Genomic DNA, 115,343 nt, shown 5'->3' with positions numbered 1-115,343 from the left:
CGTAAAAGGTCGAGGCTTCGGTCGGGCCCACCCGCTCGTGAAAGCGCTCGGGCGCGATCTCGTACCAATAGTCGAAGATGTTGCGGCTCTTGCCGTCCCGCGCGGCCGCCCCTTCAGACTGTGGCGCGGAGGTGGCGCTGCCCCACCAGAACCCGTCGGCAAATTGATATTCCATACTCGCGTCCCTCGCGGGGCGGCCACACCGCCCCGTTCCACAGTTAGAATTTCAGCGCCTTGGCGATGTCTTCTTCGCTTTCCGTCGCCGCGTCGATCTGGCTCTGCGCCTTGTTGGAGATCGCCACGAACGGCAGATAGATCACGGTGGCGACCGCCAGGTTGAACAGGCTCAGCAACATGGCCATGATGCTGCCGTTGGTGTTGAAGAACGCCCCCAGGCCGACCGGCATGGTCCAGGGCGCGATGTTGGTGATCGGCGGGATCAGCCCGGAGTAGTAGGCCAGGGAGGTGATAATGGTCAGCACCGGCTGCACCAGGATGAACGGAATGAACATCACCGGGTTCATGATCACCGGCAGGCCGAACAGTATCGGTTCGTTGATCTGGAAGATGCCGGATGGCGTCGCCAGTTTGGCGACCTGGCGGTAATCTTCGCGGCGCGAGGCGATGAAGATGGCGATGATCAAGCCCAGCGTCGAGCCGGTGCCGCCGAGGTAGATGTAGGAGTCGACGAACGGTTTCGCCCACATGTGGAACTCTTTTCCGGCGGCCACCGCCGCTTCGACCGAACCGTATTTGTTGTACAGCTCCACGTTTTCCAGCGCGAACGGCGTCATGATGCCGCTGTCCAGGGCCGCCAGCGCCATGGAGCCGTGCACCCCAAAGAACCACAGCAGCGAGGAGAACAGCACGTACACCCAGCCCACCACGCTGCCCATCTTGGCCAGCGGCGCCGAAATGCCGTCCATGATGATCTGGTGGAAGTTGGTGCCCCAGTGCGCCAGCGCGAACGCCACCAGCCCCATGATGGAGAGGATGATGAAACCGGGGATCAGCGCCGAGAAGGAACGCGACACCGAAGCCGGCACGCTGTCCGGCAGGCTAATCACCCAGTTGCGCCGCACGATGAAGGCAAACATCTCGGCCACCACCAGCCCAATCACCATACCGGAAATGATGTTGGCGCCGCCCAACCAGTTGGCCCCCACCGCATAGGCCTCGCCGACATTGAACGGTGTGACGGTCATAAAGGCCGCCACCGCCAGCAGCGCCGAAGCGAGCGGATCGACCTTTCGCTCTTCCGCCAACGCCATGCTGATAAAGAACGGCGTCATCAGGGACATGATCCCCAGCGTGCCGTTGTAAACGCTGCCGCCGATGCTCTTCAGACTATTCAGCGTCTCGATGGTAGAGGCATCCAACCTTACGCCCAGCGAATAGAAGAACGATCCTTCGCCGAAGCTCAGGAACACGTTGTTGATCAACACGAACATCGCCCCGGTCAAGGTCAGCGGCATCAGGCGGATAAAGCCATTCTTGATGGCGTTGACGTGGGGCTGCTTACCGATTTTTACGGCGAAAGGCAGGATAACCTTCTCGAGCGAGGCAATGAGGGTATTCACGGCGGCCTCCTGTTATTGATTGGCTTTCTTGATAGCGGCCACCGCGGCCTTCAGCACGCCCAGCCCATCGACCTTGCCGTACAGCAGCGGATCGATGACTTCCACAGGTTTGTTGGGCAGCTGTTTTTGCACTTCCGGCAAGGTGTAGGCGATCTGCGGCCCCAGCAGGATCAGATCCGCCTCAACGCCTTTCTCCGCAGCCAGCGCTTCCGGATAGGCGGCGATGATCACCGGCACTTCATATTTCTCGGCCTGCGCCTTCATTTTTGATACCAACAGGGAAGTGGACATACCGGCAGAACAAAACAGATAGATTTTTTTCTTTTCCATACCAAGCACCTCAGATAATCAAAAAAACCCCGTGTTATTTGTATGCCAGATGCAATCACGATTGCTTCACGCACATTCCTTATGAAAATTTCCGTCACGTTGCCCTGGTTACGGACAGTATACGGAGCATGAAAAACGGATCGGTAAGCCAGGAGGAGACATAACCGTCTCTCATTGACCTGACGGATTGACCCCCTTCACATTTCGCACAAAAAAATAGTGTGACCGGGCTCTCAAATAACCGATAAAAACTCGGAATATTCGTAATAAATATTCAAATAACAATTATAAACAGCAAGTTACAAACTCACCGAGAATTTAAGGGTTTATTTGCGCCTGAACAAACGAAAAGGGAATAAAAATAGTTCAAGCTTGATTCACTTACAGCTATCCGAACGCGATAGCCGGTGAAGAGGATTAGGTGGGCAGACGCAGCAACTCGATCACCGTGCTCAGCGCCACGGAATGATTCCTGCGGTTGGGGTAATAGAGGTAAAAACCGGTAAACGGCGCGCACCAGTCGGCCAACACCCGCCGCAGCCGCCCGCTCGCCAGGTGTTCTTCTACCTCTTGTTCGATGGCGAAAGCGATGCCGACGTGCGCCAGCGCCGCCTGCACCATCATCCTGCCGTCATCGAGTATCAACGGGCTGTTAACCGCCACGGAAAACCGCTGCTGGCCCTGCTGAAATGCCCATTTGTAGCGCTCGCCCGAAGAGGCCTTGCGCCAACCGATGCAGCGGTGCTGCAGCAAATCCTGTGGATGCGTCGGTTCGCCGTGCCGTTGAAAATAGTCCGGCGTGGCGACGATGGCGAAACGCAGATCCGGCGTCAGACGCACCGCGCGCATATCGTTGTGCAGATCCTCGCCGAGCCTAATACCGGCGTCAAAGCCCTGTTCGACAATGTTGGCAAACCCCTCGTCCGCCACCACTTCCAGCGTAATGCCGGGGTACTCGCAGGCCAACCGCTCCAGATGCGGCACGATGGCAAGATCGATGGCCGAACGCGGCGCGTTGATGCGCACCAGGCCGCGCGGCCCTTCGCGAAACACATTCAGGCTCTCCAGCGCGGCGTCGATGTCGGTAAAAGCGGGCACCAGCTGTGCCAGCAGATGCTCACCGGCCTCCGTCGGCGAGACGTTGCGGGTGGTGCGGTTTAGCAGGCGAATGCCCACCTGCGCTTCCAATTCGCGCAGGGTGTGGGTCAGCGTCGGCGGCGTCACGCCCAATCGGGCGGCGGCGCGGCGGAAGCTGCGTTCACTGGCGATAGCCACAAAGGCCGCCAGGCCGGACAGTTCAGGTTTTTTCATGCTATTGATATAAATTATCTAATAGTGAGATGAATTTTTAGCGGATAGTTATCCGTCATCTAACAACATAGCATTGCGATCGACCCCATTACCAGGTATCGATACGATGATTAATGCTACAGCTCCAACTCATGAAACGCCGCGCCGTCTGGCGGACAAAGTCGTACTGGTGAGCGGCGGCGGCACCGGCATCGGCCGCGCCGCCGCGCTGGCCTATGCCCGCGAAGGCGCCAAAGTCGCGCTGGCCGGCCGACGCGCGGCGGAAATCGAAGCCACGGCGCGCGACATCGCGCTGGCCGGCGGCGACGCCCTGCCCATCGTGGCCGACGTCTCTCAGGAAGGCGATATCCGCCAACTGATCGCCACGGTGACCGCCCATTACGGCCGGCTCGACGTCGCCTTCAACAACGCCGGCATCATCGGCAACTTCGCCCCCATCACCGAGCAGACCAGCGAGGATTTTGACCGGGTTATCGCCATTAACCTCAGGGGCGTCTGGCTGGCGATGAAATATGAGATTGAAACCTTCCTGGCTCAGCGCTCGGGCGGCGTGATCATCAACACCTCCTCCTGGCTGACCCACGGCGCGCTGGCCGGCTCATCCAGCTACTCCGCCAGCAAGGGCGCGCTCGATGCGATGATCCGCGCGGTGGCGCTCGAGTACAGCGGCCAGGGCATCCGCGTCAACAACATCAACCCCGGCATCATCGACACGCCGATGGCACGCGGCAGCGTGGCTGACAGCGCGGCCTTCGCGCCCTTTATCGCCCATACGCCCGCCGGCCGCCTGGGTGAATCGGAAGACATCGGCGATGTGGCGCTGTGGCTGGCGACGGACGAAGCTCGCTTCATCACCGGCCAAAGCCTGCTGGTGGACGGCGGTTACACCATCGCCGGCATGCGTTGAGGAGACGAGGCCATGAACTACGTTCGGCTTGGCGACAGCGGCCTGAAGGTGTCCCGCCTCTGCCTGGGTTGCATGACCTACGGCGATCCGGCCTGGCGGCCCTGGGTGCTGAAGGAAGATGAAGCGCGCCCCTTTATCCGCGAGGCGCTGGAGGCGGGTATCAATTTTTTCGATACCGCCAACATTTACTCCGGCGGAGAAAGCGAGCGCATTCTCGGCCGCGCGCTGAGGGCGTTCGCCCGCCGTGAAGACGTGGTGATCGCCACCAAGGCCTACTTTCCAATGGACGCGCAGCCGAACAGCCGGGGGCTATCACGCAAGCACCTGCTGCACAGCGTCGACGCCTCCTTGCAGCGGCTGGGAACGGATTACCTCGATCTGTTCGTGCTGCACCGCTTCGACTCCGAAACGCCGATCGAAGAAACCGCCGACACCCTCGATGGCCTGGTGCGGGCGGGCAAGATCCGCTATCTCGGCGCCTCCTCGCTGCACGCCTGGCGCCTGATGAAAATGCTGGCCTTTCAACGTCAGCACCGCCTGGCGCCGTTTATTTCGCTGCAAAGCCAATACAACCTGGTGACGCGTGAAGATGAAGAGGAGCTGATCCCGCTGTGCCTGGAGGAAGGTCTTGGTCTGACCCCCTGGTCGCCGCTGGCCCGCGGCGTGCTGGCCGGCTCCGGCAGCGGCGGCACGCTGCGCGCCGCCACCGACGAACAGGCGCCCCGTTGGTACGGCGGCAGAAACGAGGTAGAACGCACCGTCGCGGCGGTCGCGGAGGTGGCGGCCGCGCGCAGCGTTCCACCAGCGCAAATCGCGCTGGCCTGGCTGTTGGCCAAACCCGGCGTGGCGTCGCCGCTGGTGGGCATGTCCAAGCCACATCATCTGCAGGATGCGCTGGCTGCGCTCGACCTCAGGCTATCACCGGAAGATGTGGCCGCGCTGGAGGCGCCAATGGCGCACGCTGTCCGCCCCGATCGCTGGTAGCCCCTTTTCCGTCATTCCAGGAGAGAAGACATGTCATATGCGCTTACCGCACGAGCGGTGTTGCTCGCCCTCGCTGCCGCATTCCCCCTTAGCGCTCCGGTGCAGGCTGCCGCCAGCGCAGACTGCGCCGCAAACAGCATGACGCTGCCGCCTGGCGCACTTTACCCCAACGGCATCGCCCGTGCGACGGACGGTACGCTGTATGTCGGCTTTGTCACCAGCGGCAACGTGCTGCGCAAGCGGCCGGGTCAAGCGTGGGAAACCTTTTTCCCCAGCGCTGACACGGTGTTCGCCTCAAACGCGCTGCGGCTGGACGAAAAACGTGGGCTGCTGTGGGGCAATTCGCCGGACTTCCTCTCCGGCGGCAAAACGCGCGCCAACCGCATCTATGCGCTGAACGTCGCCGATGGCACGCTCAACCGCAGCCTGGCGCTGCCGGCGGGCGAAATGGGCAACGATATCGTACTCGGCGCAGACGGTACGGTGTATGTGACGGAAACCCGCGGCGGCGGCATCCTGCGCCTGCGGCCGGGCGAGACGGCATTCCGTACGCTGTTTCAGGATGCGCGGTTGGCGGCCCCCAGCGGGCTGGGCGCCGCCGGCATCGTGCTGCTCGACGATCAGCTGATGGCTGTCGCCAATTTCGGTACCGGTAAGCTCTACACCCTCAGTTATAACGCTCCAAAGCCGCAGCTGACGGAAATGCAGCTGCCGCGCCTCATCGAAAACCCGGACGGAATGGGATTGGCGCCGGATGGCGCGCTGATCGTGCTGGAAAACGGGATCCAGAGCGGCCAGGGGCGGATCCTGCGGATCCCGTCACCCAAGGCGGCAGGCATGCACCGGATTGAGGTCTTGCGCGAAGGCATGGAATCGCCGGTCAACCTGACTATCACTCCGCAAGGCTGCGCCTTCGTCAGCGAATCGCGCATCCGCCACCGCCTGCTGCCCGGCCATGAAACCGAAGTGCCCGACAGTTTCCGCCTCTATCAACTGCCCTTGCCTCTCACCGCCGCACAATAACCTCTACGCCGCCTCAGCGGGCGGCGACACTTGCGTTATTGCCCGCAGGCGAACAACAATCTCACCGCGTTACAAACCCGCCTTGCGCAGCGCTTCCCATTTTTACCTGTGACAGCCGATTGCCCGCTGGGCTAGTATAAGCGTCTGTGCAAACCTCAGGTTTGAGTGCGCCGTTTGGCGTTTTGATGATTTGATTTGCGCCGCCCGCCAAGCGCTGAGTGGGGCGACGCCTGCTGAAACAATGTGATAGCGAATGACGACAATGAAAATCACAGTTCCCTTTACATTCAATGGATTGGAAAAATAATCGCATGAATAGCACCGATAAACTCGATTCGCACACGCCGATGATGCAGCAGTACCTGCGCCTCAAGGCCCAGCATCCTGAAATCCTGCTGTTCTACCGCATGGGTGACTTCTACGAGCTGTTTTACGACGACGCCAAGCGCGCTTCCCAACTGCTGGATATCTCGTTGACCAAACGCGGCGCCTCGGCGGGCGAGCCGATCCCGATGGCCGGCGTGCCGCACCACGCGGTGGAGAACTACCTGGCCAAGCTGGTTCAACTCGGCGAATCCGTCGCCATCTGTGAACAGATCGGCGATCCGGCCACCAGTAAAGGGCCGGTCGAGCGCAAAGTGGTACGCATCGTCACCCCCGGCACCATCACCGACGAAGCGCTGCTGCAAGAGCGCCAGGACAACCTGCTGGCGGCGATCTGGCAGGATGCGCGCGGCTTCGGTTACGCCACGCTGGACGTGAGCTCCGGCCGCTTCCGCGTCGCCGAGCCGCAGGATCTAGAGACCATGGCCGCCGAGCTGCAGCGCACCAATCCGGCCGAGCTGCTCTACCCGGAAACCTTCGAACAAATGGCGCTGATCGAACAACGCCACGGCCTGCGTCGCCGTCCGCTGTGGGAATTCGAACTGGAGACCGCACGCCAACAACTCAACCTGCAGTTCGGCACCCGCGATTTGACCGGCTTCGGCGTCGAGCAGGCGCATCAGGCGCTGCGCGCCGCCGGCTGTCTGTTGCAGTACGTGAAAGATACCCAGCGCACTTCGCTGCCGCACATTCGCGGCATCACCATGGAGCGTCAGCAGGACGGCATCATCATGGACGCCGCCACCCGCCGCAACCTGGAGCTGACGCAGAGCCTGTCCGGCGGCAGCGACAACACGCTGGCGGCGATCCTCGATCGCACAGTCACGCCGATGGGCAGCCGCATGCTGAAACGCTGGCTGCACATGCCGACCCGAGACATCAAGGTGCTGACCGCCCGCCAGCAGGCGATCGGCGCATTGCAGGAACGGTTCGCCGATCTGCAGCCTTCGCTGCGCCAGGTGGGCGATCAGGAGCGAATTTTGGCGCGCCTGGCGCTGCGCACTGCGCGGCCACGCGATCTGGCCCGCATGCGTCATGCTTTCCAGCAACTGCCGGACATCCGCGCGCTGCTGCAAGATGTGGATACGCCGCATGTGCAGCAACTGCTATCTCAGGTAGGCCAGTTCGACGAGCTGCGCGAACTGCTGGAACGCGCGATCGTTGAATCGCCGCCGGTGCTGGTGCGCGATGGCGGCGTGATCGCCCCCGGTTACAACAGCGAGCTGGACGAGTGGCGCGCGCTGGCCGACGGCGCCAGCGACTACCTCGATCGGCTGGAGATCCGCGAGCGTGAAAAGCTGGGTCTGGATACGCTCAAGGTCGGCTTCAACGGCGTACACGGCTATTACATTCAGGTCAGCCGCGGTCAAAGCCACCTGGTGCCGATCCACTATGTACGCCGTCAGACGCTGAAAAATGCCGAGCGCTACATCATCCCGGAACTGAAAGAGTACGAAGACAAAGTGCTCACCTCCAAGGGTAAGGCGCTGGCGATCGAGAAAAGCCTGTACGACGAGCTGTTCGATCTGCTGCTGCCGCACCTGGCGGAACTGCAACAAAGCGCCGCCGCGCTGGCCGAGCTGGACGTGCTGGCCAACCTGGCCGAGCGCGCCGATACCCTGAACTACGCTTGCCCGACCATGAGCGAGCAGCCGGGGATCCGCATTACCGAAGGCCGCCATCCGGTGGTGGAGCAGGTGCTGAGCGAGCCGTTTATCTCCAACCCGCTCACCCTGTCGCCGCAGCGCCGCATGCTGATCATAACCGGTCCGAATATGGGCGGTAAAAGCACCTATATGCGGCAAACGGCGCTGATCGTGCTGATGGCGCACATCGGCAGCTACGTGCCGGCCACCAAGGCCACCATCGGCCCGGTGGATCGCATCTTCACCCGCGTCGGCGCGGCGGACGATCTGGCTTCCGGCCGCTCCACCTTCATGGTGGAGATGACCGAAACCGCCAACATTCTGCACAACGCCACCGAGCACAGCCTGGTGTTAATGGATGAAATCGGCCGCGGCACCTCCACCTACGACGGCCTGTCGCTGGCCTGGGCCTGCGCCGAGAACCTGGCCAACCGCATCAAGGCGATGACGCTGTTCGCCACCCACTACTTCGAGCTGACGACCCTGCCTGAGAAGATGGAAGGCGTGGTCAACGTGCATCTGGATGCGCTTGAACACGGCGACACCATCGCCTTCATGCACAGCGTGCAAGACGGTGCCGCCAGCAAAAGCTATGGCCTGGCGGTCGCCGCACTGGCCGGCGTGCCGCGCGACGTCATCAAACGCGCCCGTCAGAAACTGCGCGAGCTGGAATCCATCTCCAGCCACACCGCGTCGGGCAGCGTCGATGCCACCCAGATGACGCTGCTGCAGGAAGAGACCTCGCCGGCAGTAGAAGCCCTGGAGGCGCTTGATCCAGACTCCCTGTCGCCTCGACAGGCGCTGGAATGGATCTACCGGCTGAAAAATATGGTGTAATCTGGCGCCAAACGCGGGCATAAAAAAACGGTGAGCATCATGCTCACCGTTTTTATTTGATGCGGTTCAACAACCGGCGTTATTCGCGGAACAGCGCCTCAATGCTCAGGCCCTGCATCTGCAAAATCTCACGCAGACGGCGCAGACCTTCTACCTGAATCTGACGGACGCGCTCGCGCGTCAAGCCAATCTCCCGGCCTACGTCTTCCAGCGTCGCCGCTTCATAGCCCAGCAGGCCGAAACGACGCGCCAACACTTCACGCTGTTTGGCGTTCAGTTCGAACAGCCATTTGACGATGCTTTGCTTCATATCGTCATCTTGCGTGGTGTCTTCAGGCCCGTTGTCCTTCTCGTCGGCCAGAATGTCCAGCAGCGCTTTCTCCGAATCCCCGCCCAGCGGCGTATCCACCGAGGTGATGCGCTCATTCAGGCGCAGCATGCGGCTGACGTCATCCACCGGCTTGTCGAGTTGCTCGGCAATTTCTTCAGCGCTCGGTTCATGATCCAGCTTGTGGGAAAGCTCGCGCGCGGTGCGCAGATAGACATTCAGTTCTTTGACGATATGGATAGGCAAACGAATGGTACGGGTTTGGTTCATGATCGCCCGTTCAATCGTCTGACGGATCCACCAGGTTGCATAAGTGGAGAAGCGGAAGCCGCGTTCCGGGTCGAATTTTTCCACTGCGCGAATCAGACCGAGGTTACCCTCTTCGATCAGATCCAGCAGCGCCAGACCGCGGTTGCTGTAGCGGCGGGCGATTTTCACCACCAGCCGCAGGTTGCTTTCAATCATGCGGCGGCGGGACGGCACGTCACCGCGCAGAGCACGCCGCGCAAAATAGACTTCTTCCTCTGCGGTCAGCAGAGGTGAATAACCGATCTCACCCAGATAGAGCTGCGTCGCATCCAATACGCGTTGCGTAACGCCTTGAGACAACAGCTCTTCTTCCGCTAAATCGTTCTCGCTGGTCTCTTCTTCTACCAGCGCTTTTTCATCAAACGACTCGGCCTCAGCTCCATTCTCGTCGAAATCCGCATCATCATGTAACTCGTTAACTTTCAGCGTATTTTGGCTCATATGCTGCTCCTACCCGTGATACCGCGAGCAGAATCTCAGCGTATTCTGCCCAATCTATCGCTGCGGAAGATAACGCAGCGGGTTTACGGATTTCCCCTTGTAACGAATTTCAAAATGCAAACGTACTGAACTGGTACCGGTGCTACCCATGGTGGCTATTTTTTGACCCGCCTTCACTTCTTGTTGTTCCCGGACCAGCATTGTGTCGTTATGAGCGTAGGCGCTCAGGTAATCATCATTATGTTTGATGATGATTAGATTACCGTAACCCCGTAAAGCGTTGCCTGCATACACTACGCGGCCATCGGCGGTAGCGAAGATAGGCTGCCCACGGGAACCGGCGATATCGACACCCTTATTCCCACCTTCTGATGAGGAAAAGTTATCAATAACCTTACCGTCAGTCGGCCATCTCCAGGTACTGACCGGAGCGCTGTTGCTGACGGTGCTGCTCACAGGTGGAGCGGCTTCCGGCGCGGTAACAGGCGCAGTCGCGGTCCCAACCGCTGCGGCACCTGCTGCAGGTAACATCTTACCTACATTCTGTTTACCCGAGTTTTCAGAATACGCGTTAGTTGATTGAGAATCAACCGTTGCCGTCTGGATCTGGGAGCTGGAAGGTGGCTTCGGAACACCGCCTTTGGTCGCATCTGTCGTCGCCAACATGCCGCCGCCGCCGTTGGCAGAACCATTACCAAGCTGAATGGTTTGGCCAACATTCAGGCTGTATGGCTCGGGAATATTGTTGCGCTGCGCCAGGTCGCGGAAATCATTGCCGGTGATCCAGGCGATATAAAACAGCGTGTCGCCGCGCTTGACCGTATAAGTTTCGCCGCCGCTGTAGCTCCCTTTAGGGATGGCGTTATAACTGCGGTTATAGACAATGCGGCCCTCTGGGCTGGCCTGCTGCACTCCGCCATTATTATTGCCGGATGGAGCGGCACCGCCGCCCCCCACGCTGCTGATAGGAGCCGACGTCGAGGCCGTATTCGTACAACCCGCCAACCACAAACTTACCATCGTACACACCGCTACCCGGCGTAACGTAATCATTGGGCTTCCCGTGCTCATGCTTCCCCCATGACAGCAATATCAGTGATATATCCAAAATACCCTTTACATCGTAGCCGAGCTTTTGCCACTTCCCAGTTTCTGCGATGTAAAGGCGCCGCCGGCCGATCCCTGAACGCCAGGTCATCTCGCGCCGGAGCATCAAAACGCGCGCCAATGCTAACCACATTGGCGTTGCCGCACCATAAGACAACTACGTAGAAAGGCCAATTCTAGTGAAAATTAGCCTGATTGGAACGAGAAAACCTTATCCGGCCATGATGAAAGTGCAACAGATTTTGCAGACGGTCGAAAATTCAGACAATCGCTAGGCCAATTCGCCTTTCACCAACGGCACAAAGCGCACCGCCTCTACCGCATCGACAACGAAATCGTTGCCATGACGCTGAATGCGTTTGAGGGTTTGGGCCTGCTCGCCCACCGGCAACACCAAAATGCCGCCGTCGTCCAGCTGCTCCACCAGCGCCTGCGGGATCTCCGGCGGCGCGGCAGTGACGATGATCGCATCGAACGGGCCGCGCGACGCCCAACCCTGCCAACCGTCGCCGTGGCGGGTGGAAACATTGTGAAGATCGAGCTGTTTCAGGCGGCGCTTGGCCTGCCACTGCAGCCCCTTGATGCGTTCGACGGAACAAACGTGTTGCACCAGATGCGCCAGGATAGCGGTTTGATAACCGGAACCGGTACCGATCTCCAGCACCCTTGAGGTAGGTTTCAGATTCAGCAGCTCGGTCATCCGCGCCACCATATAAGGCTGGGAAATGGTCTGACCGGAACCGATCGGCAATGCGGTGTTTTCGTAGGCCTTATGATCCAGCGCTTCATCGACAAAACGCTCGCGCGGCACCGCTTCGATCGCCCGCAGCAGCTTTTCGTCTCGGATCCCCTGCTGCCGCAGCTGCGTCAGCAATGTTTGCATGCGCTTATTCACCATTCCCCGCTAACCTCTGCCTTGGTTAACCATGTTTTCACGACTTCTTGCGCCGCGTAGGCGGTTAAATCCACCTGCAGCGGCGTTATCGCCACATAGCCTTGTTCCACCGCCGCAAAGTCGGTATCCGGCCCGGCATCAAATTTATCACCAGGCGGCCCGATCCAGTAGATATTTTGTCCGCGCGGATCCTGCTGGCAGAAGACCTTGTCGGCGGGATGGCGGCTGCCGCAGCGGGTAACGCGCAGGCCTTTGATCTCAGCCAGCGGCAGATCCGGCACGTTAATATTCAGAATTTTTCCGGTACGTAGCGGTTCGCGCTGCAGCGCGCGCAGGATGCGGCAGGTAATGGCGGCGGCGGTCGCGTAGTGCTGGTGGCCGTTCAGCGACACCGCCAAGGCAGGCAACCCCAGGTGCCGGCCCTCCATCGCCGCCGCGACGGTGCCGGAATAGATAACGTCGTCGCCCAAATTCGGCCCGGCGTTAATGCCGGATACCACGATATCGGGCGCCGGGCGCATCAACGCGTTGACGCCAAGGTAAACGCAGTCGGTCGGCGTCCCTTGCAACACCGCAATATCCCCGTTGGCCAGCGTCTGCGTGCGCAACGGCGACTCCAGCGTTAAAGCATTGGAAGAGCCGCTGCGGTTACGATCCGGCGCCACGACCTGCACTTCGGCGAATTCCCGCAGCGCCGCCGCCAGCACCTGAATGCCCGGGGCGCTGACGCCGTCATCGTTACTCAGCAATATCCGCATCACTGTTATCCTGCTGCATGATCTCGCGAACCACGCTGGTAGCAAAGCTGCCCGCCGGCAGCCAGAAGCGCAGTTCCACGGTAACGTCATCCCACCAGTTCCACTGCAAATTTTGCGGCTGCAACAGCAGGGCCCGGCGAGCGGGTTCGACACGCTCGCGCTTTAAAAGCGTAAGCAATTCCGGTTGTTCCGCCAAGCATTGTTGTTCAAAAACCAAGGCTTGGCCGGCAGTGCCTGGCTCACCGTCGCCCGGCAAGGGAGCCGTGATCGCCAGCTCGCCGGCATCCAGCCGCTGTTGCAACGTCTCCAGCTCATCGGCTTTGGCGACGAACCAGCTGCCGCGGCCGCTCAACTGCAGGGCATCCCCATCCAGCACGGTGCGCTGCAGGCCGTCGGCCAGGCGCCGGCCGGCTATCAGATTGAACAGTGCACTGCGGCTGGCGGACAGGTAGAAGCTGCGCTTACTGCGCTCTTTGACACGAATTTCGTCGTTCGCCCAGCGGCGCGCCATCACCAGATTGTTGCCGCCGCGGCCGAAGCGTTGGCTGCCGAAATAGTTGGGCACGCCCTGCGCGGCGATAGCCTGCAGGCGACGTTCCACGTCCTGCCGATCGGAAATCTGGCGCAGCACCAGCGTAAAGTGGTTGCCCTTCAGATTGCCGATGCGCATTTTGCGCAGGTGGCGGGCGAACGAGAGCACCTCGCAGCCTTCCAGCGTAAACCGGGAGAAATCCGGCGTGTCTTTGCCCGGCATATGCAGGCAGAACCACTGCTCGGTCACCGCGTGGCGATCCTTCAAACCGGCATAGCTGACAGAACGGGCGTGAATACCGGCGAAGCGCGCCAGGTAATCGGCCACGAACTGGGTATTGCAGCCGTTTTTACGGATATTTACCAGCACGTGCTCACCTTCGCCGTCCGGTGCAAAACCCAGATCTTCGACCACCACGAAATCTTCCGGATTGGCTTTCAACACCCCGGAACTCTGCGGCCGGCCATGCAGCCAGGTCAGATTCGCCATATCCATGCGGTTATTCCTTGATCAGCAAGGCGACCGCTTCGCACGCGATGCCCTCGCCGCGCCCGGTGAAACCGAGCTGTTCGGTGGTGGTGGCCTTCACGTTGACGTCATCCATATGGCACTGCAGATCTTCCGCCAGGAAGACGCGCATCTGCGGGATGTGCGGCGCCATTTTCGGCGCCTGAGCGATGATGGTGATATCGAGGTTACCGAGGCGGTAACCTTTGGCGCGGATGCGTTTCCAGGCTTCGCGCAGCAGCTCGCGGCTGTCGGCGCCTTTGAAGGCCGGATCGGTATCGGGGAACAGTTTGCCGATATCGCCCAGCGCCGCCGCCCCCAGCAGGGCGTCGGTGGCGGCATGCAGCGCGACGTCACCGTCGGAGTGGGCCAGCAAGCCTTTGTCGTAAGGGATGCGAACACCACCGATCACCAACGGGCCTTCGCCGCCGAATTTATGTACATCAAAACCGTGACCGATACGCATGATGCGCTCCTTAATTGTCTAACTGGGTCAAATAGAACGCCGCCAGCGCCAAATCCTCCGGCCGCGTTACTTTAATGTTGTCCGCCCGGCCGGCGATCAGCTGCGGATGATAGCCGCAATGTTCCAGCGCCGAGGCTTCGTCGGTGACGTTCGCGCCTTCATCCAGCGCGCGCTGCAGGCACTGCTTGAGCAGCGGCAGCGGAAACAGCTGCGGCGTCAGCGCATGCCACAGATCCTGCCGTTCAACGGTGTGGGCGATGGTGTCGCGGCCGGGTTCGGCGCGCTTCATGGTGTCGCGCACCGGCGCGGCGAGAATGCCGCCCACCTTGCTGTGTGCGGTGATCGCCAGCAGGCGCTCGAGATCGTCGGCGTGCAGGCAGGGGCGCGCGGCGTCGTGCACCAGCACCCAGTCCGCATCACCCGCCAGTTTCAACCCGGCCATCACCGAATCGGCGCGCTGTTTGCCGCCCTCGGTGACGGTTACCCGCGGATCCTGAGCGATGGGTAGCCGTTCGAACTGACGATCTTCGGGGCCGATCGCCACGATCACCCGTTCAATGCGCGGGTGGCGCAACAGGGCGTGGATGGCGTGTTCGACGATGCTGTGCCGGCCAATGGTTAAATATTGCTTCGGGCATTCCGCCTGCATGCGGCTGCCGATACCGGCAGCGGGCAGGACGGCAATCACCGAGGGAAAGGTGCCTGCGGAGTGATTCATGCGTTATTTTTGTGCGTTATTTTGCGAGGAAGACGCCGCGTTGCGTCTGGATTGGTCAGGAACCAGACGATAGAAAGTCTCACCGGGCTTGATCATGCCCAGCTCATTACGCGCACGCTCTTCGATCGCTTCCTGACCGCCGTTCAAATCATCGATTTCGGCAAACAGCTGATCGTTACGCGCTTTCAACTTGGCGTTGCTACCCTGTTGGACCGCAACGTCTTCATTGACTCGCACGTAATCGTGAATACCATTTTTGCCCAGCCACAGTGAATACTGTAACCAACCGAGCAATGCCAGCAATAGCAGCGTAAGTTTTCCCATCTCCGCCCCCTGAAAAACCGACCAATCATCCCACAACTTCTCGTTGGACTCCACACTGAGAGCGGCATTTCAACGCCAAATTCAGAATACGGATGAAGGGTTCCCGTGTTTATCGCCTAATTCCGCTGCGAAAGCGGCAAAAAACGCCCCTTTGGCTCGGCGCACGCGCCGCGTTTTCCAATGAGACACACTCTATCCTACCTCCATTATGCAGCAAGAATCACTGCATCACCGCTTCCTGACACATCGCTTACGCCACAGCAAAGCAAAAAGTGAATATTTAACACCATAGAGAGAATAATCGTCATGCAGCGGTTGCACTTTCATTCATTGAAGCTTATTTTTATGCACTCATAGTGCATAAATAATTCCAATATATAACCATTCATTATCGGGGATCGCGATGTTAAAACGTTTAGTTCTGATCGGCGCCTGCCTTGCCGCCACCTTCTCCATCGCTGCGTTGGCGGCTGAACCCACCTACGTCGTCGGCTCCGGCGGCACCTATCGGCCATTCGAATTTGAAAACAGCCAAAAGCAGCTGGAAGGTTTCGACATCGACATCATCAAGGCGGTAGCCAAGGCCGAAGGCTTCCAAATCAAACTGATCAATACGCCGTGGGAAGGGATCTTCGCCACACTGAACTCCGGCGATCGCGATATCATCATTTCCGGCATCACCATCACCGATAAGCGCAAGCAGATGGTTGATTTCTCTGCGCCTTACTTCCCGGCTGAGCAGGCTATCGTGGTGCCGCAAGACTCGAAGGTGGACTCCATCGCCGCGCTGAAAGCGCTGAAGGTCGGCGTGGTGAACTCCAGCACCGGCGACATCGTGGTGTCCGACGCGCTGGGTAAAAACAGCACCGCCATCAAGCGCTTCGACAATACCCCGCTGATGCTGCAGGAGCTGTATGAAGACGGCATCGGCGCGGCGGTCGGCGACGTCGGCGTGGCCAAGTTCTATATCAAGACCCACCCTGAGAAAGCCTTCAAGCTGGTGCCCGACGCCAAGTTCGAGCGCCAGTATTTCGGCATCGCCGTCGCCAAAGGCAACGATGAGCTGCGCAACAAGATCAACGCCGGCCTGAAGAAAATCGTCGCCGACGGCACCTACGCCAAGATCTACCAAACCTGGTTCGACAGCAACGTACCGACGCTGCCGGCGGAATAATCCCCTGTCGCCGGCGCCCGCAAGGGCGTCGGCGCACCACCGTTTCAGCCTACCAAGAAGGAATACCCCTTGAACTTCCGCTGGGAGATCATCCAGGAATACGCGCCGCTGTTTATGGAAGGCGCCTGGATGACCATCAAATGCACCATTATCTGCGTGCTGCTGGGCACCACCTGGGGCTTGATCCTCGGGCTGGGCCGTTTGGCGCAGGCGCCGCACGGCATCTGGAAACCCATCCTGCATTACGGCGTTCAGTGGCCGGTACGCATCTACATCAGCGCCTTTCGCGGCACGCCACTGTTCGTGCAGATCATGGTGGTGCACTTCGCGCTGGTGCCGCTGTTCATCAACCCGCGTGACGGTCTGCTGGTCACCAGCGGTCTGATGAGCGTCGATTTCGCTCGCGCGCTGCGCGCCGACTACGGCGCCTTTCTCTCCTGCGTGGTGGCGATCACGCTCAACGCCGGTGCCTATGTGTCGGAAATCTTCCGCGCCGGGATCCAGTCTATCGACCGCGGCCAGATGGAAGCCTCACGCTCGCTGGGCATGAGCTATGGCAAGACCATGCGCCAGGTGATCCTGCCGCAGGCCTTCCGCCGCATGCTGCCGCCGCTGGGCAACAACGCCATCGCCATCGTCAAGGATTCGTCGCTGGCCTCCGCCATCGGCCTGGCGGATCTGGCCTATGCCGCCCGTACCGTCTCCGGCGCCTACGCCACCTACTGGGAGCCCTATCTGACCATTTCGCTGGTCTATTGGGTCATCACCTTCCTGCTCTCGCTGCTGGTGCAGCATATGGAAAAGAGGTTCGGTAAAAGTGATTCGCGTACATAACCTGCAAAAACAGTTCGGCGAAAGCCACGTGCTGCGCGGCATTTCCTGCCGGATCGCAGCCAACGAAGTGGTGTGTGTCATCGGCCCCTCCGGCTCGGGCAAAAGCACCTTCCTGCGCTGCATCAACGCGCTGGAAACGCTCTCCGGCGGCGAGATCGAGGTCAACGGTTTCGCCGTCCACGATCAGAAAACCGACCTGAACAAAATGCGGGAAAGCGTGGGCATGGTGTTCCAGCGTTTCAATCTGTTCCCGCACATGACGGTGTTGGAAAACATCATCATGGCGCCGGTGAGCGTGAAGAAACAGCCGCGCGCCGAAGCCATCGCGCAAGCAGAACAGCTGCTGCTCAAGGTCGGCCTGCTCGACAAGATCGACGCCTACCCCAACAGCCTGTCAGGCGGCCAGCAGCAGCGGGTAGCGATCGCCCGCGCGCTGGCGATGGAGCCAAAGATCATGTTGTTCGATGAACCGACCTCCGCGCTCGATCCTGAGCTGGTGGGCGAAGTGTTGGCGGTGATGAAATCACTGGCCCACGAGGGCATGACCATGGTGGTGGTGACGCATGAGATGGGCTTTGCCCGCGAGGTGGCCGACCGGGTGCTGTTTATCGATCAGGGGATCATTCAGGAGGAGGGTGCGCCGCAGCAGATCTTCAGCCAGCCGGCCAATCCGCGCACGCAGGCGTTTCTAAGCAAAGTTTTGTAACCTTCGGCCCCGCTCTACTCCCCTTCGGGCGCCGGCATCGGCGCCCGCTCTCTCACCACCCGGTCAGGAAGCTGAACACCAGCCAGAACAGGCACAGCACGATCGCGCCGGTCAGCAGCAGCGTCAGGATCAGACGGCCGCGCAACAGCATGCTGAGGGTGATGCCGATCAGCACCGACAGCGGCATCAGCGCCAGGAAGAACGGCCAGGTATAGAGCAGGAAAAACAGCGTGTTGGAACCGTAAACCAGAAACGGCAACGCGAACGCCAGCCAGTAGAAAACAAAGCCGCTGACGCCGCCCAGGAAAGAATAAGAAGGCTCCTCTCTCTCCTGTTTTGACTGCTTGGAGTCGATCAAGATAGGCGTGACATTTTGCATAGTGATCCCTGGTTATTCGGCTCGCTCTGCGGCGGCTTAGAGTAAAAAGCGCATGGCGAAAAACGCCACACGCTTTTTTTGAATTCAGGGTTTGATAATAGCCTGACCACGTAACACGTCTAACAATTGCGCAATCAAATTTGTTACCAATTGTTGGCCGTCGAGGTGGATTTCCGGCTGCTGCGGCGCCTCATAAACCGCGTCGATACCAGTGAAATTGCGCAGCTCGCCGGCGCGCGCTTTTTTATACAACCCTTTCGGATCGCGCGCCTCGCAGATCTCCAACGGCGTGTCGACGAACACCTCGATAAAGCGATCGTCGCCGAGCATCTCGCGCACCATTTGCCGCTCGGCGCGGTGCGGCGAAATGAATGCGGTCAGCACCACCAGCCCGGCATCCACCATCAGCTTGGCCACTTCCCCCACCCGGCGGATGTTCTCGCGCCGATCCTCGTCGGAAAAACCGAGATCGCGGCACAGACCGTGACGCACGTTATCGCCGTCCAGCAGATAGGTGCTGACGCCAAGCCCATGCAGCGCCTGCTCCAGCGCGCCGGCGACGGTGGATTTTCCCGAGCCGGACAGCCCGGTAAACCACAGCACCGCGCCGCGGTGGCCGTTGCGCGCTTCGCGATCCGCACGCGTCACCGCATGCGGATGCCAAACCACGTTCTCATCGTCCGGCCCGGTCGCCCTCAGTTCAGCGGCCACCTTATCGGCCACCGAGCAGATCGCGTGCGCCCCAATGCGGGAAGTGCTTGCGCACCAGCGCATTCAGCTCCAGCTCGAAGGCGCTGAATTCGCCGCGCGCCGCCGGGGCATCCTGCAGCGTTTCACGCACCAGACCGGCGCCAACCGTCACGTTGCTCATGCGATCGATGAAGATCAGCCCGCCGGTGTCGTGATTGCTCTGATAGCTGTCCAGCACCAGCGGTTCGTCGAAGGTCAGCTCCACCAACCCGATGCCGTTGAGCGGCAATGTGTCGGCTGGGTGTTGCGCCAGCGTGTTGATCTCCACCTGATGGCGAATGCTCTCCACGCGGGCGCGGGTCTTTTTGCCGGCGATCTTGATGTCGTAGCTCTGGCCCGGCACCAGCGGCTGCTCGGCCATCCATACCACGTCCACCCGCGCGCTCTGCGCCGCCTGCAGACTTTCGCCGGCGTCGACCAGCAAATCGCCGCGGCTGATGTCCACTTCATCTTTCAGCACCAGCGTAATCGCCTCGCCCGGCACCGCTTCTTGCAGATCGCCGTCGAAGGTCACGATACGCGCCACGCTGGACTCCACGCCGGAAGGCAGCACTTTGATGCGTTGCCCCACCCGCACTACGCCGGCGGACAGCGTGCCAGCATAGCCGCGGAAATCGAGGTTCGGGCGGTTGACGTACTGCACCGGGAAGCGCAGCGGCTGGTTTTCTCGCTCGCTGATCACGTCGACGCTCTCCAGCACTTCCAGCAGCGTCGGGCCGCTGTACCACGGCATATGGGCGCTTTCGCTCGCCACGTTGTCGCCGTCCAGCGCCGACAGCGGCACGAACTTGATGTCCAGATCGCCAGGCAGCTGCTGGGCGAAGGTCAGGTAATCCTGTTTGAACTGCTCGAACACCGCTTCCTGATAGTCCACCAGATCCATTTTGTTTACCGCGACCACCAGATGGCGAATGCCCAGCAGGGTCGCGATAAAGCTGTGGCGGCGAGTCTGATCCAACACCCCTTTGCGCGCGTCGATCAACAGGATCGCCAGATCGCAGGTCGAGGCGCCGGTGGCCATGTTGCGGGTGTACTGCTCGTGCCCCGGGGTATCGGCGATGATAAATTTACGTTTTTCGGTCGAGAAATAGCGATAGGCCACGTCGATGGTGATGCCCTGCTCGCGCTCGGCCTGCAGGCCGTCCACCAGCAGCGCCAGATCGAGCTTTTCGCCCTGAGTACCGATGCGTTTGCTGTCGCTGTGCAGCGTCGACAGCTGATCCTCGTAGATCTGGCGGGTATCGTGCAGCAGGCGGCCGATCAGGGTGCTTTTGCCGTCGTCGACGCTGCCGCAGGTCAGAAAGCGCAGCAGGCTCTTGTGCTGCTGCGCGTGCAGATAGGACTCGACGCCGCCCTGGTCAGCGATTTGTTGTGCAATTGCGTTGTTCATCCGGCGGCTCCTTAGAAATACCCTTGACGCTTTTTCAGCTCCATCGAGCCGGACTGATCGCGATCGATCATCCGCCCCTGGCGTTCGCTGGTGGTGGAGACCAGCATCTCTTCGATAATCTCCGGCAGGGTTTGCGCCTGCGAGTCCACCGCGCCGGTCAGCGGCCAGCACCCCAGGGTGCGGAAACGCACCATGCGCTGGCTGATCACTTCACCCGGCTGCAGATCGATGCGATCGTCGTCCACCATCATCAGCATGCCGTCGCGCTCCACCACCGGGCGCGGTTTCGCCAGGTACAGTGGCACGATGTCGATCTTTTCCAGGAAGATGTACTGCCAGATATCCAGCTCGGTCCAGTTCGACAGCGGGAAGACGCGGATGCTCTCCCCTTTGTTGATCTGGCCGTTGTAGTTGTGCCACAGCTCCGGCCGCTGATTTTTCGGATCCCAGCGGTGGAAGCGATCGCGGAACGAGTAGATGCGCTCTTTGGCGCGCGATTTCTCCTCATCGCGCCGCGCACCGCCGAAGGCGGCGTCAAAACCGTACTTGTTCAACGCCTGCTTCAGGCCCTCGGTCTTCATGATGTCGGTATGCTTGGCGCTGCCGTGCACGAACGGGTTGATGCCCATCGCCACCCCTTCCGGGTTTTTATGCACCAGCAGCTCGAAGCCGTACTCCTTCGCGGTGCGATCGCGGAATTCGTACATTTCGCGGAATTTCCAGCCGGTATCGACGTGCAGCAGCGGGAACGGCAGCGTGCCGGGGAAGAACGCCTTGCGCGCCAAATGCAGCATCACGGAAGAGTCCTTGCCGATGGAATACAGCATCACCGGGTTGGCGAATTCAGCGGCGACTTCACGGATGATATGGATACTCTCCGCCTCCAATTGCCGCAAATGAGTGAGTCGTTTTTCGTCCATAACAGGTCCTTAAAAGCCTTGCCTATGCCAAATTCACGACGGCCGGGCGCGCGGCCCCTTCCGTCTGCGATTGATGCCCGAACCAGGCGATTTGGTGGTGCAGTTCCACCACCTCGCCGATCACCAACAGCGCCGGCAACGGCGCCCGTTGGGCCAGGTGTTCCAGTTGTTCCAGCGTGCCGATCTGCACCTGCTGATCGGCGCGCGTGCCGCGGCTGATCACCGCCACCGGCGTCGCAGCGTCGCGGCCGTGGGCGATCAGGCGTTGGCTGATGTCCGCCGCCTTCATGGTGCCCATGTAGATAGCCAGCGTTTGCCGCGCCCGGGCCAGATCGGCCCAGTCCAGGCCATCGCCGTCCGGGCGGCAGTGGCCGGTGATAAAGGTCACGCTCTGCGCGTGATCGCGATGCGTCAGCGGAATGCCGGCGTAGGCGGTCGCCCCCGCGGCGGCCGTGACGCCCGGCACCACCTGGAACGGAATGCCGGCGGCGGCGGCCACCTGCAGCTCTTCGCCGCCGCGGCCAAAGATGAACGGATCGCCGCCCTTGAGGCGCACCACCCGTTTGCCCTGCTGCGCCAGCTCCACCAGCAGCCGGTTGGTCTCTTCCTGGATCACCGAGTGCGCGCCGGCGCGCTTGCCCACGCAGATGCGCTCGGCGTCGCGCCGCACCAGATCGAGGATCTCGCCGCTGACCAGATGGTCATACAGCACCACGTCCGCCTGCTGCATCACCTGCAGCCCGCGTAGGGTCAACAACCCCACGTCGCCCGGCCCGGCGCCCACCAGGGCGATCTCGCCCTGTGCGCCTTCATCGCCTGCGGCGAAGCGGTGTAAATCCTGCTCCAGCTGCCGTTCCGCCTGCGCCGTCTGGCCGTTGGCCACCAGCGTGGCGAAACGGCCGCCGAAGGTTTTCTCCCAGAAACGGCGACGTTCGCCGATCGAAGCCAACCGCTGTTTGACCTGGCCGCGCCAGCGGCCCGCGACCTGCGCCATCTGCCCCAAACTGGCGGGCAATAACGCCTCCAGCTTTTCGCGCAGCAGTCGCGCCAGCACCGGCGCCTGGCCGCTGGACGATACGGCCACCACCAGCGGCGAGCGATCGATGATCGACGGGAAGATGAACGAGCAGCGCGGCTGATCGTCCACCACGTTGGCTAACACCCGGCGTTTATCCGCCTCGGCGAACACCGCGGCGTTCAGCGCGTTGTCGTCCGTGGCGGCGATCGCCAGAAACACGTCGTCCAACTGCTGCGGATCAAAGGTTTTCCCCAGCCAGAGCACCCGCCCTTGCTGACGTTGTTGTTCCAGTTCCGGTGAGAGCGACTGCGCAACTATCCGTATTTCAGCCCCGACGCGCTGAAGCAGGGAGACTTTGCGCGCCGCCACGTCACCACCGCCAACGACCAGCACCGGGCGTTGTTTCAGGTCGGCGAATATTGGTAGATAGTCCACAACAGCCTTTTCATATAACAGAAAGATAGTGTGACTATACGGGCTGAGATTTAGCCTCTGAAATGACGAAAAGGAATGATTAGTTCCTTTATGGAATATAGGCCGCAACGCAGGAGGCAAACGGTAATACTCACGGCGGCGGTTTGCGCGTTCGCGCGAAAATTAAGAGACAGGGAAATTGTGTAATGCCGTCCGGCGTCTCATACTGGGTGCCGAAGAAAAATGATCGGCAGCGCCGATAGCAAAGAAGGATTTTTCGGTATGTTTTCCCGTTTTTACCTGAAGACCAGCCTGCTGGCCCTCGCACTCGGCGGCGTCTTCAGCGTTTGTGCCGCACAGCCCGTAAAAGACGCGCCAATGGGCCGTTTCGCCGCCGAACAGACCCGCCACATCGCCACTTACTTCCCCGGCCGCATGGCGGGCAGCCCGGCCGAATTGCTCACCGCCGACTACCTGAAGCAGCAATTCAGCAAGATGGGTTACCAAAGCGACATTCGCAGCGTCAATACGCGCTATCTCTACACCAGCAAAGACGGCAAGAAGAACTGGAACAACGTCACCGCCAGCTCGGTGATCGCCGCCCGCAACGGCGACAACCCAAAACAGATCGTGGTCGTCGCCCACTTCGACACCTATACGCCGCAGAGCGACGAGGATCTGGATAACAACCTCGGCGGCTTGACGCTGCAGGGCGTCGACGACAACGCCTCCGGCATCGGTGTGATGCTGGAACTGGCGGAACGCCTGAAGAACATCCCCACTGCCTACGGCCTGCGCTTCGTCGCCACCAGCGCCGAAGAGATCGGTTCACTGGGGGCGCAGAACTACCTGCAACGCATGAGCGCGGAAGAGAAAAGCAACACCGTGCTGGTGATCAACCTCGACAGCCTGATCACCGGCGATCGTCTGTATTTCAACGCCGGGCGCAATACGCCGCCGCAAATGGCGAAGCGTTCCCGCGATCGCGCGCTGGATATCGCCCACCGCTACGGCATCGCCGCCGCCACCAATCCGGGCAGCGCACAGCATCCGCAGGGCACCGGCTGCTGCTCCGATCAAGAGGTGTTCGACGCCGCGGGCATCCCGGTGCTGTCGGTGGAGGCCACCAACTGGTCGCTGGGCGACAAAGATGGCTACCAGCAGCGCGCCGTCAGCCCGCACTTCCCGCAGGGCATCACCTGGCACCGTCCGCAGTATGACAATCTGCAGTATCTGGATCGCTACCTGCCGGGGCGGATCGACAAACGCAGCCGCGACAGCGTGCAGATCCTGCTACCGCTGATCAAAGAGCTGGCGCAGGCGCACCCGCCGAAAGCACAGAAGAAAAAGTAGCCCGCAAAAAAACAGGGCCCAGCATTGCTGAGCCCTGTCATGTCAATCACGCCGTTTAGCCTTCGTGCAGGCCACACTCGCGCTTCAGGCCGAAGAAACGCGTCTCTTCCTCGCTCATGCCCGGCTCCCACTTCTGGGTGGTGTGTGTATCACCTACCGACAGGTAGCCCTGCTCCCACAGCGGGTGATAACTCAGCCCGTGTTCGGTCAGATACTGGTAAATCTTGCGGTTGTCCCAGTCGATGATCGGCAGGATCTTGAACACCCCACGCTGCACCGCCAGGACCGGCAGATTGGCGCGGCTGCCGGACTGCTCGCGCCGCAGGCCGGCGAACCAGCTCTGCGCGCCCAGCGTCTCCAGCGCGCGGTTCATCGGCTCGACCTTGTTGATCTGGTTGTATTTTTCAATCCCTTCTACGCCCTGCTCCCACAGCTTGCCATAGCGCGCCTCTTGCCAGGCGGGAGACTGCTCCGCGCGGAACACCTGCAGATTCAGCTTCAGCTGGTCGGCCAGTTGATCGATAAAGCGATAGGTTTCCGGGAACAGATAGCCGGTGTCGGTCAGGATCACCGGGATATCCGGCCGGATGCGCGTCACCAGGTGCAGGCATACCGCCGCCTGAATGCCGAAACTGGACGAGAGTACGAACTCGCCGGGCAGATGCTCCAGCGCCCATTCAACGCGCTGTTCGGCGCTGAGGGTCTCCAGTTGGCCGTTGACCACCGCCAATGCCAGCGCCTGCCCGGATTTGGGCAACGCGTTCAGCGCCGCCAGATCGAATTCAGCCATGTTGTCTCTCCTGATACTTGAAATTATCTGTGCGGCCCCTCTGCCCAGGGGCCGCCCGGCCTCACTCCCAGAAATCTCGCGCCGGATCCAGCACCGGTTTGACGACGCCCGCGCGCACGGTGAAGTCGCCGAAACCTTCGCCAGCGTTGCGCTCCTTCGCCCAGCGCCCCACCAGCAGATCGATCTCGCTCAGGATCTCATCTTCGTTGATGTTCTCGCGGTACATGCGCGGAATGCGCGTGCCTTCGCGGTTGCCGCCCAAATGCAGGTTATAGCGGCCGACCGCCTTGCCCACCAGCCCCAGCTCCGCCAGCAGCGCGCGGCCGCAGCCGTTCGGGCAGCCGGTGATGCGCAGCACGATATGCTCGTCGCCCACCCCGTGCCGATGCATGATCCCTTCCACCTTGGTGACGAACTGCGGCAGGAAGCGCTCGGCCTCCGCCATCGCCAGCGGGCAGGTCGGGAACGACACGCAGGCCATCGAGTTTTTGCGTTGCTCGCTGATCTGATCGTCGATCAGGCCATGATCGCGCGCCAAGGCTTCGATCTTCGTCTTCTCGCTTTCCGGCACGCCGGCGATGATCACGTTTTGGTTCGCCGTCAGACGGAAGTCGCCTTTATGGATCTTGGCGATCTCCGCCATGCCAGTCTTCAGCGGGCGCCCCGGATAGTCCAGCAGGCGGCCGTTCTCGATAAACAGCGTTAGATGCCACTGATCGTCGATGCCCTTCACCCAACCGATGCGATCGCCGCGGCCGGTGAATTCATACGGCCGGATCGGCGCAAAGGTGATGCCGGCGCGCTTTTCCACTTCGGCACGGAAAACGTCCACCCCAACGCGCTCCAGCGTGTATTTGGTTTTGGCGTTCTTGCGATCGGTACGGTTGCCCCAGTCGCGCTGCGTGGTCACCACCGCTTCCGCCACCGCCAGCGTATGCTCGAGCGGAATGTAGCCGAACTCGCTGGCCTGGCGCGCGTAGGTTTTCTTGTTGCCGTGCTCAATGGACAGCCCGCCGCCCACCAGCAGGTTGAAGCCCACCAGCTTGCCGTTTTCGGCGATCGCCACAAAGTTCATGTCGTTGGCGTGCAGATCGACGTCGTTCTGCGGCGGGATCACCACCGTGGTTTTAAATTTACGCGGCAGGTAGGTCGGCCCCAGAATCGGCTCTTCGTCGGTGGTGGCCACCTTCTCCTGATCCAGCCACACCTCTGCGTAGGCGCGGGTGCGCGGCAGCAGGTGTTCGGAGATCTTCTTCGCCCACTCGTAGGCTTCCTGATGCAGCTCGGACTCCACCGGATTGGAGGTGCACAGCACGTTGCGGTTCACGTCGTTGGCGGTCGCCAGCGCGTCCAGCCCCAGGCGGTTCAGCAGCTGGTGCACCGGTTTGACGTTGCCTTTCAGAATGCCGTGAAACTGGAACGTTTGGCGGTTGGTGATGCGAATGCTGCCGTACAGCGTGCTCTCCTGCGCGAACTTGTCGATGCCCAGCCACTGCTGCGGGCTGATGATGCCACCCGGCAGGCGACAGCGCAGCATCATGGCGTGGCGCGGCTCCAGCTTCTGCTCGGCGCGTTCGGCGCGAATGTCGCGGTCATCCTGCTGGTACATGCCGTGAAAACGGATCAGCAGGAAGTTGTCGCCGTTGAAGCCGCCGGTCAGGCCGTCGTTCAAATCATCGGCGATGGTGCCACGCAAGAAGTTACTCTCCTTCTTCATGCGCTCCGCATCGGCCAGTTTGCCTTCGACTACCAAAGGCCCGGGGTGTTTATCACTCATCAGTAAACATCTCGCTGATAACGGCGCTCAAGGCGCAGCTCACTTAAAAATTCATCCGCCTGCTCGGTATCCATGCCACCGTGCTCGGCCACCAGTTCCAGTAATGTGTTTTCCACGTCTTTTGCCATGCGATTGGCATCGCCGCAGACGTAAATGTGCGCGCCTTCCTGAATCCAGCGCCACACTTCCGCGCCCTGTTCGCGCAGTTTGTCTTGTACGTATATTTTATGTTGTTGGTCTCGGGACCAGGCCAGATCGATGCGGGTGAGCAGGCCGTCTTTCACGTAGCGCTGCCATTCGACCTGATACAGGAAATCTTCGGTAAAGTGCGGGTTGCCGAAGAACAGCCAGTTTTTGCCGCCGGCGCCGTCGGCGTCGCGCTGCTGCATAAAGGCGCGGAACGGCGCGATGCCGGTGCCCGGGCCGATCATGATAACCGGCGTTTCCGGGTTGGCCGGCAGGCGGAAGTTATCGTTGTGTTCGATAAACACCCGCACGTCGCCGTCTTCCTCCAGACGATCCGCCAGGAAGCCGGAGGCGCCGCCGCTGCGGGCGCGCCCGTCGATGTCGTAACGCACCACGCCCACGGTGATGTGTACTTCGCTTTCGTTCTCCGCCTGCGAAGAGGCGATGGAATACAGGCGCGGCGTCAGCGGGCGCAGCAGGCCGACCAGCTGTTCGGCGCTCAGATCCGCCGGCGCCTGGCGCACCATGTCGACGATCGGCGTGTTGTGCGCGTACTGCTGCAGCGCGGCTTTATCCGCCAGCAGGCCGATCAGCGTTTCGTCGCGCGACAGCGCGGCGTATTTATCGACGATCGGCGTGGTGTTCTGCGTCAGCTCGAAATGGCTGCGCAGCGCCTGCGCCAGCGGCAGGGTTTGCCCTTCCACCTCGACCGGCTCGTCGCCTTTCAGCCACAACAGCTGCACCAGTTCGTCCACCAGCGCCGGATCGTTATCGAACCATACGCCGAGCGCATCGCCCGGCTGATAGCGCAGGCCGGAGTCGCCCAGATCGATCTCGATATGGCGCACGTCTTTATCCGACGCGCGGCCGGTAATTTTCTGCTTGACCGCCAGTTGGGCGGTGAGCGGCTGTTCCTTGCTGTACGGGCTGCTGTCGATCAGATCGACCGCGCCGCTGGCCAACTCGCCCGGCGCGGCGCTTTCCGCCGGCGCGCGCGCCTTCAGCACCGACACCACCTGTTTGCGCCAGGCGGCGGCCAGCTCCTGGTACTCCACGTCGGCGTCCACGCGCTCCACCAGGCGCTCGGCGCCCAGCTCGGCCAGCTTGCCGTCGAAATCCTTGCCAGACTGGCAGAAATTCTCATAAGAGGTGTCGCCCAGCCCGAACACCGCAAAAGCGGTATCATTCAGCTTCGGCGCCTTTTTCGAGAACAGGAATTTATGCAGCGCCACCGCTTCTTCCGCCGGCTCGCCTTCCCCTTGCGTGGAGGCGACGATCACCAGCAGGCGCTCTTGAGCTATCTGCTTGAACTTGTAGTCGCCGGCGCTGATCAGCGTGGCGCTCAGATTGGCGGCCAGCAGATCGTCGCGCAGCTGCTCCGCCAGGCGGCGCGCATTGCCGGTCTGCGAAGCGGAAATGATGGTGATGCCGGCGGCAGCCGCAGGGGCAACAGGCGCAATGGCCACGGCTCCGGGCTGTTGATTGACCATGCCCCAAAAATAACCGGACAGCCACGCCAGCTGCGTCGGCGAATAGTCGCCGATCGTCGCCTGCAGGCGCGCCAGCTGTTCGGGCGTCAGCGGGAGCAAAGATGTTGGAGGAGCCTGAGTCGTCATTGCTGTACTTATTTCCTATACTTAGCGCCTTTCCTGCCAGGCGCGCGCCAGTGTCAGTCGCTGTCTCTTCGCTGCGTCGGGTGTGCGGAAAAGATCAGGAGAGTTTGTAAGGTTACCGAGCAGAATAGCAACGATTAAATAAGGGATAGCAATAAATCATAACCAAAATGACTAAGCTGTTTTTCTGGTAAGGCATAACGCTTAAACCGTTAAACAAAGTTTTTTATCCAGATGAAATTAAAGCGCTTTTTTTCATCGTTTTTTCACCGTTCAACATTTCGGCTCATAACCCCAGCCGATAGGTGCCGCAAACACCAAACAAAAAAAGTGTTAAACGGGCGCGTTGGCCGTGGCGGTAGACCATAACGGTATAAATGGCAAGCAGACGCGCTTTCCGGTACTATGCGGCGGTTTTTGAGTCAATGAGGCCGTAATAATGGCAACCACGCTGTTTAAAGATTTTCAGTTTGAAGCCGCACACCGCTTGCCGCACGTGCCGGAGGGCCATAAATGCGGCCGTCTGCATGGGCATTCGTTTATGGTGCGTCTGGAAGTGACCGGTGAAGTGGATCCCCACACCGGTTGGGTGATGGATTTCGCCGAGCTCAAGGCTGTGTTTTCCCCGATCTGGGAACGGCTGGATCACCATTATCTGAACGATATTCCAGGATTGGAAAATCCCACCAGCGAAGTGCTCGCCGCCTGGATTTGGCAGCAGCTCAAGCCCCAGCTGCCGGAATTGACGGCGGTGATGGTGAAAGAGACCTGTACGGCGGGATGCGTATATAAAGGTTAAAAGAAAGGGCGCCGCAATGGCGCCCTGATTTTAGGCGATGTTCAAATACTTGTGGGTCTGCATCGACAGCCGCCAATTGCGCGCGATACAGGTTTCAATACACAGACGGGTCGCCTCTTCTTTCTGGCTGATCGGCTGCAGTGCGATAATGCGCGCCTTGTCATCCTGCAACGTCGCCAGCAGCGCATCCAGCGCCTCGATGTCGCGCTCGCGCGCCACCGGATGCTTCACCTCGTCGGCGCGCCGCAGCGCCTGATCCAACACCTTCATGCCGCCGCGCATATTCACCTTGGGCGAAACCGTCACCCAGGTGTTGGCGGAACAGCGAATTTCGTGGGTGCCGCTGGTTTCAATCTGGCAACGGTAGCCGTGCTGTTCGAACAGCTCGGTCAGCGGCGCCAGATCGTAGATGCAGGGTTCGCCGCCGGTGATCACCACATGACGCGCGGTGTAGCCTTGCTGACGCATCACCGCCAGCAGCTGCTCGGCGCTGGCATTGCCCCAGGCGTCGCTCTCTTCTGTTTTGACCAGGATCCGTTGCAGGTCGACTTCCCGATGGGCTTCCTTTTCCCAGGTATGTTTGGTGTCGCACCAGCTGCACCCTACCGGGCAGCCCTGCAGGCGGATGAAAATAGCCGGCACGCCGGTGAAAAAGCCTTCGCCCTGCAAGGTTTGGAACATCTCGTTGATCGGGTACTGCATCGGTTTCTCAATCTGGAAAAGTAAAAAACGATTATCGCAGATTCCGGCTCGGCGACCAAACGGCCAAAATTGTATTAAATTTTTTCCTCCGCGCCGCCGCCAGCATATCTCACCGCCAATGGCGTTCATTTAATTTGTTAACCGGTCTTAGGCCTTTCATCCACGGTGCAACCTGCTCCACAGAAAACAACACGAAGTTAACAAATAAGATAATTATATTTGACATAAAGCGCCGACGCGCAGATGTATATACAAGCAAACACAAGCCGAGCATCAGTTTCGGCCACGTACTATTCATCACGACTACATCTGCGTTTAGAGGGTGCCATGACTCATTCCACCAGCGAGTTAAACATTCAACAGGCCATCGACGACAGCAAGTTTTCGCTGTTTCACTGGACACTGATCATTCTCGGATTCCTGATCCTCGCCATCGACGGTTTCGATACCGCCGCCATGGGCTATATCGCCCCCTCGGTCGCCAAAGACTGGGGCATCGTGAAGCAGGATCTGGGGCCGGTGCTGAGCGCCGCGCTGTTGGGGCTGTCGCTCGGCGCGCTGATAGCCGGGCCAATCTCCGACCGCATCGGCCGCAAGCGCGTGCTGGTGTTTTCCTGCCTGTTCTTCGGCCTGTCGAGCCTGGCCACCGCCTACGCCGGCTCGCTCAATAGCCTGACGCTGTGGCGTTTCCTCACCGGCCTCGGGCTGGGAGCGGCGATGCCCAACGCTATCACGCTGATCTCCGAATACGCGCCGCAGCGCTGCCGTTCGCTGGCGATCAATACCATGTATTGCGGCTTTCCGCTGGGCGCGGCCGGCGGCGGCGCCATTTCATCGTGGCTGATCCCGAGCTACGGCTGGCACAGCGTGCTGTTGCTCGGCGCCATTGCGCCGCTGGCGTTGACGGTGTTGCTGATCCTGCTGCTGCCGGAATCGGTCAAATATATGGTCAACCGCGGGCAGGATGCGGCGAAGATCAAACGCATTGCGCAACGCTTCGTCAGCCAGAGCCTCGACGGCGTGACGCGTTTTTACCTGTATGAAGAGAAGCTGACGCAGGCCAAGACCAGCGTCGGGCTGCTGTTCAGTCGCCCTTACCTGCTCGGCACGCTGATGCTGTGGGTGACCTACTTCATGGGGCTGGTGATCTACTACGTGTTGCTGAGCTGGATGCCGATCCTGATGCAGGGCTTGGGCTATCAGCTGGAGCAATCGGCGATGCTCACCTCGCTGTTCACCTTCGGCGGCACGCTCGGCATCCTGGTGGCCGGCTGGCTGATGGACCGCTGGAATGCGCACAAAGTGGTCTCGAGCGGCTTTGTCGTCACCGCCCTGCTGATCGTGGCGATGGCCACCGAAGACAAGCAGATCGTGCTGCTGGGCGCCTTCATCTTCCTGATGGGCGTCACCATGAACGGCGCGCAGTCCGGGCTGCAAACGCTGGCGGCCACCTTCTACCCGACCCACAGCCGCGCCACCGGCATCGCCTGGATGCAGGGCATCGGCCGCTTCGGCGGCGTCGCCGGCACCATGATGGGCGCCCAACTGCTGGCGATGCAGTGGGAAGTGCAGAGCATCCTGATGTTCCTGTGCGTACCGGCTCTGATCGCCGCCATCGCCACGGTGTGCAAGATGAGCCGCAAGCCGATGCTGCAACCGGCTGCCTGAGCCTGGCAAGCCCGCCCACGACGGGCTTTCTTCCTGCGGTGATAGGGCTTGTTTATCCTCCGCCGCCAACTGTAATCAGTCTGTAAAAATATTGTGACTAGCCGCCCAAAAATGAGTCAATTTTAATTCATTTTTGCCGAACAGCTCACTTTTCTCCGGCTTTCCGTATCTGAGACCGGCGATAAAAAATCGCATATCAACCTGATATAAAAAGAAAATAACTTTTTCTTATGCCACTTTTCAGCGGCAACTGGTCAGTGTTGCATATGCTTGTACATACAAGTATATGTTAATAAGCCCTACGCATTGTTATGCCGTGGTACTCATCCCCACCGCGGCATGGAATCTGCACCGATACTGTTTGAGGAAAATGCTGTGACTACAAATAACAAAGTTCGCAATGTCGATGTACGCGCGCCACGCGGCACACAATTAAACGCAAAAAGCTGGCTGACCGAAGCGCCGTTACGCATGCTGATGAACAACCTCGATCCTGAAGTTGCGGAGAACCCACACGAGCTGGTGGTGTACGGCGGCATCGGCCGCGCCGCGCGCGACTGGGATTGTTACGACAAGATCGTCGAAACCCTGAAAACGCTGGAAGAAGACGAAACCCTGCTGGTGCAGTCCGGCAAGCCGGTCGGCGTATTCAAAACCCACAGCAACGCGCCGCGCGTGCTGATCGCCAACTCCAACCTGGTGCCGCACTGGGCGACCTGGGAACACTTCAACGAGCTGGACGCCAAAGGCCTGGCGATGTACGGCCAGATGACCGCCGGCAGCTGGATCTACATCGGCAGCCAGGGCATCGTTCAGGGCACCTATGAGACCTTCGTCGAAGCGGGCCGCCAGCACTACGACGGCAGTCTGCAGGGGCGTTGGGTGCTGACCGCCGGTCTGGGCGGCATGGGCGGCGCGCAACCGCTGGCTGCGACGCTGGCGGGCGCCTGCTCGCTGAACATCGAATGTCAGCAGAGCCGCATCGATTTCCGTCTGAAAACCCGCTACGTCGATGAGCAGGCCAAAGATCTGGACGACGCGCTGGCCCGCATCAAAAAATACACCGCAGAAGGCAAAGCCATCTCCATCGCTCTGTGCGGCAACGCGGCGGAAATCCTGCCTGAGCTGGTGCGCCGCGGCGTGCGCCCGGACATGGTCACCGACCAGACCAGCGCCCACGATCCGCTGAACGGCTACCTGCCGAAGGGCTGGAGCTGGGAAGAGTATCGCCAGCGCGCGCAAACCGAGCCGGCCAAAGTGGTCGCCGCCGCCAAGCAATCGATGGCCGATCACGTCAAAGCCATGCTGGCGTTCCAGCAGATGGGCGTGCCGACCTTCGACTACGGCAACAACATTCGCCAGATGGCGAAAGAAACCGGCGTCGACAACGCCTTCGACTTCCCAGGCTTCGTGCCGGCCTACATCCGTCCGCTGTTCTGCCGCGGCATCGGGCCGTTCCGCTGGGCGGCGCTGTCCGGCGATCCGCAGGACATCTACAAAACCGACGCCATGGTGAAAGAGCTGATCCCGGATGACGAGCACCTGCACCGCTGGCTGGACATGGCGCGCGAGCGCATCAGCTTCCAGGGCCTGCCGGCGCGCATCTGCTGGGTTGGCCTCGGCCAGCGCGCCAAGCTGGGCCTGGCGTTCAACGAGATGGTGCGCCGCGGCGAACTGTCCGCCCCGATCGTCATCGGCCGCGACCACCTGGATTCCGGCTCCGTTTCCAGCCCGAACCGTGAAACTGAAGCGATGAAAGACGGCTCAGATGCGGTCTCCGACTGGCCGCTGCTGAACGCCCTGCTGAACACCGCCAGCGGCGCCACCTGGGTTTCCCTGCACCACGGCGGCGGCGTCGGCATGGGCTTCTCCCAACACTCCGGCATGGTGATCGTCTGCGACGGCACCGATGAGGCCGCCGAGCGCATCGCCCGCGTGCTGCACAATGACCCGGCTACCGGGGTCATGCGTCACGCCGACGCCGGCTACGATATCGCTATCGACTGCGCCCGCGAGCAAGGCCTGAACCTGCCGATGGTTGCCGCCACCCAAGGAGAAAAAGCATGAAAGCGCTGACTATTCGCCCGGGCAAACTGACGCTGGCCCAGCTACGCGACGTCTATCAACATCCGGTGACGCTGACGCTGGACGACAACGCCTACGGCCCTATCCAGCAGAGCGTGGCCTGCGTAGAGCGCATCGTTGAAGAAAACCGCACCACATACGGCATCAACACCGGATTTGGCCTGCTGGCTTCGACGCGCATCGCCCGCGACGATTTGGAAAATCTGCAGCGCTCGATCGTGCTGTCACACGCCGCCGGCGTGGGCGAGCCGACCGACGACAATCTGGTGCGCCTGATCATGGTGCTGAAGATCAACAGCCTGTCGCGCGGCTTCTCCGGCATTCGCCTGGAAGTTATCCAAGCGCTGATCGCGCTGGTCAACGCCGAAGTCTATCCGCATATTCCGCTGAAAGGCTCCGTCGGCGCCTCCGGCGACCTGGCGCCGCTGGCGCACATGAGCCTGGTGCTGCTGGGCGAAGGTAAGGCACGCCATCAGGGCCAATGGCTGCCGGCGACCGAAGCGCTGGCCAAAGCCGGCCTGAAACCGCTGACGCTGGCGGCGAAAGAGGGCCTGGCATTGCTGAACGGCACCCAGGTCTCCGCCGCCTTCGCGCTGCGCGGCCTGTTCGATGCCGAAGATCTGTTCGCGGCCGCCACCGTGGCGGGCAGCCTGACGGTGGAAGCGGCGCTGGGCTCTCGCAGCCCGTTCGATGCGCGTATCCACGAGGTGCGCGGCCAGCGCGGCCAGATCGACGCCGCCCTCGCCTACCGCCACCTGCTCGGCGCGCGCAGCGAAGTCTCCGACTCGCACCGCAACTGTGAAAAAGTGCAGGATCCTTACTCCCTGCGCTGCCAGCCGCAGGTCATGGGCGCCTGCCTGACGCAGATCCGTCAGGCCGCCGAGGTGCTGGAGATCGAAGCCAACGCCGTCTCCGATAACCCGTTGGTGTTCGCCGAACAGGGCGACGTGCTGTCCGGCGGCAACTTCCACGCCGAACCGGTGGCGATGGCCGCCGATAACCTGGCGCTGGCATTCGCCGAAATCGGTTCGCTGTCCGAGCGCCGCATCTCGCTGATGATGGACAAACACATGTCGCAGCTGCCACCGTTCCTGGTGGAGAACGGCGGCGTGAACTCCGGCTTCATGATCGCTCAGGTCACCGCCGCAGCGCTGGCCAGCGAAAACAAAGCGCTGGCGCATCCATCAAGCGTCGACAGTATTCCGACCTCCGCCAACCAGGAGGACCACGTTTCCATGGCGCCGGCCGCCGGCCGCCGCCTGTGGAACATGGCGGACAACGTACGCGGTATTCTGGCGGTCGAGTGGCTGGCCGCCTGCCAGGGCCTGGATTTCCGCAACGGCCTGAAGACCTCGGAAGGTCTGGAGCAGGCGCGCCGTCTGCTGCGCGAGCATGTCAGTTTCTACGACAAGGATCGTTTCTTCGCCCCCGACATTGAAGCCGCCAGCCAACTCTTGGCGGCCGGTCACCTGACATCGCTGCTGCCTGCGGCGCTGCTGCCTAGCCAGGCATAATCATCACATACTGAATCACGCAGTTTGTTCTGCCCCGCCGGGTGCGTTCCACCCGGCGCGGGCAGCGCGTGCCTGTTCGGCAAACACTTAACGGGAAGCAACATGCGTAACGAAACAACACAACTCAGACGCGGACTAAACGCGCGACATATCCGTTTCATGGCTCTCGGCTCGGCGATCGGCACCGGCCTGTTCTACGGCTCCGCCGGCGCCATCCAGCTGGCCGGCCCGGCGGTGCTGCTGGCCTACCTGGTGGGCGGCGCGGCGGTATTCATGGTGATGCGCGCGCTGGGCGAAATGGCGGTGCACCAGCCAGTTTCCGGTTCGTTCGGCCACTACGCCAGCCACTATCTCGGCCCGCTGGCCGGGTTCCTCACCGGCTGGACCTACACCTTTGAAATGGTGATCGTCGCCCTGGCGGACGTCACTGCCTTCGGCATCTATATGGGGCTGTGGTTCCCGGACGTCGCCCAGTGGGTCTGGGTGCTCAGCATCATCCTGTTTATCGGCGCGCTCAACCTGTGCAGCGTCAAGGTTTTCGGCGAGCTGGAGTTCTGGCTGTCGCTGGTCAAGGTCGCCGCCATCGTGGCGATGATCGTCGGCGGTGCGGCGGTAATGCTGTTCGGTTTCGGGCAAGCCCAGCACGCCACCGGCATCAGCAACCTGTGGCAGCACGGCGGCTTTATGCCTAACGGCATCGGCGGCGTGGTCGCGTCATTAGCGGTAGTGATGTTCGCCTTCGGCGGCATCGAGATCATCGGCATCACCGCCAGCGAGGCGAAAGACCCCGCCAAAGTGCTGCCGAAGGCGATCAACGCCGTACCGGTGCGCATCCTGCTGTTTTACGTGCTGACGCTGACGGTGCTGATGGCGATCTATCCGTGGAACAGCATCGGCCAGAACGGCAGCCCGTTCGTTGAGATCTTCAGCAACCTCGGCATCAGCTCCGCCGCCAACGTGCTGAACGTGGTGGTGATCACCGCGGCCATTTCGGCCATCAACAGCGACATCTTCGGCGCCGGCCGCATGATGTACGGCATGGCGCAGGACGGCCAGGCGCCGCGCAGCTTCACCAAACTGACCGCCAGCGGCGTGCCGTGGATGACGGTGCTGGTGATGTCGGTCGCCCTGCTGCTGGCGGTGGTGCTCAACTACCTGATCCCGGAGAAGGTCTTCATGATCATCGCCTCAATCGCTACCTTCGCCACCGTCTGGGTGTGGCTGATGATCCTGCTGTCGCAGATCGTCATGCGCCGCACGCTGTCGCCGGAAGAAACGCGTCAGTTGAGCTTCCCGGTGCCGTGGTGGCCGGTGGCGCCGGCATTGGCGACCGCCTTTATGGCGTTCGTCATCGGCCTGCTCGGCTACTTCGAAGAGAGCCGCATCGCCCTGTATGTCGGGCTGGTGTGGATCGCGTTCCTCACCGCGGCTTACTGGCTGTGGGTACGCAAAAAAGGCGGCGGTTCGCCGGTGACCACAGCGACGCAACAGATGTAACGCTCGCTTCGGCTAAAACCCGCTGCGGCGGGTTTTTTATTGCGCCTGCGCCAGCGCTTGCAGGATATCCGCCTGCAGATCGTCAAACGCCTCCAGCCCGGCGGACAGCCGCACCAGCCCCTCGCTGATGTGGTGCCGTTTCCGCTCTTCCGGCGTGTAGGCCGAGTGCGTCATGCTGGCCGGGTGTTGCGCCAGGCTTTCGCAATCGCCCAGGCTGACCGCGCGCAAGATGAGCTGCAGCGCGTTGAGGAAGCGAATGCCCGCACGCAGGCCACCCCGCAGCTCAAACGCCAGCATGCCGCCGGGGCGCGCCATTTGCCGCTGCGCCAACGCATGCTGCGGGAAGTTCGCCAGGCCGGGGTAATACACCCGCTCGACCGCCGGATGCTCCGCCAACATCTCCGCCAGGCGCTGCGCATTATCGCAATGACGATCCATGCGCAGCGGCAAAGTTTTCATCCCGCGCAGCACCAGCGCGGCATCCTGCGCTGACAGTACCGCCCCATTCATGTCCTTTAGCCCCTCCAGACGGATCGCCTCGGCCAACGCCTGACGCGTCACCGCGATCCCGGCCAGGAGATCCCCGTGCCCGCCGAGGTACTTGGTCGCCGAGTGCACCACGATATCGGCGCCTAGCGCCAAAGGCCGCTGCAGATAGGGCGTACAGTAGGTGTTGTCCACCAGCAACAGCGCCTGATGCCGATGGGCGATCTCCGCCACGGCGGCGATATCGATCAAACGCATATTGGGATTGGCCGGCGTTTCGCAATACACCAGGCGGGTACGCGGTCCAATGGCCGCCGCCAACCGCTCCGGCCGGGTCAAATCAACGTGGGTTATCTTGACGCCAAAGCGCGCCAGACCATGATGAAAGTAGCTGAAGGTGCAACCATAGACGGTTTCGTCGACAATCAGCTCATCACCCGGTCTGAGCAGCGTCCAACAACACGCGGTGATCGCCCCCATGCCGGAAGCGAACGCCACCGCCGCCTCCCCCTCCTCCAGGTTGGCGATGCGTTGCTCGAGCAGGTTTAACGTCGGGTTGGCGATGCGCGAGTAAAAGTACCCCGGCTCGGTGCCGGCAAAGCAGGCGCCGCCGTATTCCGCCGTGGGAAAAGCAAACGTAGAGCTCATAAACACCGGCGGAGACAGTGCCCCCTGATACCGCTGAGGATCGTAGCCGTAATGAATAGCCCGGGTGGCAAAGTCGTGGCCAACTGCTGTAGCGGACATAACACAACTCCTTACCTGAGTGAGTGAAGCTTAATTCGACGATTCATCTGGCAGGGCTGACGGCAACGCGCTGTCTCGCGTGCGCCGGCCGATGATTTGTAAAGTACGCAGCAGCAACGTTAACCCCAGCAGGGTATCCGGCTGCTTCAGCAAGGCGTACAGCGCGCGAAAACTGGCCGGTGGTGGATTCAACTGCAGCTCGCTGTGCGCCATCTGCAGCGCCGTTCCGCCTTCCCAGCCGAGGGTCACCAAACCTTCAAAGACGCCGGCTAATTTCTCCACCAGCGCGTTGTCGGCAATATCCACCACGTCCGACAACAGCGACAACAGATCGACCACGTTATCCAACCGGCCACCCGCCAGCAGCGGCTGCAGTTTCTCGAGCAACGCCGCCAATGATTGCAGGTCAGCCGCATGCACCGTGCTTTCCGTCATATCAGCCCCCTTACCGTGGCCCAGTAAAGGCCGCGGTTAAACCCATTGCGCAGCATGCCGCCCACCTTGGTGGCGGGCGTCGGCAGCACGTCGTGACGGTAGTCGTACACCAGCGGCATGCCGGCATTCAGCCCCATTTGCGCGACCGCCTGCACCTTGCCGTCATAATGGCTCACGGTTTGGCCCAGCCGCATTTCCGCCACGATGTTGTCGGCAATGACCGGCGCCTGATTATGGCAAGAGCCGCCGGCCTTGCTGACCGGCAAATCCACGGTATCGCCTATGACATACACGCCCTGTTGGCCGTAGACCTGCAGCGTTTGATGATCGGTCGGCAGCCAGCCTTCACCGTTTTGACTCTCGCTCAACCCGGTATTGCGCACCGCCTCGACTGCACGAATCGGCGGCGTTGCCATCAGAATGTCGAACGGCTGCTCTTCCCCCTCAGCGGAATAGGCGATGTTACGTTGGGCGTCTACCCGGCTGAGGGTAAACCCACGCTGGTGGAGAATGTCACGTGCGGCAAAAATGGCGGGCAGCGCTTCGCCGGTCGGGCGCTGTAAAAACAGGCAGTTACGCAGCAGTTGAGAAATGGTTGGGTAGGTATAAACGATCTCCACCGCCTTGCGCACGCCGCGCCGCCGCAGGTAGTCGTCCAGCATCAGGGTGGTTTCGATCGGCGCGATGCCGCACTGATGGGGCACGTTGGGCGTTTCAGGGAAGGACACGGTGATGAAAATGCGGCCTTTCTCGATCGTCGCCAGCTTATGCGCCAACTGCCGCGCGGCCTGATACTGGTAGAAATGATCGCCCGCCTGCGCCAACCCTTCGATGCGCTCTGGCCAAGGTACGCAGCCGGTGGCGAAAACCAGAAAGTCATAGGAGTAAAGCTTACCGCTTTGCGTCGCTATACTTCGCTGTTTTAAATCGAAAGATTCCGCTTTATCAATAATAAACTGTATTTCAGGCCGCAATAAACTCCGCTGTGAACGCGTGAGCTCCTGCTTGAAAAAAGTATTGAATGCCACATACATAAACGCCGGTTTGTAATAATGCAGCGGTGAATCCGATATCATTAATAACTCAACTTTATTATTAATAATTTCCCGGTGCAATTTTGTGGCCAATAAATTGGCCAATATGGTGCCGCCGGTTCCGCCGCCGACAATGATGATTCGCTGTCGCATCAAGCCCTCGCTCAACCGGCCAGCAAGCCGGCAGTATTAAGGTATGGTGATGTTCAAGGTCTACGGCAGAACGGCGAGAAATAAACTGCCTTATTGGCAGTCTAGTAACGAATAGTTATAAAGCAAACAAAATTGGAATATAAAATAAGCGCGTTTACTATCTTTAATGAAATTATCGGGTTAAACAAAACCACGTTTTCAATAAAAAACTTATTATTAAAATGACAATCATCACGAATTTAAAACATAAAAAAACCCGCCGCGGCGGGTTTTTATTTAGCAACCGAATCGGTCGAACTTACTGGCCTTTAACTTCTTTCAGGCCGTTGAACGGCGCACGGTCACCCAGCGCTTCTTCGATACGGATCAGTTGGTTGTACTTGGCAACGCGGTCAGAACGGCTCATGGAACCGGTTTTGATCTGACCAGCCGCAGTCCCTACCGCCAGGTCAGCGATGGTCGCGTCTTCGGTTTCACCGGAACGGTGAGAGATCACCGCAGTGTAACCGGCGTCTTTCGCCATCTTGATAGCTGCCAGGGTTTCGGTCAGAGAACCGATCTGGTTGAACTTGATCAGGATGGAGTTAGCGATGCCTTTCTCGATGCCTTCTTTCAGGATCTTGGTGTTGGTCACGAACAGATCGTCGCCAACCAGCTGGATTTTGTCGCCCAGTACTTTGGTCTGGTAAGCGAAGCCCGCCCAGTCGGATTCATCCAGGCCGTCTTCGATAGACACAATTGGGTACTGTTTGGTCAGCTCTTCCAGGAAGTGAGTGAACTCTTCGGAAGTGAAGGCTTTGTTACCTTCGCCGGCCAGCACGTATTTACCGTCTTTGTAGAATTCGGAAGCCGCGCAGTCCATCGCCAGAGTGACGTCTTTGCCCAGCTCGTAGCCCGCCGCTTTTACCGCTTCAGCGATAACCGCCAGCGCTTCGGCGTTGGAACCCAGGTTTGGCGCATAGCCGCCTTCGTCGCCCACGGCGGTGTTCATGCCTTTGGCTTTCAGAACTTTCGCCAGGTGGTGGAACACTTCAGAACCGATGCGCACCGCTTCTTTCAGGGTCTTCGCGCCAACCGGCTGAATCATGAATTCCTGAATGTCGACGTTGTTGTCAGCGTGCTCGCCGCCGTTGATGATGTTCATCATCGGCAGTGGCATGGAGAATTTGCCTGGGGTGCCGTTCAGTTCAGCGATGTGCTCGTACAGCGGCATGCCTTTAGAGGCTGCGGCCGCTTTCGCTGCTGCCAGGGAAACCGCCAGAATGGCGTTGGCGCCGAAGTTGGATTTGTTTTCGGTGCCGTCCAGCTCGATCATGATCTTGTCGATGTTCGCCTGGTCTTTGGCATCTTTACCCAGTACTGCCTGAGCAATCGGACCGTTTACTGCAGCAACGGCTTTCAGTACGCCTTTACCCAGGAAACGAGACTTGTCACCGTCACGCAGTTCCAGCGCTTCGCGGGAACCGGTAGAAGCACCTGACGGCGCAGCAGCCAGGCCGACGAAACCGCCTTCCAGATGAACTTCGGCTTCAACAGTCGGGTTACCGCGGGAGTCGATGATTTCACGACCGATGACTTTAACGATTTTGGACATTAGGTTTTCCTCAGTACAAGTTAAACTAAAACTCCAGACAAACAGCGCGCGGTTCTCACCGCGCGCCGCCTACCAAATATGTTATTTCACCTGGCGCTTCTGATGCTCGCCAGCGGCTTTCACGAAGCCGGCGAACAGCGGATGCCCATCACGCGGCGTAGACGTAAATTCCGGGTGGAACTGACAGGCTACAAACCACGGGTGATTCGGCAGTTCAATGATCTCAACCAGCTTGTTGTCGGCGGAACGACCGGCGACACGCAGCCCTGCGGCTTCGATCTGCTTCAACAGCATGTTGTTAACTTCGTAACGGTGACGATGACGCTCGACAATGGTCGGTTCGCCGTACAGCTGGCGCACCAGGCTGTTGTCGCTCAGGTTGCACTGTTGGCCACCTACGCGCATCGTGCCGCCCAAATCGCTTTCTTCGCTGCGCACTTCGACGTTGCCGTCTTCGTCGCGCCATTCGGTGATCAACGCCACCACCGGGTACTTACAGTCTGGCATAAACTCGGTGGAGTTGGCGTTCTCCATCCCCGCCACGTTGCGAGCGAACTCCATCAACGCCACCTGCATGCCCAGGCAAATGCCCAGATAAGGAATGTTGTTCTCGCGCGCATAGCGTGCGGTCATCACTTTGCCTTCCACGCCGCGGTAACCGAAGCCGCCCGGGATCAGGATCGCATCCAGCCCTTTCAGCACTTCCACGCCGCGGGTTTCCACGTCCTGCGAGTCGATCAGCTTGATGTTCACGGTCAGACGGTTTTTCAGCCCGCCGTGCTTCAGCGCTTCGATCACCGACTTGTAAGCGTCCGGCAGCTCAACGTATTTGCCGACCATACCGATGGTCACTTCGCCGCCCGGATTGGCTTCTTCGTAGATCACCTGTTCCCATTCGGCCAGGTTGGCTTCCGGCGCGTTCAGGCTGAATCGTTTACAAATATAATCGTCCAGCCCCTGAGATTTCAATAGGCCTGGGATTTTATAAATAGAATCAACGTCTTTCAGAGAGATAACCGCTTTTTCCGGCACGTTGCAGAAAAGCGCGATTTTAGCGCGTTCGTTAGCAGGAACCGCGCGATCGGAACGGCAAATCAGCACATCAGGCTGGATACCGATGGAAAGCAGCTCTTTTACGGAATGCTGGGTCGGCTTGGTTTTCACTTCGCCCGCCGCCGCCATGTACGGCACCAGCGTCAGGTGCATGTACAGCGTGTGCTCGCGGCCCACTTCCACCGCCATCTGACGGATGGCTTCGAGGAACGGCAGCGATTCGATATCGCCGACGGTGCCGCCGATTTCCACCAGCACCACATCGTGGCCTTCGCCGCCTTCGATGATGCGCTCTTTGATCGCGTTGGTGATGTGCGGAATGACCTGCACGGTCGCGCCCAGATAGTCGCCGCGGCGTTCTTTACGCAGCACGTCGGAGTAGATGCGGCCGGTGGTGAAGTTGTTGCGACGCGACATTTTGGTGCGAATGAATCGCTCGTAGTGACCCAAATCCAGATCGGTTTCTGCGCCGTCTTCGGTGACGAAAACTTCCCCATGCTGAATCGGGCTCATGGTGCCCGGATCCACGTTGATGTACGGGTCCAGTTTCATGATGGTAACGTTGAGGCCACGGGCTTCAAGAATAGCCGCCAGAGAGGCTGCGGCAATGCCTTTACCCAGAGAGGATACGACCCCGCCGGTCACAAAAATATAATTAGTTGTCATGCTGAACCTGAGAGTTTAGGTTTAAAGACGATGGAAGAACCAGGACGGGAAAGTAGTATACCCGAACCTCTCCTGACCTACAAACGATCGTTTTGCTGTCCATCATCTCGGCCGCCCTCCCGTGTTCATCAGGGTTTACTCCGCCGGCGCTCCGCAAACCCTCCAGGAAATACAAAGAGTTAGCGGAGAAAATTTCTTTTTACCGCCCCTCGGGAGCGATAAAACGCCTTAGATTTCAGTTTGTTGGCCTTTTGCTGCCGACGGCAGCCATGCGCCTGTGACCTGACTGCAAGCTTAACCGTTTCAGCTTTCGTGAACCTTGTCGTCGATCAACATTGTAGCGGCGGTTCAGCTTCCCTAAACCCGATTACCTGGGATCGAGGCGCATCAGGTTAACGACTGATGTAAAGCATGCGTTCAGGCATATCAACAATCACACGATGACCCCGCATAAAACCCATCCCCAGCAGACCATCAAAACCCAGCGCCTCAGACGTTGGGCCTTCGGTAACGATGGCCAAATCGTTGTGATGCCGGCCCCGGCGATCGGTCAAGGTGAATCTGGTCACTCGGCAATCCAGGTTATCGGCCTCAGGCTCAATGGAGCGACAGCCGGAAAACAAGAGGCCAGCCGGCAAGCCTGCGGCAAACAAAAGAGAATGGCTGGCGCCGGTATCAACAATCAGGCGCAACGGTTTATTGCCAACGAAGGCCGTCACACTCAGCCCCTCATCAGTCTGTTCGAATGGATATGAAGCCCATATTGCAATGTCTGAAGGCAGATGAGTCAACATTTGCAAGCGGTCGTTTTCGAAGTCCATCAGCACCTTTCGATCGCGGAACAACCCAAGCCCCATCACTTCACTTACCGGCACCTCGTTTCCCAGGCTGAGTCCCCAGGGCTTAAAACTCACCGCTTCGACGTCGTTAAACGGGATATTGCCAATAAACAGCCGACTAATCCGCCAGGCAGACACCTGATTTTCACCGCCAGAGAGATCTCTCAGCCGCCGAGGCGCCAGCTGCACCGCCTTCAGACTCGGTTGCGCGACCAGACGCTCCAGATCGTGTTGATAAAGGTGTATCCCTTCTGCGCTGCCGGTATCCAGCATGAACGTGTGTAACCGGTTATCGATCTGCACATCGACTAATGGCAGCCTGCGTTCATCATACCGCAGCCGCCCAACATCAGCAGGAGGAGACGCCGTGCTGAAACCGGGGAAAAAACAGGCTAAAAGCATTAGCCTCTTGATCATGACGCCACCTTCCCTTGTCTGCGTGGAACGTCCTTCATGTTCACCCCGGCGCCATGAACGCCGGAAGCGCATCAGATTTCAGATTTCTTCACCTGCTGCCAGGCGTCTTCCATCTGCTCCAGCGTGGCGTCTTCAAGCCGCAGCCCGCGTTGCTGGACTATCGCTTCCACCTGGCGGAAGCGGCGCTCGAACTTGCGGTTCGCCGCCTGCAGCGCGTTCTCCGCCTTGTGCCCCAGATGGCGCGACAGGTTCACCGTGGCGAACAGCAGATCGCCGATCTCCTCTTCCAGCTTGCTCTCATCGACCACCGCCTGGCGGGCTTCGTGCATCACTTCATCGATCTCTTCGTACACTTTGTCCAGCACCGGCCCCAGGGTGTTCCAGTCGAAGCCGACCGAGGCGCAGCGTTTTTGAATTTTGTGCGCCTTCATCAGCGCCGGCAACGCCTGCGGAATGTCGTCCAGCACCGAGTGCAGCGCTTTTTCGGCGCGCTCGCCGGCCTTGAGCTGCTCCCAGCGCGCGGCCACGGCTTCGCTGTCTCCGCCCTCGGCGTCGCCGAAGATATGCGGGTGACGGCGCTCCAGCTTATCGCTGATGGCGGTGCACACCTCATCGAAATCGAACAGCCCCTGTTCCTGCCCCATCTGGGCGTAGAACACCACCTGGAACAGCAAATCGCCCAGTTCGTCGCGCAGATCGGCGTAGTCCTGCCGCTCGATGGCGTCCAGCACTTCGTAAGTCTCTTCCAGCGTGTAGGGCGCGATGGTGGCGAAAGTTTGCTTGCGGTCCCACGAGCAACCGACCTGGGGATCGCGCAGCGTTTTCATGATGTTCAGCAGGCGCTGCAGCGGAGTGGATTGGGTCATAAAAAATCTCTGAGAAAGAATGGGGGCGCATGGGAGCGCCCACCGAATGCATGGACCTCGGGCCGTATCGATAGCGCATACGGCCCGAAAGGCGATGTGAGCTTAGTTGCCGTGCAGACGCTTGGCGTCTATCACGTCCGGCAGCTGGTTCAGCTTCGCCAGCACCCGGCTCAGCACCTGCTGGTTGTAGATTTCGATATCCATGTCGATGGTGGCCAACTGTTTCTTGGTGTCGCTGCGGCTGGCAACCCCCAGCACGTTGACCTTTTCGTTGGCCAAAATGGTGGTAATGTCGCGCAGCAACCCGCTGCGATCGTTGGCCATCACGCGCACCACCAGCGAATAACCGCTGGAGTAGCTTTCACCCCATACCGCATCGACGATGCGCTCCGGCGCGTGCGATTGCAAATCGACCAGTTGATCGCAGTCCGCACGGTGGATCGAGATACCGCGCCCCTGGGTGATAAAACCGACGATGTCGTCGCCAGGGATCGGCTGGCAGCAGCGGGCAATGTGGTGCATCAGGTTGCCCACGCCCTCCACCACCACTCGGCCGTTGTCCTTGTTGCGGGCCGGCGGCGGCGCTTTCTGCTGCACCAGCTGGCGCAGCGCCTCGCGATCCTGTTCTTCGGCGCTCGGCTTGTTGAACTTGCCCTGCAGGTAATTCACCATCTGGTTCAGGCGAATGTCCCCGCCGCCGATCGCCGCCAATACCTCGTCCAGCGAGTTCATGTTGTAGCGCGGGATCAGCAGCTTTTCGGCCTCTTTCAGGCTGATGCCGAGGTGTTCCAGTTCGTTGTCCAGCATCTGGCGGCCGGCGAGAATGTTCTTGTCGCGATCCTGCTTGCGGAACCAGTTGTGGATCTTCGAGCGCCCGCGGCTGGTGGTGACATACCCCAGGTTTGGGTTCAGCCAGTCGCGGCTCGGGTTCGGCTGTTTCTGGGTGATGATCTCAATCTGATCGCCCATCTTCAGCTGATAGGTAAACGGCACGATGCGGCCGCCGATCTTGGCGCCGATACAGCGGTGACCGACGTCGCTGTGAATGTGGTAGGCGAAATCGAGCGGCGTGGAGCCGGCCGGCAGATCCACCACGTCGCCTTTCGGGGTAAATACATAGACCCGATCGTCGAACACCTGGCTGCGCACTTCGTCGAGCATCTCGCCGGAGTCCGCCATTTCTTCCTGCCAGGCGATCAGCTTGCGCAGCCAGGCGATGCGTTCTTCGTAGCCGGAGCGCACGGTCACGCCTGCGCCCTCTTTGTACTTCCAGTGCGCGGCCACGCCCAGTTCGGCGTCTTCGTGCATTTGGCGCGTGCGGATCTGAATCTCTACGGTTTTGCCGCGCGGCCCCAGCACCACGGTGTGGATCGACTGGTAGCCGTTCGGTTTCGGGTTAGCGACGTAGTCGTCGAACTCATCCGGCAAATGGCGGAAGTGGGTATGCACGATGCCCAACGCCGCGTAGCAATCCTGCAGGCGCTCCGCCACGATGCGCACCGCACGCACGTCGAACAGTTCGTCGAACGCCAGGTGTTTTTTCTGCATCTTGCGCCAGATGCTGTAGATGTGTTTCGGCCGGCCGTAGATCTCCACCCGAATGCCTTCGTTGGCCATCTCGGCGCGCAGCCCGGCGACGAAATCGTCGATGAACTGTTCGCGATCGATGCGGCGCTCATGCAACAGCTTGGCGATGCGCTTATATTCTTCCGGATGCAGGTAGCGGAAGCAGAAATCCTCCAGCTCCCACTTCAGCTGGCCGATGCCGAGCCGGTTGGCCAGCGGGGCGTAGATGTTGGAACACTCTTTCGCCGCCAGCACGCGTTCGTCTTCCGGCGCGTCTTTCACCTCACGCAGGTGGGCGATGCGCTCCGCCAGCTTGATGACCACGCAGCGGAAATCCTCCACCATCGCCAACAGCATGCGGCGCACGTTGTCGACCTGTTCGGAGGCCATCGAGTCGTTTTGGGTGGCTTTCAGTTGGCGAATGGCGTCCATATCGCGCACGCCGTGCACCAGCGCGACGATGCCCTTGCCGAACGCTTCGGTCAGGGTCTCTTCCTGCACGATGCCGGCGTCCACCAGCGGGAACAGCAGCGCGGCGCGCATGCTGTCATTGTCCATGCTCAGCGTCGAGAGAATTTCCACCATCTCCAGGCCGCGCCACAGCAGCAACGAGGCGTCAGGATGGTTTTGGGTCTGCTGCTCACAATAACGCCAGGTTGCGGCCAATCGCTCACATGACTGCGGGTTAGGTAGCCCCAAGCCGGCGATCCACTCATCAAGAGCGAACTCACCCGCCGTATTCAGATGTGCACTTCTTACCGCAACCATAACTTCTCCCTACTTTGCAGCGACCTCTGGCGCACGCTCGTTGATAAACAGCGCCATTGATTCAAGATGCCCCGTGTGCGGAAACATATCCAACATCCGCACGCGCGCAAGACGATAACCGGCGTTCAACAGCACGTTGCTGTCGCGAGCCAGCGTGGTGGGGTTACAGGAAACATACACCACCCGCGCCGGCGCCAGTTTTACAATGTGTGACATCACCCCGGCCGCACCAGCGCGGGCGGGATCCAGCATCACCTTATCAAACCCTTGTGCTGCCCAAGGTTGCCGCGCAACGTTGTCCTCCAGATTCTCATGGAAGAACGACGCATTATTCAGCTTATTCTTATGTGCATTATATTGCCCATTCGCTACCAGCGTGGCAACACCTTCGATGCCCACCACCGCGGCGGCGCGGCGCGCCAGCGGCAGGGTGAAATTACCCATGCCGCAGAACAGGTCCAGCACCCGATCATTGGGTTGAATGTCGAGCCATTCAAGGGCCTGCGCCACCATTTGTTGGTTTACGACGTCATTGACCTGAATAAAGTCGCGCGGACTGAAGTCTAAGCGTAGCCCGTCAACCTGATAATACGGCGTTTCACCGCACAGTTTTTCCACCCGATCGCTGTCCGGCGCCAGATAAACGGCGACCTTTTCCCGCTCGCCAAACGCCAACAGCGCCTGCCGATCCGCCTCTTTCAGCGCGTCGAGATGACGCAGCACCAGCAGCGGGCCGTTATCCGCCAGCACCAGCTCCACATGCCCCAGCCGCCGCACCGCCTGCAGCCCGCTCAGGCAGGCGCGCACCGGCGCCAGCAGCTGCTCCAGCTCCGGCCGCAGCACCGGGCAGTGCTCCACCGCCACCAGCTCGCTGGAGGCCGCCTGGCGAAAGCCCATCATCAGGCGCTGCTGCTTCGGCTGCCACGCCAGGCTCAGGCGGGCGCGGCGGCGATAGCCGTATTCCGGGCCGGCGATCACCGGTTCCTGTTGCGGGGTTACTCCGGTTTCGCGGGCGATCATGCGCACCAGCGCCGCCGCCTTGCTCTGCTGTTGCAGCGCCTCATCCGCATGTTGCTGCTGGCAGCCGCCGCACACGCCAAAATGCGGGCAGCGCGGTTCTACCCGCTGCGGGCTGCGGCTCAGCAGGCGTTTGAGCTTGCCTTTGGCGAACTGACGCTTGTCTTCGGTCAGCTGGATTTCCGCCTGCTCGCCCGGCAAGACGCCCGGCACGAACACCGCTTTGCCGTCGTGGCGCGCCACGCCCTGGCCGAAAGGATCGAGATCGCTCACCGTCACGGTGAAGATTTGTGAGCTCTGCCGGGTCGTCACGCGGCGTTTGGGAGAGTAGAATTGCGCCATATTTGTCGATTGTGTGCTGGTTCATTAAGCTAGTGTCAGCTGTCAATTCTCCCACATTGGAATCCCATGACCAAATACAGCCTGCGTGCGCGCATGATGATCCTGATTCTGGCACCGACCTTGCTGATTGGTTTGCTGCTCAGCACCTTCTTCGTGGTGCACCGCTATAACGAGCTGCAGGAACAACTGGTCGACGCCGGCGCCAGCATCATCGAGCCGCTGGCGGTGGCCAGCGAGTACGGCATGACGTTCCGCAGCCGCGAATCGGTCAGGCAGTTGGTCAGCCTGTTGCACCGCCGCCATTCGGACATCGTGCGTTCGATCACCGTGTTCGATGCGCAGAACAATTTGTTCGTCACCTCCAATTATCATCACAACTTCGCTCAGCTGCAGCTGCCGAAAGGCGTGCCGTTGCCCACCGATCTGATGCTCACCCGACGCGGCGATTCGCTGATCCTGCGCACGCCGATCCTGTCGGAAAGCCAGTATCCGGATGAAACCGCCGACGGCGGCAGCCATCCCGACAACAACCTGGGCTATGTGGCGATCGAGCTGGATCTGCAGTCGGTGCGGCTGCAGCAATATAAAGAGGTCTTTGTCTCTACCCTGCTGTTGCTGCTGTGCATGTGTATCGCCATCCTGTTCGCTTACCGGCTGATGCGCGACGTGACCGGCCCGATCCGCAATATGGTGAACACCGTCGACCGCATCCGCCGCGGCCAGCTCGACAGCCGCGTGGAAGGCTACATGCTCGGCGAGCTGCACATGCTGAAAAACGGCATCAACTCGATGGCGATGTCGCTCACCGCCTATCACGAAGAGATGCAGCAGAACATCGATCAGGCCACGTCAGACCTGCGCGAAACGCTGGAGCAGATGGAGATCCAGAACGTCGAACTGGATCTGGCGAAAAAACGTGCGCAGGAGGCGGCGCGCATCAAGTCCGAATTTCTGGCCAACATGTCGCATGAGCTGCGTACTCCGCTCAACGGCGTGATCGGCTTCACCCGCCAGATGCTGAAAACCGATCTGAGCGCAACCCAGACCGACTATTTGCAGACCATCGAGCGCTCGGCCAACAACCTGCTGACCATCATCAATGACGTGCTGGACTTTTCCAAGCTGGAGGCCGGCAAGCTGGTGCTGGAGCATATTCCGTTCGCCCTGCGTGAAACGCTGGACGAAGTGGTGGTGCTGCTGGCGCCCAGCGCCCACGACAAGGGCCTGGAGCTGACGCTGGATGTGCACAACGACGTACCGGAGCAGGTGATCGGCGACTCGCTGCGCCTGCAGCAAATCATCACCAACCTGCTGGGCAACGCCATCAAATTCACCGAAACCGGCAATATCGACATTCGCGTCGAGCTGCGCAAACAGCTGGATCGCCGGGTGGAAGTGGAAGTGCAGATCCACGATACCGGCATCGGCATCTCCGAACGCCAGCAGTCGCAGCTGTTCCAGGCATTCCGCCAGGCGGACGCCAGCATCTCCCGCCGCCACGGCGGCACCGGGCTGGGGCTGGTGATCACACAAAAGCTGGTGAAAGAGATGGGGGGCGATATCTGCTTCCACAGCCAGTTGAACCGCGGCTCGACCTTCTGGTTCCATATCACGCTGGATCTGAACGAGGGCATGCTGTCGCTGGCGCCGAGCCTGCCGGATCTGAACGGCAAAACGCTGGCCTATATCGAGTCTAACCCAACGGCGGCGCAGGCGACGCTCAACATGCTCAGCGTCACGCAGCTGGTGATCACCCACTCGCCGACGCTGGGCCAGTTGCCGTCAAGCCACTATGACTTCCTGCTGGCCGGCGTGCCGATCCCGTTCCGCGACAACATGGCGCAGCATCAGGACAAATTGCTGGCCTCGCTGAAGCTGGCCGATAGGGTCATTCTGGCGCTGCCGTGCCAGGCGCAGATCGATGCCGAGCTGCTTAAACAACAAGGCGCGCTCGGCTGCCTGATCAAGCCGATCACCAGCACGCGTCTGTTCCCTCTGCTGAGAATGGAGACGCCCGATCGGCTCGCCGCCCCGCCTGAGCGTAAACGTCTGCCGCTGACGGTGATGGCGGTCGACGACAACCCGGCCAACCTGAAGCTGATCGGCACGCTGCTGGGCGAACAGGTGGAAAAAACGCTGCTGTGCGAGAGCGGTGAGGAAGCGCTGGCGCTGGCGCGCAACAACGTGCTGGATCTGATCCTGATGGACATTCAAATGCCGAAGATGGACGGCATTCACGCCAGCGAACTGATCCGCCAGTTGCCGCACCACAACTCCACGCCGATCGTCGCCGTCACCGCCCATGCCGCCAGCGGCGAGCGCGAGCACCTGCTGCAGGCCGGGATGGACGACTACCTGGCCAAGCCGATCGACGAGAAAATGCTGACCCGCGTGCTGTCGCGCTATCACAGTGGCGAAATGGAAAACGCCGTCGCCGACGACGCGCCGCTGTCGCTCGACTGGCCGCTGGCGCTGCGTCAGGCGGCCAATAAGCCGGATCTGGCGCGCGATCTGCTGCAAATGCTGCTCGATTTCCTGCCGCAGGTGCGCGAACGAGTGCAGGCGCTGCTCGAAGGGCAACACGACGACGAGATCCTCGACCTGGTCCATAAGCTGCACGGCAGCTGCAGCTACAGCGGCGTGCCGCGCCTCAAGCAGCTGTGTTTCTACCTCGAGCGGCAGCTGCGCCAGGGCATCACCAACGACGAACTGGAGCCGGAGTGGCTGGAGCTGTTGGATGAGATTGAACTGGTGATCCACGCGGCGCGCGTGCATCTGGCGCAACCGGCCTGAATCCTCAGGCCATAATGCAAAAAGGCACGCCATAGCGTGCCTTTGTTGCTTTTAGCGCCTGACGTTTATCACTGCGCCAGCAGGTACAGCTGGCTATCGCCGCGCTGAATATTCAACGCCAGCACCGACGGCTTGCTGTCGAGGATTTTACGCAACTCGCCCAGGTTCTGGATCGGCTGTTGGTTCACGCCCAGGATCACGTCGCCCTTTTTCAGGCCGATGCGCGCGGCGGCGCTGCCGGCTTTCACGCTGTCGACCTTGACGCCTTTCTGGTTGCCGACCTGGGCATTGCTCAGCTCGGCGCCTTCAATGCCGGTGTAGATATTGCCCGAGGCCACCTGGGTCTGCGCGCTTTGCTCCAGCGTGACGTCAATGGTCACCGGTTTGCCGTCGCGGATAATGCCCAGCGACATCTTGCTGCCGACCGGCAGCGTGCCGATCTCCGCCCGGAACGAGGCGAAGCTGGAGATGGCCTTGCCGTTCATGGTGACGATCACGTCACCGGCTTTGATGCCCGCCTTCGCGGCGGAAGACTTCGGCACCACCTGGCTGACGAAAGCGCCGCGCTGCGCGTCGACCTTCATCGCCTTGGCCAGCTCAGAGTTAAGCTCGGTGCCCATGATGCCGAGCTCGCCGCGTTTCACTTGGCCATACTCGACCATTTGCGCCGTCAGGTTTTTCACCATGTTGCTCGGAATGGCGAAGCCGATGCCGATGTTGCCGCCGTCCGGCGCCAGGATCGCGGTGTTGATGCCGATCAGCTCGCCGTTCAGGTTAACCAGCGCGCCGCCGGAGTTGCCGCGGTTGATCGCCGCATCGGTCTGGATAAAGTTTTCGTAGTTTTCGATATTCAGGCCGCTGCGCCCCAGGGCAGAAACGATGCCCGAGGTGGCGGTTTCGCCCAGCCCGTAGGGGTTGCCGATCGCTACGGTGTAATCGCCGACGCGCAACTGATCGGAATCCGCCATCTTGATCGCCGTCAGATTCTTGAAGTCTTTCAGCTGGATCAGGGCGATGTCGGAACGCGGATCCTTGCCGATCACCTTGGCGTCGAAACGGCGGCCGTCGCTCAGCTGCACCTGGATCTTGTTGGCGTTATCCACCACGTGGTTATTGGTCACCACATAGCCCTTGGCGGCATCGATGACCACCCCGGCGCCCAGCGCCTGGAATTTCTGCTGCGTGCCCTGCGGCTGGCCATCCGGCCCAGGCTGTTCACCGCCCTGACACATCGGCGAGCCCTGGAACGGCGAACCGTCCTGGCAGAACGGCGAATCTTCACCGAAGAACTGTTGGAACTGCTGCGGCATGCGCGGCGTATTGACCGTGGTGCTGCCCTCAACGTTAATGCTCACCACGGAAGGCATTACCTTTTCCAGCATCGGCGCCAGGCTCGGCAACTGCTGGGTGCTGGAAGAGGCGGTTTCAGCGGCGCTGGCCGTCACCGGGCCCATCGCCATGCCGATGCTGAATGCCAATGCGCTCAGAACTAATGCGGTTTTTTTCATCTGTGTGTCTCTTATAAAGTCGTTCAAAAAAGAATGGCCGTCTTGCGTGCTTATTCAGAGTTAATTAATAGCCTGAAGTTCCGGCACAGATGATTGGCAATAGTAAACAAATATTGTCCGTCTTTACAAAAATCAAGACAGCCAACCGGTTGGAATTGCTGATAATTATTCCTCAGCTTAATTATTCCGCCGCCATTAATCGACGATATTCATCATAGGCATAAAGGTCGGTCATTCCGCTGATATAGTCCTGCAATAAACGCGCGCGGAAATAATATTCCCGAATGGCTTGCTGCTCCGGCGATAAATGCTGCAGCCCTTCTACCGCCTCCGCATACGCCAGCCGATGCTTGGTGGACAGCTTGTGGAACAGGCGCGTTTCGATCGGGTAAGCGCGGTGGCTGTCCTCACGCACCAGCAGGCTGAAGTCCGCCAGCGACATCGCCAACAGCGGGCTGTAAATGTCCAGCAGGCCGCTGATCACCCGGTAGCCTTGCAGCTCGAGCTGTTCGACCTCCGGGTGGTTGAACACATGCTTGAACGCCACATTTTTAAATATTTTCAGCAGCCGGTAGGCCGGGCTGGAATCCTCCAGCAGCGCCTGATTGAAGCTGCCCTGATAAACCGCGTCCAGATTGTCGATAAAGCGCTGCGCCGCGTGCGGCACCAGCCGCGCCACGGTAAACACCCGCAGATACATGAAGAACTGATCTTCCGCGCTGCGCCGCGCGCCACCGCGATCGATCTTGCGAAACGCGCTGGCGACGGTCTTGTCGAACAGATCGCCCGGCGCCACCTCGCCCCACTCCTGAATCAGGTGCTGATACAGCTGCTCGACGGTGAAAATGCTCTTCTCCACCGCGTCTTCCAGATCGGCCACGCAGTAAGAGATATCATCGGCGGCCTCCATAATGTAGGTCAGCGGGAAACGATCGAACTCGCCCATATGCAGCTCACGCCGCAGCCGATCGACGAAGGCCTCTTCCGCCAGATAGTAGCCGGGCTTTTTCATCAAATAGCTGTGGCTGGCGGGGATGTCGCCCGCCCAATAAGCCGGGCGGGTGTATTTCAAAATGCAGCCGACCTGCGCGTAGGTCAGATTGAGTTTCAGCAGGCTATACACCATGCGGATCGCCTGGGCGTTGCCCTCGAAGTGGCTGAGATCCTGACGGATCCGGCTGCGCAGCCGGTTCAGATCGCTCTCCCCTTCATGCAGGCGCAGCGCCGCGACCTGGCAGCGATCGTGACTGCCCGGCTCGCTGCCGCAGCTGGTGGGATCGAGCCGCTGGGCAAACCAGTCATTGATCGCCGACTCGCCGAAGTGACCGAACGGCGGATTGCCGATATCGTGCATCAGACAGGCCATTTCCACGATGCTCTCAAACGGATCGAGCAGCCGGGTCAGGCCGAATTCATCGATCTTACCCGCCTGTTTGAAGCGGTTGAGGATCTCTTTGGCGATATGGCGCCCGACCTGCTGCACCTCCATCGAGTGCGTCAGGCGGCTGCGCACCGCCGCGTTGCGCTCCAGAGGAAACACCTGGGTTTTTTGCTGCAAACGGCGAATGGCGGCCGAGTTGACGATGCGCCCGCGATCGCTCTCGAACTGCCGCACGATGTCGTACTCTTCCTCGGCCTCGATCGGTTTGCTGAAAGGCCGTTGGAAGCTGATTTTTTGCTTGAAGTCGATCCCGGACATCTGTTTCTCCGCCGTTGCGCCCTGCCCCCGTGATAACAATTCCCGGCGGCGGATGCAACGCATTATCTCTCTTACACAGCCATGATAGACTATGCCGCAATTCTCACGGCCAATCAGCGAGTGTTATTTATGAAAGTAGGCATCATCGGCGCAATGGAGCAGGAAGTCACCCTGCTGCGCGATCAAATCGAAAACCGTCAAACCATCCAGCGCGCGGGCTGCGAAATCTACACCGGCCAGATCGGCGGCGTTGACGTGGCCCTGCTGAAATCCGGCATCGGCAAAGTCTCTGCGGCCATGGGCACCACCCTGCTGCTGGAGCACTGCAGCCCGGACGTAGTGATCAATACCGGCTCCGCCGGCGGCCTGGCCAGCACGCTGCGTGTGGGCGATATCGTGGTGTCGGAAGAAGTGCGCTACCACGACGCCGACGTCACCGCCTTCGGCTACGAGCCGGGCCAGATGGCCGGCTGCCCGGCGGCGTTCGTCGCCGACGACGCGCTGATCGCGCTGGCGGAAAGCTGCATCAAACAGCTGGATCTGCACGCGGTGCGCGGCCTGATCTGCAGCGGTGACGCCTTCATCAACGGCGCCGAACCGCTGGCGCGCATCCGCGCCACCTTCCCGAGCGTCGCCGCCGTGGAAATGGAAGCCGCGGCTATCGCCCACGTCTGCCATCTGTTCGGCACGCCGTTCGTGGTGGTGCGCGCCATTTCCGACGTCGCCGACAGCGAATCGCACATGAGCTTTGACGAGTTCCTGGTGGTAGCGGCCAAGCAGTCCACGCTGATGGTCAACGCCATGCTGCAAACCCTGGCCAAGCGCGGTTGATGTGAGACTGCGCTTCACCTCGATGTTCTGCCTGTTGGCGCTCTGGCTGGCTCTGCCGGCCGGCGCCGCGCAGCGGGTGATCAGCCTGGCGCCCAACGCCACCGAACTCGCCTATGCCGCCGGCATGGGCGATGTGCTGGTGGCGGCGAGCGCCTATTCCGATTACCCGCCGCAGGCCGCCAGGCTGGAGCAGGTGGCCTCCTGGCAGGGCATCAATCTGGAGCGGGTGCTGGCGCTCAAGCCGGATCTGATCCTCGCCTGGCGCGGCGGCAATCCGCAACGCGCGTTGGATCAGCTCGCCGCGTTCGGCATCCCGATCTTCTATGCGGACGCCGACAATCTCGAAGGGATCGCCGGCTTGCTGGACAAGCTGGCGCGCTACAGCCCGCACCCGGACCAGGCGCATCAGGCCGCAGAAGGCCTTCGCCGCCAGTTCGCCGCTCTCAGGCAACAGTACGCCACTAACGTGCCACGCCGCGTGTTGCTGCAGTTCGGCACCCAGCCGCTGTTCACCAGCTCCGGCGCCACGCTGCAAAGCCAGGTGCTGGCGCTGTGCGGCGGGCAGAACGTCTTCGCCGACAGCCGCACCCCTTGGCCGCAGATCAGCCGCGAGCAGGTACTGGCGCGTCAGCCGCAGGCCATCGTCATCACCGGCGGCGCGAAAGAGGCCGCCAATGTGAAAGCCTTCTGGGCGCCGCAGCTGCAGGTGCCGGTGATCGCGCTGAATGAAGACTGGTTCAATCGCGGCGGGCCGCGCCTACTGTTGGCGGCGCAGCAGCTGTGCCGCCAGCTGGCGGAGATCCGCTGATGCTGGTGTTCTGGCTGGATATTCTCGGCACGGCGGTGTTCGCCGTCTCCGGCGTGCTGCTGGCCGGCAAGTTGCGCATGGATCCGTTCGGCGTGCTGGTATTGGGCGTGGTCACCGCGGTCGGCGGCGGCACCATCCGCGACATGGCGCTGGCCAACGGCCCGGTGTTCTGGGTCAAGGATCCCACCGATCTGGTGGTGGCGATGATCACCTGCGTCTTGACGCTGCTGCTGGTGCGCCAGCCGCGCCGCCTGCCGAAGTGGGTGCTTCCGGTGCTCGACGCCGTCGGGCTGGCGGTGTTCGTCGGCATCGGCGTCAACAAGGCCTTCGCGGCCGGCACCGGCCCGCTGGTGGCGATCTGCATGGGGGTAATCACCGGCGTCGGCGGCGGCATTATCCGCGACGTGCTGGCGCGCGAGATCCCGATGATCCTGCGCACCGAAATTTACGCCACCGCCTGCATCATCGGCGGCATCGTGCACGCCACGGCGTTTTACACCTTCAATATGCCGCTGCAACAGGCCATGATGCTGGGCATGCTCATTACCCTGGCCATTCGGCTGGCGGCCATTCGTTGGCATCTCAAGCTGCCCGCCTTTATTCTCGAACGCTGAGCCGCCGCACATCACTCACGGCCGGCTGGCCGGCGCAGGAGAACGGCACGGCAGTGATCCTCGTGGAAGGGTAGGCATAAAAAAACCCGCCGGCCGTAAGGCGAGCGGGTTGATATTCTGGCAGGCAAACTCAGATGCTGAACGACGAACCGCAACCGCAGGTGGTTTTGGCATTCGGGTTGGTCACCACAAAGCGCGATCCTTCCAGCCCTTCGGTGTAGTCCACCGAACCGCCGACCAGGTACTGCAGGCTCATCGGATCGACCACCAGCGCCACGCCCTGCTTCTCGATGGTCATATCGCCATCGTTGACCTTGTCGTCAAAAGTGAAGCCGTACTGGAATCCGCTGCAGCCGCCGCCGGTAATATAAACCCGCAACTTCAGGTTCGGGTTTTCTTCGTCAGCAATCAGGAACTTAACCTTGTTTGCTGCTGCCTCGGTAAATTGCAGGGGCAGTGCCGTTTGATCACTCATACTCTTTACTCCCAACATTGTTCAGCATCAGATCGCGACTATGGCTGCCTGATTAATATTAACGATTATCCGATACCTGAGTGTTGCGTTCAAGTATTCACCGCATTTGTTGTATTTTCCTTACTTGTTTTCTGCGCCGCCTCCCGCGCCAGCTGCGCCTCCTGCTTTTGCAGCGTGCGGGCCAGGATCGACGAATAAAGCGGCTTGCCGCCGAGCAGCTGCGCCACCACCGTGGCGCCGAGGCAGGTGATGATCATCGGTAAAATAAGTTGGTAGTTGTCGGTCATTTCCAGCACCAGCACGATGCCGGTCAGCGGGGCGCGCACCGTGGCGGCGAACAGCGCCCCCATGCCGGCGATGGCGAAGGTGCCCGCCTCAATGCCGTACTGCGGGAACAGATGCGCCCCCGCCAGCCCGAAGGCGGTGCCGAACAGCGTGCCCAACGCCAGCATCGGCGCGAAGATGCCGCCCGGCGCGCCGGAACCGAAACACAGCAGCGTGGTGAAGATGCGGGTGATAAAGATAAACATCAACATGCCGACGCTGTAGTTGCCCGCCGCGGCGATCGGGATCAGCCCAAAGCCGCCGCCCGCTGCCTCCGGCTGGATCAGCCCCAGAATGCCGCACACGCCGCCGAGCAGCCCGCCCATCAGCAAGACATTGCGCATTCTGCCGCCGTGCAGGCGCGCGAACATGTCCTGGGTGCGGAAGATCAGCGCGTTAAACCCCACGCCCACCGCGCCGAAGATCGCCCCCAACACCAGATAGAGCCACAGGGTATTGATGGGCGCCGAAGAAAGTTTGTCGACCGCGATCACCGCCCCCTGGCCGTTAAACAGCTGGAACACCACGCTCGACATGATCACGCCGATAAACACCGCTTTAATCGAGATCAGGTTGTAGCGGAACTGCGGCCGCATCTCTTCGATGATGAACAAGATGCCGGCCAGCGGCGCGTTGAACGCGGCGGACAACCCGGCGGCGGCCCCGGTCGCCAGCAGCGTATGACGCGCCTCGGCGCCGCGAATGCGCAGCACGTCCAATACCATGCGCCCGACGTTGCCGCCCATCTGCACCGTGGGCCCTTCACGCCCCAGCACCATGCCCGCCCCCAGCGTGCCCATGCCGCCGATGAATTTCACCGGGATCACGCGCCACCAGCGTACCGGCCGCAGCTCTTCCAGCGCGCCTTCGATTTCCGGAATGCCCGAGCCGCCCGCCTCAGGCGCAAAGCGCCGCACCAGGTAATAGCCCAGCGCCGCCAGCGCGGCGGACAGGATAAACGCCAGGGGCCACACCAGAAGCCAGGAGTCGGCGACCTGCGCCAGCGAAGCCAGCCGCTGCTGCTGCACCCACTCCACCGCTTTATCGAAGGCCACGCCGAGCAAACCGGCCAGCGCCCCCACCAGCGCGGCCATCACCAGGATCGCCACCGGGGTTTTATCGCGGCGAATAAACTGACGCACCGCATCGCTGCGGCGCAGACGCGGGCTCAACGTCCCGACGGGCTGTGATTGTGATTCTGTCATCGCGAGTGATTCGTCAGGTAATTTGTAATACAAATAGGCAGAGCGATAATTCTACCCCAACCTGGCGGCGGACGCTGCCGTTAATGGTATCTGACTGTGATCGTTTCATAACGCGGCGCTCTCCTCTAGAATAGCGCGGTCAAATCATTCAAAAGAGAATCCAGGAGCCGATTTATGAGCCTACACAGCAAGTCCGAAAGTCTGTACGCCCAGGCGCAACAGTTGATCCCCGGCGGGGTAAACTCTCCGGTGCGTGCATTCACCGGCGTGGGCGGTGTGCCGCTGTTTATCGAGCGGGCAGACGGGGCTTACCTGTTCGATGCCGACGGCAAGGCCTATATCGACTATGTCGGTTCCTGGGGGCCGATGGTGCTGGGGCATAACCACCCGGCGATCCGCGACGCGGTAATCGAAGCGGCGCAGCGCGGCCTGAGCTTCGGCGCGCCGACCGAGATGGAAGTCAAAATGGCGCAGCTGGTCACTGAGCTGGTGCCGACGATGGATATGGTGCGCATGGTGAACTCGGGCACCGAAGCCACCATGAGCGCCATCCGCCTGGCGCGCGGCTACACCAACCGCGATAAAATCATCAAGTTCGAAGGCTGCTATCACGGCCACGCCGACTGCCTGCTGGTGAAAGCCGGCTCCGGCGCGCTGACCCTCGGCCAGCCGAACTCACCGGGCGTGCCGGCCGACTTCGCCAAGCACACTCTGACCTGCACCTATAACGATCTGGATTCGGTGCGCGCCGCCTTCGAACAGTACCCGTCCGAAATCGCCTGTATCATCGTCGAGCCGGTCGCCGGCAACATGAACTGCGTGCCGCCGCTGCCGGAATTCCTGCCGGGCCTGCGCGCCCTGTGCGACAAGTACGGCGCGCTCTTGATCATCGACGAAGTGATGACCGGCTTCCGCGTCGCGCTGGCCGGCGCGCAATCCTATTACGGCGTCGAGCCGGATCTGACCTGCCTCGGCAAAATCATCGGCGGCGGCATGCCGGTGGGCGCCTTCGGCGGCCGTCGCGAAGTAATGGACGCGCTGGCGCCGACCGGCCCGGTCTACCAGGCCGGCACCCTGTCCGGCAACCCGATCGCCATGGCGGCGGGCTACGCTTGTTTGACCGAAGTCTCACAGGTCGGCGTGCACCAGACGCTGACCGAACTGACCGAGATGCTGGCCGCAGGCCTACTGCATGCGGCGCAGGAGGAGAATATTCCGCTGGTGGTCAACAACGTCGGCGGCATGTTCGGCCTGTTCTTCACCGACGCGCCGGCGGTCACCTGCTACCAGGACGTGATGCAGTGCGACGTGGAACGCTTCAAGCGCTTCTTCCACCTGATGCTGGAAGAAGGGGTGTATCTGGCACCGTCCGCCTTCGAAGCGGGCTTCATGTCCGTGGCGCACAGCAAGGAAGACATCCAGCGCACCATCGACGCCGCGCGTCGCTGCTTCGCCAAGCTGTAATCCCGGCCGAATGGCCAAAAAAAAACGGGCGCCTCGGCGCCCGTTTTTTTTCTCTGCGGCTTAAAGCAGCGTGCCGTAAATGGTCAACAGCGCCACCACCACCACGATGATCATCGTCACCTTGCGCGCCAGCGTCACCGCCGCCCGCGGCGTTTGCACCGGATCCATATGCGGATCGCGCGCCAGCGAGAACTGGGCCAACCGCGTCAGCACCTGATACGACGACGAATGCCGATCCCCGAGCGAGGCGAACCAGGCCGGCAACGCGCGTTCACCGTGGCCAAACAGCGCGTAGGCCACTCCAGCCAAACGCACCGGGATCCAGTCCAGCCAGTTCAGCAGGTGATCGATGCCCGATTGCGAACGCTCCAGCGGCGTATTGTGGCGCGCCAGCCAGGTTTGATAGGCGCGCAGAAAGGCATACCCCGCCAGCGCGATCGGCCCGTACGGCCCAAAGACCACAAACCAGAACAGCGGCGCCAGGTAATAACGGAAGTTAATCCACAGCAGCGCGTTTTGCAGCTCGCGCAGGCGCAGCTCTTCGCTGCAGTCCACCGGCAAGCCGTGGATCAACGCCAGCTCTTCCGCCATCTGATCGCTGGCGTGGATATCCCCCTGCCGCGCCGCTTTCAGGTAGGCGCGGTAGTGTTTCCGCTTGATGCCGGCGCCGACGCACAGCAGATCGATGACGATCCACAGCAGCAGCGTCACCACGCCGAAGAACAGCCCGTGCGACAACCACAGAACGCCCCAGACGATCACCATCCAGGCGGCGGTCATCGCCAGCGTCTGTGCCAGCGAAACCCGATGCAGCCGCTGAAATACCACTTCGAGGCGATGATCCAGCTGCCAGTGTTCTCCCAGCTTGAACAGGCGCTCCCAGGCCAAAACCAGCAACAGCGTAAACAGCGTCATTAGCGATTCCTCTCCCTTTTTCTTGTCTCAAGCATAGCGTCGGCGGGCGCGCCGCGTTGTTCCAGAGATGCCAGATAGCGATCCCAATCGAACGCCGGCCCGGGATCGGTCTTGCGGCCGGGGGCGATATCGCAATGCCCGGCGATATTGGCCGCCAGCGGCGGATAACGTTCGGCCAGCAGCACGGTGACCGCCTGCAGCGTGCGATATTGCGCTTCGGTGTAGGGTAACTGGTCAGTGCCTTCCAGCTCGATGCCGATGGAGAAATCGTTGCACCGCTCACGTCCCTGATACAGGGAAACGCCCGCGTGCCAGGCACGCTGGTCGAAAGGCACATACTGCACCATCTCTCCGCCGCGGCGAATCAGGCAATGCGCCGACACCCGCAGCTGATGGATCTCGGCGAAATAAGGGTGCTGCGCAGGGTCGAGCGTGCCGGTGAACAGCTGGTCGATATAGGGGCCACCGAACTCGCCGGGCGGCAAGCTGATGTTGTGGATGACCAGCAGCGAGGGCGGCTCGTCATCCGGGCGCCGATCGCAGTGCGGCGAGAGCACTCGCGTCACCCCAACAATCCAGCCATTTTCCAACTGCATCAGACACCTCTCTGCGGTGGTACTTATTCCTGCAACAGAGTAGCATGTTCCCCTACGATCTAACCGTCCATTTCGGAGTTTTCCATGCCGACACGCCGCTACAGTGCCGACAGTCGCCGCACCGAGCTTCTTGAACGAATTGAAAGTGATATTCCCTATGCCGTCGCCCAGGCGCTGCGCGAAGACCTGGGGGGCGAAGTCGACGCCGGGCGCGATATTACCGCGCAATTGTTACCGGCAGACAAACAGGCCGAAGCCACCGTCATCACCCGCGAAGCCGGCGTGTTCTGTGGCCGTCGCTGGCTGAACGAAGTCTTTATTCAGTTGGGCAATCAGGTGCAGGTGGAGTGGCTGGTGGCGGACGGCGACCGTCTGACGCCGAACCAACCGCTCTGCCGGCTGCGCGGCCCGGCGCGGGTGATGCTGACCGGCGAGCGCACCGCGCTGAACTTCGTGCAGACGCTCTCCGGTGTGGCGACCGAAGTCAGCCGCTACGTGGCCCTGCTGGAAGGCACCCGGACTCGCCTGCTCGATACCCGCAAGACCTTACCCGGCCTGCGCACCGCGCTGAAATACGCCGTGCTGTGCGGGGGCGGCAGCAACCACCGGCTGGGGCTGTCCGATGCCTTCCTGATCAAGGAAAACCACATCATCGCCTCCGGTTCTATCAAGAACGCGGTGGAAAAAGCCTTCTGGCTGCACGCCGACGTGCCGGTGGAAGTGGAAGTCGAGTCGCTCGATGAACTGCAGCAGGCGCTGGATGCCGGCGCCGACATCATCATGCTGGACAACTTCAGCGTAGAGATGATGCGTCAGGCGGTCGCACAAACCCAGGGCCGCGCCCAGCTGGAAGTGTCCGGCAATGTCACCCGCGAGACGCTGCGCACCTTCGCCGAGACCGGCGTGGATTACATTTCGGTCGGCGCGCTGACCAAGCATGTGACCGCGCTCGATCTGTCGATGCGCTTCAAATGATCCCCTCGCCCCCGGCCGCTGCCGGGGGCGTTACCGCAGTTTGCGAAGCCCCTCGCACCGTTTTTTTCACCGCTGCAAACCACATCATTACTGATGGAAGTACGCCGAGAAACGCGTAAAACCTGCTCGCCGTTCCCCCGCGCAAACCGCTACCGTTGTTTTCCACACCCTTATGGAGGAAACAACGCATGGAAACACAACGCGGCTTTAGCCTGATCGAACTGATGGTGGTGATCGCCATCATCGCCATCCTCAGCGCCATCGGCATTCCCGCCTACCAGCGCTACATTCAGAAAGCGGCGATGACCGACATGCTGCAAACCATGGCGCCGTATAAAATGGCGGTCGAGCTGTGCGTGCTGGACGAAGGCGCGCCCGCCGGCTGCGAGTCCGGCAGCAAAGGCATTCCCACCGGCGGCACGTCGCGCTATGTCAGCGGGGTGAAAGTCGTCAAAGGCGTGATCACGCTGACCGGCAGCCAAACGCTACAGGGCCTGGCGGTGGCATTAACCCCCAAGTCGAACGCCGATGGGCTGACCCGCTGGACCCGGCTGTGCAGCAGCGAAAACGCGACGTTGGTTGAGGTGTGCCAGGAAGTCTTCCGCTTCGACAACGCGGCGGAGTAATGGCGATGAACGCGCAAATCAGCGAAGAGGTTCACGCCCTGTGCCGGCGCTATCAGGCGCTGGCGCTGAGCGAAGACCCGACCACCCTGACGGTCGCGCTCAGCGAAGAAGCGCCGCAGGGGCTGCTGGCGGCGCTGCGTTTCGCCACCGGCAAGCGCATCCATTTGGAACAATGGCCGGCGGCCAGGCTGGAGATGGCGCTGAACCAGCACCACGAGCCGCTCCCGGCGCCGTTGACGGCCGAAGAGGACACGACCGACATCGCCTACCCCGACGACGGCGATGCGCCGGTGGTACAGTTCATCAACCAGACGCTGCGCCTGGCCATTCAGCGCCGCGCCTCGGACATTCACTTTGAGCCCTTTCGGCAGCATTTTCGCATTCGCCTGCGCATCGACGGCGTGCTGCAAACCCTTGCCTCACCGCCGCCGCAGCTGGCTGCGCGCCTCATCGCCCGGCTGAAGATCCTCGGCCAACTGGATATCGCCGAGCGCCGTCAACCTCAGGACGGGCAGCTCAGCCTGACGCTGGACAGCGCGCGCTATGCCATGCGCATCGCCACCCTGCCGACGTTGCACGGCGAAAAGGTGGTGCTGCGCGTTCAGCAGGGCGAGCAGCAAGAGCTACCGCTGGATCAACTGGGCATGAGCCGGACGGATCTGGCGCGCTACGCGGCAGCGTTGGCCTGCCCGCAAGGTTTGATCCTGGTGACCGGCCCGACCGGCAGCGGCAAGACGGTAACGTTGTACAGCGGGCTGCGCCAGTTGAATGATGCGCAAAGCAACCTGTGCAGCGTCGAGGATCCGGTCGAGATCCCGCTGTTCGGCGTCAATCAGACCCAGATCAACGCCAAAACCGAGCTGAACTTCACCCGAGTGCTGCGTGCCCTGCTGCGCCAGGATCCGGACGTCATCATGATCGGCGAGATCCGCGATGCGGAAACCGCCGAGATCGCGGTCAAGGCCGCGCAAACCGGCCACCTGGTGCTGTCGACGCTGCATACCAACTCCACGGCTGAAACCCTGACGCGGCTGATGCACATGGGTATCCCCGGCTACCTGCTCGCCGGCTGCCTGAAGCTGGTCGTCGCCCAGCGGCTGGTGCGCAGGCTGTGTCGCCACTGCCGCTACCCGCAAAGCCAGCCGGCGCATTTTCCCACCGCGCTCTGGGCGGAACCGCTGCTCGCCTGGCGCGCCGACGGCTGCGAGCACTGCTTCGGCGGCTATTATGGGCGCATCGGCGTGTATGAACTGTTGGCCATTACGCCGGAAATTCAGGCGGCATTGCTGGCGAACGCCGCTCCCAGTCTGCTGGCGGATATCGCCCGCGAACAGGGGCAGCTTTCGCTGCTGCAGGCGGGTCTGGCGCTGGCCGCCGAAGGCACGACCTCGCTGGAAGAACTGTACCGCGTGATCGACGTCGTCCAACTCGGCGTAACCACGCCATGAAAGCGCGCCGGTTGTTTCTGTGGCAGGCTTTCGACGCTCAGGGCACCTTACGCCGCGGCGAACTGATGAGCGAGGAAAAACGGCAGGTGAGCCGGCTGCTGATCGAACAAGGCCTGCAACCTTGGCGGATCGGGCACGGCAAACGCGTCACGCCCGGCCAATGGCGCGGAGAACCCTTAATCCACTTCACCCGCCAGCTCGCTACCCTGTTGCAGGCCGGGCTGCCGCTGGTCAATACGCTGCAGTTGCTGGCAGCAGAGCATCCTTCGGCAGCCTGGCGCTGCCTGCTGCGCCAGCTGGTCGACCAGGTGCGCGAAGGGCAGCCGCTCTCCGAAAGCCTTGCCGCACAACCAAGCGTTTTTCCACTGATCTATCGCCAACTGATCGCCATCGGCGAACTGACCGGCAACCTCGATCGCTGCTGCCTGCAGTTGGCGCAACAACAGGAGGCCCAGTTGCTGCTGCGCCGCAAGGTGACCAAAGCGCTGCGGTATCCCCTCTTCATCTGCGCGGTGGCGCTACTGGTCAGCGTGCTGATGCTGGTGATGGTGCTGCCGGAATTTGCCAAGGTTTATCAGTCGTTCGATGCGCCGCTGCCCTGGTTTACCCAAGGATTATTGGGGTTGTCCGCGCTGCTGATCGCCGTTGGCCCCTATTTGGCGCTGCTGCTCGGCGCGTTGCTGTTCGGCTACTGCCGCTGGCTGCATCCGCGCCCTCCGTGGCGCCAACGCGAACAGGCCGCCTTGCTGCGCCTGCCGCTGATTGCCCGGCTGGTGAGCGGCGGCGCGCTGAGCCAAACATTTCGTATCCTGACCATGACCCAACGCGCGGGGCTGACGCTGGTGGAAGGCTTGAACGCGGCGGCGCTGGCGGCGGATCATCCGCTGTACCGGCAGGCGCTGGAGCAGGTGCAACGGCAGATCGCCGAAGGCGAAGCGTTTAATCAGGCCCTGGGTTTGCAACCGCTGTTTCCGCCACTGTGCCGGCAGCTGGTGCGGGTGGGCGAGGAGTCCGGTTCGCTGGACGCCTTGCTGGATAAGTTGGCGCAGTGGTATGAACGGCAGACGCACGAGCTGGCCGATACGCTGGCGCAAACGCTGGAGCCGCTGTTGATGCTGGTGGTGGGCGGGATTGTCGGCGCTTTGGTGATCGCCATGTATCTGCCTATCTTTCAACTGGGCAGCGTGCTGGGATAAAGAAGAGGATAGCGGGCACCGCGGTGCGCGGCGCCCGAATGCAAGCTGCGGCTTATTTGCTGCCGAAGACGCGGTTTTCCTGCTCCGCCACGCGGATAAAGGTGGTGCGCTTGGTCAGCTCTTTCAGACGCTCGGCGCCGACGTAGGTGCAGGCGGAACGCAAGCCGCCGAGGATATCACGCACGGTAAACTCCACCTCGCCGCGCAGCGGCAGCTTGACGGTTTTGCCTTCGGCCGCGCGATACTCTGCTACGCCGCCGACGTGGCGCTTCATCGCCGATTCAGAGCTCATGCCGTAGAACAGCATGAACTTCTCGCCGTTCTCTTCCACCACGGTGCCTTCGCACTCGTCGTGGCCGGCCAGCATGCCGCCCAGCATCACGAAGTCCGCACCGCCGCCGAAGGCTTTGGCGACATCGCCCGGCACCGAGCAGCCGCCGTCGCTGACGATTTGGCCGCCCAGCCCATGGGCCGCGTCGGCGCATTCGATCACCGCCGACAGCTGCGGATAGCCCACGCCGGTCTTCACGCGGGTGGTGCATACCGACCCCGGGCCGATGCCGACTTTAACGATGTCGGCGCCGGAGAGGATCAACTCTTCCACCATCTCGCCGGTTACCACGTTGCCTGCGCAGATGACGTGGTTCGGGCAGGCTTCGCGCGCTTTTTGCAGGAAGGCGACAAAATGCTCTGAATAGCCGTTGGCCACGTCGATACAGATGAATTTCAGCGCCGGAGACAGCGCCAGGATTTGCTGCATTTTGGCGAAGTCGGCTTCGGAGGTGCCGGTGGACACCATCACATGGCGCAGCACCGATTCCGGCATGCGCTGCACGAAGTCAGCCCATTGCTCGACGCTGTAATGTTTGTGTACGGCGGTGAGAACGTCGAAAGAAGCCAGGGCCTCGGCCATGCGGAAGGTGCCCACCGTGTCCATGTTGGCTGCGATAATCGGCACGCCGGACCAGCTGCAACCTGAATGCTTGAAGGTAAACTGACGTTCCAGTTCAACCTCGGAGCGGCTTTTCAGCGTGGAACGCTTAGGGCGGATCAACACGTCTTTAAAGCCCAACTTCAAATCTTCTTCAATACGCATGACTTATGATTTCCTGGTTAATGGCGACGGATCGCAAGGAGGATATTCGAACCTCTACCCGACGGCTTTCCAGTGGCGCAAAAAGACGGCGGCGAGATTAATGCCAGTTCCAGTGACGTTATAATACGCGCTAATAATCGCCGAACAAGACTGCGAATTCGCCTTTATTTACGCTACAATCCGACAAATTTACCTGCATAATCGCAGTGTGATTGCCCGCTCATTTTTGCCGTGCCGCTGCGTTTTTTCTCGCCACCCAATCGGTGCCGATGCGCAAGCGCCGCCTGCCGACTTGCACTTCTGCGCGATCGCTTTATGATTCGACTATTATTTTTTTATGAACATCGGATGCACCTAACACCATGGCCTACATTGTTGCGTTGACCGGGGGCATAGGCAGCGGCAAGACGACCGTCGCGAACGCCTTTGCGCGCCACGGCGCAACCCTTGTCGATGCCGACGTGATCGCCCGTCAGGTCGTCGAGCCGGGCACCCCTGCCTTGGCCGCGATCGCCGAACGATTTGGTAATGAAATGTTGCTGCCGGACGGTGCGTTGGATCGCGCTGCGCTGCGTCAGCGCATCTTCAGCCATCCCGATGACAAAACCTGGCTGAACCAGCTGCTGCACCCGCTGATACACCGAGAAACCCAGCGCCAACTGGCGCAGGCCACCAGCCCGTACGCGCTGTGGGTGGTGCCGCTGCTGGTGGAAAACCGCCTGCAGGATCGCGCCGATCGGGTGCTGGTGATCGACGTCGACGCCGAAACCCAGCTGGCTCGCACCATCGCGCGCGACGGCGTAAGCCGTGAGCAAGCGCAGAGCATTCTCGCCGCCCAGGCCACGCGCCAGCAGCGCCTCGCCGTGGCGGATGACATTATTGACAACAGCGGCGCCGCTCAGGGGATAGAGCCACAGGTCGCCGCTCTGCATCGTCGCTACCTTGAACTGGCGGCAACAGCGCCCCAACAGGATTAAACTGCATGAGTGATGTTTCCCCAACCGTTCTCTTTGAACACCCGCTGAACGAGAAGATGCGCACCTGGCTGCGCATCGAATTCCTGCTGCAACAGCTGCACGGCCAACGCGCCCTGAGTGAAACCGCCATCGCCCTCACCTTCTTTCGCACCGTCTCCGACTTGCTGGACGTGCTGGAGCGCGGCGAAGTGCGCACCGAACTGCTCAAAGAGCTGGAGCGCCAGCAGCAGAAACTGTTGGCCTGGGCCGATGTGCCGGGCGTGGATATGGCGCTGATCGACCAGCTGCGCGGCCAGCTGAAGTCGCGCTCATCGGCGCTGATGGCGGCGCCGCGCCTCGGCCAGGCGCTGCGCGAAGATCGGCTGATCGGCCTGGTGCGTCAGCGGCTGAACATTCCTGGCGGTTGCTGCAGCTTCGATCTGCCGACCCTGCACATGTGGATGCACGCGCCGCAGCAAGATCGCGATGCCGACGTCGCCGCCTGGCTGCAGTCGCTGGATCCGCTGAACCAAGCGCTGATCATGGTGTTGGATCTGATCCGCCAATCCGGGCCGTTCCGCAATCAAATCAGCCTGAACGGTTTTTTCCAGGACAACGCCGAAGGGGCGGATCTGCTGCGCCTGCGCCTCCATCTGGCGCCGCAGCTTTATCCGCAGATTTCCGGCCATAAGACGCGTTATGCTATTCGTTTCCTGCCGCTGGACAGCGAACATGGCGCGGTGCCTGAACGCCTGACGTTCGAACTGGCCTGTTGTTGAACTTATGAAAGAAAGCCTTCTCAGTATTGTCAGAAGGCGTAAGGAACCGTTATGACGACCGTAGTAAAATGCCCAACCTGTGGCACCGGCGTGGTTTGGGGTGAAGTCAGCCCATTCAGGCCGTTTTGCAGCAAACGCTGCCAGCTGATCGATCTCGGCGAGTGGGCCGATGAAGAGAAGCGCATTCCGAGCAACAGCGATCTGTCGGAAAGCGAAGACTGGAGCGAAATGGACGATCGCTGATCGCCCGCTGTTGGCCTGGCGGACGCCAGGCCAAACTGGTTATTGCGCGGCGTTCGCCTGTGCCACCAGCAGCTGAATAATGCCGACGTTGGCTTCCGGGAACTCGTCTTCACGCAGGTCCACCTGTTTTACCCAGCGCATCGGTTGCCCCTCGCGGCCGAACGGCTCACCCGCCCAGGCTTCTACCAGATAAAAATTCAGCGTCACGATGCGATCGCTGAAGCGGTGCTCCACCACCTCCAGCAGTTCGGCGCGTTCGGTTTCGATACCGGTCTCTTCCCGCAGCTCGCGGCTCAACGCCTGTTCCGGCGTTTCACCCTGTTCGATCTTACCGCCGGGAAACTCCCAGAATCCGGCCATGTGCGCATCGGCGGCGCGGCGGGTAATAAAGATCTCCTGTTGAGCATTGCGGATAATGCCCACAGCGATATTCAGATGTTTCATCTCACCCTCCTGATGGGTGCCAAAAAACAGGGGCTCAGCAAGCTGAACCCCTGGGTGTTATCGGTTAACCGCGGCCGGCATTACTGCAGGCGGCCGTGGCACTGCTTGTATTTCTTGCCGGAACCGCATGGGCAAGGATCGTTGCGCCCCACTTTACGCTCGGCGGTCGCCGGCGCGTTCGGATCTTCAGTCACCAGCGCGTTCTCGTCGTGGTGGCTCAGCTGTTGCTGCTGCGCCAGACGCTCGGCCTCTTCACGGCGCTGCTGTTCCAGCGCTTCCACCTCTTCCGGCATCCGCACCTGTACCTTGCTCAGCACGCTGATCACTTCATATTTCAGCGATTCCAGCATAGTGGCGAACATGTTGAAGGATTCACGCTTGTACTCCTGCTTCGGATCCTTCTGCGCGTAACCGCGCAGGTGGATACCCTGGCGCAGGTAGTCCATCGCCGCCAGATGCTCTTTCCACAGAGAATCCAACGTCTGCAGCATCACGCCCTTCTCGAAGTTGCGCATCATCTCGCTGCCGACCACTTCTTCCTTACGCTGATACTGCTCTTTGGCGTTCTCCAGAATGCGTTCGCGCAGCGTCTCTTCGTGCAGCTCCGGCTCTTTGTCCAGCCACTGGGCGATCGGCATCTCCAGATCGAAGTCGTTCTTCAGGCGCTCTTCCAGCCCCTGAATGTCCCACTCTTCTTCCAGCGACTGCGGCGTGATGTAGTTGTCGATGGTGCTCTTGAACACGTCCTCGCGGATGCTGGCGATGGTTTCGCTCACGTCGGACACGTCCAGCAATTCGTTGCGTTGGCTGTAGATGGCGCGGCGCTGATCGTTGGCGACGTCATCGTACTCCAGCAGCTGCTTACGGATGTCGAAGTTGCGGCTCTCTACCTTACGCTGGGCATTGGCGATCGCCTTGGTCACCCACGGGTGCTCAATCGCTTCGCCTTCTTTCATGCCCAGTTTACGCATCATGCCGGACACGCGATCCGAGGCGAAGATACGCATCAGGGCATCTTCCATCGACAGGTAGAAGCGGGATGAACCGGCGTCGCCCTGACGACCGGAACGGCCGCGCAGCTGGTTATCGATACGGCGCGATTCATGGCGCTCGGTGCCGATGATATGCAGGCCGCCCGCCGCCAGCACCGCGTCGTGGCGCTCTTTCCAGGCGGCTTTGACGGCTTCGATCTGCTCTTCGGTCGGCGCTTCCAGCAGCGCCACTTCGGCCTGCCAGCTGCCGCCCAGCACGATATCGGTACCACGACCCGCCATGTTGGTGGCGATGGTTACCGCACCGCTCTGGCCGGCCTGGGCGACGATGTCCGCTTCCATGGCGTGGAATTTGGCGTTCAGCACCTTGTGGTCGATACCCGCTTTGGTCAGCTCACGGGACACCACTTCGGATTTCTCGATCGAGATGGTACCCACCAGCACCGGTTGGCCTTTGGCGGTACGCTCGCGGATGTCCTCGATGATGGCGCCGATCTTCTCTTTCTCGGTCATGTACACCAGATCCGGCATGTCCTTACGGATCATCGGACGGTTGGTTGGCACCACGATGGTGTCCAGCTTGTAGATCGAGCTGAATTCGAAGGCTTCGGTATCGGCGGTACCGGTCATCCCGGCCAGCTTCTCGTACAGACGGAAGTAGTTCTGGAAGGTGATCGAAGCCAGCGTCTGGTTCTCGTTCTGGATCTCCACGCCTTCTTTGGCTTCCACCGCCTGGTGCAGACCGTCGGACCAGCGGCGGCCCTGCATGGTACGGCCGGTGTGTTCATCGACGATGATCACTTCGCCGTCTTTCACGATGTAGTCAACGTCGCGGGTGAACAGCACGTGGGCGCGCAGCGCGGCGGTAACGTGGTGCATCAGCATGATGTTGGTCGGCGAGTACAGCGATTCGCCTTCATCCATGATGCCGGCTTCCACCAGCATCTCTTCGATCAGGATCAGGCCGCGTTCGGTCAGGTGGACCTGGCGCGCCTTCTCATCCACCGAGAAGTGCCCTTCACCCTTGAAGGTGTCGGAGTCTTCTTTTTCCTGGCGGATCAGTTTAGGGATCAGCTTGTTGACCTTGATGTACATCTCGGAGCTGTCTTCGGCCGGGCCGGAGATGATCAGCGGCGTACGCGCTTCATCGATCAGGATGGAGTCCACCTCATCCACCAGCGCATAGTGCAGTTTGCGCTGCACGCGCTCTTCCGGGCTGAACGCCATGTTGTCGCGCAGGTAGTCGAAGCCGTATTCGTTGTTGGTGCCGTAGGTGATGTCGGCGGCGTAAGCTTCACGCTTGGCCGGCGCCGGCATGCCCGGCAGGTTGATGCCGATGCTCAGGCCGAGGAACTCGAACAGCGGGCGGTTGTTTTCGGCGTCACGCTGCGCCAGATAGTCGTTGACGGTCACCACGTGCACGCCGCGGCCGCTCAGGGCGTTCAGGTAGGCCGGCAGCGTCGCGGTCAGGGTTTTACCTTCACCGGTACGCATCTCGGCGATGCAGCGGTCGTTCAGCACCATGCCGCCCAGCAGCTGCACGTCGAAGTGACGCATGCCGAACACGCGCTTGCTCGCCTCGCGCACCACGGCGAAGGCTTCCGGGATCAGGCTTTCCAGCGACTCGCCTTTTTCCAGGCGTGCGCGGAACTCGTTGGTTTTCGCTTTCAGCTCGTCATCGGACAGTTTTTCCATGTCCGGTTCCATGCGGTTGATCTGCTCAACCACTTTGCGCATGCGGCGCAGGGTACGATCATTACGGCTGCCAAAAACTTTGGTTAATAATTTCACTAACATGATGTTTGATATCTCTGTCATGACGGCCGAAGGCGGCAGTCAACTTGCTATTATTTATGGTTTTTGTGCCCTAAGGGCGGAGTCAGACGAGAACGACGGGCCCGGCGCGAATGCCCTGCACCTGAGCCACCCACAGGCCGGTCTGGTGCCGCGCCAGCGTTGGCAGCACCTCGAGGTGGGTGTGGCGAATAATGGTCGGCGGCTTCGGCTCATGCGTCAGCAGCGCATTGAGGGTAGACAGCAGCGCCAGTTGCGCTACCTGCAAAGGCGGTTCCGCTTCGGCTTCGCTCTCCTGTACCCGCGCATAAACCGCCTGCGGCGCCAGCGCGAAAGAGAGGTGACGAATGACGGTGCGCAGTGCATGCTGCTGCCAATAATCTACGCTGAAGGTAGGGCGGCGGTGCGCGTCCTGCAGCAGGGCCAGGCTGGTGAAGGTGCCGTTGGCCGAATTTTGCCGGTTAAGGCTGGACGACGTATTCGGCAGTGCGGCCTGATCGGGAGCGCCGGACAAATTGGAAGACGCGCCAAGCGTGGCCGCAACCATCCCTAACAGGAGATGGGGCCAGAAATAACGTCTGCCAAATTGTCGCCAACGATTTAGAATACCGATCACGAGTTTATAATCCGCCGGAGCCCATTATGCGCGATAGCCGTCCACAATTATTAGATGTCCTGTTCGACGACGCGTCTGCCGGCAGCAAAGGGCCGCTGCATAACGTCCAGCAACGCGCGGTGGCGCTGCTCAAGCTTAACCGTGCAGTGAAGGGCCTGTTGCCCGCTCCCCTGCATCCCTGGTGCCGCGTCGCGAATTTCCGACAGGGTATTTTAGTGCTCGAAACGGCAAATGCCAGTTGGATGATGCGCTTGCGCTACGAACAACCCGCTTTGCTGTCTGCACTACGAGCGCAAATTCTACCATCATTGTCGTCGATCGACATCAGGATTAATCCGGCCTTGATGGCGAAAGGCAGCAACCAGGTGCAAAACGCCGAGAAAGCGCCGGAAAAACCCGTGCCGATGCGGCATTTGAGTCTGGAAAGTGCGGAAGAGCTGAGAGGATTGGCGAGCCGTAGCCCGGAGAAACTGCGCAAGATATTGGAACGGCTGGCTGCATTGGCCGGAGAGGGTACCAACACAACCAGTCGTGATAAGTAATCAGCGACACAACTGCAAAACATCAGACGGCATCACGAGCCTGAATTCTCAGGCTCTCAGAGGATGCGCCTGCCGTTATTCGCAGCAGGCGAGGAATTCAGACCTTACGCCAATACGGTAGACGGTGCCTTGAATGCCAACGGCATCTCGGCTTCGTCCTGGAAGGTCACGTATTCCCACGCTTCCTGCTTGGCCAGTACGGCCTGCAGCAGTTTGTTGTTCAGCGCGTGCCCAGACTTGAACGCGGTGAACGCGCCAATGATGTTGTGGCCGCACATGAACAGGTCGCCGATGGCGTCCAGCATTTTGTGACGTACGAACTCGTCTTCGAAACGCAGACCGTCTTCGTTCAGCACGCGGTAGTCATCTACCACGATGGCGCAATCGAAGCTGCCGCCCAGGGCCAAGCCGCGGGACTGCAGATATTCGATATCGCGCATGAACCCGAAGGTGCGCGCGCGGCTGATTTGACGCACGAACGACTCAGCCGAGAAATCAAGACGGTAGCGCTGAGAGCTGGCGTCGATAGCCGGGTGGTTGAAGTCGATGGTGAAGTCCAGGCGGAACCCGTTATGCGGGGACAGCTCGGCCCATTTGTCGCCATCTTCAACACGCACGGTCTCTTTCAGACGCAGGAATTTCTTCGCCGAGTTCAGTTCTTCGATGCCGGCATCCAGCAGCAAGAACACGAACGGACTGGCGCTGCCGTCCATGATTGGGATTTCAGCGGCGTCGACTTCGATGACGATATTGTCGATGCCCAGCCCAGCCAGCGCGGCGTTGAGGTGCTCAACGGTCGAAATACGCACGTCATGCTCATTCACCAGGCAAGTACAGAGCATGGTATCACGCACGGATTTTGCATCAGCCGGAAAATCAACCGGTGGATTCAAGTCAGTGCGACGATAGATGACCCCGGTATTAGCCGGCGCTGGGCGCATTGTCAGCGTGACTTTCTTACCGGTATGCAAACCGACGCCAGTCGCCTGAACAATACGTTTTAATGTCCTTTGTTTGATCATCGTTTTATCTCGCAATGTTATCCATCCTACCAGCCAAGCATACAGCATGGCCGGCGGGACAGTTTAGCACAAAGAGCGGAGATTCCAAATTCTCAGGATATTCTTAGTCTGCCTGTTTACGCAGGAAGGCTGGAATATCAAGATAGTCGGGCTCTTTATTCGGCTGCGCAGCTTGGTCGTTGACCACCTTGGCGGCAGGTTTCACTTCCTGCGGCAGAGGCGACATGCCGTGCTGCTGATAACGGTGATCCATCACTGGCTGGCTGGCCTGCTTATTGGTCACCAGAGTGATTTCAGGACGCTTGTCCATACCGATACCGGTTGCAACCACGGTAACGCGCAGTTCGTCGTTCATTTCCGGATCCAGCGAGGTACCGATAACCACGGTAGCGTTGTCGGAAGCGAACGCACGGATGGTGTTACCCACAGTTTCGAACTCATCCAGACGCAGATCGAAGCCAGCGGTAATGTTGACCAGCACGCCGCGCGCGCCGGACAGGTCGATGTCTTCCAGCAGCGGGCTGGAGATCGCCATTTCGGCCGCTTCTTCGGCGCGGTCTTCACCGCAAGCCACGCCGGAACCCATCATCGCGTAGCCCATTTCGGACATCACGGTGCGCACGTCGGCGAAGTCGACGTTCATCAGGCCCGGACGGGTGATCAGCTCGGCGATACCCTGCACCGCGCCTTTCAGCACGTCGTTGGCCGCGCCGAACGCGTCCAGCAGAGAGATGCCACGCCCCAGAACTTTCAACAGCTTGTCGTTCGGGATGGTGATCAGCGAGTCCACGTGTTTGGACAGTTCAGCGATACCCTGCTCCGCGAATGCCATGCGCTTCTTGCCTTCGAAGTTGAAAGGCTTGGTCACCACGGCCACGGTCAGAATACCCAAATCTTTAGCCACTTCAGCCACCACTGGCGCCGCACCGGTACCGGTACCGCCGCCCATGCCGGCTGCGATGAAGACCATGTCTGCGCCGTCCAGCGCTGCGCGCAGGGCTTCGCGGTCTTCTTCCGCTGAATTGCGACCCACCTCAGGGTTCGCGCCCGCACCCAGACCTTTGGTAATACCGCTACCAATCTGGATGGTTTGGCCAACCGCCGTTTTGCGGAGCGCCTGGGCGTCCGTGTTCACAGCGAAGAATTCAACACCTTCGATGCGCTCGCGCACCATGTGTTCAACGGCGTTGCCACCGCCGCCGCCGACGCCGATGACTTTAATCACCGCGTCATTGGTTAGTTCCATTGGTTCAAACATAGTTTCTCTCCGTTTTGTGCCTGTCGCTGCGAGATCATAAAAAGATTACTCAGCATGATCTCTTTGTTGAAACATTAAAACTCTTTTCTCAGCCAGCTATTGATGCGTTTAAACCAATTGCCCACCGAGGCGCGTTTTTCTACTTCTGTCTCACCGCTCAGGTGAGACTCTTTTCCATAGTGCAGCAGACCTACCGCCGTCGAGTAGTAAGGCTCCTGCGCATAATCCGTCAGCCCCGTGATGTTCAAGGGTTGGCCGATGCGTACCTGAGTGTGGAACACCCGTTGCGCACAGGCTGCCAGGCCATCAATCTGGGCGGCGCCACCGGTCAGCACGATACCTGCCGCCAGATGATGCTTCACCCCTTGCTGACGCAGTTGCTCCTGCAATTGCAAAATTTCATCGTTAACCAGATTCAACAGTTCGGTGTAGCGTGGCTCAATGACTTCAGCCAGCGTCTGTCTTTGCAGACTGCGCGGAGGACGTCCCCCGACGCTAGGCACCTCTACATTCTCATCCTTGCTAACAATCGACCCAAGCGCACAACCGTGTCGAACTTTAATCGCTTCCGCATCGGTCGGCGGCGTGCCGAAGGCGTAGGCGATATCGCTGGTGACCACGTTCCCGGCATAAGGGATCACTTTGGTGTGGCGCAGCGCACCGCCGGTATACACCGCCATATCCATGGTGCCGCCGCCGATATCCACCACGCAAACGCCGAGTTCGCGTTCATCTTCGGTCAGCACCGCGTAGCTCGCGGCCAGACCGGCGAAAATAAGTTGGTCAACTTTCAGGCCGCAACGTTCCACGGCCTTGACGATGTTCTTCGCCATATCGTTATGGCAGGTAATCAGATGCACCTTGGCCTGCATGCGCACGCCGGACAGCCCAACCGGGTTTTTGATGCCTTCCTGATAATCGATGGCGTATTCCTGAGGAATCACGTGCAGGATACGGTGTTCGTCGCGCACGCGCACCGATTTGGCGGTGTGCACCACATTCTCCACGTCGTCCTGCGTCACTTCCTCTTCCGAGATCGGCACCATGCCGATTTCGTTCTGGCAGCTGATGTGTTTGCCCGACAGCGCCAGGTACACCGAAGAGATCTGGCAGTCCGCCATCAGCTCGGCCTGATCGATGGCGCGCTGTACGCACTTCACCACCGATTCCAGGTCGTTTACGCCACCCTTATCCATACCGCGAGACGGGCAGCTGCCCACCCCGATAATGTTGACCATGCCATCGGGCAGAACTTCCCCTACCAACGCGGAGACTTTTGCAGTACCGATCTCCAGTCCAACTACCAGTTTTCTGTCCGTCGACTTGATCATTGTTGTTTTGCCTGTGCCTGATTCTGTTGCTGATTACTGTTTTGCTGACCGCCAAGCGCCTGCGGATCGACCAACACCGGAGCCCACCCTACCGAAGCGCCGGACTCGTAGCGCAGATCGACATAGCTGACACGCTTGCTCTCCGCCTGGCCCTGCTGCTGCAATACCGGGTAAAGCTCGATAAACCGCTGCAAACGCCCGTTGCGGTCATCGCGCCCCAGCTCAAGCCGGACATCGTTGTCCAGCGCCAGCTGCCAGGAATGGCGCGCGGTCATCGCCGCCATTTTCAGCGTATATTTGCTGGCCGCCAACGTGGCGCTCATCGCCCGATAGCCTTCCAGCACATCCTGCTCGCTCCCTTCCGGCCCGTAGAGCAGCGGCAACTTCTGCTTGCCCGCCCGCTCCGCCGGCACGCTGAACGCTTTGCCCTCGGCGTCCACCATGTGCAAATCGTTCCAGCGCGCCACCGGGACGTACTCCACCAGATGGATCTTCAGCTCATCCGGCCATTGTTTGCGCACGCTGGCCTGCTTGATCCACGGCAGACGTTCGATCTGCTGCTGGATGACGTCCACATCCTGCGTCATAAAGGTGCCGGGTGCGCCCAGCGCCAGGATCGCCTGACGAATATCATCGTTGGTGGTGTAATGGCGTTCGCCGGTCACCACCAGCCTTGAGAGCGGCAGGCGGCTGGCGTCTTTCATCCAGCCAAGCACCGCCCAACCGCTCCACACGACCGTTCCCAACACCATCAGCAGGAAAATCATTCCCGCCAACTGGGTTCCATTGCTGCGGCGCGGGCCGTTATCCACCTCGCGATCGCGCGCATTCAGGGCAGCTTGCGACATATCAGTCGGCCAACTCCAAAATTCTCGCCACCAACTGCGAGAAGCTTAATCCAAACTGGCGCGCCGCCATCGGCACCAGGCTATGACTGGTCATGCCCGGAGAGGTGTTCACCTCAAGCAGATAGAAGCGGCCATCGCTGTCTTGCATCACGTCGACGCGGCCCCAGCCGCTGCAGTCCAGACCGCGGTAGGCGCGCAGCGCCAACGCCGCCATCTCGGCTTCCTGCTCGGCACTCAAACCGCTCGGGCAGAAGTACTGCGTGTCGTCCGAAATGTACTTGGCCTGGTAGTCGTAAAACACGCCGGCCGGCTGGATGCGGATTGACGGCAGAACCTGGTCGCCCAGCATCGCTACGGTGTATTCCGGGCCGCTCAACCACTTCTCCACCAGCACATCGTCGTCATGGCGGAAGGCTTCTTCCAGCGCCGCTGCCAACGCCGCGCTTTCGGTGACCTTGCTCATACCGACGCTGGAGCCTTCACGGCTCGGCTTGACGATCAGCGGCAAACCGAGATCCGCCACGCGCGCCAGCAGCGCCGCTTTTTCGGCGCCGAGGTACAGCTGGCGATTCAGCGCCACGTAAGGCGCTACCGGCAAGCCCATCGACTGCCACACCATCTTGGTGCGCCATTTGTCCATGGTCAGCGCCGAGGCCATCACGCCACTGCCGGTATAAGGCAGTTCGAGGAACTCCAGCAGCCCTTGCAGGGTGCCGTCCTCGCCGCCGCGCCCGTGCAGCGCGATAAATACTTTGGTGAATCCCTGCTCTTTCAACTGGGTCACCGGGAAATCGCGGGTGTCGACGCCGTGCGCATCGATACCGGCTTCGCGCAACCCGGCCAGCACCGCGGCGCCGGACTGCAGGGAAACTTCGCGTTCGGCGGAGGTGCCGCCCAGCAGAACTGCAACTTTATCAGCCATGGTGCTCCTCCTCTTTCTTCGGCGGCTGCAGCTTCAGCTCGGCCAGTTTACGGGCGATTTTGCCCACGTTGCCGGCGCCCTGCACCAGCACCAGGTCTTCATCCTGCAGCAGCTGCGCCAGGGTTTCCGGCACGCTATCGGCATCGGAAACCAGGATCGGATCCAGCTTGCCGCGGCTGCGGATGGTGCGGCACAGCGAACGGCTGTCCGCGCCCGGGATCGGCGCTTCGCCGGCGGCGTACACGTCAAGCATCAGCAGCACATCCACCTGCGACAGCACGTTGGCGAAATCGTCGTACAGATCGCGGGTGCGCGTATAACGGTGCGGCTGGAAGATCATCACCAGACGCTTGTCCGGCCAGCCGGCGCGCGCCGCTTTCAGCGTGGCGTCCACCTCGGTCGGATGGTGGCCGTAATCGTCCACCAGCATCGCGCTGCCCGCTTTGCCGTTGACCGGTTCCAGCGGGAACTCGCCGAGGAAATCGAAGCGGCGCCCGGTGCCCTGGAAGCCCGCCAGCGCGCGCAGGATATCTTCGTCGTCGATGCCTTCTTCGGTCGCTACCGCCACCGCCGCCGCTGCGTTCAACGCATTGTGGCGGCCCGGCGCGTTCAGCGTCACCGTCAGCAACGGCTTGTCCTGGCGGCTCAGGGTAAAGTGCCCCTGCGGCCCAATCTGCCGGTAGTCTTCGATGCGCACATCGGCATCCTCACTGAAGCCGTAGGTGGTGATATGGCGCCCCACGCGCGGCAACAGCTCACGCACCACCGGATCGTCAATGCACATCACCGCACGGCCGTAGAACGGCAGGTTGTGCAAGAAATTGATAAACGTCTGCTTCAGGTTCTCGAAGTCGCCCTGGTAGGTGTCCATGTGGTCGGCTTCAATGTTGGTGACCACGGCCACCATCGGCTGCAGATGCAGGAACGACGCATCGCTCTCATCCGCTTCCGCGATCAGATAACGGCTGGATCCCAGTCGTGCGTGGGTGCCCGCCGCCTTCACCAGCCCGCCGTTGACGAAGGTCGGGTCCAGGCGGGCTTCGGCATAAATGCTCGAGACCATCGCCGTGGTGGTGGTTTTGCCGTGCGTGCCGGCAATAGCGATGCCGTGACGAAAACGCATCAGCTCCGCCAGCATTTCAGCGCGGCGGATCACCGGGATGCGCGCTTCACGAGCGGCGACGATCTCCGGGTTGTCGGCGGAGATGGCGGTAGAGACCACCACCACGCTCGCATCCAGCACGTTTTCCGGACGGTGATTGAAATAAATCGTCGCTCCGAGCGCGCTCAGCTGTTGGGTCACCGGATTCGGCGCCAGGTCGGAGCCGCTGATCTGATACCCTTCGTTTGCCAACACTTCGGCGATACCACCCATGCCGGCGCCACCGATGCCGACAAAGTGAATGTGCCGGACGCGACGCATCTCGGGCACGATAGTACGTAGTTTCGCCAGTTGTTGTGTATTCATCACTCTCTCTAATCCGGATCCGGTACCCCGGCCCTACATCACATTGCTTTTATTCAGGTTCGGCGCACCGAACCCCTGCACTCGTTACTTGGCGAGCCGCACCAGCTCCGCCGCCACGCGCTCGGTGGCGTCCGGAATGGCGACCGCGCGCGCTTTCTCGGCCATGGCCAGCAGCGTCTTGCGATCCCAGCTCGCCAGCAGTTCGGCCACCACATCGGCGTTGAACTGCGGCTGTTCGATAATCTTCGCCGCGCCGGCTTCTTCCAGCGGACGCGCATTCCAGTACTGCTGGCGGTCCTTGTGCATGAACGGCACGAAAATCGCCGGCAGCCCCGCCGCCGCGATTTCGCTGACGGTCAACGCGCCGGAGCGGCAGACCACCACGTCGGCCCAGGCATAGGCGGCGGCCATGTCGTCGATGAACTCGGTCACCTTGTGCTGCGTCTGCCCTACCCTTTCGTAATCGCGCAGCACCGTTTCCAGCGCGCCCTTGCCAACCTGATGCCAGAGCGTAATTCTATCGCCCAAACGCGCCGCGACTTCAGGAACTGTCTGATTCAGCACGCGCGCGCCCTGACTTCCGCCAATCACCAGCACGCGGATCGGGCCTTCGCGCCCCTGCAACCGCTCCGCCGGCAACGGCAGCGCCAACACGTCGGTGCGCACCGGGTTGCCCACCACCTCGGCGTTCGGGAACGCGCCGGGGAAGGCCTGCATCACTTTGGCGGCGATGCGCGCCAGCCAGCGGTTGGTCAAGCCGGCAATGCCGTTCTGTTCGTGCAGCACCACCGGGATGCCACACTGCCAGGCCGCCAGGCCGCCGGGGCCGGAAACGTAGCCCCCCATCCCCAGCACCACATCCGGCTGATAACTGCGCATGATGGCTTTCGCCTGCCGCACTGCCTGCCAGATCCGCAGCGGCGCCGTCAACTGGGCCTTCAGGCCCTTGCCGCGCAGGCCGGAGATGCGGATAAAATCAATCTCGATCCCGTGCTTCGGCACCAGATCGGCTTCCATTCGGTCTGCGGTTCCGAGCCAGCGCACCTGCCAGCCCTGCGCCATCAGATGATGCGCGACCGCCAGCCCCGGGAACACGTGCCCGCCGGTACCGCCTGCCATCACCATTAAACGCTTAGGTTTCCCGCTCATCCCTTACCTCTTCACAAACGCCTGAGCCTTGGTCAGGCGCGTTTCATAATCAATTCGCAGCAACAGCACGATCGCCGTCGACATAATCAGCAAGCTCGAGCCGCCGTAACTGATCAGCGGCAGCGTCAGACCTTTGGTCGGCAGCATGCCTGCGGCGGCGCCGACGTTAACCAGCGCCTGGAAGCTGAACCACACGCCGATCGCGCAGGCCAGGAAGCCGGAGAAGCGTTGGTCGATCTCCAGCGCGCGGCGCCCGATGGACATCGCGCGAAAAGCGACGAAGAATACCATTAACAGGGCTAAAACCACACCGATATAGCCCAGTTCTTCACCCAAAATGGAGAAGATGAAGTCGGTGTGCGCTTCCGGCAAATACTCCAGTTTCTGCACCGAGTTGCCGAGCCCCTGCCCCCAGAACTCACCGCGGCCGAATGCCATCAGCGACTGGGTCAGCTGGTAGCCGCTGCCGAACGGGTCGGCCCACGGGTTCCAGAACGAGGTCACGCGGCGCATACGGTACGGTTCCGCGATAATCAGCAGCACCACGGCGAACACGCCGGAGCCGATGATCGCCAGGAACTGCCACATTTTCGCGCCGGCCAGGAACAGCATCGCCAGCGTGGTGATGAACAGCACCACCACGGTGCCGAGATCCGGTTGCGCCAGCAGCAGCACCGCCAGCACCACCATGACGCCCATCGGCTTACAGAAGCCCCAGAAGTTGCTGCGCACCTCTTCCACCTTGCGCACCAGATAGCTCGCCAGGTAGCAGAACAGCGACAGCTTGGACAGCTCCGCCGGCTGAATACGCAGCGGGCCGAGCGCGATCCAGCGCGAGGCCCCGTTCACCGAGCTCCCCACCACCAGGACGATCAGCAGCATCACGATCGACATCAGCAGCATCACGTTGCTGTAGCGCTGCCAAACTTCCATCGGGATGCGCAGCGTCACCAGAGACAGGCCGAACGCCAGGCCGAGGTACAGCGCATCGCGTTTGGCGAACAGGAACGGATCGTCCGCCAGGCGTTGGCCGATCGGCATCGACGCCGAGGTCACCATCACGAAGCCGATGATCGCCAACCCGAAGGTCAGCCACAGCAGGGTGCGATCGTACAGCACCATGTTGACCGCGTCGTTGTCGCGCGCGCCGGTCACCCAGTCTTTCAGCCGTTCTGTCAGCCCGAAGTTCGGCAAGCGTAGTTTCATCCGCCAAGCTCCTGCGCCAGGCGGGCGAACTCATCGCCGCGCACTTCAAAATTACGGAACTGATCGAGACTGGCGCAGGCCGGCGACAACAGCACCATATCGCCGGGCTGTACGCGGCCGGCGATGGTGCGCATCGCCTGCTCCATGGTCTCGGTCAGCGTCGCCACTTCCGGCCGCAGCTGCGCCAGCTGGGCGCCGTCGCGGCCAAAGCAATACAGCCGCACGTTGTCGCCCTGCAGATAGCGCGCCAGCGGCGAGAAATCGGCGGACTTGCCGTCGCCGCCCAGCAGCAGATGCAGCGTGCCGTCCACCTGCAGGCCGTTCAGCGCCGCTTCGGTGCTGCCGACGTTGGTGGCTTTGGAATCGTTGATCCAACGCACGCCGTTGTGCTCCCAGGCCAGCTGGAAGCGGTGCGCCAGGCCGGTGAAGGTGGTCAACGCCTTCAGGCTGGAGGCACGCGGGATATTGACCGCATCCGCCAACGCCAGCGCCGCCAGGGCGTTGGTGTAGTTGTGGCGGCCGGTCAGCTTCATCTCGCGCGTATTCAGCACCTTCTCACCGCGCACCCGCAGCCAGGTTTCGCCCTGCTGACGGTTCAGGTGATAGTCACCCACGTCCGCCCCGAAGCTGACGCAGCGTTCGTCGGCGCCGCGCACCGGCATGGTCAGCGCATCGTCCGCGTTCACCACGCACACCGCGGCGTTTTCATACACGCGCAGCTTGGCGCCGCGATACTGCTGCAGGCCGAACGGATAGCGATCCATATGATCTTCGGTCACGTTCAGGATGGTCGCCGCCGCCGCCCGCAGGCTATGCGTCGTTTCCAGCTGGAAGCTGGACAGCTCCAGCACGTAAAGCTGACATTCCTGGCGCAACAGGCTCAGCGCCGGCAGGCCGATATTGCCGCCCACGCCCACCGCCCAACCGGCGGCTTTCGCCATCTCACCCACCAGGGTGGTGACGGTGCTCTTGCCGTTGGAGCCGGTAATCGCCACGATCGGCGCCTGCGCCTCGCGGCAGAACAGTTCGACGTCGCCGACGATTTCCACGCCGGCTTCCGCCGCGGCGCTCAATGCCGGGGTCGCCAGCGCGACGCCCGGGCTGGCGACGATCAGATCCGCCGCCAGCAGCCAGTCCTGGTTCAGATCGCCCAGATGGCGCTCCACGCTTTCAGGCAGTTTGTCCAACCCTGGCGGCGCGATACGGGTATCCATCACGCGCGGCGTCACGCCGCGCGCCATGAAGAAATCGACACAGGACAGGCCGGTGAGGCCCAACCCGATGATGACGACTTTTCTACCCTGATAGTCTGCCATGATTAACGCACCTTCAGCGTTGCCAGGCCAATCAGCACTAGCATCAGCGAAATGATCCAGAAGCGCACGATCACGCGCGGCTCCGGCCAGCCTTTCAATTCATAGTGGTGGTGAATCGGCGCCATGCGGAAAATGCGTTGTCCGCGCAGCTTGAACGATCCCACCTGCAGGATCACCGACAGCGTCTCTACCACGAACACGCCGCCCATGATCACCAACAAGAACTCCTGGCGCAGCAGCACCGCGATGGTGCCCAGCGCGCCGCCCAGCGCCAGCGAACCGACGTCGCCCATAAACACCTGAGCCGGGTAGGTGTTGAACCACAGGAACCCGAGGCCGGCGCCGACGATGGCGGTGCAGACAATCACCAACTCACCGGCATGACGCAGATACGGAATATGCAGGTAGTTGGCGAAGTTCATGTTACCGGTCGCCCAGGCCACCAGCGCGAAACCGGCCGCCACGAATACCGTCGGCATAATCGCCAGGCCGTCCAGGCCGTCGGTCAGGTTGACCGCGTTGCTGGTGCCGACGATGACGAAATAGGCCAGCAGGATGTACAGCAGGCCCAGCTGCGGCATCACGTCCTTAAAGAACGGCACAACCAGCTCGGTGGCTGGCGTGTCTTTTCCTACGGCGTACATGGCGAATGCGACAATCAGCGCAATCACCGACTGCCAGAAATACTTCCAGCGGGCGATCAGCCCTTTGGTGTCCTTACGCACCACCTTGCGGTAGTCGTCGACGAAACCGACAATACCGTAACCCACCAGCACGAACAGCACGCACCAGACATACGGGTTGGACGGGTAGGCCCACATCAGCACCGAGATGGTGATGGAGGTCAGGATCATGATGCCGCCCATGGTCGGCGTGCCGCGCTTGCTGAAGTGCGACTCGGGGCCGTCGTTGCGCACCACCTGCCCGAAGGACATTTCTTGCAGACGCTTGATCACCCGCGGGCCCATCCACAGTGACAGGAACAGCGCGGTCAGCAGGCTGACAATGGCTCGGAACGTCAGATAAGAAAAGACGTTGAAGCCTGAGTAATATTTGACCAAATGCTCGGCCAGCCAAACTAACATGGTGCTTTCTCCTGTAACGCGCGTACTACCTGCTCCATTGCGGCACTACGTGAACCTTTGATTAACACGGTGATGACCGCATGTTCCGACAGTAATTCCGCCACGCGCGCGATCACTGCTGTCTTGTCCTGATAATGTTCGCCATTGCCGGAGGCTTCGCTCAGCACGCGGCTCAACCCGCCGACGCTGATGACTTTGTCGACCCCGGCCAGACGGGCGGCTTCGCCCACCTGACGGTGGCACTCTTCCGCTTCTGCGCCCAGCTCGGCCATATCGCCGACCACCATCACGCGGTAGCCCGGCATCTCCGCCAGCACCTGCGCCGCCGCGGTCATCGACCCGACGTTGGCGTTGTAGCTGTCGTCCAGCAGCAGCTTGCCTTCGGCCAGCGCCACCGGGAACAAACGCCCCGGCACCGCCTGCAATTGTTTTAACCCCTGACGCACCGCTTCCAGGGTGGCGCCTACCGACATCGCCAGCGCCGTGGCCGCCAACGCGTTGGCCACGTTGTGGCGCCCCGGCAGCGGCAGTGCGATCTCGGCGCTGCCGAACGGGCTGTGCAGCGTAAACTGCGTGCCTGCGCCGTTCACCCGCACGTCGTCCGCGAAGAAGTCCACGCCTTCGGCCGCCTGCGGCGAGAAGCGCCAGACGGTTTTGCCGCCCAGCATGCTCTGCCAGTGCGGCCAGTCGTTGTTATCGGCGTTGATGATCGCCACGCCGTCGGCCGGCAGGCCGGTAAAGATTTCACCTTTCGCCTGGGCGACGCCGGCCAGCGAGCCGAAGCCTTCCAGGTGCGCGGCCGCCAGGTTGTTCACCAAAGCGGTCTGCGGACGCGTCAATGCGGTGGTGTAAGCAATTTCGCCAATGTGGTTAGCGCCCAGCTCTATCACGGCAAAATCATGCTGCGGCGCCAGACGCAACAGCGTCAGCGGCACGCCGATGTCGTTATTGAAGTTGCCGGCGGTATACAGCACTTCGCCGCATTCACGCAGAATGGCGGCGGTCATTTCTTTCACCGATGTCTTGCCCGAGGAACCGGTCAGCGCTACCACGCGCGCCGGCACCTGTTGACGCACCCAGGCGCCAAGCTGGCCCAGCGCCAAACGGGTGTCTTGCACCACCAGCTGCGGCGCGTCCACTGATAAGCGCTTACTGACCAGCAGCGCCCCGGTGCCTGCGGCTACGGCATCCGCCGCGAAGTCGTGCGCGTCGAAACGCTCGCCTTTCAGCGCCACAAACAGGCAACCGGCGGTCACCTTGCGGGTGTCTGTCGTCACCTCGACAATTTGGCAATCGGCGCCCACCAGTTCAGCGCTCAATACCTCAGCCAGTGTCTGAAGAGAGACAGGGATCATGCCAGCACCCCCAGCAGTCGGGCGACCGTCGTGCGGTCGGAGTAATCCAGGCGGCGGTTGCCCACCAGCTGATAATCTTCGTGGCCTTTGCCCGCCACCAGCACCACATCCTGCTCCTGCGCCTGCATGATGGCGCTGGTCACCGCTTCGGCGCGGCCGTGGATCACCAGCGCCTGCCCGGCGTCCAGCAATCCGGTCAGGATGTCGTTGATAATCGCGCGCGGCTCTTCGGTGCGCGGGTTGTCATCGGTGATCACCACGCGATCGGCGAACTGCTCGGCGATGCCGCCCATCAGCGGACGCTTGCCCTTGTCGCGATCGCCGCCGCAGCCGAACACACACCACAGCTGCCCCTGGCAGTGCAGACGCGCGGCTTCCAGCGCTTTCTCCAGCGCATCCGGCGTGTGGGCGTAATCCACCACTACCGTCGGTTTGCCCGGCGCGTTAAACACTTCCATGCGGCCGCAGACCGGCTGCAGACGGCTGCCGGTTTCCACCAGCGCCTCAAGCGGGTAGCCCAACGACAGCAGCGTCGCCAATGCCAACAGCAGGTTGCTGACGTTGAACGCGCCCATCAGGCGGCTTTCGATCTCGCCGTCGCCCCAGCTGGAGCTGAAACGAACAGTCGCGCCGTTGTCGTGATAGTCGACCGCCGTGGTTTTCAGCCAGCGGCCGTGGCAGCCCGGCTGCAGGTTGTCCTGCATCGTCACCGCTACCGCATCCGGCAATTTGCCGAGCCAGCGCTGACCGACTTCATCGTCGGCGTTGATGATCGCCTGCCCCACGTTGTGGGCGGCGAACAGCGACCATTTGGCCGCTTCGTAATTGGCCATATCACCGTGGTAATCCAGGTGATCGCGGCTCAGGTTGGTGAAGACCGCCGCAGCGAACGGCAGCGCCGCTACCCGGTGTTGCACCAAACCGTGGGAAGAAACTTCCATGGCGGCGAAGGTCGCGCCCTGTTCCGCCAACTCGTTTAATACGTGTTGAACATCCACCGCAGAACCGGTGGTATTCTCGGTCGGACACACCTGGCCCAGCAGGCCGTTGCCGACGGTGCCCATCACCGCGCTGGTTTCGCCCAGCAGTTGGCTCCACTGCGCCAGCAGCTGCGTGGTGGTGGTTTTGCCGTTGGTGCCGGTCACGCCGACCAGGCGCAAGCGCTCGCCCGGCTGATGGTAAAAACGCCCGGCCAGCGCGGAAAGGCGCTGGTTCAGTTGGCTCAGGTAGATCACCGGCACGCCGTGCATCTCAACGATGGCGCCGTCTTCGGCCTGACCGTCAGCCTCGGCGATCACAGCGGCGACGCCCTGCGCGATGGCCTGCGGAATATAGCGGCGCCCATCCGTTTGATGGCCGACCACGGCGACAAACAGATCCCCGGCAGCCGCCACACGGCTGTCTAATGTCATTTCCCGCAGCGCGCGCCCGGGTGCCGTCGGCACCCACGGGGCGAGTAAGTCGCGCAAATTACGATCTGCCACCTGAACCCTCTTTCTTGTTAATCACTAATTCGCTTTTGTCACCGGTGGGCAACGCGTCAGGCTCGACGTTCATGGTGCGCAATACGCCGCCCATGATGGCGCCGAACACCGGCGCGGAGATTGCGCCACCATAGTATTTCCCACCCTGCGGGTCGTTGATGACGACCACCAGGGCAAAACGGGGGTTACTTGCCGGCGCGACGCCGGCGGTATAAGCGATGTATCGGTTGACGTATTTGCCGTCCGGGCCCACTTTTTTCGCGGTACCGGTTTTGATGGCGATACGGTATCCCTTGATGGCGGCTTTTACGCCGCCGCCGCCCGGCAAGGCCACGCTTTCCATCATGTGCACCACGGTGCGCACCAGAGGTTCAGGGAAAACGCGCTCGCCGGCGACCGGAGGGTCAACCTTGGTGATCGACAATGGGCGATACACGCCCAGGCTGCCGATCGTTGCATAGACTCGCGCCAACTGTAACGGAGTTACCATCAGCCCGTAGCCGAAAGAGAAGGTGGCCCTCTCTATGTCAGACCACCGTTGTTTTTTTGGGTATATGCCACTGCTTTCTCCGACCAGCCCCAAATTGGTCGCTTTTCCCAGCCCAAAACGAGAGTAAGTATCTACTAACGCTGAGGACGGCATCGCTAACGCCAGCTTTGAAACACCGACGTTACTCGACTTCTGCAAGATCCCGGTCAATGACAGCTCCGAGTACCGCGCCACGTCTTTGATCTCGTGGCCCTGAATGCGATACGGGATGGTGTTCAGCACGCTGTTTTCTCTCACCACGCCGTTTTGCAGCGCGGTCATCACCACCATTGGCTTCACGGTTGAACCGGGTTCAAAAATATCGGTGATGGCGCGGTTACGCATGGTTTCTTTCGGCGTACCGGCCATGTTGTTCGGGTTGTAAGACGGGCTGTTGGCCATCGCCAGCACTTCGCCGGTGTTCACATCGATCAGCACCGCAGTGCCCGATTCGGCCTTGTTGAACGCCACCGCATTGTTCAGCTCGCGATACACCAGCGCCTGCAGGCGCTCATCGACGCTCAGCACCAGGTTGTGCGCCGCCTGGCTGTCGACGGAGGAGATGTCTTCGATCACCCGGCCGAAACGATCCTTACGCACCGTTCTCTCGCCCGGTTGCCCGGTCAGCCAGCGGTCGAAGCTCTTCTCGACGCCTTCGATGCCTTGCCCGTCGATGTTGGTCACGCCGATGATGTGCGACGTCACCTGCCCCGCCGGATAGTAACGGCGCGACTCCTGCCGCAGGTAGATCCCCGGCAGCTTGAGTTTGTGGATGTAGTCGCCGATCGCCGGGTTAACCTGGCGCGCCAGATAAACGAAGCGCCCTTTCGGGTTGGCGTTGATGCGGTTGGAGAGTTGGTCCAGCGGGATGTTCAGCGCATCGGAAAGCGCTTTCCAGCGGCTGTCCAGCGTGATGCCGCCGCGCTCGTTCAGCTCTTTCGGATCGGCCCACACCGCATTCACCGGCACGCTGACCGCCAACGGACGGCCGGCGCGATCGCTGATCATGCCGCGCGCGGTCGGCACTTCCTGCACGCGCAGCGAACGCATGTCGCCTTCTTTCACCAGACGATCGGGGTTGATGACCTGCAGGTACGCGACGCGCAACATCAGGCCAACCATCGCCAGCAAAATGCAGCCGCACAGCAACGCAAAACGCCAGCTGACAAAGCTGGCCTGATCTTCCTGGCGTCTCAACTTACCGGGGCGCGCTGCTTTCATGCGTTTCCTTTCTACTCCGTGTCATTATTCCGGTTAAACCATTCATTGTTTAACGATGATATTTTCCTGCGATGGATCAACGTGTTGCATCTGCAGTTTTTCTGTCGCGATACGTTCAACCCGGCTGTGATCGCCGAGGGCGTTCTCTTCTAAAATCAGGTTGCGCCACTCGATGTCCAGCGCATCGCGCTCCAGAACCAGCTGTTCGCGCTCGGCGGTCAGCAGGCGGGTGCGGTGCGCGGTAGTCACCACGAAAATCGCGGAGACCAGTGACGCAATCAGTAAAATCAGGGGGATCTTGGCGTTGCGCAGCAGATCGCCGCCAATGACCCCAACCAGACCGTGACGTTCGTTGCCGATCACGCGGGCATCCTCTCAGCAATGCGCAGCACCGAGCTGCGCGCACGCGGGTTGTCCGCCACTTCCGCTTCCGACGGCATCATTTTGCCCAGCGCTTTCAGCGTCCGGCCGCCCATGCCGCGCAGCTGCTCTTCGGTCAACGGAATGCCGGCCGGCACTTGGGCGCCGCGGCTATGGTGACGCATAAAGCGTTTGACGATGCGGTCTTCCAGCGAGTGGAAGCTGATTATCGACAAACGGCCCTGTGGGGCCAGCACTTCCAGCGCGCCGTCGAGCGCACGCTCGATCTCTTCCAGCTCGCTGTTGATATAGATGCGGATCGCCTGGAAGCTGCGCGTCGCCGGGTGCTTGTGCTTTTCCCGGAACGGACTGGCATCGGCGATCAGATCCGCCAGCTCTTTGGTGCGCGTCATCGGCTCCACGCGGTTTCTTTCCACGATGGCGCGCGCGATGCGCTTGGCGAAACGCTCCTCGCCAAAGGTTTTCAGCACCCAGGCGATGTCGTCCGCTTCGGCCTTCATCAGCCATTCCGCGGCGGACAGGCCGGTGGACGGATCCATGCGCATGTCCAGCGGGCCATCGCGCATAAAGGAGAACCCGCGCTCCGCGTCGTCAAGCTGCGGCGAGGAAACGCCCAGATCGAGCAGAACGCCGTCGATCTTGCCCACCAGCTCGCGCTCCCGCACATAGTGCGACAACTCGGAAAATGGGCCGTGTACGATGGTAAAACGAGGATCTTCAATAGATTTGGCGGCTGCAATCGCCTGAGGGTCACGGTCAATCGCCAGCAAGCGCCCTTCCGGCCCCAGCTGGGACAGAATCAGACGAGAATGGCCACCGCGACCAAAAGTACCGTCGATATATATGCCGTTGCTGCGGATGTTGAGGCCGTTGACGGCTTCGTCCAGCAGGACGGTGGTGTGTTTATAGTTTTCCAACATGCTTATAGCGACAAGTCCTGTAGCCGCTCAGACAACGGTTCCTGAGCCGACTGTTCAGCGTCAATATCATCCTTGACTTGTTGATACCAGGTCTGTTCATCCCACAGTTCAAACTTGTTGAACTGACCGACCAGCATCACTTCTTTCGTGAGCCCGGCGTGTTGCCGCAGCGTACTGGCTAACAGCAAACGACCGGCACTATCCATCTGACACTCACTGGCATGCCCCAACAGCAGGCGCTGAACGCGGCGCTCGGCGGGATTCATGCTCGACAGACGTGATAATTTTTGTTCAATAATTTCCCATTCGGGCAAAGGATAAAGCAGCAGACAGGGCTGATGGAGGTCAATGGTACAGACCATTTGGCCTTGCGATTCCTCGTTGAGCAATTCCCGATATCGGGTAGGTACGGCGAGCCGCCCTTTGCTGTCGAGGTTGACCATCGTCGCTCCACGGAACATTCCTGAGCTACCCCTTAGTGACCGTTTTCACCACTTTACCCCACAAATTCCCACACAATGGAGTTTACGGAGGGTATGAAAACCTTGTCAAGCCAGAGCGCCAGCGCTTTGGCAATATTTCTCTGGTCATTTTGGGAGCTGACTCGCGAAAGAAACTCTGATTATTCGACGATTAAAAATTAACACCATGATAAACGGAGAGAATTTTCTAAGCGGAAAGAATCTGATTAAAAACCTGACGAACTGGCGATTAATTAACTCATTACTTCCTTCTGCAAGCCATGTCTCATTTTTCAGCTCGGCAATCTCAGGGCGGTAACCGCTGGCTAGCCGCGCCCGCCAAGGCTCGGCGCCAGGCGAACCGATCGCGGAATAAGGCCATAACTCCTTGAGTTAATAACGCTCAATCGTTATTCACCGTAAAACCGGGCGCTATTTTACTTCAATTTGCACCGCCGTGATGAGGCCGCGATAAAAATAAATGGCTCGGATATTACGAGCAGAAGTAATTTCGATTCAAATCAACTTGGTAAGATTATTCCCAAAATACCTGTTTACAATTATGGTTTCATTTTCTTACACCTTTATTTCCACAATTTTTGCCGGAAAAAATCCCCTTCAAAAACGAAAAATCGCAACCTTATGTTTTTAATCGATTTATTTAAAAACGCCGATTTTAATCTCTCCGCTCCATCCTACGCCCCTGTTCTGCGGGACAAAAAGCGAACAAATGTTAAAAATAAAAATATAAACCTAGTTAAAAAACACAATCCAGATTAGTACACTATAAAAAAGGCAAAAAACTAGCCTTAACATCCAACAATGAATGATTTAACAGAATTTTAACTATAAGGGGTGACACATGCTTTCGCCCGCTACTCACTGGCGTAGCGCCGCTGCCGATACGTTCGCACTGGTGGTGTATTGCTTTATCGCCGGCATGGCGATAGAAGTGTTGATCTCAGGCATGAGCTTCCAGCAATCCCTCTCTTCACGCCTGTTGTCGATCCCGGTCAACATCCTGATCGCCTGGCCTTACGGCCGCTATCGCGATCTGTTTATCCGCACGGCGCGCCGCTGCCCGCGCGGCCAGTTCCTGCTGCGCAACCTCGCCGATCTGCTGGCCTACGTCAGCTTCCAGTCGCCGGTTTATGCCGCCATTCTATGGAGCGTAGGCGCCGACGGCCAACAAATGCTGGCGGCGGTAACCAGCAATGCGCTGGTATCCATGGCGATGGGCGTGGTGTATGGCTATTTCCTGGAATACTGCCGGCGGCTGTTCCGGGTGGCGGACTACGTCTAAAGCAGGAGCCCGCCAACGCGGGCCCCTGTCAGGCAAACTACTTGCGGCTCAGGCTGCCGCGGCGGAACAGATTGCGGCGAATGCGCGTCAGCCCCGGCTTGGGTTTACGCGGTTCGTCCAGGCTGGCCAGCACCAGTTCCAGCACGCGCTCGGCCACGTCGCGATGGCGCTGCGCTACCGCCAATACCGGGCACTCCAGGAAATCCAACAGTTCATGATCGCCGAAGGTGGCGATCGCCAGATCGGTCGGCAAGCGGCCGCGTTGCTTCAGCGTCACGTCCATCACGCCCTGCAATAAAGAGAACGACGTGGTAAACAGCGCCTGCGGCATCGGGTGCGTTTTCAGCCATTCGGCAAACAGCGCGCCGGCGGCTTCGCGTTCATAGCTGTTGGCGTACAGGTAATCGACGTGGCGGGGATCCTCTTGCCAGGCCTGACGGAAGCCCTGCTCACGCAGGAAGCTCACCGAAAGCTCCGGCAAGGCGCCCAGATACAGCACCGATTCAGCCGGGAAGGTGCGCAGCTCCTGCGCCAGCGCAAAGGCATCTTCCTGATCGGCGCCCACAACGCTGATGAAATGCTCGCGATCCAGCGCACGGTCCAGCGCGATGATCGGCAGCGGATCGTTGGCCCAGCGTTGATAGAAAGGATGTTCCGGCGGCAAGGCGGTGGAGACGATAATGGCATCCACCTGACGCTGCAGCAGGTGCTCAATGCAGCGCATTTCGTTGTCCGGCTGATCTTCGGAACAGGCGATCAGCAATTGGTAACCCCGCTGGCGCGCCTGGCGCTCCAGGTAGTTGGCGATGCGGGTATAGCTGGTATTTTCCAGATCCGGGATCACCAGGCCGATAGAACGGGTGCGCCCGGCGCGCAGCCCCGCCGCGACGGCATTCGGGTGATAGTTATGCTCCCTGACCACGGCCATCACTTTCTCGACGGTTTTATCGCTGACACGATACTGCTTCGCCTTGCCGTTGATGACATAACTGGCCGTCGTGCGCGAAACGCCCGCGAGACGCGCGATTTCATCCAGTTTCACATTAACCCCTTAATGACGCTGAAAATAGAAGTGAAGGCTGTGCTCGGATTAACCATGACATCCCGTACGGTTATTCAATCCAGCCTCTGCGATCTAACAGCAGAAAACACTGCCTAGCAACCGCTTTTGCCGAAAGGTGCCAGCAATCGGGCAAAAAATACCGAAAAACAAAGGGCGCAGCCACGCCGCGCCCCGATTATTCGCCGCCAGATCGCGCTCAGCGCATGATTTTGTCGCCGCGCGATACGCCGACCACGCCGGAACGCGCCACTTCCACAATCTCCGCCACTTCACGCACCGCGCTCAGGAAGGCGTCGAGCTTGTCGCTGGTGCCGGCCAGCTGCACCGTATACAGCGTCGCCGTCACATCAACGATCTGGCCGCGGAAAATGTCGGCGCAGCGCTTCACCTCTTCACGGCCGTAGCCGCTGGCCTGCAGCTTCACCAGCATGATCTCGCGCTCGACGTGGGCGCCCTGCACCAGTTCGCTGACGCGCAGCACGTCCACCAGCTTGTGCAACTGCTTCTCAATCTGCTCCAGCACTTTCTCGTCGCCGACGGTCTGGATAGTCATGCGCGACAGCGTCGGATCATCGGTCGGCGCCACCGTCAGGCTCTCGATGTTGTAACCGCGCTGGGAGAACAGCCCCACCACGCGCGACAGGGCGCCGGATTCGTTTTCCAGCAAGACAGATAAAATACGGCGCATGATCAGGTCCTCTCCGTTTTGCTAAGCCACATTTCGTCCATGCTTCCGCCGCGGATCTGCATCGGGTAGACATGTTCGGTTTCATCGACGGTCACGTCGACGAACACCAGCCGCTCTTTTTCCGCCAGCGCCTGCGCCAGCTTGCTTTCCAGCTCATCCGGCGTGCGGATGGCGATGCCGACATGGCCGTAAGCCTCGGCCAGCTTGACGAAGTCCGGCAGCGAATCCATGTAAGACTGCGAATGACGGCCGGAATAAATCATGTCCTGCCACTGCTTGACCATGCCCAGATAGCGGTTGTTGAGGTTCACCACCACCACCGGCAGGTTATATTGCAGCGCAGTGGACAGCTCCTGAATATTCATCTGAATGCTGCCGTCGCCGGTCACGCACACCACGGTTTCCTCCGGCAGCGCCAGCTTGACGCCCAATGCCGCCGGCAGGCCGAAGCCCATGGTGCCAAGGCCGCCGGAGTTGATCCAACGGCGCGGTTTGTCGAACGGATAATAGAGCGCGGCGAACATCTGGTGCTGCCCCACGTCGGAGGTCACATAGGCGTCGCCTTTGGTCAGGCGATGCAGGGTTTCAATCACCGCCTGCGGCTTGATGGTGCCGCTGTTTTTGTCGTAGCCCAGGCAGTCGCGGGCGCGCCACTGTTCGATAGACTGCCACCAGTCGCGCAGCGCATCGTGATCCTGCGCCTTGTCATCCTGCGCCAACAGCTCCAGCATCTGCACCAGCACCTGTTTGGCATCGCCGACGATCGGGATATCGGCGTCCACCGTTTTGGAGATCGAGGTCGGATCGATATCGATGTGCAGCACGGTGGCGTCCGGGCAGTATTTGGCCAGATTGTTGGTAGTGCGATCGTCGAAACGCACGCCGACGGCGAAGATCACGTCGGCATGGTGCATGGTTGTATTGGCTTCATAGGTGCCGTGCATGCCGAGCATGCCGACACTCTGGCGATGGGTGCCGGGGAAAGCGCCCAGTCCCATCAGGCTGCTGGTCACCGGCAGGTTCAGCTGCTCCGCCAACGCCAGCAGTTCGGCTTCACAACCGGCGTTGATCGCGCCGCCGCCGACGTACATCACCGGCTTTTTGGCCGCCAGGATGGTTTGCAACGCGCGTTTGATCTGCCCGCGGTGGCCCTGCACCGTCGGGTTGTAGGAACGCATGCTCACGTCCTGCGGATAGGCATAAGGCATCCGCACCGCCGGGCCGACGATGTCTTTCGGCAGATCGATCACCACCGGGCCGGGGCGGCCGCTGGAAGCCAGGTAAAAGGCCTTCTTCAACACCGCCGGGATGTCTTCGGTACGTTTCACCAGGAAACTGTGTTTCACCACCGGCCGAGAAATCCCCACCATATCGCACTCCTGGAAGGCGTCGTAGCCGATCAGCGAGCTGGGCACCTGCCCCGACAGGACGACCATCGGGATCGAGTCCATATAGGCGGTGGCAATGCCGGTAATGGCATTGGTGGCACCGGGGCCGGAGGTCACCAGCACCACGCCCACTTCGCCGGTGGCGCGCGCGTAGCCGTCGGCCATGTGCACCGCCCCTTGCTCGTGGCGCACCAGAATATGATCGATCCCTCCGACCGTATGCAGGGCGTCGTAGATATCGAGCACCGCCCCGCCGGGGTAGCCGAATACATGTTTAACGCCCTGATCGATCAACGATCGGACGACCATCTCGGCTCCTGACAACATCTCCATGGGTTTGCCTCCAGGCTTGCTTATTCTTCTCTGGCGCCGGAACGTAGCGCCTGCTGCGGGGCAATGCCCCAAAGTTTTTATGGGTTGTCGCTATCGAATTAACATAACGTCAGAATTTGGGGCAGGCAAACGGCAAAATGGCTTAACGGTGGCGGGGTTATTGCCAAGCGGCTGGAGATCGCAGCTTTATAAAAACAATGCGCTAGCCTCAGGGTTGTCGGGCTAGGCATTGTTTCGAACAGGAGGGAAATTACAGAACTAAATCAGGTGATGGATATGCCGTTTTTTTCGCCGGGCACATGGCCCGGCGGCGGCGTCAGGCCTGTTCCTGGTACATCGAGTCGATTTCGCGCTGATAGCGCTGCAGGATCACTTTGCGGCGCAGCTTCAGCGTGGGCGTCAGCTCCCCCAACTCCATGGAAAAAGCCGCCGGCAGCAGCGTGAACTTCTTCACCTGCTCGAAACGCGCCAGCTCCTTTTGCATCTCGCGCAGGCGCTTTTCGAACATCGCGAGGATCTCGCCGTTGCGCAGCAGCTCCAGGCGATCCTGGTATTTCAGGTTGACTGACTTCGCGTACTCTTCCAGCGACTCAAAGCACGGCACGATCAGCGCGGAAACGAACTTGCGCGCATCGGCGATGATCGCCACCTGCTCGATAAAGCGGTCCTGCGCCAGCGTGCCTTCCAGCATCTGCGGCGCTATGTATTTGCCGCCGGAGGTTTTCATCAAATCTTTCAGGCGCTCGGTGATGAACAGATTGCCCTCTTCATCGATCGCCCCGGCGTCGCCGGTTTTCAGCCAGCCGTCGGCGGTAAAGGTCGCGGCGGTTTCCAACGGTTTGTTGAAATAGCCGCGCATCACGATCGGCCCGCGCACCTGAATTTCATTTTCTTCACCGATGCGCACCTCGACCTCCGGCAGCGGTTTACCGATAGAGCCGAAGCGGAAATGCCCCTCTTCCCAGCAGGACACGGTCGCACAGGTTTCGGTCATGCCGTAGCCGTACTTGATGTTGACGCCCATCGCCTGGAAAAACAGGATCACATTGTCATCCAGCTTGGCGCCCGCCGCCGGCAAGAAACGCACCCGGCCACCGAGAATGCCGCGCAGCTTGCTCAATACCAGCTTGTCGGCCCAGCGGTGAGAGAGTTCGAACAGTTTGCCCAACGGTTTGCCGGCCCGCTCTTGCAGGAACTTGCGCTCCCCGCAGACGATCGCCCAGTGGAACAGCGCACGGCGCAGCCAAGGGGCACGCGCCACTTTTTCATGCACCGCGCTGAAAATCTTCTCGTAGAAACGCGGTACCGCGCACATTAACGTCGGCCGCACCTGCCCCATCGCTTCCCGTACCCAGTCGGTGTTCGGCAGGAAAACATTCTGCGCGCCGGAATGCATGACAAAGAAGCTCCAGGCACGCTCGAACACGTGCGACAGCGGCAGGAAACTGAGCGACACATCCTCTTCGCCGACCGTCAGTCTCTCATCGTGCAGGTAGAGCTGCGCCGCCAGGTTGCGGTAGTCCAGCATGACCCCTTTCGGTTCGCCGGTGGTGCCCGAGGTATAGATCAGGGTAAAGAGATCCTGCAGGTCGCACTCTTCAATGCGCTGCCGACGTTGAGCGATAAAAGCCGCCGGATCGGCAGCGCGCTCGAAGGCGCTCAGGTGTTGTGCGATCTCGCAGCCGCGCAGATCGGCGCCCTCGTCGAACACGATGATATAACTCAGCTGTGGGCAGACGCCACGCAGTGCGATGGCGGCATCCAGCTGCGCCTGCTCGCCGACGAACAGGATGCGAATGTCAGCGTCGTTGATGACGAAGGCCGCCTGCGCCGGCGTATTGGTGGAATAGAGCGGTACGCTGACGCCACGCAGGTGCAGGATCGCGAGATCGGTCAACGACCAGGCCACCGTGTTATTGGCGAAGATACCGATACGTTCTTGCACTTCGGCGCCCAGCGCCAGCAGCCCGGCAGCAATGCGATCAATGCGGGCAGCCGCCGCTCCCCAGGTCAGTTGAAACTCGCCGTTGGGCGACCATTGGCGAAATGCTGTGCGATCGGCTCGGTGGGTGATTTGATGCTGTATACGATGGATCAAATGGTATTGCAGCAGATTAGTGATCATAGTGCTCTAAGCCTGAAATGAATCATACAGTTAAGCCTGAACGATGCCTTGCGGCCCTCATCTCAGCTTACACGTGTTTACTTTTTTCCGCGCAGTCTACCTACTCTCAGGCAGGGGGAAAAGCGATTTCAGCGTAGAAGTGTGAGCCAAAACTCAGGCCGGCTTTCGCGCTTTCATGGGTTGGACAAAACGGGAAGGAAAAGGTTTGATGGCGGCCATAAAACGCGGCCCGTTCGGGCCGCCACATCGAGTTAGTTTAAAATTCCAGCTGGAAAGTAAAAATCAGAATATTAATTTATATTAATTGTTTTCGCTAAATGAACAAATTTATCCTGAGAATAAGTTATTCTATCGCCGCAAAACCAAGAAATATCTTAATAAAAACGCAGATAGTTCTTAGTTTTTATCATGAGAAAAAAACGCTCAGTTGAATATTATCTTTATATGGTTCCCATCTTTATCGCTTTACTTTGGGTTACCCGCCTCAATCAGGACAGATTTCATCCACTGGTGGCCTTTATCCCGCTCTGAGGATTCATGCCAGGAGAGGTAGCAGGTGGCTTTATTATCGTTGCCACATAAAGGAACTGCCTTTATTTTCAACGCCTCCGTCTGCTGTCGCACCAACCAGGCGGGCGCAATCGCTACCATTTCCGTTTGCGACACCATATTCAACACGCTGTAAAGATCCGTGCACTGCTGCGTCACGGCGCGCAGCATCGGCTCGTCTAAATAAAAAGGTTTACTGAACGATCCAAAACTTTCCAGGGAAACCGCAGCATGCTGCTCGACCAGCATGTGTTCCGGCGTCACCTCCTCGCCTATTCTCGGGTGCGCCTGCGCAACCGTCAGCACTAATTCGTCTTCGAACATCGCCAGGCTGCGAAACTCCGCCGACTCGAAACGGCTGTAGCCGATGACAAACTCCACGTCCTGATAACGCAATTGACGTTCAATATTATTGTTAATGTATGACTTTATTTGCAGGTTAAGCTGCGGCGCTATCTGTTTGACGTGATTGATTATCCCGGCGCCCAGACGCAAATCGAGCGGGCTGCACAGCGACAGGGAGAACGCTCGCGTGCTGGTCAGCGGCTCAAACTCAGATCCCGGCAACTCATTCTGCACCAGCTGCAGCGCTTGCCGCACCGGCCCGAACAGCTGCCTGGCCCGCATGGTGGGCTGGATCCCGCGGCCGCAGCGCACGAACAGTTCGTCGTTGAACATCACCTTCAGGCGCGCTACCGCGTTGCTCACCGCCGGCTGCGACATCCCTAACGAATTAGCGGCTCGCGTAATATTTTGCATTTGCATCACGGCGTCAAACACCGTCAGTAAATTAAGATCGACGCTGCGCAAATGGATGTCCGCCGGCTCTTTGACCATGGCGATTTCTGAATCATATTCAGCCATATTTCACTCCACTAAATCCTGTGTAAATAATCTAATCCTTATGCTCGACAAACAATGAAACGCCGCATTGTCTTATCTTTGCACGACAAATCCTGCCATTACCGTCATCAATCGATAAAAAACCTCGTGTTATCTACACGATATAAGTCGTATATGGAATACATGTCAGCAGCTTTCCCCGTCAGCGAGAAGAATGCCACCTGGGTAGTACTAATAATTAGGTATCAACAATGATTAATACAATTGAACAACGTCGCCGCACTGTATGAGACAAACTATAAAAACACATCATAAGCAATCAAACCATCTAAAAACACCGCTCACTTTGTGTAAAAACGCATTATTTTGTTATATTATGACTAAAACAATCAATTATTCATATGAGTTAAATTTAAACCATTTGTATTGAAAATGTTATTTTATTGCTCCCCGTGATTAATCCCTCTTGCTTTTTTCATCACAAATCTTAACGCAACGAAATCCAGAAGCAATTAGCGCAGTATATATTCGATTCGTTTATGCTAAGCAGCACGCAAACTGGCCCCATTTTTTTCTCTAAGACGTCGTTTTTTTGCCGAATGATCCTCTGTTTAGTTAATGGGCTGATGCATTGTCCCCGCATTCAATCAGGTGTTGACATCGCCAGGCCAATCACGTATCAAATTAGGCAGACACCCAATTTAAGAGAAGCTGAACCCTTATGATCCGTACTCACCGTCTACTAGGCCTACTACTCAACGCATCTTGTTTGCGCGGTATGCCTGTGGACGACGTTCGGAGCTGACTCAGCCGATCACCCATAAGAAACCCGCGCTACTGCGCGGGTTTTTTTTTGCCCGCTTAGCGTGAAATCAACACGATAAGGAATGCACCGATGAGCCAACAAGTCATTATTTTCGATACCACGCTGCGTGATGGCGAGCAGGCGCTGCAGGCCAGCCTGAGCGTAAAAGAGAAGATTCAGATTGCGCTGGCGCTGGAAAGAATGGGCGTTGACGTGATGGAAGTCGGCTTCCCGGTCTCTTCGCCGGGCGACTTCGAGTCGGTGCAAACCATCGCTCGCCAAATCAAAAACAGTCGCGTCTGCGGCCTGGCCCGCTGCGTGGACAAAGACATCGACGTGGCCGCCGAAGCGCTGCGCGTCGCCGAAGCGTTCCGCATCCACGTATTCCTGGCCACCTCAACCCTGCACATCGAATCGAAGCTGAAGCGCTCGTTCGACGAAGTGCTGGAGATGGCGGTGCGCTCGGTAAAACGCGCCCGCAACTACACCGACGACGTGGAGTTCTCCTGTGAAGACGCCGGCCGCACGCCGATCGACAATCTGTGTCGCGTGGTCGAAGCCGCCATCAACGCCGGCGCTACCACCATCAATATCCCGGATACCGTCGGCTACACCACCCCGAACCAGTTCGGCGGCATCATCACTACCCTGTATGACCGCGTGCCGAACATCGACAAAGCCATCATCTCCGTGCACTGCCACGACGATTTGGGCATGGCGGTCGGCAACTCCATCGCCGCAGTGCAGGCCGGTGCCCGCCAGGTGGAAGGCACCCTGAACGGCATTGGTGAACGCGCCGGTAACTGTTCGCTGGAAGAAGTGATCATGGCGATTAAAGTGCGCCAGGACATCATGAACGTGCACACCAACATCAACCACCAGGAAATCTTCCGCACCAGCCAGATCGTCAGCCAGCTGTGCAACATGCCGATCCCGGCCAACAAGGCGATCGTCGGCTCCAACGCCTTCGCCCACTCCTCCGGCATTCACCAGGACGGCGTGCTGAAGAACCGCGAAAACTACGAAATCATGACCCCGCAGTCGATCGGCCTGAAGGACGTGCAGTTAAACCTGACCTCCCGCTCCGGCCGCGCAGCGGTGAAACACCGCATGGAAGAGATGGGCTACCAGGAGCAGGATTACAACCTGGATACCCTGTACGCCGCCTTCCTGAAGCTGGCCGACAAAAAGGGCCAGGTGTTCGACTACGATCTGGAGGCGCTGGCCTTCATCAACAAACAGCAGGAAGAGCCGGAGCACTTCAGCCTGGGTTACTTCAGCGTGCAGTCCGGCAGCAGCATCATGGCCACCGCCTCGGTGAAACTGATCTGCGGCGGCGAAGAGAAAGCCGAAGCCGCCACCGGCAACGGCCCGGTCGATGCGGTTTATCAGGCGATCAATCGCATCACCGACTACCCGATCGAGCTGGTGAAGTACCAGTTGACCGCCAAGGGCCATGGCCGCGACGCGCTGGGCCAGGTGGATATCGTGGTCTCTTACAACGGCCGCCGCTTCCACGGCGTGGGTCTGGCGACCGATATCGTCGAATCCTCCGCCAAGGCGATGGTGCACGTGTTGAACAATATTTGGCGCTCACAGCAGGTAGAAAAAGAAAAGCAGCGCCTGCAGCAAAACAAACATCAAAATAATCAGGAAACGGTGTGAACATGACGAAGACTTATCACATTGCCGTCTTGCCCGGAGACGGCATCGGCCCGGAAGTAATGGCTCAGGCGCGCAAAGTGTTGGACGCGGTGCGTCAACGCTTTGACATTCGCATCACCACCGCCGAATACGACGTCGGCGGCATCGCCATCGATCGCCACGGCAGCCCGCTGCCGGCGGCGACCGTCGCCGGCTGCGAGCAGGCCGACGCCATCCTGTTCGGATCGGTGGGCGGCCCGAAATGGGAACACCTGCCGCCGGCCGAGCAGCCGGAACGCGGCGCGCTGTTGCCGCTGCGCAAGCACTTCAAACTGTTCAGCAACCTGCGCCCGGCGCGCCTGTATCAAGGGCTGGAGGCGTTCTGCCCGCTGCGCGCCGACATCGCCGCCCGCGGCTTCGACATTCTGTGCGTGCGCGAATTGACCGGCGGCATCTACTTCGGCCAGCCGAAGGGCCGTGAAGGCCAGGGCATGCAGGAGCGCGCCTTCGACACCGAGGTATACCACCGTTTCGAGATTGAGCGCATCGCGCGCATCGCCTTCGAATCCGCCCGCAAGCGCCGCCACAAGGTGACGTCGATCGACAAGGCCAACGTGCTGCAAAGCTCCATTCTGTGGCGTGAAGTGGTCAATCAGGTCGCCAGGGATTACCCGGACGTGTCGCTGTCGCACATGTATATCGACAACGCCACCATGCAGCTGATCAAAGATCCGTCCCAGTTCGACGTGCTGCTGTGCTCCAACCTGTTCGGCGACATCCTGTCCGACGAGTGCGCGATGATCACCGGCTCGATGGGCATGCTGCCATCCGCCAGCCTGAACGAACAAGGCTTCGGCCTGTACGAACCGGCGGGCGGTTCCGCGCCGGATATTGCCGGCAAAGGCATCGCCAACCCGATTGCGCAGATCCTGTCCGCCACTCTGCTGCTGCGTTACAGCCTGGGCGCCGATGAAGCGGCCGACGCCGTGGAGCGCGCCATCAACCAGGCGTTGGAACAGGGCTACCGCACCGCCGATCTGGCCGGTGACGGCAAAGCCGTCAGCACCGATGAAATGGGCGATATCATCGCCCGCTTTGTAGCTCAGGGGGCATAACATGGCCAAGACCTTATACCAGAAGCTGTACGACGCCCACGTGGTGCACGAAGCACCGAACGAAACGCCGTTGCTGTATATCGACCGTCACCTGGTGCACGAAGTCACTTCGCCGCAGGCGTTCGACGGCCTGCGCGCCATGGGCCGCAAGGTGCGCCAGCCGGGCAAAACCTTCGCCACCATGGATCACAACGTGTCGACCCAGACCAAAGACATCAACGCCAGCGGCGAAATGGCGCGTATCCAGATGCAGGAGCTGATCAAGAACTGCGCGGAATTCGGCGTTTCGCTGTATGACCTGAACCACCCGTTCCAGGGCATCGTGCACGTAATTGGGCCTGAACAAGGCATGACGCTGCCGGGCATGACCATCGTCTGCGGCGACTCGCACACCGCCACCCACGGCGCTTTTGGCTCGTTGGCGTTCGGCATCGGCACCTCCGAAGTGGAACACGTGCTGGCGACCCAGACCCTGAAACAGAGCCGCGCCAAGACCATGAAGATTGAAGTCACCGGCGACGCCGCCGAGGGCATTACCGCCAAAGACATCGTGCTGGCGGTGATCGGCAAAACCGGCAGCGCCGGCGGCACCGGCCACGTGGTGGAATTCTGCGGCAAGGCGATCGAGGCATTGAGCATGGAAGGGCGTATGACCCTGTGCAACATGGCGATCGAAATGGGCGCCAAAGCCGGGCTGGTGGCGCCGGACGACACCACCTTCGCCTACCTGAAGGGGCGTCAGTTCGCGCCAACCGGCGAAAACTGGGAGCAGGCGGTCGCTTACTGGCGCACGCTGAAGTCCGACGCCGACGCCCAGTTCGATACCGTAGTGACGCTGCACGCCGAAGAGATCGCGCCGCAGGTCACCTGGGGCACCAACCCTGGCCAGGTGATCGCCGTCAATCAGGCGATCCCGGCGCCGGAATCGTTCAGCGATCCGGTCGAGCGCGCCTCCGCCGAGAAAGCGTTGGCCTACATGGATTTGAAACCGGGCATCAAATTGACCGAGGTGCCAATCGACAAAGTGTTCATCGGCTCCTGCACCAACTCACGCATCGAAGATCTGCGCGCGGCGGCGGCGATCGCCAAGGGGCGCAAGGTCGCCAGCGGCGTACAGGCCATCGTGGTGCCGGGCTCCGGCCCGGTGAAGGCCCAGGCGGAAGCCGAAGGGTTGGACAAAATCTTTATCGAAGCCGGTTTCGAATGGCGCTTGCCGGGTTGCTCGATGTGCCTGGCGATGAACAACGACCGTCTGAATCCGGGCGAGCGCTGCGCGTCCACCAGCAATCGTAACTTCGAAGGGCGCCAGGGCCGCGGTGGGCGCACCCACCTGGTCAGCCCGGCAATGGCCGCCGCGGCCGCCGTCGCCGGTCACTTCGCTGACATCCGTGATATTCACTAAGGGGCTAACGTGGCTAAATTTACTCAACATACCGGCTTAGTGGTGCCTTTGGATGCGGCCAACGTCGACACCGACGCCATTATTCCCAAGCAGTTTTTACAGAAGGTGACCCGCACCGGTTTCGGTCAGCACCTGTTCAACGACTGGCGCTTCCTCGACGACGCCGGCCAGCAGCCGAACCCGGCGTTCGTGCTGAACAAACCGCGCTATAAAGGCGCCAGCATCCTGTTGGCGCGGGAGAACTTCGGCTGCGGCTCCTCGCGCGAACACGCTCCTTGGGCGCTGACCGACTACGGTTTCAAAGTGGTGATTGCGCCGAGCTTTGCCGATATCTTCTATGGCAACTCGTTCAACAACCAGCTGTTGCCGGTGACGCTGAGCGAGCAGCAGGTGGATGAGCTGTTCAAGCTGGTGGACGCCAACGAAGGGACGGAGTTCGTGGTGGATCTGGAGAACCAGACGGTCAACGCCGGCGGCAAAAGCTATCCGTTCGAAATCGACAGCTTCCGCCGCCACTGCATGATCAACGGGCTGGACAGCATCGGCCTGACGCTGCAGCACGAAGCGGACATCTCCCGCTACGAAGCGCAGCAGCCGGCGTTTCTGAATTAATCCCCTTCACCCGCCGCCCGGCGGGTGAATTTTTTCCTCACCAGTAGCCCAGCAGCTTCCACCATGCGCCGCCGATCACTATCCAGATCAGCAGGTTAATTACACTCATCACCCATCCCGCTTTCCACCACTCCCCCAGCGTCACGTAGCCGGAGCCAAAGATGATCGGCGCGGTGCCGGTGCCGTAATGCGTCAGCGACATCATCAGCGAGGAAGAAAACGCCAGGATCAGGCCCAGCAGTGCCGGTGGCGCGCCAAGCGCGATGCCGGCAGCGAAGAAGGCGGCGAACATCGCCGTCACGTGCGCGGTGGTGCTGGCAAAGAAATAGTGTGAATACAAATAGATGAGGGTCAGCAAGATCGTGCCGCCCACCCAACTCATGCCCATACGGGCGATGCCGTTGCCGACGGTTTGCGACAGCCAGCCTATTAGCCCCAGCTTGCCGAGGAAGCTGGCCATCATCACCAGCGCCGAGAACCACACCACGGTGTCCCAGGCGCCTTTATGCTTCAGCACATCCTCCCAGCTCAGCACGCCGGTGGCCAGCAGCACCGCCAGGCCTATCAGCGCCGCGGTGGTGGGATTGACCGCCAGCGCCGGGCCGAAGATCATCGCCGGTATGCCGGCCCACAACACCAGCAACAGCGCGAACACCCCGAGGGTAATTTTCTCCGGCAGCGTCACCGGCCCCAGCGCCTGCAGCTTTTCGCGGGCGAAACGCGGCGCATCCGGCGTACTTTTCACCTCCGGGGGGTACAGCAGATAAATCACCAGCGGCATCACGATCAGCGAGCACAGCCCTGGCACCAGGGCGGCGATCGCCCACATTGACCAGGACAATTCAAAGCTGCCGTGGGTGCCTTTGGCGATCAGGCTGACAATCAGCGGGTTAGGCGCCGTGGCGGTGATAAACATCGCCGAGGTGACCGGGTTAATGTTGTAGTTCACCAGCGACAGATAGCGGCCGATCTTGCCGGCGGTATTAAGCTCGGGTTTGGAACCAAAGCTGTCGGCGATCGATTTCATGATCGGGTGAATGATGCCGCCGCCGCGCGCGGTGTTGCTCGGCGTCACCGGCGCCAGCGTGGTTTCCGCCAGCGTCAGCGCGTAGGCGATGCCCAGCGTCTTCTTGCCGAACAGCGAGATGAAATAGTAGCCGATGCGCGCGCCCAGCCCGGTTTTGTTCAGGCTGAGGGAGATCATAATAGAAAAGCCGATCAGCCAGATCAGCTGGTTGGAAAAGCCGCTGAGCGCGTCGTCCAGCGCGGCGCCCGGCTTGCCGGGGTTGGTGACGCCGGTTACCGCCACCAGAGCGATGGCGATCACCGAGACCGCGCCGATCGGCATCGCCTTGCCGATGATGGCGATGATGGTGCCGATAAACAGCGCCAGCAGCTGCCAGGCGTTGGGCGCAACGCCCTCCGGCACGGGAATGAGGAACCAGATAATCAGCGTGGCGCCAAGGGCGCACAGGGAAGGAAGCGGTTTGAGCGGTGTGAGTTTATCCATAACGTTCCCACTGTTCTAAACGACAGGGCGGCATCTCAATAGCGAGACGGGCGTGGGCGCAACGATCGCGCGCCATATGCCTTCAGCTTGAGCGCCCGGTTTAGCCTTCTCAATGACTTGCATCAAGAATGCCGTCGTTTAACCTCACACTTCACGCACTTTGGCGCTCATCCCGAGCGCCGCCAGCGCCAGCAGCGCCGCCATCCAATACACCGAACCATGACCGAAATTCTCCACCAGCACGCCCTGCAGCACCCCGGCCAGGATCACCCCGGTAGAGATGCTGTTGGTGAACAGCGTGGTGGCGGCGCCCGGCCGGCCCGGCATCAAATCCTGAAAATAGAGCATGCCGATACCGGCGACGATGCCGATAAACACCGCGTTGAGCAGCTGCAGCGCGATCAGGGCCGGCTTGGTCGCCAACACCGTCAGCCCGAGATAAAACAGCACGCCCGCCGCCACCGCCAGCAGCATCATGTTGCGCTTGCCGAAGCGTTTGACGTAATAACCGGCCAGCAGCATTGCCGGGATTTCCAACCCGGCGGCGGTGCCCATCAGCACCCCGGCCAGCCCTTCCGGCAGCCCGAGATCGGCGGTGATATACAGCGGCATATCGATGATATACAAGGTATTGCAGGTCCACATCAGCATCGAAGCGATGAACAGCAGCCGCACATCGCGATTGCGCCAGGCGCTGGCGGGCGCGATCGGCGCAGACATCCCGCCCTGCAGCTCCCCATTCTCCGCCGCACGCGGCACCGAAGGCAGCATAAACCCTACCAGCAGCACGCAAACCGCGAAGGTGGCGGCGGCGATCAGGAACATCACGGTGAACCCATAGTTCAGCGCCAGCGCAAACGACAGCGGCGGGCCGATCACCCACGCCAGCGAAAGCTGGGCGCGCATCACCGAGCTGAACATCACCACCTCACGCGCCTCGCTGTCGGCGTATTCCCGCGCCAACGCGAAAATCTGCGGCATGGCGGTGTTGGCAACGGCGGACATCAGCACCCCGGCGGTGATCAGCGTCAGGTAGTCGCGGTTAAAGGCGAACAGCAGGCAGTTGCCGACCGCCATCAGGCAGCACAGCAGGATCAACCGGCGCCGATCGCCGCGGGTATCGGAGCGCTTGGCCAGCAGAAAACTGACCACGATGCCGGCCACGGCGTTGGCGGTGTAAAACAGCCCTACCCACAGCGGCCGCACTTTGACCTCGGTGGTCAGAAACAGACTGAGCGTCGGCGTCAGCAACGCGCCGGCGATGCCGGAGAGAAAAGCGATCAGCAGGAATGCGGCAAAGATGGGGTTAATGCGCAGTGACAACCGGCTCATGCGTTGCATATCGTCTTCCCTGACCTCAAAGCAGAAGAAAGAACCTTAAGCCACGGCGAGAAAAATGCAAGCGCATCGCCATGACCGCGCATAAAAAAACCAGTGGGTCACCCCACTGGCTGGTGAAACAGCACCATTACTCAGAAACTTGTTGCCGCAGCCCCTACAGGTGCTCGCGATACTGCTTATCGGTCATCTCTTTAATGTCCCATTGCGTCAGGTGCGCCAGCATCGCCAACCGCGCCTGTTCGGGCACCACGCTCAGCCAGTCGGCTCGCTGGCGGCGCACCGCGCTGAAATAGCGCTGATAGAACTGCCTGGATAAGAAAGCTTTCATGATTACGCCCTCCCCTTTCATTGATGAAAATTATCGGCGTAATATAGGGAAAGAAAAATTGACGAGTTGAAGCGGGAGCGTTCCTCTTTTATGTCCACGTCCAGATTGCAGCAGCAGTTCATCCGCCTGTGGCAGCGCTGCCACGGTGAAACCACCGACACCACGCTGCAGGATCTGGCGGAGGTGCTCAGCTGCTCGCGGCGCCACGTGCGCTCCCTGCTGAGCGCCATGCAGCGGGAAGGCTGGCTCACCTGGCAGGCGGAGTCGGGGCGCGGCAAGCGTTCGCGGCTAACCTTCCACTACACCGGCCTGGCGCTGCAGCAACAGCGGGCCGAGGAGCTGCTGGAACAGGATCGCATCGATCAGCTGGTGCAACTGGTGGGCGACAAAAATGTGGTGCGCCAGATGCTGCTGTCGCAGCTGGGGCGTAGCTTCCGCCAGGGGAAACACATTCTGCGGGTGCTCTACTACCGGCAGTTGTACAACCTGCTGCCCGGCTCGGCGCTGCGGCGTTCGGAAACCCATCTGGCGCGCCAGATCTTCAACGGTCTGACGCGCATAAATGAGGAAAACGGGGAACTGGAGTCCGATCTGTCTCACCATTGGCAGGCGTTGACGCCACTGCACTGGCGATTTTACCTGCGCCCGGCGATCCATTTTCATCACGGCCGCGAGCTGGAGATGGCGGACGTCATTACTTCTCTCTCGCGTCTGACCTCGCAACCGCTGTTCTCGCATATCGAGAGCGTCACCTCGCCGACGCCATTCGTGATTGACGTGCATCTGCGCAGCCCCGACCACTGGCTGCCCTGGCTGCTGGGCAGCGTGCACGCCATGATCCTGCCGCGCGAATGGCGCGAACTGCCGGATTTCGCCCGCCATCCGATCGGCACCGGCCCCTATCGCGTAGTGCGCAATCTCCCCAGCCAGATGAAGATCCACGCCTTCGACGACTATTTTGGCTACCGGGCGCTGATCGACGAGGTGAATATCTGGGTGCTGCCGGAGTTCTCCGAAGAACTGGTGCATTCCGGCGTACAGCTGCAGGGCGATGAAACCGGCAACAACGAACTGGAAAGCCGGCTGGAAGAGGGCTGCTATTTCCTGCTGTTCGACCGGCGCTCCCCGCTGGCCGCCGATCCCGCCATTCGCAGCTGGCTGTGCGAATTGATCAATCCCATTTCGCTGCTGAGCCACGCCGGGCCGCTCTACCAACGCTACTGGTCGCCGGCGTACGGCCTGCTGCCCCGTTGGCACCACAACCGCGCGCTGGCGCAGCAGCCCAAACCGGCGGGGCTGACCGAACTGACGATGACCCACTTCAATGAGCATTCGGAGTTTCACGCCATCCGTCAGGCGATCGAGCCGCTGCTGGCGCAGCACGGCATCCGCCTGATCGTGCAAAGCGTGGATTACGCCACCTGGCACCAGGGCGACGCGCGCAGCGATCTGTGGCTTGGCAGCGCCAACTTCTATCTGCCGCTGGAGTTTTCGCTGTTCGCCACGCTGTACGAACTGCCGCTGATGCAGCATTGCATGAACGAAGATCTGGCGCAGGACGCGGCGCTGTGGCGCGCCAACCGTCTGCCGCTGGCGGAGTTCTGCCAGCGTCTGGTCAGCAACCACCAGCTGCATCCGCTGTTCCACCACTGGCTGCAGCTGCACGGCCAGCGCAGCATGCGCGGCGTGCGGATGAACACCCTCGGCTGGTTCGACTTCAAGTCCGCCTGGTTTGCCCCGCCGGAGACATAAGCGCCTTTCGCCCAAGTCGGTTAATCTTTACAATAGCGCCGTCTCAACGGGGTGCGGAGAGCCGGGCCGCGTAATAAGCCTGATTTTCCGCTGAGAGCACACCCGTCGAACCTGATCCGGTCAATACCGGCGGAGGGATTTGAGCCCAGCGAACCGGCGACGCCGCCTCGCCCCCTCAGATGCCCTTGCCCCCTTATTTTTCAGGAGTGCAACGTGGTCAAAAAATATCTGCCCTGCTTATTGCTGCTGTGCGCCGCGCCGGCGTTCGCCAAGCCGACGCTGACGGTTTACACCTACGATTCCTTCGCCGCCGACTGGGGCCCTGGCCCGGCGGTGAAAAAAGCCTTCGAGGCCGAATGCGACTGTGAACTGAAGTTCGTGGCGCTGGAAGACGGCGTCTCGTTGCTGAACCGCCTGCGCATGGAGGGCAAGAACAGCGCCGCCGACGTGGTGCTGGGGCTGGACAACAACCTGCTGCAGGCGGCGCAGCAAACCGGCCTGTTCGCGCCGAGCGGCGTCGATACCGCCAGGCTGACGGTGCCGGGCGGCTGGCAGGACGCGACCTTCGTGCCTTACGACTACGGGTACTTCGCCTTCGTCTACAACAAAGAAAAACTGAAGAACCCGCCGAAAAGCCTGCAGGAGCTGGTCAGCAGCGACCGCAACTGGAAAGTGATCTACGAAGATCCGCGCACCAGCACGCCGGGGCTCGGCCTGCTGCTGTGGATGCAAAAAGTGTATGGCGACAAGGCGCCGGCCGCCTGGCAGCAGTTGGCGAAGAAGACCGTCACCGTCACCAAAGGCTGGAGCGAAGCCTACGGCCTGTTCCTGAAAGGCGAAGGCGATCTGGTGCTCAGCTATACCACCTCTCCCGCCTACCACCTGATCGAAGAGAAAAAAGACCTTTACGCCGCCGCCACGTTCAGCGAAGGCCACTACCTGCAGGTGGAAGTGGCGGGCAAGCTGAAAGCCGCCAAACAGCCTGAGCTGGCCGAGCGTTTCATGCGGTTCATGGTGACGCCGGCATTCCAGAACACCATCCCGACCGGCAACTGGATGTACCCGGTGATCAACACCCCGCTGCCCGTCGGCTTTGAGCAGATGAACGTGCCGCAGACCGCGCTGCAATACAGCGCCGAAGAGGTGGCCACACAACGCGGCGGCTGGATCCGGGCATGGCAAACCGCCGTCAGCCGCTGATCCCCCGCTGGCTCTGGCCGGGGCTGCTGGCCGCCGGCCTGATCCTGCTCGTCGCCGCGCTGGCGCTGGGTTCGCTGTGGCGTCACGCGCCGGACAGCGACTGGCGCAGCCTGTGGCAGGACAGTTACCTGTGGCACGTGGTGCGCTTCACCTTCCTGCAGGCGCTGCTGTCGGCGCTGATTTCGGTGCTGCCCGCCATTCTGCTGGCGCGCGCGCTCTATCGCCGCCGTTTCCCCGGCCGGCAGTTGTTGCTGCGGCTGTGCGCCATGACGCTGGTGCTGCCGGTGCTGGTAGCGGTATTCGGCCTGCTCAGCGTCTATGGGCGCCAGGGCTGGCTGGCGACGCTGTGCGGCTGGCTGGGCGTCGAGTATGGTTTCTCGCCCTACGGTCTGCAGGGCATTCTGCTGGCGCACCTGTTCTTTAACCTGCCGCTGGCCACCCGCCTGTTGCTGCAGGCGCTGGAGAACATTCCGGTAGAGCAGCGCCAGCTGGCCGCTCAACTGGGTATGAGCGGCTGGCAGCAGTTCCGCTTCGTCGAATGGCCGGCGCTGCGCCGCCAAATCCTGCCGAGCGGCGCGCTGATCTTCATGCTGTGCTTCGCCAGCTTCGCCACCGTGCTGTCGCTGGGCGGCGGGCCACAGGCCACCACCATCGAACTGGCGATCTACCAGGCGCTGAGTTACGACTACGATCTGGGGCGTGCCGCCATGCTGGCGCTGATCCAGCTGGGCTGTTGTCTCGGGCTGGTGTTGATCAGTCAGCGCCTGAGCCAGGCATTGCCGGTGGGGCATACCCACGCCCAGCGCTGGCGCAATCCGGATGACAGCCTGTGGCGACGCGTCGGCGATTTTCTGCTGATCGCCGCCGCGCTGTTGCTGCTGCTGCCGCCTCTGCTGGCGGTGATCGCCGATGGCGCCAACCAGGCTATCCTCAACGTACTGCGCCAGCCGGTGCTGTGGCAGGCGCTGTTCACGTCGCTACGCATCGCCCTCGGCGCCGGGCTGCTGTGCGTGGCGCTCACGATGATGCTGCTGTGGAGCAGCCGCGAGCTGAAACTGCGGCAGCAGCTGCGCGGCGGCCAGGCTCTGGAGCTCAGCGGCATGGTGATCCTGGCGATGCCGGGCATCGTGCTGGCCACCGGCTTCTTCCTGCTGCTGAGCGATACCGTGGGGTTGCCGCAGTCGCCCTATGCGCTGGTGATCCTCACCAATGCGCTGATGGCGGTGCCCTATGCACTGAAGGTATTGGAGAACCCGATGCGCGACCTCGCCGAACGTTACAACCCGCTGTGCCTGTCGCTGGATATCCGCGGCTGGCGACGGCTGCGGCTGATCGAACTGCGCGCCCTGCGCCGCCCGCTGGCGCAGGCGCTGGCCTTCGCCTGCGTGCTGTCGATCGGCGACTTCGGCGTGGTCGCCTTGTTTGGCAACGAGCATTTCCGTACCCTGCCTTTTTACCTGTATCAGCAGATTGGCGCCTATCGCAGCAACGACGGGGCGGTGACCGCGCTGCTGTTGCTGCTGCTGTGCTTCCTGTTGTTTACCCTGATTGAACGCTTACCGGGCCGCCATGCTGACGCTTGAAAAACTGACCTACCTGTATGACCACCTGCCGATGCGCTTTGATCTGCGCATCCAGCCGGGCGAGCGCGTCGCGGTGCTCGGCCCCAGCGGCGCCGGTAAAAGCACCTTGCTGAGCCTGATCGCCGGCTTTCTGCCGGCGGCCAGCGGCCGGCTGCTGCTGAACGGCGAAGACCACACCGCCACGCCGCCGGCCAAGCGGCCGGTGTCGATGCTGTTTCAGGAAAACAACCTGTTCGCGCATCTGACGGTGGCGCAGAACATCGGGCTGGGGTTGGATCCCGGTCTGCGCTTGACTGCGCAGCAGCGTCAACAGCGAGAACACATCGCCCGTCAGGTCGGCCTGGAAGAGCATCTGGAGCGCCTGCCGTCGCAACTTTCCGGCGGCCAGCGTCAGCGCGCCGCGCTGGCGCGCTGTTTGATTCGCCAACGGCCGATCCTGCTGCTCGACGAACCCTTCTCGGCGCTCGATCCGGCGCTGCGCAACGAGATGTTGCAACTGCTGCAGACGGTATGCGAACAGCGCAACCTGACGCTGCTGATGGTGTCGCACAACCTCGACGACGCCGCACGCATCGCGCCGCGCACGCTGCTGGTGGTCGACGGCCGCATCTATTACGATGGCCCGACGCAGGCCCTGCTGGACGGCAGCGCGCCCGAAGCGCGCGTGCTGGGCATTTCGGGCAAAGCGTGATCTGACGCGCGTTTTTTATGCTGCGCCAATAAACCTGTTGTGCGAATTTTGCGCCTGTGTTTTTATAAAAACCTGACTTTTTTTACTGATGATAAGGTTCCCTGTGATCGCATCCTCGCTGACTTCGACCCTACTAGTTACCGCGCTACCAGCCGCGGTGGTCGTCGTGCGTGTGGTGGTGGTCGTCGGCAATGCGCCGTAGGGTCCGAATCAACGCATCGATTCCCAAACCCCGCCGGCGCAAACCGGGCGGGGTTTCTTGTTTTAGCACCCTGCCCAGCAAAGCTCACCGGCCTTGAGAAAGGACAGGAACATGGCAACTTCGGGCACGCCTCAACCGGGCACCAGCTTCACCGGCGCACAATTGATCGTTCATCTGCTGGAGCGTCAGGGCATCACCACCGTCGCCGGCATTCCCGGCGGCGCCGCGCTGCCGCTGTATGACGCGCTGAGCCAAAGCACCCGTATTCACCACGTGCTGGCGCGCCACGAACAGGGCGCGGGCTTTATGGCGCAAGGCATGGCGCGCGCCAACGGCAAGGCGGCGGTGTGCATCGCCTCCAGCGGGCCGGGCGCCACCAACCTGGTCACCGCCATCGCCGACGCCAAACTCGACTCCATTCCGCTGGTGTGCATCACCGGTCAGGTGCCCTCCTCGATGATCGGCACCGACGCCTTCCAGGAAGTGGACACCTACGGCATTTCCATCCCGATCACCAAGCACAACCATCTGGTGCGCGATATCCGCGAACTGCCGCAGGTGATTGGCGACGCCTTCCGCATCGCCGAGTCCGGCCGCCCCGGCCCGGTCTGGATCGATGTGCCGAAAGATGTGCAAACCGCCACCATCACGCTGGAAGAGCTGCCGCCGATCGCCGTGCCGGACGCCGCTCCGAGCTTCGATCCGGCGCTGGTTTCGCAGGCCGCCGCGATGATCAACCGGGCAAAGCGCCCGATCCTCTATCTGGGCGGCGGCATCATCTGCGCCGACGCCCACCGGCAAGCGGTGGAACTGGCCGAACGCGCCGGTCTGCCCACCACCATGACGCTGATGGCGCTGGGCGCGATGCCGGTGGAACACCCGCTGTCGCTGGGCATGCTGGGCATGCACGCGGCGCGCAGCACCAACTTCATTCTGCAGGAAGCCGATCTGCTGATCGTGCTGGGCGCGCGTTTCGACGATCGGGCAATCGGCAAAACCGAGCAGTTCTGCCCTAACGCCGCCATCATTCAT

General features: G+C 60.7%; 101 protein-coding genes and 1 riboswitch (2 of these 102 only partly in view). Of the genes, 37 read left to right on the top strand and 64 right to left on the bottom strand.

Annotated features, from left to right (window positions below; genetic code table 11):
* From AC2CGI_RS15510 to AC2CGI_RS15495, 4 genes are all read right to left on the bottom strand, one after another.
* A protein-coding gene (locus AC2CGI_RS15510; protein WP_484593958.1) for a glycoside hydrolase family 1 protein crosses the window boundary here: on the bottom strand, positions 1–175 show its 5' portion. 1,211 nt of this gene lie to the left of the window's left edge; 175 of the gene's 1,386 nt are visible here — the first part of the coding sequence; the start codon lies at positions 173–175; its stop codon lies off the left edge, out of view.
* A 43-nt stretch (positions 176–218) separates the two neighbouring features.
* Positions 219–1,580: a PTS N,N'-diacetylchitobiose transporter subunit IIC gene (gene chbC / locus AC2CGI_RS15505; RefSeq protein ID WP_004932557.1), complete on the bottom strand. Its 1,362-nt coding sequence runs from the start codon at positions 1,578–1,580 to the stop codon at positions 219–221.
* Positions 1,581–1,592: 12 nt separating this feature from the next.
* A complete protein-coding gene (locus AC2CGI_RS15500) occupies positions 1,593–1,910 on the bottom strand; it encodes a PTS sugar transporter subunit IIB (RefSeq protein WP_004932561.1) in 318 nt (105 codons plus the stop codon).
* Positions 1,911–2,327: 417 nt separating this feature from the next.
* Entirely contained in the window at positions 2,328–3,221 is an 894-nt protein-coding gene (locus AC2CGI_RS15495; protein WP_015376695.1) for a LysR family transcriptional regulator, read from the bottom strand.
* Positions 3,222–3,327: 106 nt separating this feature from the next.
* Here AC2CGI_RS15495 and AC2CGI_RS15490 point away from each other — a divergent pair, with 106 nt between their 5' ends.
* From AC2CGI_RS15490 to mutS, 4 genes are all read left to right on the top strand, one after another.
* A complete protein-coding gene (locus AC2CGI_RS15490) occupies positions 3,328–4,128 on the top strand; it encodes an SDR family NAD(P)-dependent oxidoreductase (RefSeq protein WP_015376694.1) in 801 nt (266 codons plus the stop codon).
* 12 nt (positions 4,129–4,140) lie between these two features.
* Positions 4,141–5,112: an aldo/keto reductase gene (locus AC2CGI_RS15485; RefSeq protein WP_015376693.1), complete on the top strand. Its 972-nt coding sequence runs from the start codon at positions 4,141–4,143 to the stop codon at positions 5,110–5,112.
* Positions 5,113–5,142: 30 nt separating this feature from the next.
* Positions 5,143–6,135, top strand: a complete 993-nt coding sequence (locus AC2CGI_RS15480) for an NHL repeat-containing protein (protein WP_242517251.1) — start codon at positions 5,143–5,145, stop codon at positions 6,133–6,135.
* A gap of 311 nt (positions 6,136–6,446) precedes the next feature.
* Entirely contained in the window at positions 6,447–9,002 is a 2,556-nt protein-coding gene (gene mutS / locus AC2CGI_RS15475; protein WP_076740962.1) for a DNA mismatch repair protein MutS, read from the top strand.
* Positions 9,003–9,081: 79 nt separating this feature from the next.
* On the opposite strand, the gene rpoS is transcribed toward mutS, so the two are convergent.
* The 8 genes from rpoS to ftsB all read right to left on the bottom strand — a co-directional run bounded on the left by rpoS (position 9,082) and on the right by ftsB (position 15,387).
* Positions 9,082–10,080, bottom strand: coding sequence for an RNA polymerase sigma factor RpoS (gene rpoS, locus AC2CGI_RS15470; protein ID WP_004932578.1), 999 nt, complete (start codon positions 10,078–10,080; stop codon positions 9,082–9,084).
* Between the two features lie 54 nt (positions 10,081–10,134).
* The gene (gene nlpD, locus AC2CGI_RS15465) at positions 10,135–11,133 is read right to left on the bottom strand and encodes a murein hydrolase activator NlpD (protein WP_015376692.1); all 999 of its coding nucleotides are present in this window, start codon (positions 11,131–11,133) and stop codon (positions 10,135–10,137) included.
* A gap of 325 nt (positions 11,134–11,458) precedes the next feature.
* Complete coding sequence (locus tag AC2CGI_RS15460) at positions 11,459–12,085, bottom strand: protein-L-isoaspartate(D-aspartate) O-methyltransferase (RefSeq protein WP_004932585.1); 627 nt, start codon at positions 12,083–12,085, stop codon at positions 11,459–11,461.
* Positions 12,079–12,840 (bottom strand): 5'/3'-nucleotidase SurE, encoded by a 762-nt coding sequence (gene surE / locus AC2CGI_RS15455; RefSeq protein WP_015376691.1) that lies wholly within the window; start codon positions 12,838–12,840, stop codon positions 12,079–12,081. Before surE ends, AC2CGI_RS15460 begins: the two co-directional genes overlap by 7 nt.
* Positions 12,821–13,867 carry a tRNA pseudouridine(13) synthase TruD gene (truD, locus tag AC2CGI_RS15450; RefSeq protein ID WP_076740949.1) on the bottom strand — a complete coding sequence of 349 codons (1,047 nt, stop codon included), beginning with the start codon at positions 13,865–13,867 and terminating at the stop codon, positions 12,821–12,823. The genes surE and truD overlap by 20 nt, the downstream gene beginning before the upstream one ends.
* Positions 13,868–13,871: 4 nt before the next feature.
* Positions 13,872–14,345: a 2-C-methyl-D-erythritol 2,4-cyclodiphosphate synthase gene (ispF, locus tag AC2CGI_RS15445; protein ID WP_004932594.1), complete on the bottom strand. Its 474-nt coding sequence runs from the start codon at positions 14,343–14,345 to the stop codon at positions 13,872–13,874.
* Between the two features lie 10 nt (positions 14,346–14,355).
* Positions 14,356–15,063 carry a 2-C-methyl-D-erythritol 4-phosphate cytidylyltransferase gene (ispD, locus tag AC2CGI_RS15440; RefSeq protein WP_015376689.1) on the bottom strand — a complete coding sequence of 236 codons (708 nt, stop codon included), beginning with the start codon at positions 15,061–15,063 and terminating at the stop codon, positions 14,356–14,358.
* A 3-nt stretch (positions 15,064–15,066) separates the two neighbouring features.
* On the bottom strand, positions 15,067–15,387 hold the full coding sequence (gene ftsB, locus AC2CGI_RS15435; protein WP_021505314.1) for a cell division protein FtsB: 321 nt from the start codon (positions 15,385–15,387) through the stop codon (positions 15,067–15,069).
* Between the two features lie 403 nt (positions 15,388–15,790).
* Between ftsB and AC2CGI_RS15430 the strand changes: the two genes are divergently transcribed.
* The 3 genes from AC2CGI_RS15430 to AC2CGI_RS15420 all read left to right on the top strand — a co-directional run bounded on the left by AC2CGI_RS15430 (position 15,791) and on the right by AC2CGI_RS15420 (position 18,101).
* Positions 15,791–16,561, top strand: a complete 771-nt coding sequence (locus tag AC2CGI_RS15430) for a basic amino acid ABC transporter substrate-binding protein (RefSeq protein ID WP_033631812.1) — start codon at positions 15,791–15,793, stop codon at positions 16,559–16,561.
* Positions 16,562–16,675: 114 nt separating this feature from the next.
* Positions 16,676–17,395 (top strand): amino acid ABC transporter permease, encoded by a 720-nt coding sequence (locus tag AC2CGI_RS15425; protein ID WP_042706788.1) that lies wholly within the window; start codon positions 16,676–16,678, stop codon positions 17,393–17,395.
* A complete protein-coding gene (locus AC2CGI_RS15420; RefSeq protein WP_004932608.1) occupies positions 17,379–18,101 on the top strand; it encodes an amino acid ABC transporter ATP-binding protein in 723 nt (240 codons plus the stop codon). Before AC2CGI_RS15425 ends, AC2CGI_RS15420 begins: the two co-directional genes overlap by 17 nt.
* 52 nt (positions 18,102–18,153) lie before the next feature.
* Here the strand turns inward: AC2CGI_RS15420 and AC2CGI_RS15415 are convergent, their stop codons facing one another.
* The 5 genes from AC2CGI_RS15415 to cysG form a co-directional block, all read right to left on the bottom strand.
* Positions 18,154–18,480, bottom strand: coding sequence for a DUF3561 family protein (locus tag AC2CGI_RS15415; protein WP_004932611.1), 327 nt, complete (start codon positions 18,478–18,480; stop codon positions 18,154–18,156).
* Positions 18,481–18,564: 84 nt separating this feature from the next.
* Entirely contained in the window at positions 18,565–19,254 is a 690-nt protein-coding gene (cysC, locus tag AC2CGI_RS15410; protein WP_080497841.1) for an adenylyl-sulfate kinase, read from the bottom strand.
* Entirely contained in the window at positions 19,193–20,620 is a 1,428-nt protein-coding gene (gene cysN / locus AC2CGI_RS15405) for a sulfate adenylyltransferase subunit CysN (RefSeq protein ID WP_049242652.1), read from the bottom strand. Before cysN ends, cysC begins: the two co-directional genes overlap by 62 nt.
* Before the next feature lie 11 nt (positions 20,621–20,631).
* The gene (gene cysD, locus AC2CGI_RS15400; RefSeq protein WP_004932620.1) at positions 20,632–21,540 is read right to left on the bottom strand and encodes a sulfate adenylyltransferase subunit CysD; all 909 of its coding nucleotides are present in this window, start codon (positions 21,538–21,540) and stop codon (positions 20,632–20,634) included.
* A gap of 22 nt (positions 21,541–21,562) precedes the next feature.
* The gene (gene cysG, locus AC2CGI_RS15395) at positions 21,563–22,993 is read right to left on the bottom strand and encodes a siroheme synthase CysG (protein ID WP_076740948.1); all 1,431 of its coding nucleotides are present in this window, start codon (positions 22,991–22,993) and stop codon (positions 21,563–21,565) included.
* A 261-nt stretch (positions 22,994–23,254) separates the two neighbouring features.
* On the opposite strand from cysG, the gene AC2CGI_RS15390 reads away from it, so the two are divergent.
* On the top strand, positions 23,255–24,325 hold the full coding sequence (locus tag AC2CGI_RS15390; RefSeq protein WP_076740960.1) for an aminopeptidase: 1,071 nt from the start codon (positions 23,255–23,257) through the stop codon (positions 24,323–24,325).
* Positions 24,326–24,380: 55 nt separating this feature from the next.
* On the opposite strand, the gene AC2CGI_RS15385 is transcribed toward AC2CGI_RS15390, so the two are convergent.
* The 3 genes from AC2CGI_RS15385 to cysJ form a co-directional block, all read right to left on the bottom strand.
* Complete coding sequence (locus AC2CGI_RS15385; RefSeq protein WP_015376681.1) at positions 24,381–25,115, bottom strand: phosphoadenylyl-sulfate reductase; 735 nt, start codon at positions 25,113–25,115, stop codon at positions 24,381–24,383.
* 61 nt (positions 25,116–25,176) lie between these two features.
* Positions 25,177–26,892 (bottom strand): assimilatory sulfite reductase (NADPH) hemoprotein subunit, encoded by a 1,716-nt coding sequence (gene cysI, locus AC2CGI_RS15380; protein ID WP_044029664.1) that lies wholly within the window; start codon positions 26,890–26,892, stop codon positions 25,177–25,179.
* A complete protein-coding gene (gene cysJ, locus AC2CGI_RS15375) occupies positions 26,892–28,694 on the bottom strand; it encodes an NADPH-dependent assimilatory sulfite reductase flavoprotein subunit (RefSeq protein WP_076740947.1) in 1,803 nt (600 codons plus the stop codon). Before cysJ ends, cysI begins: the two co-directional genes overlap by 1 nt.
* A gap of 436 nt (positions 28,695–29,130) precedes the next feature.
* On the opposite strand from cysJ, the gene queD reads away from it, so the two are divergent.
* A complete protein-coding gene (queD, locus tag AC2CGI_RS15370) occupies positions 29,131–29,490 on the top strand; it encodes a 6-carboxytetrahydropterin synthase QueD (RefSeq protein WP_004932638.1) in 360 nt (119 codons plus the stop codon).
* Between the two features lie 30 nt (positions 29,491–29,520).
* Here queD and queE read toward each other — a convergent pair whose 3' ends face one another.
* Positions 29,521–30,192, bottom strand: coding sequence for a 7-carboxy-7-deazaguanine synthase QueE (queE, locus tag AC2CGI_RS15365; protein WP_004932641.1), 672 nt, complete (start codon positions 30,190–30,192; stop codon positions 29,521–29,523).
* 327 nt (positions 30,193–30,519) lie between these two features.
* Between queE and AC2CGI_RS15360 the strand changes: the two genes are divergently transcribed.
* The 4 genes from AC2CGI_RS15360 (at position 30,520) to AC2CGI_RS15345 (ending at position 36,956) form a co-directional block, all read left to right on the top strand.
* Positions 30,520–31,860 (top strand): MFS transporter, encoded by a 1,341-nt coding sequence (locus tag AC2CGI_RS15360; RefSeq protein WP_015376678.1) that lies wholly within the window; start codon positions 30,520–30,522, stop codon positions 31,858–31,860.
* Positions 31,861–32,235: 375 nt separating this feature from the next.
* Positions 32,236–33,927: a urocanate hydratase gene (gene hutU / locus AC2CGI_RS15355; RefSeq protein ID WP_015376677.1), complete on the top strand. Its 1,692-nt coding sequence runs from the start codon at positions 32,236–32,238 to the stop codon at positions 33,925–33,927.
* Entirely contained in the window at positions 33,924–35,459 is a 1,536-nt protein-coding gene (hutH, locus tag AC2CGI_RS15350; protein WP_015376676.1) for a histidine ammonia-lyase, read from the top strand. The genes hutU and hutH overlap by 4 nt, the downstream gene beginning before the upstream one ends.
* 102 nt (positions 35,460–35,561) lie before the next feature.
* Positions 35,562–36,956 carry an amino acid permease gene (locus tag AC2CGI_RS15345; protein ID WP_015376675.1) on the top strand — a complete coding sequence of 465 codons (1,395 nt, stop codon included), beginning with the start codon at positions 35,562–35,564 and terminating at the stop codon, positions 36,954–36,956.
* A 36-nt stretch (positions 36,957–36,992) separates the two neighbouring features.
* On the opposite strand, the gene AC2CGI_RS15340 is transcribed toward AC2CGI_RS15345, so the two are convergent.
* From AC2CGI_RS15340 to rlmD, 9 genes are all read right to left on the bottom strand, one after another.
* Complete coding sequence (locus AC2CGI_RS15340) at positions 36,993–38,189, bottom strand: methionine gamma-lyase (RefSeq protein WP_031300382.1); 1,197 nt, start codon at positions 38,187–38,189, stop codon at positions 36,993–36,995.
* Positions 38,190–38,219: 30 nt separating this feature from the next.
* On the bottom strand, positions 38,220–38,624 hold the full coding sequence (locus AC2CGI_RS15335; protein ID WP_015376673.1) for a helical membrane plugin domain-containing protein: 405 nt from the start codon (positions 38,622–38,624) through the stop codon (positions 38,220–38,222).
* Positions 38,621–39,811, bottom strand: a complete 1,191-nt coding sequence (locus AC2CGI_RS15330) for an NAD(P)/FAD-dependent oxidoreductase (RefSeq protein WP_041922186.1) — start codon at positions 39,809–39,811, stop codon at positions 38,621–38,623. The genes AC2CGI_RS15335 and AC2CGI_RS15330 overlap by 4 nt, the downstream gene beginning before the upstream one ends.
* A 298-nt stretch (positions 39,812–40,109) precedes the next feature.
* Positions 40,110–41,405 (bottom strand): phosphopyruvate hydratase, encoded by a 1,296-nt coding sequence (eno, locus tag AC2CGI_RS15325; protein WP_004932670.1) that lies wholly within the window; start codon positions 41,403–41,405, stop codon positions 40,110–40,112.
* A gap of 81 nt (positions 41,406–41,486) precedes the next feature.
* Positions 41,487–43,124 carry a glutamine hydrolyzing CTP synthase gene (pyrG, locus tag AC2CGI_RS15320; RefSeq protein ID WP_004932674.1) on the bottom strand — a complete coding sequence of 546 codons (1,638 nt, stop codon included), beginning with the start codon at positions 43,122–43,124 and terminating at the stop codon, positions 41,487–41,489.
* Between the two features lie 392 nt (positions 43,125–43,516).
* Positions 43,517–44,380 (bottom strand): pepsin/retropepsin-like aspartic protease family protein, encoded by an 864-nt coding sequence (locus tag AC2CGI_RS15315; protein ID WP_015376671.1) that lies wholly within the window; start codon positions 44,378–44,380, stop codon positions 43,517–43,519.
* 71 nt (positions 44,381–44,451) lie between these two features.
* Complete coding sequence (gene mazG / locus AC2CGI_RS15310; protein ID WP_015376670.1) at positions 44,452–45,246, bottom strand: nucleoside triphosphate pyrophosphohydrolase; 795 nt, start codon at positions 45,244–45,246, stop codon at positions 44,452–44,454.
* A 102-nt stretch (positions 45,247–45,348) separates the two neighbouring features.
* Complete coding sequence (gene relA / locus AC2CGI_RS15305; RefSeq protein ID WP_004932686.1) at positions 45,349–47,580, bottom strand: GTP diphosphokinase; 2,232 nt, start codon at positions 47,578–47,580, stop codon at positions 45,349–45,351.
* Between the two features lie 9 nt (positions 47,581–47,589).
* A complete protein-coding gene (gene rlmD, locus AC2CGI_RS15300) occupies positions 47,590–48,939 on the bottom strand; it encodes a 23S rRNA (uracil(1939)-C(5))-methyltransferase RlmD (protein ID WP_021505325.1) in 1,350 nt (449 codons plus the stop codon).
* 66 nt (positions 48,940–49,005) lie between these two features.
* Between rlmD and barA the strand changes: the two genes are divergently transcribed.
* Positions 49,006–51,732 (top strand): two-component sensor histidine kinase BarA, encoded by a 2,727-nt coding sequence (gene barA, locus AC2CGI_RS15295; protein WP_076740946.1) that lies wholly within the window; start codon positions 49,006–49,008, stop codon positions 51,730–51,732.
* A 68-nt stretch (positions 51,733–51,800) separates the two neighbouring features.
* Here barA and degP read toward each other — a convergent pair whose 3' ends face one another.
* Both degP and dgt read right to left on the bottom strand, forming a co-directional pair.
* A complete protein-coding gene (gene degP / locus AC2CGI_RS15290) occupies positions 51,801–53,240 on the bottom strand; it encodes a serine endoprotease DegP (RefSeq protein ID WP_015376667.1) in 1,440 nt (479 codons plus the stop codon).
* Positions 53,241–53,421: 181 nt separating this feature from the next.
* On the bottom strand, positions 53,422–54,939 hold the full coding sequence (gene dgt / locus AC2CGI_RS15285) for a dGTPase (RefSeq protein WP_076740945.1): 1,518 nt from the start codon (positions 54,937–54,939) through the stop codon (positions 53,422–53,424).
* Positions 54,940–55,068: 129 nt separating this feature from the next.
* On the opposite strand from dgt, the gene mtnN reads away from it, so the two are divergent.
* The 3 genes from mtnN to AC2CGI_RS15270 are packed head-to-tail and all read left to right on the top strand — an operon-like array spanning position 55,069 to position 57,192.
* Positions 55,069–55,770, top strand: a complete 702-nt coding sequence (mtnN, locus tag AC2CGI_RS15280; RefSeq protein ID WP_015376665.1) for a 5'-methylthioadenosine/S-adenosylhomocysteine nucleosidase — start codon at positions 55,069–55,071, stop codon at positions 55,768–55,770.
* Between the two features lie 22 nt (positions 55,771–55,792).
* A complete protein-coding gene (gene btuF, locus AC2CGI_RS15275) occupies positions 55,793–56,578 on the top strand; it encodes a vitamin B12 ABC transporter substrate-binding protein BtuF (RefSeq protein WP_015376664.1) in 786 nt (261 codons plus the stop codon).
* Entirely contained in the window at positions 56,578–57,192 is a 615-nt protein-coding gene (locus tag AC2CGI_RS15270) for a TRIC cation channel family protein (RefSeq protein ID WP_015376663.1), read from the top strand. Before btuF ends, AC2CGI_RS15270 begins: the two co-directional genes overlap by 1 nt.
* 130 nt (positions 57,193–57,322) lie before the next feature.
* Here the strand turns inward: AC2CGI_RS15270 and erpA are convergent, their stop codons facing one another.
* Both erpA and clcA read right to left on the bottom strand, forming a co-directional pair.
* The gene (gene erpA / locus AC2CGI_RS15265) at positions 57,323–57,667 is read right to left on the bottom strand and encodes an iron-sulfur cluster insertion protein ErpA (RefSeq protein WP_004932708.1); all 345 of its coding nucleotides are present in this window, start codon (positions 57,665–57,667) and stop codon (positions 57,323–57,325) included.
* Positions 57,668–57,756: 89 nt separating this feature from the next.
* The gene (gene clcA, locus AC2CGI_RS15260; RefSeq protein ID WP_033634217.1) at positions 57,757–59,196 is read right to left on the bottom strand and encodes a H(+)/Cl(-) exchange transporter ClcA; all 1,440 of its coding nucleotides are present in this window, start codon (positions 59,194–59,196) and stop codon (positions 57,757–57,759) included.
* A gap of 174 nt (positions 59,197–59,370) precedes the next feature.
* Here clcA and hemL point away from each other — a divergent pair, with 174 nt between their 5' ends.
* Entirely contained in the window at positions 59,371–60,660 is a 1,290-nt protein-coding gene (gene hemL, locus AC2CGI_RS15255) for a glutamate-1-semialdehyde 2,1-aminomutase (protein ID WP_015376661.1), read from the top strand.
* A gap of 60 nt (positions 60,661–60,720) precedes the next feature.
* Here hemL and ampE read toward each other — a convergent pair whose 3' ends face one another.
* Both ampE and ampD read right to left on the bottom strand, forming a co-directional pair.
* Positions 60,721–61,575 (bottom strand): beta-lactamase regulator AmpE, encoded by an 855-nt coding sequence (ampE, locus tag AC2CGI_RS15250; RefSeq protein WP_004932714.1) that lies wholly within the window; start codon positions 61,573–61,575, stop codon positions 60,721–60,723.
* Positions 61,575–62,171, bottom strand: a complete 597-nt coding sequence (gene ampD / locus AC2CGI_RS15245; protein WP_015376660.1) for a 1,6-anhydro-N-acetylmuramyl-L-alanine amidase AmpD — start codon at positions 62,169–62,171, stop codon at positions 61,575–61,577. Before ampD ends, ampE begins: the two co-directional genes overlap by 1 nt.
* Positions 62,172–62,255: 84 nt before the next feature.
* On the opposite strand from ampD, the gene nadC reads away from it, so the two are divergent.
* From nadC to hofC, 4 genes are all read left to right on the top strand, one after another.
* Positions 62,256–63,146 (top strand): carboxylating nicotinate-nucleotide diphosphorylase, encoded by an 891-nt coding sequence (gene nadC, locus AC2CGI_RS15240; protein WP_004932717.1) that lies wholly within the window; start codon positions 62,256–62,258, stop codon positions 63,144–63,146.
* A 188-nt stretch (positions 63,147–63,334) separates the two neighbouring features.
* On the top strand, positions 63,335–63,772 hold the full coding sequence (gene ppdD / locus AC2CGI_RS15235; protein WP_015376659.1) for a prepilin peptidase-dependent pilin: 438 nt from the start codon (positions 63,335–63,337) through the stop codon (positions 63,770–63,772).
* A 5-nt stretch (positions 63,773–63,777) separates the two neighbouring features.
* Complete coding sequence (gspE, locus tag AC2CGI_RS15230) at positions 63,778–65,220, top strand: type II secretion system protein GspE (protein WP_044031906.1); 1,443 nt, start codon at positions 63,778–63,780, stop codon at positions 65,218–65,220.
* Positions 65,217–66,416, top strand: a complete 1,200-nt coding sequence (gene hofC / locus AC2CGI_RS15225) for a protein transport protein HofC (protein WP_076740944.1) — start codon at positions 65,217–65,219, stop codon at positions 66,414–66,416. The genes gspE and hofC overlap by 4 nt, the downstream gene beginning before the upstream one ends.
* 52 nt (positions 66,417–66,468) lie before the next feature.
* Here the strand turns inward: hofC and AC2CGI_RS15220 are convergent, their stop codons facing one another.
* Positions 66,469–67,512: a GMP reductase gene (locus AC2CGI_RS15220; protein ID WP_015376656.1), complete on the bottom strand. Its 1,044-nt coding sequence runs from the start codon at positions 67,510–67,512 to the stop codon at positions 66,469–66,471.
* 362 nt (positions 67,513–67,874) lie between these two features.
* Here AC2CGI_RS15220 and coaE point away from each other — a divergent pair, with 362 nt between their 5' ends.
* Genes coaE through yacG form a run of 3 tightly spaced genes read left to right on the top strand, consistent with a single transcriptional unit; the run spans position 67,875 to position 69,490 of the window.
* The gene (coaE, locus tag AC2CGI_RS15215; RefSeq protein ID WP_004932729.1) at positions 67,875–68,489 is read left to right on the top strand and encodes a dephospho-CoA kinase; all 615 of its coding nucleotides are present in this window, start codon (positions 67,875–67,877) and stop codon (positions 68,487–68,489) included.
* Between the two features lie 5 nt (positions 68,490–68,494).
* Positions 68,495–69,247 (top strand): cell division protein ZapD, encoded by a 753-nt coding sequence (gene zapD, locus AC2CGI_RS15210; protein WP_004932732.1) that lies wholly within the window; start codon positions 68,495–68,497, stop codon positions 69,245–69,247.
* Positions 69,248–69,298: 51 nt separating this feature from the next.
* Complete coding sequence (gene yacG / locus AC2CGI_RS15205) at positions 69,299–69,490, top strand: DNA gyrase inhibitor YacG (RefSeq protein ID WP_004932737.1); 192 nt, start codon at positions 69,299–69,301, stop codon at positions 69,488–69,490.
* A 39-nt stretch (positions 69,491–69,529) separates the two neighbouring features.
* Here the strand turns inward: yacG and mutT are convergent, their stop codons facing one another.
* From mutT to secM, 3 genes are all read right to left on the bottom strand, one after another.
* Positions 69,530–69,934: an 8-oxo-dGTP diphosphatase MutT gene (mutT, locus tag AC2CGI_RS15200; RefSeq protein ID WP_015376655.1), complete on the bottom strand. Its 405-nt coding sequence runs from the start codon at positions 69,932–69,934 to the stop codon at positions 69,530–69,532.
* Between the two features lie 80 nt (positions 69,935–70,014).
* Positions 70,015–72,723: a preprotein translocase subunit SecA gene (secA, locus tag AC2CGI_RS15195; RefSeq protein WP_076740943.1), complete on the bottom strand. Its 2,709-nt coding sequence runs from the start codon at positions 72,721–72,723 to the stop codon at positions 70,015–70,017.
* Positions 72,724–72,805: 82 nt separating this feature from the next.
* Complete coding sequence (secM, locus tag AC2CGI_RS15190) at positions 72,806–73,336, bottom strand: secA translation cis-regulator SecM (protein ID WP_076740942.1); 531 nt, start codon at positions 73,334–73,336, stop codon at positions 72,806–72,808.
* 26 nt (positions 73,337–73,362) lie between these two features.
* Here secM and AC2CGI_RS15185 point away from each other — a divergent pair, with 26 nt between their 5' ends.
* Positions 73,363–73,878, top strand: a complete 516-nt coding sequence (locus AC2CGI_RS15185; RefSeq protein ID WP_004932751.1) for a DUF721 domain-containing protein — start codon at positions 73,363–73,365, stop codon at positions 73,876–73,878.
* A 104-nt stretch (positions 73,879–73,982) separates the two neighbouring features.
* On the opposite strand, the gene lpxC is transcribed toward AC2CGI_RS15185, so the two are convergent.
* The 16 genes from lpxC to mraZ all read right to left on the bottom strand — a co-directional run bounded on the left by lpxC (position 73,983) and on the right by mraZ (position 91,834).
* Positions 73,983–74,900, bottom strand: coding sequence for a UDP-3-O-acyl-N-acetylglucosamine deacetylase (lpxC, locus tag AC2CGI_RS15180; RefSeq protein WP_004932754.1), 918 nt, complete (start codon positions 74,898–74,900; stop codon positions 73,983–73,985).
* Positions 74,901–75,003: 103 nt separating this feature from the next.
* Entirely contained in the window at positions 75,004–76,158 is a 1,155-nt protein-coding gene (gene ftsZ, locus AC2CGI_RS15175; protein ID WP_004932757.1) for a cell division protein FtsZ, read from the bottom strand.
* A gap of 74 nt (positions 76,159–76,232) precedes the next feature.
* Positions 76,233–77,489, bottom strand: coding sequence for a cell division protein FtsA (gene ftsA / locus AC2CGI_RS15170; protein ID WP_004932758.1), 1,257 nt, complete (start codon positions 77,487–77,489; stop codon positions 76,233–76,235).
* Positions 77,486–78,337 carry a cell division protein FtsQ gene (ftsQ, locus tag AC2CGI_RS15165; protein WP_004932761.1) on the bottom strand — a complete coding sequence of 284 codons (852 nt, stop codon included), beginning with the start codon at positions 78,335–78,337 and terminating at the stop codon, positions 77,486–77,488. Before ftsQ ends, ftsA begins: the two co-directional genes overlap by 4 nt.
* A 1-nt stretch (position 78,338) precedes the next feature.
* Entirely contained in the window at positions 78,339–79,259 is a 921-nt protein-coding gene (locus AC2CGI_RS15160) for a D-alanine--D-alanine ligase (RefSeq protein WP_015376651.1), read from the bottom strand.
* Positions 79,252–80,727 (bottom strand): UDP-N-acetylmuramate--L-alanine ligase, encoded by a 1,476-nt coding sequence (murC, locus tag AC2CGI_RS15155; protein WP_028127852.1) that lies wholly within the window; start codon positions 80,725–80,727, stop codon positions 79,252–79,254. Before murC ends, AC2CGI_RS15160 begins: the two co-directional genes overlap by 8 nt.
* Positions 80,728–80,811: 84 nt before the next feature.
* Positions 80,812–81,876, bottom strand: a complete 1,065-nt coding sequence (gene murG, locus AC2CGI_RS15150) for an undecaprenyldiphospho-muramoylpentapeptide beta-N-acetylglucosaminyltransferase (RefSeq protein WP_004932773.1) — start codon at positions 81,874–81,876, stop codon at positions 80,812–80,814.
* A 3-nt stretch (positions 81,877–81,879) separates the two neighbouring features.
* Positions 81,880–83,082, bottom strand: a complete 1,203-nt coding sequence (gene ftsW, locus AC2CGI_RS15145; RefSeq protein WP_015376649.1) for a cell division protein FtsW — start codon at positions 83,080–83,082, stop codon at positions 81,880–81,882.
* Positions 83,079–84,398, bottom strand: coding sequence for a UDP-N-acetylmuramoyl-L-alanine--D-glutamate ligase (gene murD, locus AC2CGI_RS15140; RefSeq protein ID WP_075684527.1), 1,320 nt, complete (start codon positions 84,396–84,398; stop codon positions 83,079–83,081). Before murD ends, ftsW begins: the two co-directional genes overlap by 4 nt.
* Positions 84,399–84,400: 2 nt before the next feature.
* On the bottom strand, positions 84,401–85,483 hold the full coding sequence (mraY, locus tag AC2CGI_RS15135; protein ID WP_004932782.1) for a phospho-N-acetylmuramoyl-pentapeptide-transferase: 1,083 nt from the start codon (positions 85,481–85,483) through the stop codon (positions 84,401–84,403).
* The gene (murF, locus tag AC2CGI_RS15130; protein ID WP_484593957.1) at positions 85,477–86,838 is read right to left on the bottom strand and encodes a UDP-N-acetylmuramoyl-tripeptide--D-alanyl-D-alanine ligase; all 1,362 of its coding nucleotides are present in this window, start codon (positions 86,836–86,838) and stop codon (positions 85,477–85,479) included. The genes mraY and murF overlap by 7 nt, the downstream gene beginning before the upstream one ends.
* Complete coding sequence (gene murE / locus AC2CGI_RS15125) at positions 86,835–88,322, bottom strand: UDP-N-acetylmuramoyl-L-alanyl-D-glutamate--2,6-diaminopimelate ligase (RefSeq protein ID WP_015376646.1); 1,488 nt, start codon at positions 88,320–88,322, stop codon at positions 86,835–86,837. The genes murF and murE overlap by 4 nt, the downstream gene beginning before the upstream one ends.
* Positions 88,309–90,072, bottom strand: a complete 1,764-nt coding sequence (locus tag AC2CGI_RS15120) for a peptidoglycan glycosyltransferase FtsI (protein ID WP_004932790.1) — start codon at positions 90,070–90,072, stop codon at positions 88,309–88,311. The genes murE and AC2CGI_RS15120 overlap by 14 nt, the downstream gene beginning before the upstream one ends.
* Positions 90,073–90,114: 42 nt before the next feature.
* Positions 90,115–90,435 (bottom strand): cell division protein FtsL, encoded by a 321-nt coding sequence (ftsL, locus tag AC2CGI_RS15115; protein ID WP_015376645.1) that lies wholly within the window; start codon positions 90,433–90,435, stop codon positions 90,115–90,117.
* On the bottom strand, positions 90,432–91,373 hold the full coding sequence (gene rsmH, locus AC2CGI_RS15110) for a 16S rRNA (cytosine(1402)-N(4))-methyltransferase RsmH (protein ID WP_004932794.1): 942 nt from the start codon (positions 91,371–91,373) through the stop codon (positions 90,432–90,434). The genes ftsL and rsmH overlap by 4 nt, the downstream gene beginning before the upstream one ends.
* Before the next feature lie 2 nt (positions 91,374–91,375).
* The gene (gene mraZ / locus AC2CGI_RS15105) at positions 91,376–91,834 is read right to left on the bottom strand and encodes a division/cell wall cluster transcriptional repressor MraZ (RefSeq protein ID WP_031300396.1); all 459 of its coding nucleotides are present in this window, start codon (positions 91,832–91,834) and stop codon (positions 91,376–91,378) included.
* An 862-nt stretch (positions 91,835–92,696) separates the two neighbouring features.
* On the opposite strand from mraZ, the gene AC2CGI_RS15100 reads away from it, so the two are divergent.
* The gene (locus tag AC2CGI_RS15100) at positions 92,697–93,137 is read left to right on the top strand and encodes an L-alanine exporter AlaE (protein ID WP_004932798.1); all 441 of its coding nucleotides are present in this window, start codon (positions 92,697–92,699) and stop codon (positions 93,135–93,137) included.
* A gap of 37 nt (positions 93,138–93,174) precedes the next feature.
* Here the strand turns inward: AC2CGI_RS15100 and cra are convergent, their stop codons facing one another.
* The 5 genes from cra to leuO all read right to left on the bottom strand — a co-directional run bounded on the left by cra (position 93,175) and on the right by leuO (position 100,147).
* A complete protein-coding gene (gene cra / locus AC2CGI_RS15095; protein WP_004932801.1) occupies positions 93,175–94,179 on the bottom strand; it encodes a catabolite repressor/activator in 1,005 nt (334 codons plus the stop codon).
* A 217-nt stretch (positions 94,180–94,396) separates the two neighbouring features.
* Positions 94,397–94,888, bottom strand: a complete 492-nt coding sequence (gene ilvN, locus AC2CGI_RS15090) for an acetolactate synthase small subunit (RefSeq protein ID WP_004932806.1) — start codon at positions 94,886–94,888, stop codon at positions 94,397–94,399.
* 2 nt (positions 94,889–94,890) lie between these two features.
* Positions 94,891–96,609, bottom strand: a complete 1,719-nt coding sequence (ilvI, locus tag AC2CGI_RS15085; RefSeq protein ID WP_031300398.1) for an acetolactate synthase 3 large subunit — start codon at positions 96,607–96,609, stop codon at positions 94,891–94,893.
* Between the two features lie 316 nt (positions 96,610–96,925).
* Complete coding sequence (locus tag AC2CGI_RS15080) at positions 96,926–98,734, bottom strand: AMP-dependent synthetase/ligase (protein ID WP_015376642.1); 1,809 nt, start codon at positions 98,732–98,734, stop codon at positions 96,926–96,928.
* A 465-nt stretch (positions 98,735–99,199) separates the two neighbouring features.
* Complete coding sequence (gene leuO / locus AC2CGI_RS15075; RefSeq protein WP_076740940.1) at positions 99,200–100,147, bottom strand: transcriptional regulator LeuO; 948 nt, start codon at positions 100,145–100,147, stop codon at positions 99,200–99,202.
* An 874-nt stretch (positions 100,148–101,021) separates the two neighbouring features.
* Here leuO and leuA point away from each other — a divergent pair.
* From leuA to leuD, 4 genes are read left to right on the top strand one after another with little or no spacing between them, the layout of a single operon-like run.
* Positions 101,022–102,596 (top strand): 2-isopropylmalate synthase, encoded by a 1,575-nt coding sequence (gene leuA, locus AC2CGI_RS15070; protein WP_004932820.1) that lies wholly within the window; start codon positions 101,022–101,024, stop codon positions 102,594–102,596.
* 2 nt (positions 102,597–102,598) lie between these two features.
* Positions 102,599–103,690 carry a 3-isopropylmalate dehydrogenase gene (leuB, locus tag AC2CGI_RS15065; protein WP_004932823.1) on the top strand — a complete coding sequence of 364 codons (1,092 nt, stop codon included), beginning with the start codon at positions 102,599–102,601 and terminating at the stop codon, positions 103,688–103,690.
* Between the two features lies 1 nt (position 103,691).
* Positions 103,692–105,092, top strand: a complete 1,401-nt coding sequence (gene leuC / locus AC2CGI_RS15060; RefSeq protein ID WP_021505342.1) for a 3-isopropylmalate dehydratase large subunit — start codon at positions 103,692–103,694, stop codon at positions 105,090–105,092.
* A 9-nt stretch (positions 105,093–105,101) separates the two neighbouring features.
* A complete protein-coding gene (gene leuD / locus AC2CGI_RS15055; RefSeq protein ID WP_004932829.1) occupies positions 105,102–105,704 on the top strand; it encodes a 3-isopropylmalate dehydratase small subunit in 603 nt (200 codons plus the stop codon).
* Between the two features lie 37 nt (positions 105,705–105,741).
* Here the strand turns inward: leuD and AC2CGI_RS15050 are convergent, their stop codons facing one another.
* The 3 genes from AC2CGI_RS15050 to sgrT all read right to left on the bottom strand — a co-directional run bounded on the left by AC2CGI_RS15050 (position 105,742) and on the right by sgrT (position 108,883).
* Positions 105,742–107,214 carry a DASS family sodium-coupled anion symporter gene (locus AC2CGI_RS15050; protein WP_076740939.1) on the bottom strand — a complete coding sequence of 491 codons (1,473 nt, stop codon included), beginning with the start codon at positions 107,212–107,214 and terminating at the stop codon, positions 105,742–105,744.
* Positions 107,215–107,358: 144 nt separating this feature from the next.
* On the bottom strand, positions 107,359–108,555 hold the full coding sequence (locus tag AC2CGI_RS15045) for a sugar efflux transporter (RefSeq protein ID WP_044029700.1): 1,197 nt from the start codon (positions 108,553–108,555) through the stop codon (positions 107,359–107,361).
* A gap of 154 nt (positions 108,556–108,709) precedes the next feature.
* Positions 108,710–108,883, bottom strand: a complete 174-nt coding sequence (gene sgrT / locus AC2CGI_RS15040) for a glucose uptake inhibitor SgrT (protein WP_004932838.1) — start codon at positions 108,881–108,883, stop codon at positions 108,710–108,712.
* A 90-nt stretch (positions 108,884–108,973) separates the two neighbouring features.
* Between sgrT and sgrR the strand changes: the two genes are divergently transcribed.
* The 6 genes from sgrR to ilvB form a co-directional block, all read left to right on the top strand.
* A complete protein-coding gene (sgrR, locus tag AC2CGI_RS15035; protein ID WP_015376637.1) occupies positions 108,974–110,635 on the top strand; it encodes an HTH-type transcriptional regulator SgrR in 1,662 nt (553 codons plus the stop codon).
* A 37-nt stretch (positions 110,636–110,672) separates the two neighbouring features.
* Positions 110,673–110,791: riboswitch (TPP riboswitch) on the top strand.
* Between the two features lie 57 nt (positions 110,792–110,848).
* On the top strand, positions 110,849–111,835 hold the full coding sequence (gene thiB, locus AC2CGI_RS15030) for a thiamine ABC transporter substrate binding subunit (RefSeq protein ID WP_044029701.1): 987 nt from the start codon (positions 110,849–110,851) through the stop codon (positions 111,833–111,835).
* Positions 111,811–113,418, top strand: coding sequence for a thiamine/thiamine pyrophosphate ABC transporter permease ThiP (thiP, locus tag AC2CGI_RS15025; protein ID WP_076740938.1), 1,608 nt, complete (start codon positions 111,811–111,813; stop codon positions 113,416–113,418). Before thiB ends, thiP begins: the two co-directional genes overlap by 25 nt.
* A complete protein-coding gene (thiQ, locus tag AC2CGI_RS15020) occupies positions 113,405–114,109 on the top strand; it encodes a thiamine ABC transporter ATP-binding protein ThiQ (RefSeq protein WP_076740937.1) in 705 nt (234 codons plus the stop codon). Before thiP ends, thiQ begins: the two co-directional genes overlap by 14 nt.
* 88 nt (positions 114,110–114,197) lie before the next feature.
* A complete protein-coding gene (ivbL, locus tag AC2CGI_RS15015) occupies positions 114,198–114,311 on the top strand; it encodes an ilvB operon leader peptide IvbL (protein ID WP_154747116.1) in 114 nt (37 codons plus the stop codon).
* Between the two features lie 111 nt (positions 114,312–114,422).
* Positions 114,423–115,343, top strand: the 5' portion of a protein-coding gene (gene ilvB, locus AC2CGI_RS15010; RefSeq protein WP_049242013.1) for an acetolactate synthase large subunit. It continues 774 nt past the right edge of the window; the window shows 921 of its 1,695 coding nt (coding positions 1–921); its start codon is at positions 114,423–114,425; its stop codon lies beyond the right edge, outside the window.

The sequence above is a fragment of the Serratia sp. LSHTC3 genome, from assembly GCF_057197125.1.
This window is presented reverse-complemented; position numbering and strand designations above follow the sequence as displayed.

What these genes read in the sequence shown, in the direction of transcription:
- AC2CGI_RS15500 (WP_004932561.1), bottom strand. Translation starts at nt 1,910, where the DNA reads ATGGAAAAGAAAAAAATCTATCTGTTTTGTTCTGCCGGTATGTCCACT.
- AC2CGI_RS15495 (WP_015376695.1), bottom strand. Translation starts at nt 3,221, where the DNA reads ATGAAAAAACCTGAACTGTCCGGCCTGGCGGCCTTTGTGGCTATCGCC.
- AC2CGI_RS15490 (WP_015376694.1), top strand. Translation starts at nt 3,328, where the DNA reads ATGATTAATGCTACAGCTCCAACTCATGAAACGCCGCGCCGTCTGGCG.
- AC2CGI_RS15485 (WP_015376693.1), top strand. Translation starts at nt 4,141, where the DNA reads ATGAACTACGTTCGGCTTGGCGACAGCGGCCTGAAGGTGTCCCGCCTC.
- AC2CGI_RS15480 (WP_242517251.1), top strand. Translation starts at nt 5,143, where the DNA reads ATGTCATATGCGCTTACCGCACGAGCGGTGTTGCTCGCCCTCGCTGCC.
- mutS (WP_076740962.1), top strand. Translation starts at nt 6,447, where the DNA reads ATGAATAGCACCGATAAACTCGATTCGCACACGCCGATGATGCAGCAG.
- rpoS (WP_004932578.1), bottom strand. Translation starts at nt 10,080, where the DNA reads ATGAGCCAAAATACGCTGAAAGTTAACGAGTTACATGATGATGCGGAT.
- nlpD (WP_015376692.1), bottom strand. Translation starts at nt 11,133, where the DNA reads ATGATTACGTTACGCCGGGTAGCGGTGTGTACGATGGTAAGTTTGTGG.
- AC2CGI_RS15460 (WP_004932585.1), bottom strand. Translation starts at nt 12,085, where the DNA reads ATGGTGAATAAGCGCATGCAAACATTGCTGACGCAGCTGCGGCAGCAG.
- surE (WP_015376691.1), bottom strand. Translation starts at nt 12,840, where the DNA reads ATGCGGATATTGCTGAGTAACGATGACGGCGTCAGCGCCCCGGGCATT.
- truD (WP_076740949.1), bottom strand. Translation starts at nt 13,867, where the DNA reads ATGGATATGGCGAATCTGACCTGGCTGCATGGCCGGCCGCAGAGTTCC.
- ispF (WP_004932594.1), bottom strand. Translation starts at nt 14,345, where the DNA reads ATGCGTATCGGTCACGGTTTTGATGTACATAAATTCGGCGGCGAAGGC.
- ispD (WP_015376689.1), bottom strand. Translation starts at nt 15,063, where the DNA reads ATGAATCACTCCGCAGGCACCTTTCCCTCGGTGATTGCCGTCCTGCCC.
- ftsB (WP_021505314.1), bottom strand. Translation starts at nt 15,387, where the DNA reads ATGGGAAAACTTACGCTGCTATTGCTGGCATTGCTCGGTTGGTTACAG.
- AC2CGI_RS15430 (WP_033631812.1), top strand. Translation starts at nt 15,791, where the DNA reads ATGTTAAAACGTTTAGTTCTGATCGGCGCCTGCCTTGCCGCCACCTTC.
- AC2CGI_RS15425 (WP_042706788.1), top strand. Translation starts at nt 16,676, where the DNA reads ATGGAAGGCGCCTGGATGACCATCAAATGCACCATTATCTGCGTGCTG.
- AC2CGI_RS15415 (WP_004932611.1), bottom strand. Translation starts at nt 18,480, where the DNA reads ATGCAAAATGTCACGCCTATCTTGATCGACTCCAAGCAGTCAAAACAG.
- cysC (WP_080497841.1), bottom strand. Translation starts at nt 19,254, where the DNA reads ATGCGCTGGTGCGCAAGCACTTCCCGCATTGGGGCGCACGCGATCTGC.
- cysN (WP_049242652.1), bottom strand. Translation starts at nt 20,620, where the DNA reads ATGAACAACGCAATTGCACAACAAATCGCTGACCAGGGCGGCGTCGAG.
- cysD (WP_004932620.1), bottom strand. Translation starts at nt 21,540, where the DNA reads ATGGACGAAAAACGACTCACTCATTTGCGGCAATTGGAGGCGGAGAGT.
- AC2CGI_RS15390 (WP_076740960.1), top strand. Translation starts at nt 23,255, where the DNA reads ATGTTTTCCCGTTTTTACCTGAAGACCAGCCTGCTGGCCCTCGCACTC.
- AC2CGI_RS15385 (WP_015376681.1), bottom strand. Translation starts at nt 25,115, where the DNA reads ATGGCTGAATTCGATCTGGCGGCGCTGAACGCGTTGCCCAAATCCGGG.
- cysI (WP_044029664.1), bottom strand. Translation starts at nt 26,892, where the DNA reads ATGAGTGATAAACACCCCGGGCCTTTGGTAGTCGAAGGCAAACTGGCC.
- cysJ (WP_076740947.1), bottom strand. Translation starts at nt 28,694, where the DNA reads ATGACGACTCAGGCTCCTCCAACATCTTTGCTCCCGCTGACGCCCGAA.
- queD (WP_004932638.1), top strand. Translation starts at nt 29,131, where the DNA reads ATGGCAACCACGCTGTTTAAAGATTTTCAGTTTGAAGCCGCACACCGC.
- queE (WP_004932641.1), bottom strand. Translation starts at nt 30,192, where the DNA reads ATGCAGTACCCGATCAACGAGATGTTCCAAACCTTGCAGGGCGAAGGC.
- AC2CGI_RS15360 (WP_015376678.1), top strand. Translation starts at nt 30,520, where the DNA reads ATGACTCATTCCACCAGCGAGTTAAACATTCAACAGGCCATCGACGAC.
- hutH (WP_015376676.1), top strand. Translation starts at nt 33,924, where the DNA reads ATGAAAGCGCTGACTATTCGCCCGGGCAAACTGACGCTGGCCCAGCTA.
- AC2CGI_RS15345 (WP_015376675.1), top strand. Translation starts at nt 35,562, where the DNA reads ATGCGTAACGAAACAACACAACTCAGACGCGGACTAAACGCGCGACAT.
- AC2CGI_RS15340 (WP_031300382.1), bottom strand. Translation starts at nt 38,189, where the DNA reads ATGTCCGCTACAGCAGTTGGCCACGACTTTGCCACCCGGGCTATTCAT.
- AC2CGI_RS15335 (WP_015376673.1), bottom strand. Translation starts at nt 38,624, where the DNA reads ATGACGGAAAGCACGGTGCATGCGGCTGACCTGCAATCATTGGCGGCG.
- AC2CGI_RS15330 (WP_041922186.1), bottom strand. Translation starts at nt 39,811, where the DNA reads ATGCGACAGCGAATCATCATTGTCGGCGGCGGAACCGGCGGCACCATA.
- eno (WP_004932670.1), bottom strand. Translation starts at nt 41,405, where the DNA reads ATGTCCAAAATCGTTAAAGTCATCGGTCGTGAAATCATCGACTCCCGC.
- pyrG (WP_004932674.1), bottom strand. Translation starts at nt 43,124, where the DNA reads ATGACAACTAATTATATTTTTGTGACCGGCGGGGTCGTATCCTCTCTG.
- AC2CGI_RS15315 (WP_015376671.1), bottom strand. Translation starts at nt 44,380, where the DNA reads ATGATCAAGAGGCTAATGCTTTTAGCCTGTTTTTTCCCCGGTTTCAGC.
- mazG (WP_015376670.1), bottom strand. Translation starts at nt 45,246, where the DNA reads ATGACCCAATCCACTCCGCTGCAGCGCCTGCTGAACATCATGAAAACG.
- relA (WP_004932686.1), bottom strand. Translation starts at nt 47,580, where the DNA reads ATGGTTGCGGTAAGAAGTGCACATCTGAATACGGCGGGTGAGTTCGCT.
- rlmD (WP_021505325.1), bottom strand. Translation starts at nt 48,939, where the DNA reads ATGGCGCAATTCTACTCTCCCAAACGCCGCGTGACGACCCGGCAGAGC.
- barA (WP_076740946.1), top strand. Translation starts at nt 49,006, where the DNA reads ATGACCAAATACAGCCTGCGTGCGCGCATGATGATCCTGATTCTGGCA.
- degP (WP_015376667.1), bottom strand. Translation starts at nt 53,240, where the DNA reads ATGAAAAAAACCGCATTAGTTCTGAGCGCATTGGCATTCAGCATCGGC.
- dgt (WP_076740945.1), bottom strand. Translation starts at nt 54,939, where the DNA reads ATGTCCGGGATCGACTTCAAGCAAAAAATCAGCTTCCAACGGCCTTTC.
- mtnN (WP_015376665.1), top strand. Translation starts at nt 55,069, where the DNA reads ATGAAAGTAGGCATCATCGGCGCAATGGAGCAGGAAGTCACCCTGCTG.
- btuF (WP_015376664.1), top strand. Translation starts at nt 55,793, where the DNA reads ATGTTCTGCCTGTTGGCGCTCTGGCTGGCTCTGCCGGCCGGCGCCGCG.
- AC2CGI_RS15270 (WP_015376663.1), top strand. Translation starts at nt 56,578, where the DNA reads ATGCTGGTGTTCTGGCTGGATATTCTCGGCACGGCGGTGTTCGCCGTC.
- erpA (WP_004932708.1), bottom strand. Translation starts at nt 57,667, where the DNA reads ATGAGTGATCAAACGGCACTGCCCCTGCAATTTACCGAGGCAGCAGCA.
- clcA (WP_033634217.1), bottom strand. Translation starts at nt 59,196, where the DNA reads ATGACAGAATCACAATCACAGCCCGTCGGGACGTTGAGCCCGCGTCTG.
- hemL (WP_015376661.1), top strand. Translation starts at nt 59,371, where the DNA reads ATGAGCCTACACAGCAAGTCCGAAAGTCTGTACGCCCAGGCGCAACAG.
- ampE (WP_004932714.1), bottom strand. Translation starts at nt 61,575, where the DNA reads ATGACGCTGTTTACGCTGTTGCTGGTTTTGGCCTGGGAGCGCCTGTTC.
- ampD (WP_015376660.1), bottom strand. Translation starts at nt 62,171, where the DNA reads ATGCAGTTGGAAAATGGCTGGATTGTTGGGGTGACGCGAGTGCTCTCG.
- nadC (WP_004932717.1), top strand. Translation starts at nt 62,256, where the DNA reads ATGCCGACACGCCGCTACAGTGCCGACAGTCGCCGCACCGAGCTTCTT.
- ppdD (WP_015376659.1), top strand. Translation starts at nt 63,335, where the DNA reads ATGGAAACACAACGCGGCTTTAGCCTGATCGAACTGATGGTGGTGATC.
- gspE (WP_044031906.1), top strand. Translation starts at nt 63,778, where the DNA reads ATGAACGCGCAAATCAGCGAAGAGGTTCACGCCCTGTGCCGGCGCTAT.
- hofC (WP_076740944.1), top strand. Translation starts at nt 65,217, where the DNA reads ATGAAAGCGCGCCGGTTGTTTCTGTGGCAGGCTTTCGACGCTCAGGGC.
- AC2CGI_RS15220 (WP_015376656.1), bottom strand. Translation starts at nt 67,512, where the DNA reads ATGCGTATTGAAGAAGATTTGAAGTTGGGCTTTAAAGACGTGTTGATC.
- coaE (WP_004932729.1), top strand. Translation starts at nt 67,875, where the DNA reads ATGGCCTACATTGTTGCGTTGACCGGGGGCATAGGCAGCGGCAAGACG.
- zapD (WP_004932732.1), top strand. Translation starts at nt 68,495, where the DNA reads ATGAGTGATGTTTCCCCAACCGTTCTCTTTGAACACCCGCTGAACGAG.
- yacG (WP_004932737.1), top strand. Translation starts at nt 69,299, where the DNA reads ATGACGACCGTAGTAAAATGCCCAACCTGTGGCACCGGCGTGGTTTGG.
- mutT (WP_015376655.1), bottom strand. Translation starts at nt 69,934, where the DNA reads ATGAAACATCTGAATATCGCTGTGGGCATTATCCGCAATGCTCAACAG.
- secA (WP_076740943.1), bottom strand. Translation starts at nt 72,723, where the DNA reads ATGTTAGTGAAATTATTAACCAAAGTTTTTGGCAGCCGTAATGATCGT.
- AC2CGI_RS15185 (WP_004932751.1), top strand. Translation starts at nt 73,363, where the DNA reads ATGCGCGATAGCCGTCCACAATTATTAGATGTCCTGTTCGACGACGCG.
- lpxC (WP_004932754.1), bottom strand. Translation starts at nt 74,900, where the DNA reads ATGATCAAACAAAGGACATTAAAACGTATTGTTCAGGCGACTGGCGTC.
- ftsZ (WP_004932757.1), bottom strand. Translation starts at nt 76,158, where the DNA reads ATGTTTGAACCAATGGAACTAACCAATGACGCGGTGATTAAAGTCATC.
- ftsA (WP_004932758.1), bottom strand. Translation starts at nt 77,489, where the DNA reads ATGATCAAGTCGACGGACAGAAAACTGGTAGTTGGACTGGAGATCGGT.
- ftsQ (WP_004932761.1), bottom strand. Translation starts at nt 78,337, where the DNA reads ATGTCGCAAGCTGCCCTGAATGCGCGCGATCGCGAGGTGGATAACGGC.
- AC2CGI_RS15160 (WP_015376651.1), bottom strand. Translation starts at nt 79,259, where the DNA reads ATGGCTGATAAAGTTGCAGTTCTGCTGGGCGGCACCTCCGCCGAACGC.
- murC (WP_028127852.1), bottom strand. Translation starts at nt 80,727, where the DNA reads ATGAATACACAACAACTGGCGAAACTACGTACTATCGTGCCCGAGATG.
- murG (WP_004932773.1), bottom strand. Translation starts at nt 81,876, where the DNA reads ATGAGCGGGAAACCTAAGCGTTTAATGGTGATGGCAGGCGGTACCGGC.
- ftsW (WP_015376649.1), bottom strand. Translation starts at nt 83,082, where the DNA reads ATGAAACTACGCTTGCCGAACTTCGGGCTGACAGAACGGCTGAAAGAC.
- murD (WP_075684527.1), bottom strand. Translation starts at nt 84,398, where the DNA reads ATGGCAGACTATCAGGGTAGAAAAGTCGTCATCATCGGGTTGGGCCTC.
- mraY (WP_004932782.1), bottom strand. Translation starts at nt 85,483, where the DNA reads ATGTTAGTTTGGCTGGCCGAGCATTTGGTCAAATATTACTCAGGCTTC.
- murF (WP_484593957.1), bottom strand. Translation starts at nt 86,838, where the DNA reads ATGATCCCTGTCTCTCTTCAGACACTGGCTGAGGTATTGAGCGCTGAA.
- AC2CGI_RS15120 (WP_004932790.1), bottom strand. Translation starts at nt 90,072, where the DNA reads ATGAAAGCAGCGCGCCCCGGTAAGTTGAGACGCCAGGAAGATCAGGCC.
- rsmH (WP_004932794.1), bottom strand. Translation starts at nt 91,373, where the DNA reads ATGTTGGAAAACTATAAACACACCACCGTCCTGCTGGACGAAGCCGTC.
- mraZ (WP_031300396.1), bottom strand. Translation starts at nt 91,834, where the DNA reads ATGTTCCGTGGAGCGACGATGGTCAACCTCGACAGCAAAGGGCGGCTC.
- AC2CGI_RS15100 (WP_004932798.1), top strand. Translation starts at nt 92,697, where the DNA reads ATGCTTTCGCCCGCTACTCACTGGCGTAGCGCCGCTGCCGATACGTTC.
- ilvN (WP_004932806.1), bottom strand. Translation starts at nt 94,888, where the DNA reads ATGCGCCGTATTTTATCTGTCTTGCTGGAAAACGAATCCGGCGCCCTG.
- ilvI (WP_031300398.1), bottom strand. Translation starts at nt 96,609, where the DNA reads ATGGAGATGTTGTCAGGAGCCGAGATGGTCGTCCGATCGTTGATCGAT.
- AC2CGI_RS15080 (WP_015376642.1), bottom strand. Translation starts at nt 98,734, where the DNA reads ATGATCACTAATCTGCTGCAATACCATTTGATCCATCGTATACAGCAT.
- leuO (WP_076740940.1), bottom strand. Translation starts at nt 100,147, where the DNA reads ATGGCTGAATATGATTCAGAAATCGCCATGGTCAAAGAGCCGGCGGAC.
- leuA (WP_004932820.1), top strand. Translation starts at nt 101,022, where the DNA reads ATGAGCCAACAAGTCATTATTTTCGATACCACGCTGCGTGATGGCGAG.
- leuB (WP_004932823.1), top strand. Translation starts at nt 102,599, where the DNA reads ATGACGAAGACTTATCACATTGCCGTCTTGCCCGGAGACGGCATCGGC.
- leuC (WP_021505342.1), top strand. Translation starts at nt 103,692, where the DNA reads ATGGCCAAGACCTTATACCAGAAGCTGTACGACGCCCACGTGGTGCAC.
- AC2CGI_RS15050 (WP_076740939.1), bottom strand. Translation starts at nt 107,214, where the DNA reads ATGGATAAACTCACACCGCTCAAACCGCTTCCTTCCCTGTGCGCCCTT.
- AC2CGI_RS15045 (WP_044029700.1), bottom strand. Translation starts at nt 108,555, where the DNA reads ATGCAACGCATGAGCCGGTTGTCACTGCGCATTAACCCCATCTTTGCC.
- sgrT (WP_004932838.1), bottom strand. Translation starts at nt 108,883, where the DNA reads ATGAAAGCTTTCTTATCCAGGCAGTTCTATCAGCGCTATTTCAGCGCG.
- sgrR (WP_015376637.1), top strand. Translation starts at nt 108,974, where the DNA reads ATGTCCACGTCCAGATTGCAGCAGCAGTTCATCCGCCTGTGGCAGCGC.
- thiP (WP_076740938.1), top strand. Translation starts at nt 111,811, where the DNA reads ATGGCAAACCGCCGTCAGCCGCTGATCCCCCGCTGGCTCTGGCCGGGG.
- thiQ (WP_076740937.1), top strand. Translation starts at nt 113,405, where the DNA reads ATGCTGACGCTTGAAAAACTGACCTACCTGTATGACCACCTGCCGATG.
- ivbL (WP_154747116.1), top strand. Translation starts at nt 114,198, where the DNA reads ATGATAAGGTTCCCTGTGATCGCATCCTCGCTGACTTCGACCCTACTA.